At 67.4% G+C, this 115,343-nt stretch carries 101 protein-coding genes and 3 pseudogenes (2 of these 104 cut by a window edge); 40 read left to right on the forward strand and 64 right to left on the reverse strand.

The features are described from left to right. Together G6N53_RS21065 and G6N53_RS21070 are read right to left on the reverse strand one after the other, a co-directional pair. Positions 1-17: the 5' end (the start) of a cytochrome P450 gene (locus tag G6N53_RS21065; protein ID WP_163896169.1), read on the reverse strand. Its footprint begins 1,192 nt before the window's first position; only the first 17 of its 1,209 coding nucleotides appear in the window; it begins with the start codon at positions 15-17; the stop codon falls past the left edge of the window. Between the two features lie 17 nt (positions 18-34). Beyond that, positions 35-1,267 carry a CaiB/BaiF CoA transferase family protein gene (locus G6N53_RS21070; protein ID WP_163891658.1) on the reverse strand — a complete coding sequence of 411 codons (1,233 nt, stop codon included), beginning with the start codon at positions 1,265-1,267 and terminating at the stop codon, positions 35-37. Between the two features lie 140 nt (positions 1,268-1,407). On the opposite strand from G6N53_RS21070, the gene G6N53_RS21075 reads away from it, so the two are divergent. The 4 genes and pseudogenes from G6N53_RS21075 to G6N53_RS30660 all read left to right on the forward strand — a co-directional run. Continuing rightward, complete coding sequence (locus G6N53_RS21075; protein ID WP_163891661.1) at positions 1,408-3,018, forward strand: class I adenylate-forming enzyme family protein; 1,611 nt, start codon at positions 1,408-1,410, stop codon at positions 3,016-3,018. Positions 3,019-3,177: 159 nt separating this feature from the next. Then, positions 3,178-3,966 (forward strand): SDR family NAD(P)-dependent oxidoreductase, encoded by a 789-nt coding sequence (locus G6N53_RS21080; protein WP_163891662.1) that lies wholly within the window; start codon positions 3,178-3,180, stop codon positions 3,964-3,966. A 65-nt stretch (positions 3,967-4,031) separates the two neighbouring features. Next, the gene (locus tag G6N53_RS21085; RefSeq protein ID WP_163896171.1) at positions 4,032-5,072 is read left to right on the forward strand and encodes an NAD(P)H-dependent amine dehydrogenase family protein; all 1,041 of its coding nucleotides are present in this window, start codon (positions 4,032-4,034) and stop codon (positions 5,070-5,072) included. A 173-nt stretch (positions 5,073-5,245) separates the two neighbouring features. Beyond that, positions 5,246-5,329, forward strand: a pseudogene (locus G6N53_RS30660) (SDR family mycofactocin-dependent oxidoreductase); the annotation flags it as partial. A gap of 177 nt (positions 5,330-5,506) precedes the next feature. Here the strand turns inward: G6N53_RS30660 and G6N53_RS30665 are convergent. Then, positions 5,507-5,752 (reverse strand): annotated as a pseudogene (locus G6N53_RS30665) (alpha/beta fold hydrolase); the annotation flags it as partial. Positions 5,753-6,014: 262 nt separating this feature from the next. Here G6N53_RS30665 and G6N53_RS21095 point away from each other — a divergent pair. Genes G6N53_RS21095 through G6N53_RS21110 form a run of 4 tightly spaced genes read left to right on the forward strand, consistent with a single transcriptional unit; the run spans position 6,015 to position 8,439 of the window. After that, positions 6,015-6,644, forward strand: a complete 630-nt coding sequence (locus G6N53_RS21095; protein WP_163891666.1) for a fatty-acid--CoA ligase — start codon at positions 6,015-6,017, stop codon at positions 6,642-6,644. Further along, positions 6,644-6,847 (forward strand): (2Fe-2S)-binding protein, encoded by a 204-nt coding sequence (locus tag G6N53_RS21100; RefSeq protein WP_163891667.1) that lies wholly within the window; start codon positions 6,644-6,646, stop codon positions 6,845-6,847. Before G6N53_RS21095 ends, G6N53_RS21100 begins: the two co-directional genes overlap by 1 nt. Beyond that, positions 6,844-7,596 carry an SDR family oxidoreductase gene (locus tag G6N53_RS21105; RefSeq protein WP_163891669.1) on the forward strand — a complete coding sequence of 251 codons (753 nt, stop codon included), beginning with the start codon at positions 6,844-6,846 and terminating at the stop codon, positions 7,594-7,596. Before G6N53_RS21100 ends, G6N53_RS21105 begins: the two co-directional genes overlap by 4 nt. 39 nt (positions 7,597-7,635) lie before the next feature. After that, positions 7,636-8,439, forward strand: a complete 804-nt coding sequence (locus G6N53_RS21110) for an SDR family NAD(P)-dependent oxidoreductase (RefSeq protein ID WP_163891671.1) — start codon at positions 7,636-7,638, stop codon at positions 8,437-8,439. 18 nt (positions 8,440-8,457) lie between these two features. Here the strand turns inward: G6N53_RS21110 and G6N53_RS21115 are convergent, their stop codons facing one another. Further along, entirely contained in the window at positions 8,458-9,300 is an 843-nt protein-coding gene (locus G6N53_RS21115) for an SDR family oxidoreductase (protein ID WP_163891673.1), read from the reverse strand. A 120-nt stretch (positions 9,301-9,420) separates the two neighbouring features. Between G6N53_RS21115 and G6N53_RS21120 the strand changes: the two genes are divergently transcribed. Beyond that, on the forward strand, positions 9,421-10,515 hold the full coding sequence (locus tag G6N53_RS21120) for an NAD(P)H-dependent amine dehydrogenase family protein (protein ID WP_163891675.1): 1,095 nt from the start codon (positions 9,421-9,423) through the stop codon (positions 10,513-10,515). Between the two features lie 37 nt (positions 10,516-10,552). Here the strand turns inward: G6N53_RS21120 and G6N53_RS21125 are convergent, their stop codons facing one another. Then, a complete protein-coding gene (locus G6N53_RS21125) occupies positions 10,553-11,779 on the reverse strand; it encodes a cytochrome P450 (protein WP_163891677.1) in 1,227 nt (408 codons plus the stop codon). Positions 11,780-12,194: 415 nt separating this feature from the next. Between G6N53_RS21125 and G6N53_RS21130 the strand changes: the two genes are divergently transcribed. Continuing rightward, the gene (locus G6N53_RS21130) at positions 12,195-13,028 is read left to right on the forward strand and encodes a GntR family transcriptional regulator (protein ID WP_163891679.1); all 834 of its coding nucleotides are present in this window, start codon (positions 12,195-12,197) and stop codon (positions 13,026-13,028) included. Positions 13,029-13,548: 520 nt separating this feature from the next. Here G6N53_RS21130 and G6N53_RS21135 read toward each other — a convergent pair. The 5 genes from G6N53_RS21135 to G6N53_RS21160 all read right to left on the reverse strand — a co-directional run bounded on the left by G6N53_RS21135 (position 13,549) and on the right by G6N53_RS21160 (position 22,384). Beyond that, positions 13,549-14,541, reverse strand: a complete 993-nt coding sequence (locus G6N53_RS21135; RefSeq protein ID WP_163891681.1) for a hypothetical protein — start codon at positions 14,539-14,541, stop codon at positions 13,549-13,551. An 18-nt stretch (positions 14,542-14,559) separates the two neighbouring features. Beyond that, positions 14,560-18,102: a carboxylic acid reductase gene (gene car, locus G6N53_RS21140; RefSeq protein ID WP_163891683.1), complete on the reverse strand. Its 3,543-nt coding sequence runs from the start codon at positions 18,100-18,102 to the stop codon at positions 14,560-14,562. Between the two features lie 902 nt (positions 18,103-19,004). Then, the gene (locus G6N53_RS21150; RefSeq protein ID WP_163891687.1) at positions 19,005-19,919 is read right to left on the reverse strand and encodes an SDR family NAD(P)-dependent oxidoreductase; all 915 of its coding nucleotides are present in this window, start codon (positions 19,917-19,919) and stop codon (positions 19,005-19,007) included. A 156-nt stretch (positions 19,920-20,075) separates the two neighbouring features. Beyond that, positions 20,076-21,137 carry an NAD(P)H-dependent amine dehydrogenase family protein gene (locus G6N53_RS21155; RefSeq protein WP_163891689.1) on the reverse strand — a complete coding sequence of 354 codons (1,062 nt, stop codon included), beginning with the start codon at positions 21,135-21,137 and terminating at the stop codon, positions 20,076-20,078. Positions 21,138-21,145: 8 nt separating this feature from the next. Next, the gene (locus tag G6N53_RS21160) at positions 21,146-22,384 is read right to left on the reverse strand and encodes a cytochrome P450 (protein WP_163891691.1); all 1,239 of its coding nucleotides are present in this window, start codon (positions 22,382-22,384) and stop codon (positions 21,146-21,148) included. A 124-nt stretch (positions 22,385-22,508) separates the two neighbouring features. Here G6N53_RS21160 and G6N53_RS21165 point away from each other — a divergent pair, with 124 nt between their 5' ends. Then, a complete protein-coding gene (locus G6N53_RS21165) occupies positions 22,509-23,600 on the forward strand; it encodes a dihydrodipicolinate synthase (RefSeq protein ID WP_237166595.1) in 1,092 nt (363 codons plus the stop codon). Here G6N53_RS21165 and G6N53_RS21170 read toward each other — a convergent pair. After that, a complete protein-coding gene (locus G6N53_RS21170; RefSeq protein WP_163891693.1) occupies positions 23,577-24,716 on the reverse strand; it encodes an ABC transporter substrate-binding protein in 1,140 nt (379 codons plus the stop codon). The genes G6N53_RS21165 and G6N53_RS21170 overlap by 24 nt on opposite strands. A 39-nt stretch (positions 24,717-24,755) precedes the next feature. On the opposite strand from G6N53_RS21170, the gene G6N53_RS21175 reads away from it, so the two are divergent. The 4 genes from G6N53_RS21175 (at position 24,756) to G6N53_RS21190 (ending at position 29,008) form a co-directional block, all read left to right on the forward strand. Then, the gene (locus G6N53_RS21175) at positions 24,756-25,388 is read left to right on the forward strand and encodes a TetR/AcrR family transcriptional regulator (protein WP_163891695.1); all 633 of its coding nucleotides are present in this window, start codon (positions 24,756-24,758) and stop codon (positions 25,386-25,388) included. A 117-nt stretch (positions 25,389-25,505) separates the two neighbouring features. Further along, a complete protein-coding gene (locus G6N53_RS21180) occupies positions 25,506-26,321 on the forward strand; it encodes an SDR family oxidoreductase (protein ID WP_163891697.1) in 816 nt (271 codons plus the stop codon). Positions 26,322-26,352: 31 nt separating this feature from the next. Beyond that, entirely contained in the window at positions 26,353-27,804 is a 1,452-nt protein-coding gene (locus G6N53_RS21185) for an aldehyde dehydrogenase family protein (RefSeq protein WP_163896175.1), read from the forward strand. Positions 27,805-27,832: 28 nt separating this feature from the next. Further along, a complete protein-coding gene (locus tag G6N53_RS21190; protein ID WP_163891699.1) occupies positions 27,833-29,008 on the forward strand; it encodes an NDMA-dependent alcohol dehydrogenase in 1,176 nt (391 codons plus the stop codon). A gap of 9 nt (positions 29,009-29,017) precedes the next feature. On the opposite strand, the gene G6N53_RS21195 is transcribed toward G6N53_RS21190, so the two are convergent. After that, the gene (locus tag G6N53_RS21195; protein WP_163891701.1) at positions 29,018-29,662 is read right to left on the reverse strand and encodes a TetR/AcrR family transcriptional regulator; all 645 of its coding nucleotides are present in this window, start codon (positions 29,660-29,662) and stop codon (positions 29,018-29,020) included. 105 nt (positions 29,663-29,767) lie between these two features. Here G6N53_RS21195 and G6N53_RS21200 point away from each other — a divergent pair, with 105 nt between their 5' ends. Beyond that, complete coding sequence (locus tag G6N53_RS21200; RefSeq protein ID WP_163891703.1) at positions 29,768-30,712, forward strand: metal-dependent hydrolase; 945 nt, start codon at positions 29,768-29,770, stop codon at positions 30,710-30,712. After that, positions 30,705-31,862: a hypothetical protein gene (locus G6N53_RS21205; RefSeq protein WP_163891705.1), complete on the forward strand. Its 1,158-nt coding sequence runs from the start codon at positions 30,705-30,707 to the stop codon at positions 31,860-31,862. The genes G6N53_RS21200 and G6N53_RS21205 overlap by 8 nt, the downstream gene beginning before the upstream one ends. Here G6N53_RS21205 and G6N53_RS21210 read toward each other — a convergent pair. From G6N53_RS21210 to G6N53_RS21230, 5 genes are read right to left on the reverse strand one after another with little or no spacing between them, the layout of a single operon-like run. Beyond that, positions 31,852-32,811, reverse strand: coding sequence for an alpha/beta fold hydrolase (locus G6N53_RS21210; RefSeq protein WP_163891707.1), 960 nt, complete (start codon positions 32,809-32,811; stop codon positions 31,852-31,854). The two genes, G6N53_RS21205 and G6N53_RS21210, sit on opposite strands and share 11 nt — an antisense overlap. Positions 32,812-32,834: 23 nt before the next feature. Then, complete coding sequence (locus G6N53_RS21215) at positions 32,835-33,227, reverse strand: universal stress protein (protein ID WP_163891708.1); 393 nt, start codon at positions 33,225-33,227, stop codon at positions 32,835-32,837. Continuing rightward, a complete protein-coding gene (locus G6N53_RS21220; RefSeq protein WP_163891711.1) occupies positions 33,224-34,765 on the reverse strand; it encodes a tripartite tricarboxylate transporter permease in 1,542 nt (513 codons plus the stop codon). Before G6N53_RS21220 ends, G6N53_RS21215 begins: the two co-directional genes overlap by 4 nt. Further along, the gene (locus tag G6N53_RS21225; RefSeq protein WP_163891713.1) at positions 34,766-35,293 is read right to left on the reverse strand and encodes a tripartite tricarboxylate transporter TctB family protein; all 528 of its coding nucleotides are present in this window, start codon (positions 35,291-35,293) and stop codon (positions 34,766-34,768) included. Further along, positions 35,290-36,291 (reverse strand): Bug family tripartite tricarboxylate transporter substrate binding protein, encoded by a 1,002-nt coding sequence (locus G6N53_RS21230; RefSeq protein WP_163891715.1) that lies wholly within the window; start codon positions 36,289-36,291, stop codon positions 35,290-35,292. The genes G6N53_RS21225 and G6N53_RS21230 overlap by 4 nt, the downstream gene beginning before the upstream one ends. Positions 36,292-36,461: 170 nt before the next feature. Between G6N53_RS21230 and G6N53_RS21235 the strand changes: the two genes are divergently transcribed. After that, the gene (locus G6N53_RS21235; RefSeq protein ID WP_237166772.1) at positions 36,462-38,012 is read left to right on the forward strand and encodes a sensor histidine kinase; all 1,551 of its coding nucleotides are present in this window, start codon (positions 36,462-36,464) and stop codon (positions 38,010-38,012) included. After that, positions 38,005-38,664 (forward strand): response regulator, encoded by a 660-nt coding sequence (locus G6N53_RS21240; protein WP_163891717.1) that lies wholly within the window; start codon positions 38,005-38,007, stop codon positions 38,662-38,664. The genes G6N53_RS21235 and G6N53_RS21240 overlap by 8 nt, the downstream gene beginning before the upstream one ends. Before the next feature lie 24 nt (positions 38,665-38,688). On the opposite strand, the gene G6N53_RS21245 is transcribed toward G6N53_RS21240, so the two are convergent. From G6N53_RS21245 to G6N53_RS21255, 3 genes are all read right to left on the reverse strand, one after another. Next, on the reverse strand, positions 38,689-45,714 hold the full coding sequence (locus tag G6N53_RS21245; RefSeq protein ID WP_237166596.1) for a Calx-beta domain-containing protein: 7,026 nt from the start codon (positions 45,712-45,714) through the stop codon (positions 38,689-38,691). A 562-nt stretch (positions 45,715-46,276) separates the two neighbouring features. Further along, on the reverse strand, positions 46,277-47,560 hold the full coding sequence (locus G6N53_RS21250; RefSeq protein WP_163891721.1) for a 13E12 repeat family protein: 1,284 nt from the start codon (positions 47,558-47,560) through the stop codon (positions 46,277-46,279). Positions 47,561-47,590: 30 nt separating this feature from the next. After that, a complete protein-coding gene (locus G6N53_RS21255; protein ID WP_163891723.1) occupies positions 47,591-47,989 on the reverse strand; it encodes a DUF2784 domain-containing protein in 399 nt (132 codons plus the stop codon). Positions 47,990-48,051: 62 nt separating this feature from the next. Here G6N53_RS21255 and G6N53_RS21260 point away from each other — a divergent pair, with 62 nt between their 5' ends. Continuing rightward, a complete protein-coding gene (locus G6N53_RS21260; RefSeq protein ID WP_163896179.1) occupies positions 48,052-49,272 on the forward strand; it encodes a serine hydrolase domain-containing protein in 1,221 nt (406 codons plus the stop codon). A gap of 7 nt (positions 49,273-49,279) precedes the next feature. Beyond that, entirely contained in the window at positions 49,280-50,002 is a 723-nt protein-coding gene (locus G6N53_RS21265) for a type 1 glutamine amidotransferase (protein WP_237166597.1), read from the forward strand. Here G6N53_RS21265 and G6N53_RS21270 read toward each other — a convergent pair. Continuing rightward, positions 49,984-51,333: a TIGR01777 family oxidoreductase gene (locus tag G6N53_RS21270; protein WP_163891728.1), complete on the reverse strand. Its 1,350-nt coding sequence runs from the start codon at positions 51,331-51,333 to the stop codon at positions 49,984-49,986. The genes G6N53_RS21265 and G6N53_RS21270 overlap by 19 nt on opposite strands. Before the next feature lie 136 nt (positions 51,334-51,469). Between G6N53_RS21270 and G6N53_RS21275 the strand changes: the two genes are divergently transcribed. Further along, positions 51,470-52,150: a phosphoribosyltransferase gene (locus G6N53_RS21275; protein ID WP_163891731.1), complete on the forward strand. Its 681-nt coding sequence runs from the start codon at positions 51,470-51,472 to the stop codon at positions 52,148-52,150. Positions 52,151-52,161: 11 nt separating this feature from the next. On the opposite strand, the gene G6N53_RS30310 is transcribed toward G6N53_RS21275, so the two are convergent. The 20 genes from G6N53_RS30310 to G6N53_RS21375 form a co-directional block, all read right to left on the reverse strand. Continuing rightward, on the reverse strand, positions 52,162-52,554 hold the full coding sequence (locus tag G6N53_RS30310; protein ID WP_237166598.1) for a DUF308 domain-containing protein: 393 nt from the start codon (positions 52,552-52,554) through the stop codon (positions 52,162-52,164). 39 nt (positions 52,555-52,593) lie between these two features. Continuing rightward, on the reverse strand, positions 52,594-53,406 hold the full coding sequence (gene wag31 / locus G6N53_RS21285) for a DivIVA-like cell division protein Wag31 (RefSeq protein WP_163891734.1): 813 nt from the start codon (positions 53,404-53,406) through the stop codon (positions 52,594-52,596). A gap of 203 nt (positions 53,407-53,609) precedes the next feature. Then, on the reverse strand, positions 53,610-53,900 hold the full coding sequence (locus G6N53_RS21290) for a YggT family protein (protein ID WP_163891737.1): 291 nt from the start codon (positions 53,898-53,900) through the stop codon (positions 53,610-53,612). 136 nt (positions 53,901-54,036) lie between these two features. Then, a complete protein-coding gene (locus G6N53_RS21295) occupies positions 54,037-54,675 on the reverse strand; it encodes a cell division protein SepF (protein WP_163891738.1) in 639 nt (212 codons plus the stop codon). Continuing rightward, complete coding sequence (locus G6N53_RS21300; RefSeq protein WP_163891741.1) at positions 54,672-55,520, reverse strand: YggS family pyridoxal phosphate-dependent enzyme; 849 nt, start codon at positions 55,518-55,520, stop codon at positions 54,672-54,674. The genes G6N53_RS21295 and G6N53_RS21300 overlap by 4 nt, the downstream gene beginning before the upstream one ends. Further along, positions 55,517-56,227, reverse strand: a complete 711-nt coding sequence (gene pgeF / locus G6N53_RS21305; RefSeq protein WP_163896181.1) for a peptidoglycan editing factor PgeF — start codon at positions 56,225-56,227, stop codon at positions 55,517-55,519. The genes G6N53_RS21300 and pgeF overlap by 4 nt, the downstream gene beginning before the upstream one ends. Positions 56,228-56,274: 47 nt before the next feature. After that, complete coding sequence (ftsZ, locus tag G6N53_RS21310; protein WP_163891743.1) at positions 56,275-57,441, reverse strand: cell division protein FtsZ; 1,167 nt, start codon at positions 57,439-57,441, stop codon at positions 56,275-56,277. Positions 57,442-57,683: 242 nt separating this feature from the next. Beyond that, positions 57,684-58,625 (reverse strand): cell division protein FtsQ/DivIB, encoded by a 942-nt coding sequence (locus tag G6N53_RS21315; RefSeq protein ID WP_163891746.1) that lies wholly within the window; start codon positions 58,623-58,625, stop codon positions 57,684-57,686. Then, entirely contained in the window at positions 58,622-60,037 is a 1,416-nt protein-coding gene (murC, locus tag G6N53_RS21320; protein ID WP_237166773.1) for a UDP-N-acetylmuramate--L-alanine ligase, read from the reverse strand. The genes G6N53_RS21315 and murC overlap by 4 nt, the downstream gene beginning before the upstream one ends. Before the next feature lie 50 nt (positions 60,038-60,087). Continuing rightward, positions 60,088-61,215, reverse strand: coding sequence for an undecaprenyldiphospho-muramoylpentapeptide beta-N-acetylglucosaminyltransferase (gene murG, locus G6N53_RS21325; protein ID WP_163891752.1), 1,128 nt, complete (start codon positions 61,213-61,215; stop codon positions 60,088-60,090). After that, a complete protein-coding gene (ftsW, locus tag G6N53_RS21330; RefSeq protein ID WP_163891755.1) occupies positions 61,212-62,735 on the reverse strand; it encodes a putative lipid II flippase FtsW in 1,524 nt (507 codons plus the stop codon). The genes murG and ftsW overlap by 4 nt, the downstream gene beginning before the upstream one ends. A 3-nt stretch (positions 62,736-62,738) precedes the next feature. Then, positions 62,739-64,214, reverse strand: a complete 1,476-nt coding sequence (gene murD, locus G6N53_RS21335) for a UDP-N-acetylmuramoyl-L-alanine--D-glutamate ligase (protein WP_163891758.1) — start codon at positions 64,212-64,214, stop codon at positions 62,739-62,741. Then, entirely contained in the window at positions 64,207-65,286 is a 1,080-nt protein-coding gene (gene mraY / locus G6N53_RS21340) for a phospho-N-acetylmuramoyl-pentapeptide-transferase (RefSeq protein ID WP_163891761.1), read from the reverse strand. Before mraY ends, murD begins: the two co-directional genes overlap by 8 nt. Further along, a complete protein-coding gene (locus tag G6N53_RS21345; protein WP_163891766.1) occupies positions 65,283-66,803 on the reverse strand; it encodes a UDP-N-acetylmuramoyl-tripeptide--D-alanyl-D-alanine ligase in 1,521 nt (506 codons plus the stop codon). Before G6N53_RS21345 ends, mraY begins: the two co-directional genes overlap by 4 nt. Further along, positions 66,800-68,329 carry a UDP-N-acetylmuramoyl-L-alanyl-D-glutamate--2,6-diaminopimelate ligase gene (locus G6N53_RS21350; protein WP_163891769.1) on the reverse strand — a complete coding sequence of 510 codons (1,530 nt, stop codon included), beginning with the start codon at positions 68,327-68,329 and terminating at the stop codon, positions 66,800-66,802. The genes G6N53_RS21345 and G6N53_RS21350 overlap by 4 nt, the downstream gene beginning before the upstream one ends. A 50-nt stretch (positions 68,330-68,379) precedes the next feature. Further along, positions 68,380-70,374, reverse strand: coding sequence for a peptidoglycan D,D-transpeptidase FtsI family protein (locus tag G6N53_RS21355; protein WP_163891771.1), 1,995 nt, complete (start codon positions 70,372-70,374; stop codon positions 68,380-68,382). Beyond that, complete coding sequence (gene ftsL / locus G6N53_RS21360; RefSeq protein ID WP_163891775.1) at positions 70,371-71,495, reverse strand: cell division protein FtsL; 1,125 nt, start codon at positions 71,493-71,495, stop codon at positions 70,371-70,373. Before ftsL ends, G6N53_RS21355 begins: the two co-directional genes overlap by 4 nt. After that, a complete protein-coding gene (gene rsmH, locus G6N53_RS21365; protein ID WP_163891778.1) occupies positions 71,492-72,634 on the reverse strand; it encodes a 16S rRNA (cytosine(1402)-N(4))-methyltransferase RsmH in 1,143 nt (380 codons plus the stop codon). The genes ftsL and rsmH overlap by 4 nt, the downstream gene beginning before the upstream one ends. Then, the gene (locus tag G6N53_RS21370; protein WP_163891783.1) at positions 72,609-73,043 is read right to left on the reverse strand and encodes a division/cell wall cluster transcriptional repressor MraZ; all 435 of its coding nucleotides are present in this window, start codon (positions 73,041-73,043) and stop codon (positions 72,609-72,611) included. The genes rsmH and G6N53_RS21370 overlap by 26 nt, the downstream gene beginning before the upstream one ends. Positions 73,044-73,343: 300 nt before the next feature. Next, on the reverse strand, positions 73,344-73,742 hold the full coding sequence (locus G6N53_RS21375) for an SCO2097 family morphological protein (protein ID WP_163891786.1): 399 nt from the start codon (positions 73,740-73,742) through the stop codon (positions 73,344-73,346). A gap of 216 nt (positions 73,743-73,958) precedes the next feature. Between G6N53_RS21375 and G6N53_RS21380 the strand changes: the two genes are divergently transcribed. The 4 genes from G6N53_RS21380 (at position 73,959) to G6N53_RS21395 (ending at position 78,101) form a co-directional block, all read left to right on the forward strand. After that, positions 73,959-74,564 (forward strand): GNAT family N-acetyltransferase, encoded by a 606-nt coding sequence (locus tag G6N53_RS21380; RefSeq protein WP_163891789.1) that lies wholly within the window; start codon positions 73,959-73,961, stop codon positions 74,562-74,564. A gap of 47 nt (positions 74,565-74,611) precedes the next feature. Continuing rightward, positions 74,612-75,301, forward strand: coding sequence for an LppM family (lipo)protein (locus tag G6N53_RS21385; protein ID WP_163891792.1), 690 nt, complete (start codon positions 74,612-74,614; stop codon positions 75,299-75,301). Between the two features lie 141 nt (positions 75,302-75,442). Further along, on the forward strand, positions 75,443-76,522 hold the full coding sequence (idsA2, locus tag G6N53_RS21390; RefSeq protein WP_163891795.1) for a bifunctional (2E,6E)-farnesyl/geranyl diphosphate synthase: 1,080 nt from the start codon (positions 75,443-75,445) through the stop codon (positions 76,520-76,522). Positions 76,523-76,526: 4 nt separating this feature from the next. Then, positions 76,527-78,101, forward strand: a complete 1,575-nt coding sequence (locus G6N53_RS21395; protein ID WP_163891798.1) for an alpha-(1->6)-mannopyranosyltransferase A — start codon at positions 76,527-76,529, stop codon at positions 78,099-78,101. Here the strand turns inward: G6N53_RS21395 and G6N53_RS21400 are convergent. After that, on the reverse strand, positions 78,022-78,426 hold the full coding sequence (locus tag G6N53_RS21400) for an Rv2175c family DNA-binding protein (RefSeq protein ID WP_163891801.1): 405 nt from the start codon (positions 78,424-78,426) through the stop codon (positions 78,022-78,024). The genes G6N53_RS21395 and G6N53_RS21400 overlap by 80 nt on opposite strands. 69 nt (positions 78,427-78,495) lie before the next feature. Here G6N53_RS21400 and G6N53_RS21405 point away from each other — a divergent pair, with 69 nt between their 5' ends. After that, a complete protein-coding gene (locus G6N53_RS21405; protein ID WP_163891803.1) occupies positions 78,496-79,713 on the forward strand; it encodes a protein kinase domain-containing protein in 1,218 nt (405 codons plus the stop codon). 15 nt (positions 79,714-79,728) lie between these two features. Here G6N53_RS21405 and G6N53_RS21410 read toward each other — a convergent pair whose 3' ends face one another. The 3 genes from G6N53_RS21410 to G6N53_RS21420 form a co-directional block, all read right to left on the reverse strand. Beyond that, positions 79,729-81,129, reverse strand: coding sequence for a class II 3-deoxy-7-phosphoheptulonate synthase (locus tag G6N53_RS21410; RefSeq protein ID WP_163891806.1), 1,401 nt, complete (start codon positions 81,127-81,129; stop codon positions 79,729-79,731). Positions 81,130-81,195: 66 nt separating this feature from the next. After that, a complete protein-coding gene (locus tag G6N53_RS21415; protein WP_159233843.1) occupies positions 81,196-81,675 on the reverse strand; it encodes a polyadenylate-specific 3'-exoribonuclease AS in 480 nt (159 codons plus the stop codon). 2 nt (positions 81,676-81,677) lie between these two features. Beyond that, positions 81,678-82,568 carry a hypothetical protein gene (locus G6N53_RS21420; protein WP_163891811.1) on the reverse strand — a complete coding sequence of 297 codons (891 nt, stop codon included), beginning with the start codon at positions 82,566-82,568 and terminating at the stop codon, positions 81,678-81,680. Between the two features lie 81 nt (positions 82,569-82,649). Between G6N53_RS21420 and G6N53_RS21425 the strand changes: the two genes are divergently transcribed. Continuing rightward, positions 82,650-83,930: a glycosyltransferase 87 family protein gene (locus tag G6N53_RS21425; RefSeq protein ID WP_163891814.1), complete on the forward strand. Its 1,281-nt coding sequence runs from the start codon at positions 82,650-82,652 to the stop codon at positions 83,928-83,930. A gap of 90 nt (positions 83,931-84,020) precedes the next feature. Here G6N53_RS21425 and G6N53_RS21430 read toward each other — a convergent pair whose 3' ends face one another. From G6N53_RS21430 to G6N53_RS21450, 5 genes are all read right to left on the reverse strand, one after another. Continuing rightward, positions 84,021-84,746 carry a lysophospholipid acyltransferase family protein gene (locus G6N53_RS21430; protein WP_163891818.1) on the reverse strand — a complete coding sequence of 242 codons (726 nt, stop codon included), beginning with the start codon at positions 84,744-84,746 and terminating at the stop codon, positions 84,021-84,023. A gap of 109 nt (positions 84,747-84,855) precedes the next feature. Then, positions 84,856-85,233, reverse strand: coding sequence for a hypothetical protein (locus tag G6N53_RS21435; RefSeq protein ID WP_163891821.1), 378 nt, complete (start codon positions 85,231-85,233; stop codon positions 84,856-84,858). After that, positions 85,230-86,486 carry an ArsA family ATPase gene (locus tag G6N53_RS21440; protein WP_163891823.1) on the reverse strand — a complete coding sequence of 419 codons (1,257 nt, stop codon included), beginning with the start codon at positions 86,484-86,486 and terminating at the stop codon, positions 85,230-85,232. Before G6N53_RS21440 ends, G6N53_RS21435 begins: the two co-directional genes overlap by 4 nt. 22 nt (positions 86,487-86,508) lie before the next feature. Continuing rightward, complete coding sequence (locus tag G6N53_RS21445) at positions 86,509-86,946, reverse strand: SRPBCC family protein (protein WP_163891826.1); 438 nt, start codon at positions 86,944-86,946, stop codon at positions 86,509-86,511. Between the two features lie 103 nt (positions 86,947-87,049). Next, the gene (locus G6N53_RS21450; protein WP_163891829.1) at positions 87,050-87,448 is read right to left on the reverse strand and encodes a polyketide cyclase / dehydrase and lipid transport; all 399 of its coding nucleotides are present in this window, start codon (positions 87,446-87,448) and stop codon (positions 87,050-87,052) included. A gap of 109 nt (positions 87,449-87,557) precedes the next feature. Between G6N53_RS21450 and G6N53_RS21455 the strand changes: the two genes are divergently transcribed. Beyond that, the gene (locus tag G6N53_RS21455; RefSeq protein ID WP_163891832.1) at positions 87,558-89,387 is read left to right on the forward strand and encodes an AMP-dependent synthetase/ligase; all 1,830 of its coding nucleotides are present in this window, start codon (positions 87,558-87,560) and stop codon (positions 89,385-89,387) included. Between the two features lie 7 nt (positions 89,388-89,394). Here G6N53_RS21455 and G6N53_RS21460 read toward each other — a convergent pair whose 3' ends face one another. The 4 genes from G6N53_RS21460 to G6N53_RS21475 all read right to left on the reverse strand — a co-directional run bounded on the left by G6N53_RS21460 (position 89,395) and on the right by G6N53_RS21475 (position 92,927). Beyond that, positions 89,395-90,531 (reverse strand): glycosyltransferase family 4 protein, encoded by a 1,137-nt coding sequence (locus G6N53_RS21460; RefSeq protein ID WP_163891835.1) that lies wholly within the window; start codon positions 90,529-90,531, stop codon positions 89,395-89,397. A 10-nt stretch (positions 90,532-90,541) separates the two neighbouring features. Beyond that, complete coding sequence (locus tag G6N53_RS21465; protein WP_163891838.1) at positions 90,542-91,411, reverse strand: peptidase; 870 nt, start codon at positions 91,409-91,411, stop codon at positions 90,542-90,544. Continuing rightward, a complete protein-coding gene (gene ripC, locus G6N53_RS21470; RefSeq protein ID WP_163891841.1) occupies positions 91,380-92,519 on the reverse strand; it encodes a peptidoglycan hydrolase RipC in 1,140 nt (379 codons plus the stop codon). Before ripC ends, G6N53_RS21465 begins: the two co-directional genes overlap by 32 nt. A 153-nt stretch (positions 92,520-92,672) precedes the next feature. After that, entirely contained in the window at positions 92,673-92,927 is a 255-nt protein-coding gene (locus G6N53_RS21475) for a hypothetical protein (RefSeq protein WP_163891845.1), read from the reverse strand. A 132-nt stretch (positions 92,928-93,059) separates the two neighbouring features. Between G6N53_RS21475 and G6N53_RS21480 the strand changes: the two are divergent. Next, positions 93,060-94,838, forward strand: a pseudogene (locus G6N53_RS21480) (DEDD exonuclease domain-containing protein); the annotation flags it as partial. On the opposite strand, the gene trpD reads toward G6N53_RS21480, so the two are convergent. Further along, positions 94,776-95,858, reverse strand: a complete 1,083-nt coding sequence (gene trpD, locus G6N53_RS21485) for an anthranilate phosphoribosyltransferase (protein WP_237166599.1) — start codon at positions 95,856-95,858, stop codon at positions 94,776-94,778. The pseudogene G6N53_RS21480 and the gene trpD sit on opposite strands and share 63 nt — an antisense overlap. A 68-nt stretch (positions 95,859-95,926) precedes the next feature. Here trpD and ctaE point away from each other — a divergent pair, with 68 nt between their 5' ends. The 4 genes from ctaE (at position 95,927) to qcrB (ending at position 100,297) form a co-directional block, all read left to right on the forward strand. Then, positions 95,927-96,538: an aa3-type cytochrome oxidase subunit III gene (ctaE, locus tag G6N53_RS21490; protein WP_163891852.1), complete on the forward strand. Its 612-nt coding sequence runs from the start codon at positions 95,927-95,929 to the stop codon at positions 96,536-96,538. A 68-nt stretch (positions 96,539-96,606) separates the two neighbouring features. Further along, positions 96,607-97,413 carry a cytochrome bc1 complex diheme cytochrome c subunit gene (gene qcrC / locus G6N53_RS21495; protein ID WP_205390428.1) on the forward strand — a complete coding sequence of 269 codons (807 nt, stop codon included), beginning with the start codon at positions 96,607-96,609 and terminating at the stop codon, positions 97,411-97,413. Then, positions 97,410-98,621 (forward strand): cytochrome bc1 complex Rieske iron-sulfur subunit, encoded by a 1,212-nt coding sequence (qcrA, locus tag G6N53_RS21500; RefSeq protein WP_163891853.1) that lies wholly within the window; start codon positions 97,410-97,412, stop codon positions 98,619-98,621. Before qcrC ends, qcrA begins: the two co-directional genes overlap by 4 nt. Beyond that, positions 98,618-100,297, forward strand: coding sequence for a cytochrome bc1 complex cytochrome b subunit (qcrB, locus tag G6N53_RS21505; protein ID WP_163891856.1), 1,680 nt, complete (start codon positions 98,618-98,620; stop codon positions 100,295-100,297). Before qcrA ends, qcrB begins: the two co-directional genes overlap by 4 nt. Positions 100,298-100,420: 123 nt before the next feature. Here qcrB and G6N53_RS21510 read toward each other — a convergent pair whose 3' ends face one another. The 4 genes from G6N53_RS21510 to ctaC all read right to left on the reverse strand — a co-directional run bounded on the left by G6N53_RS21510 (position 100,421) and on the right by ctaC (position 103,674). Beyond that, positions 100,421-101,083 carry a DUF2561 family protein gene (locus G6N53_RS21510; protein WP_163891859.1) on the reverse strand — a complete coding sequence of 221 codons (663 nt, stop codon included), beginning with the start codon at positions 101,081-101,083 and terminating at the stop codon, positions 100,421-100,423. 16 nt (positions 101,084-101,099) lie between these two features. After that, positions 101,100-102,008: an MmpS family transport accessory protein gene (locus tag G6N53_RS21515; RefSeq protein ID WP_163891862.1), complete on the reverse strand. Its 909-nt coding sequence runs from the start codon at positions 102,006-102,008 to the stop codon at positions 101,100-101,102. A 182-nt stretch (positions 102,009-102,190) separates the two neighbouring features. Further along, entirely contained in the window at positions 102,191-102,610 is a 420-nt protein-coding gene (locus G6N53_RS21520) for a cytochrome c oxidase subunit 4 (RefSeq protein WP_163891865.1), read from the reverse strand. Between the two features lie 8 nt (positions 102,611-102,618). After that, on the reverse strand, positions 102,619-103,674 hold the full coding sequence (gene ctaC, locus G6N53_RS21525) for an aa3-type cytochrome oxidase subunit II (RefSeq protein WP_163891868.1): 1,056 nt from the start codon (positions 103,672-103,674) through the stop codon (positions 102,619-102,621). 170 nt (positions 103,675-103,844) lie between these two features. On the opposite strand from ctaC, the gene asnB reads away from it, so the two are divergent. Continuing rightward, positions 103,845-105,776 (forward strand): asparagine synthase (glutamine-hydrolyzing), encoded by a 1,932-nt coding sequence (gene asnB, locus G6N53_RS21530; RefSeq protein ID WP_163891871.1) that lies wholly within the window; start codon positions 103,845-103,847, stop codon positions 105,774-105,776. Positions 105,777-105,780: 4 nt separating this feature from the next. Here the strand turns inward: asnB and G6N53_RS21535 are convergent, their stop codons facing one another. Further along, complete coding sequence (locus tag G6N53_RS21535) at positions 105,781-106,755, reverse strand: carbohydrate kinase family protein (protein WP_163891874.1); 975 nt, start codon at positions 106,753-106,755, stop codon at positions 105,781-105,783. A gap of 251 nt (positions 106,756-107,006) precedes the next feature. Here G6N53_RS21535 and G6N53_RS21540 point away from each other — a divergent pair, with 251 nt between their 5' ends. Next, positions 107,007-107,708 carry an Rv0361 family membrane protein gene (locus tag G6N53_RS21540; protein WP_163891877.1) on the forward strand — a complete coding sequence of 234 codons (702 nt, stop codon included), beginning with the start codon at positions 107,007-107,009 and terminating at the stop codon, positions 107,706-107,708. Positions 107,709-107,732: 24 nt separating this feature from the next. On the opposite strand, the gene G6N53_RS21545 is transcribed toward G6N53_RS21540, so the two are convergent. After that, positions 107,733-108,107, reverse strand: a complete 375-nt coding sequence (locus tag G6N53_RS21545) for a HesB/IscA family protein (RefSeq protein ID WP_163891880.1) — start codon at positions 108,105-108,107, stop codon at positions 107,733-107,735. Positions 108,108-108,243: 136 nt separating this feature from the next. After that, on the reverse strand, positions 108,244-109,317 hold the full coding sequence (locus tag G6N53_RS21550; protein WP_163891883.1) for a glycerate kinase family protein: 1,074 nt from the start codon (positions 109,315-109,317) through the stop codon (positions 108,244-108,246). Positions 109,318-109,401: 84 nt separating this feature from the next. On the opposite strand from G6N53_RS21550, the gene G6N53_RS21555 reads away from it, so the two are divergent. The 3 genes from G6N53_RS21555 to G6N53_RS21565 are packed head-to-tail and all read left to right on the forward strand — an operon-like array spanning position 109,402 to position 111,850. Further along, positions 109,402-110,082: a DUF3043 domain-containing protein gene (locus tag G6N53_RS21555; protein WP_163891886.1), complete on the forward strand. Its 681-nt coding sequence runs from the start codon at positions 109,402-109,404 to the stop codon at positions 110,080-110,082. Next, positions 110,079-111,119, forward strand: a complete 1,041-nt coding sequence (gene cobT, locus G6N53_RS21560) for a nicotinate-nucleotide--dimethylbenzimidazole phosphoribosyltransferase (protein WP_163891889.1) — start codon at positions 110,079-110,081, stop codon at positions 111,117-111,119. Before G6N53_RS21555 ends, cobT begins: the two co-directional genes overlap by 4 nt. Then, positions 111,116-111,850: an adenosylcobinamide-GDP ribazoletransferase gene (locus tag G6N53_RS21565; RefSeq protein WP_163891892.1), complete on the forward strand. Its 735-nt coding sequence runs from the start codon at positions 111,116-111,118 to the stop codon at positions 111,848-111,850. The genes cobT and G6N53_RS21565 overlap by 4 nt, the downstream gene beginning before the upstream one ends. On the opposite strand, the gene G6N53_RS21570 is transcribed toward G6N53_RS21565, so the two are convergent. Both G6N53_RS21570 and gcvT read right to left on the reverse strand, forming a co-directional pair. Then, entirely contained in the window at positions 111,851-112,954 is a 1,104-nt protein-coding gene (locus tag G6N53_RS21570) for a branched-chain amino acid aminotransferase (RefSeq protein WP_163891895.1), read from the reverse strand. Positions 112,955-112,986: 32 nt separating this feature from the next. Next, positions 112,987-114,084, reverse strand: coding sequence for a glycine cleavage system aminomethyltransferase GcvT (gene gcvT / locus G6N53_RS21575; RefSeq protein WP_205390429.1), 1,098 nt, complete (start codon positions 114,082-114,084; stop codon positions 112,987-112,989). A gap of 41 nt (positions 114,085-114,125) precedes the next feature. Here gcvT and G6N53_RS21580 point away from each other — a divergent pair, with 41 nt between their 5' ends. Beyond that, positions 114,126-115,343, forward strand: the 5' portion of a protein-coding gene (locus G6N53_RS21580) for a leucyl aminopeptidase (protein WP_163891901.1). Its footprint extends 309 nt past the window's final position; the window shows 1,218 of its 1,527 coding nt (coding positions 1-1,218); it begins with the start codon at positions 114,126-114,128; the stop codon falls past the right edge of the window.

Below are 115,343 nucleotides of genomic sequence, written 5' to 3' on the forward strand. Positions count from 1 at the left end.
AGCGGAGCTTCCGAGATGGCAGGTCGGTGAACGCTCAAAGAATCGCTCCTGATTCCTTGTACCGCTCAATCGCTTCCCAGGTGAAGCCGGCGTCCATCAGCACTTCCTCGGTGTGTTGTCCGTGTTCAGGCGCTCCGGGTGGGACGACTGGCTGTTCGTCGAACTGGACCGGGTTGGTGGGCAGGGCAAAAGGTGCGCCGTTGGTCGTGGTCGTCTGGGCGATGTAACCGTTGGCAGTGACGGCGGCATCCTCGCAGAGTTCGCCCGGGGTCTGGACGATCGACCAGGCACCCGACAATCCGGCTAGGGCTTGGCGCCATTCGGCGACCGTCCGCTGTGCGAACACGTCGTCCAGGAGCGCAATCAGTGCCACCCTGTTTTCGTAGCGCGCTGCCGGTTCGGCGAAGCGCGGATCGTCGATGAGCTCGGGCACACCGAGCGTCCGCATCGCCTCGGGGTAGAACTTGTCCAACTGCAACATCATCAACTGCACGTAGCGATCGTCTTTCGTGCGGTAGGTACCGACCAACGGATTCGGCGCATCGGCGTGCCCGTACTTGGGAATGGCACCGCCGCCGTGGATCTGGCTGACCGCGACGTCCGGGCTCAGATTCCAGGCCGCCAGGCCGAGCAACGACACGTCGACCACCGAGCCCTCCCCTGTCGTGGCCTTCTTGTACAGGGCTGCGGCGATACCGCCGGCGATCGTCATGCCGCCCAGAAGGTCACCGAACGCGGGGCGTGACCGCACCAGTTCGTCGTGTTCCTCGGTGAGTACCGTCGCAATTCCACCCCGTGCCCAGTAGGACACCCCGTCGTAGCCCGCCTTGTCGGCATCCGGGCCCTTCGGACCGTGGCCCGACCCGCGCACGTAGACGACGCTCGGATTGACCGCGCGGATGTCGTCGACGTCGATACCCATCTTCCTGCGTCGGTGTGGCAGGTAGCTGGTCAGGAACACATCGCAGCGTTTGGCGAGCTCGCGGACGACCTCCTTTCCGCCCGGGGTGCTCAAGTCGACACCAATCGACTTCTTGCCCCGATTCGGGATCTCGATCATGTAATTGACTGAATCACCGCCCTGATCCACGATGCCCATGGTGACCAGACCACGTTGCGGATCGCCGCCGTCGCGCGGTTCGACCTTGACGACCTCTGCCCCCCATTCGGCGAGCACTGCGCCCGCCGATGGCACGAACGTCCAAGCAGCGACTTCGAGCACGCGAACTCCGTTGAGCACTTTGTCTGTGGAAATGACGGCCTCCAATGAATCGTTGGTGATGACGGCTTGCCGCGGTGTCTTGATCGCTCTAGAGCCGCGCTCGGTGCAGCGTCCACGGCAACATTGTAAAGGTCGTTCACGCCATTCGAGAACCATGATTCTCGTCTGCGGTACCATCAGGACCCATGCCGTTTCCATCCATCAACCCGACCGTCCCAGCTCTGGTGCGGTCGAGCGCAGAGCGCTTCGGCGATCGGGCGTTCCTGATCGCCGCAGGGGAAGAACTCAGCTACACCGAACTGGACCTGCGTTCTTCCTGGCTGGCAACCAGTCTGCTGACTGCGGGCGTGGGCAAGGGAGACCATGTCGGGATCTTGATGCCGAACAGCATCGAGTGGGCGGTGGCCTGGTTCGCCGCCACTCGGATCGGCGCTGTCGCGGTACCGCTGAACACCTTCTACAAGGCTTCAGAGCTCGCGTGGACAACGCGACATGCCGACCTTCGGACCATCCTGGCGCGGTCGACGTTCCGCAATCAAGACTTCATCGGACTGCTCGAAGAGGCGCTGCCGGGACTGGCCCAGCAGCGCGATCCGGGACAGCTCGCCGTGGCATCGGCGCCGTACTTGCGCAGCGTATCGGTATGGGGGGAATGCGATCGTCCGTGGAGCACCTCGATCGGCGACGCAGGGTCGCCGCGCATCGACGCGGAGTTCCTGGCCGCCGTCGAATCCTGCGTGACTCCGGCCGACGACGCAATGATCATCTACACCTCGGGCAGCACCGGCAACCCGAAAGCGCCGGTGCACAGCCAGGGGGCGCTGGTCCGCCACACCTACAATCTCACCTCCCACTACGGTGTCACCACGGATTCCGTGATGTTCACGGCCATGCCGTTCTTCTGGGTGGGCGGGCTCATCACCGGCCTGCTAGCGGTGATCCACCACGGGGCGACGCTCGTCACCCAGCCGGCGTTCGATCCCGCTGAGGCGCTCGCACTGATCGAGAAGCATCGGGCCACGATCACGCTCGGCTGGCCTCAGCAGGGCAAGACATTGGCCGAACATCCCGAGTTCGGCAGCCGGGATCTGAGCTCGGTTCAGCGAACCAGTATGCCTGCGATGGTTCCCGCAGATCGACGTCCACAGGGCCCGAACGCTCTCGGCATGACCGAACTGTCCGGTAACCACATCGGGGTCGATCCGTACATCGCACAGCCCGCCGGACGCTCGGAGACCGGTGGCTACTCGATCGAGGGTCTCGAGCACGTCATTGTCGATCCCGACACCGGGCAGCCGGTGCCCGTCGGCACCGAGGGCGAGATCTGGGTGCGCGGTTACTCCTTGATGCAGCGGCTGTACAAGCGCGAGCGCGAGGACGTCTTCACCGTCGACGGCTACTACCGCACCGGCGATTGCGGTGTGCAGTACGACGACGGATGGATCAGGTTCACCGGCCGGCTCGGAGACCTGATCAAGACCGGTGGAGGCACGAATGTCACGCCGTCGGAAGTCGAACTGGCACTGAGTAATTGCGATGGCGTCCTCGAGGCCTACGTGGTGGGCGTCGAGGACGGCGACAACGGTACCGTGGTCGGCGCCGCGGTGGTGCCCCGCGGGGACGCAGCACTCGACAGTGGCGAATTGCGCAAGCAGGTTCGGGGACAGCTGTCTGCGTACAAGGTGCCCAAGTTCATCTGGGTCACGGCCAAGCAGGATCTGCCCTTCACGGCGTCGGGCAAGGTCAAGAAGTCCGATCTCGCCGACCAGCTCAGCAGGCTGCTCGTGCGCCGCTAGTCCACCAGAGAATGGTCGTCGGGCATATCGGTCGCCATCAACGTCAGCGGAATCACCTCGGTCAGCTCGAATATCCGAGTTCTCGAATAACGATCATTTGCGTTCTCACGGGTTTAGATTGGCCAGGCAACGCGTAGGCCTACCGTCCGAGAGGATTCCGTGGCGCTGGAGCAGTTTCGTCTTGACGATCAGGTCGCAATCGTGACGGGTGCGGGCCGCGGCGTAGGCGAGGGAATCGCCAAGGTGCTCGCCGAAGCCGGCGCGACGGTCGTGGGCACCGCCCGGACGTCGTCCGAGGTGAACGAAACGATCGAGGCCATCCAGGATGCAGGCGGCAAGGGCCTGGCGATCACCGCGGATGCGCTCGTCCGAGAGGACAGCGAACGGGTGGTCCGAACCGCCGTTGACGAGTTCGGCCGCATCGACATCCTGATCAACAACGTCGGGTTCGCCACCTACGGATCCTTTCTGGACCTGACCGACGACAACCTGCGCCTCACCTTCGACTACTGCGTCACCTCGGCGTTCATCATGAGCCAGCTCGTCGTTCCGCACATGCTGAAGGTGGGGCGAGGCTCCATCGTCAACATCTCCTCCGGCGCGGGCCGGTTCGGCATCCGCGGGCTACTGCCCTACTGTGTCGCCAAGGGTGGACTGGAAGCACTGACCCGGGCAATGGCACAGGAACTCGCACCCAAAATTCGCGTCAACGCCATCGCACTCGGCGCATTCATGACCACCGGGCTGCAGTCCAGCTTCGATCTGATGCCCGGTTCCGAGGAGCAGTTGAAGGCCCGCACGCCGCTGCACCGCGTCGGCGATGTCGAGGACCTCGGCCGCCTGGCGCTGTATCTGTCGACACGCGATTGTTATGCGACGAATTCGGTTTTCGTCGTCGACGGGGGCCTGCAAGGGCCCAATTCCGAACTGCCCATCCCCGATCTGTGACTGCTTCAAGGAGCGAATACATGAGTGCGAAACCGCTACGGGTGGCCGTCATCTCCACCGGGTGTATCAGCAGTGTTGCGATCCGCGCAATCGTGCGCCGTTCGCATCTGGAACTGGTCGGCGTGTGGGTGCACAGCCCCGACAAGGTCGGCAGGGACGCAGGTGAGATCGTCGGCCTGGGTGCGATCGGCGTGCTGACCACCGGCGACCTCGATGACATCATCGCGTTGAAGCCGGACTGCGTCCTCTACGGCGCCGCCAGTGCGGAGATGGACGCCGCGGCGGTGCGCGACTACGTGCGACTGCTCAACGGCGGCCTCAACGTCGTGACGACGAACACGCCCGGAATGATGTTCCCCGACAGGTGGATACCCGAGCTCGCCGGCCAGGTGCGCGCCGCCGCAGCGGCCGGCGGAGTCACCATCTACACCTCGGGCATCGAACCCGGTTTCGCCGGAGACCAGTTCGCGATACTGCTCACGACACTGTCGAACACCATCCGGGCCATCCGCGCGCAGGAGATTTTCGACTACTCCGCCTACCCGAACCGCGATCTGATGGTGACCGCCATGGGGTTCGGCAAACCCCTCGACTTCACTCCGCTACTCGAACTCGAGGGCGCGCAGCAGTTCGCCTGGGGTCCACCCATCGGACTGGTCGCCAAGGCCCTGGGTGTCGAACTCGACGGAATCAGCGAGAAGTACGAGCGTGTCCTCACCCCGCGCGACCTCCACGTGGCGTGCGGACTCATTCCGACAGGCACCGTCGGCGCGGTACGAGCTGAGACGACCGGGGTCGTCGACGGGCATCCGTTCATCACCATCGAGCACATCAATCGAATGGCGCCCGATCTGGCACCCGAGTGGGCCACAGCACCCAATGGAACGTATCGACTCATCATCGAAGGCCAACCCCACATGCAGTGCGATCTACGTCTGGGTACCGAGGACACGGCAGAGTCGGCCAATGCCAACGCGATGGAGGCCACCGCCATGCGCGTCGTCAACGCCATCCCGTACGTTGTCGACGCCGCACCGGGCATCGCGACATCTCTGGAGCTACCCATCACCGCACCCCGAGGGGCGCTTGATTCGCCTAAACGGTGAACATCGGTCCGCGCGGGGCAGCTTTGCCGGCCGAATGGTGGCCGAGGCCCTCCATCGGGATCTTTGCCGACGTCGACGACACGAACACGATGGATCCGCCTCCCCGTCATCAACGGCGCCCCGTAACGCAGCGCCAGAAAGTTCGACCGCAGGTTGCCCATCACATGGTCGGCAAGCAGCTTTTACCGGACGCCGTGACGATGCCTGAGGACGTCGCCAGCGCGGTCGCGTGGCTGGCCTCCGACGAATCCCGGTAGGTGACCGCGACGGCCATGTCGGTCGATGTGGGAGCGACACAGGGCTAGTCGACGCCGATTCGGGCGAGTGTTTCGGCCAGCTCGACGGGCCGGGAGAAGAACGGTGAATGACCGCCGTCCATCTCGACGAGATCGGCACCTATCCGTTCGGCAGCATTGCGGCGCGCCCACTCCGCACCGACTGCCCGGTCGGCGCGCAGCAGTATGTAGGTCGACGGGGTCGACGGCCGCTATCGAGTGGCCGACCACCACCACGTCGTCGGCTGAATCGCCCACCACATCGCCGATCGCGGCGTCCGCCACTCGAGCCCATTGCAGCGCGCCCGCCGAGTCGCCGTCGACCGGAAGGTCCGGCGCCACCGTGAGATGGCGGTGCCGCTGCAACTCGTCCTCGACAGCTTGCCAGCACGACGCTCTGTGCATTCCACCGTGCAGCAGCGCGAACACCGTCACTGCTCTGACCGCAGTGCGGCTCCGTGTTCGACGAATCGGCGCACCGTCGCCGACCCTGTTCCGGCCCCGCCCCCTGTCACCAGTACGGTCTTACCGCTCACGTCGATCACGCACCGCCAATTTCCACGGGGATGAGAATATTAATTCTCTCATGCGAGAATGGCTGTATCATAGCCCGACTAGGCAATCCACGGACGAAAACAGACCAGGAGGCTGACTGATCAGCGCCGTCATGTCTCGCACGTATGTTTTTGCCGTTGAATTCCGGATCCCGGAGTCGGACCGAGTAGGACCAGTCCTGGAGCTCCATCAGGAAAGCCTGATCGACCTGGGTGCGCGCTATGCGTTCGTCTACGACTCCATCCCGGAGCCGGGCAAGGTCCTGGTCGTCATCGGCATCCGAACAGAACAGCCACTACTGAACCTGCTTCGCTCGCCGTATTTCTTCGAATGGTTCGACGCCGTCGGCGTCAACGAACTGCCCGCGGTTTTTGCGGGCGAGACGGTCGAGCGGTTCGACCTCGGCGATCCGCCGCGCCCCGGCAGCGATCTCGTCGTCGCCGCCGTGATGCCGGTTGAGAATGTCGAGGAGTTCATGACCTGGGTACGCAAGTCGCTCGACGACTTCGGTCGGGCCGGTATCCGCCGCACACTGGTCTATCGTGCGTTCGACAATCCGCGCGAAGTGATGTTCCTCCAGCAGCTCGAGGACCAGGAGTCGGCGCTGTTGTGGGCTCAGCAGTCCGACGCCGCATCGACATGGCTGGAGTCTGCGGGAATCGGTGCCTACCCTCCGGTTTTCATCGGCCGGCTGGTGACCGCGATGCGCTTTACCGAGCCGAGCAAGCGGGGTCGTCGCTGATGTATGTCTGCCTCTGTCTCGGTGTGACCAACGAAACCGTCTCCGGGGCCGTCGCGGCAGGCGCCCTGACGACACACCAAGTAGCACAAGCCTGCGGGGCCGGCTCGGAGTGCGGGCGCTGCCGTCGCACCGTTCGCTCCATCATCGACGCAATGCACCAAACCCCCAGGACCGCACGACCACGCAGAGAGACCAGAGCATGAGCGATCGCCACGCCAACATCGCCGGAACCCGCATACTGATCGTCGGGGCGTCCTCAGGCATCGGACATGCTCTGGCGCTCGCCGCCCATTCCAGAGGTGCCAAAGTCGCGTTGGCCGCGCGGCGAATCGACCGCCTGAGCCAGCTCGCCGCCGAACTCGACGGCTCCGCCCACGAACTCGACGTAGCTGATCCCCGCGCCATCGAGGACGTCGTTCACCAGGTGGGTGCCGCGTTCGGGCAACTCGACGCGATCGTGTTCACCAGCGCTGCAGTGCCTTTTGCTCTGATCGAGCACACGGACTACACCACCTGGTTGCACGCGTACAGCGTGAACGCCGTCGGAGCATCGCACGTGTTGCGGACAGCGCTCCCCTATCTGACGGAGAGCTCGGTGGCGGTCATCGCCTCCAGCCACGACGTAGGCCGCCCCCGAGTCGGGGTGGCCGCCTATCACGCAAGCAAGGCTGCGTTGGACGAGATCCTGCGGTCATGGCGCGCCGAGCATCCCGAGCTCGCGGTGATCAGAGTCAGCGTAGGCCCCACCGAGGGCACCGAGATCCTGCGCGGGGCCGACCGTGACCTGTTGGCCGACCTGTACCGCGCCTGGGCACATCAAGGCCAGATCCCGGCGAAGATGTCGGCGGTGGACGATGTGGCCAATGCGATGCTGTCCTTGGTGGCGGTGGCTCGTGCCAACCCGTCGGTCGTCACCGACGTCGTCCATCTGGCGCCCAGGGCGTCGCGGTGATCGCCCCCAGCCGAGCAGCTGCGAGAGAAGGCGACTGAGATGGATCTCGGGCTGGGCGGCGCCAGAGCCGTCGTCACCGGGGGAAGCAAGGGCATGGGACTGGCCATCGCCGAAGCCCTCGGAGCCGAAGGCGCCTCGGTCGCCGTCATGGCCCGGGGCGCCGAGGCACTCGACTCCGCCGCACACCGCATCCGAGCGGCCGGAGCGTCCGACGTCCTTGCGATCAGCGTCGACATGTCCAGCGCGGACTCGATCGCCGCCGGGTACGCCGCGGTAGAGGACGCGTGGGGAAACCTGAACGTCCTGGTCCACACCGTGGGACCTGGCGCGGGCTCGTTCGAGGAACTCGACGACGCCGACTGGCATGCCGCCTTCGACCTCGGCACCATGTCCGCGGTGCGCTCGGTGCGTGCGGCGCTACCGCTGCTGCGGGCCGCAGACTGGGCACGGATCGTGACACTGTCGGCCCACTCCATCCAGCGGCAGAGTCCGCGACTGGTCGCCTACACCGCGTCGAAGGCGGCCCTGTCGAGTTTCACCAAGAACCTGTCGAAAAGCCTCGGTCCGGAGGGCATCCTGGTCAACTGCGTGTGCCCGGGAACCATCGTGACGGCGAGCTTCACCGAGATCCTCAAAGAAGTGCTCGCCGCGGACGGGTTCGATTCGGCGGACCCGCACGACGTCATGGCCTGGGTGGAACGCGCCTATGGCCATCCCTGCGACCTCGGGCGTGCCGGCCTGCCCGAAGAGATCGCGTCGGCCACAATATATCTGGCGTCCAGACGAAACGGCTACGTCACCGGCGCGACGGTGAACGTCGACGGCGGCAGCGATTTCATCTAAGCCTTCATCTGAGCGGGCTCAGCCCTTCTTCGCCATCTGGTCGGCGGCGGTGTCGGCCCATTGTGCATTGTGCCGGCCCATCGTCATCGCACCGTGCCAGCCTCCGTCGGTCCACAGCACCGTGCCCCCGACGTAGCTCAGCCTCGGGCTGCCCAGACACACCAGCGGCCAGGCCTGTTCCTCGGCCCTCGAGTACCGTCCGACCGGTCCGATCGCATCGTCCACGGTCTCCTTGCCCATCAGATCCTGGAACGCGGGCATCATCGCCGTCTCGGTGGGCCCGGGGTTGATGCAGTTGATGCGAATACCTTTGCGCCCGAGTTCCGGGTACCACCAGCCCACCCACGCATCGATGATGTACTTCGAGTAGGCGTAGCCACTCCACGACCACTTCTTCTCATTGGCTTCGAGCCATTCGACGGCGGCGTCGAAACCGTCGGTCTCGAGCAGCGTGGTGATGACCTTGATGTGATCATGCCAGCCGATCGCCGCCGATGACGAGATCACGCTGATGGCCGAGCCCGCGCTCATCTTGGGTACCAGAAGCTCGGCGAGATGGCGGGCGCCCACGAAGTTCACCAGTATGGTGTCCCATTCGCTGAACGGCGGACCCGGCAGTCCGGCGCAGCTGAACAGCCCGTCGACAGGGCCATCGATCGCGTCCACCACGTCTTCGATGCTCGAGCGATCTCGCAGGTCGATCTGCAACGCACGGGCGACCGGAACCGTGGTCGGCTTGATGTCCAGCGCGGTGACCTCCGCACCGAGGTCGACGAGGATCTGGGCCGCCGCCTGACCCATGCCGGACGCCGCCCCCGTGACGACAACGGACTTGCCTTGGTAACCCAGCACGTCTTCCATGACCATTTCCCTTCGACATGTCAGCCCCGAACCGGACGAGAACTCGAACTGACCTATTTTGAGAGCAAACGTTATCACTTGCCATACACTGGCTGGGTCAGCGAGCCTCAGGAGGCGCCCATGACTGTCAGTGACCGCCCGCTTCGGGTCATCCAATGGGCCACCGGTGCGGTCGGCACCGAGATGGTGACCACCATCCTCGACCACCGGCCCGACATCGAATTGGTCGGGGCACGGGTGTATTCGCAGGCCAAGGACGGCGTCGACCTCGGCACACTCGTGGGTCGGGCGCCCATCGGTGTGCCCGCCACCACCGACGTGGACCGGATACTGAACACTGACGCCGATCTCGTGCTCTATGCACCGTCATTCACCGACCTCGATGACGTCTGCGCGTTGTTGGAGAGTGGCAAGAACGTGGCCACGGTGTCGTTTCTGTTCCACCCACGACGCATCCCCGAAGCCGACCGTGAACGTCTCGCGGCGGCATGCCGAGAAGGCAACAGCACCATTCACGCCAGCGGCTTGAATCCCGGCAATCTGTCCGGTGTGCTGCCCCTGGCCCTGTCCGGGATGAGCCGCACGATCGACAAACTCACTTTGCAGGAGCGCGCCGACTGGTCGTTGTGGGAGAGCACTGACATCACCTTCGACGGCATGTGGTTCGGGCGACCGGTCGACGAGGTGAACCCGACGGCCAACGACTTCCTCTCTTTCAACACCCGGTTGTTCACCGAGCAGACCTGGTTCATCGCCGACACGTTTAACGCTGCGATCGACGACGTCTCGGTCACCCTCGAGGCGGTTCCAGCGACCAAGGATTTGCAGATACTCGGCCACGAGCTGGCGGCAGGAACCACCGCCGGGCAGCGGTGGACTTTCGTCGGCTCACGCCGCGGCACACCGCTGATCGAATTCGAAACGCTGTGGACCGTCGGCGGTGCGTACCCCGAGCACTGGCCCAAGCCCGACGACGGCTGGACCCTCACGATCGAGGGCGACCCTTCGATGCGCACCCATTTCCTCTGCCTGGCCAGCTACAGTCGCGCAGCTTCCGTCGAGGAACACGTGCGCGCCGGGCTGATCGCGGTCGCGATGCAGGTGCTGAACGCGGTGCCCGCAATCTGCTCCGCGCCGGCTGGTTTCGCGACCATAGCCGACCTGCCGCTGATCCGCAGCTACACCGGATTCGGCGACGGCACCACGATCAGCTGATTCCGACCGCACTATGCGTATGGGATAATGTTGCAGCTCAACCAACTTCGACCGGCAGGCTGGCCCAACCCCGCACACTGGAGGTGTGTGCTCGCCGCGCCCGGTCATGATCGACTGTCCAGTCTGGCCAGCGCTTGAGTACCTCCTCCAGCGCCACTCGTGCTTCCATTCTCGCCAGCGCAGCACCGAGGCAGAAGTGCAGTCCCTGCCCGAAACTAAGATGGGAGTTCGGGGACCGATGGATGTCAAATCGGTCGGGGTCCGGGTACTTGCGGTCGTCTCGGTTGGCAGCACCGTTGACCAGCAGCATGATCGAGCGACTGGGAACTGTTTGCCCGTGATGTACCGTGTCATGCTCGACATACCGCCCCTGAACCGGAGACGGTGCCTCATACCGAAGCACCTCTTCGACCGCAGCCGGGATGAGTGACGGATCCCGGGCGACCTCACGTCGGGCATCAGCGTTGTCACCCAGTAATTGTCCGGCGAACCCGATCAATCGCGTGGTGGTCTCGCTGCCGGCCCCCATGATCGTGCTGATGAAGGTGAGCACTTCGTCGCGGGTCAACCGTCGTGACACACCGTCGGCTTTCTCGACCTCCGCGTAGATCAGGTCGGTCATGAGGTCCTCGCTCGGATTCTTTTCCCGCCAATCCACATATTCGCCGATGTGGCCGTAGCTGGGGATCGCGAGTGCTTGGCCCGGTTCCACCCTGGACGCGTGCTCGGTTTGATTGAGCTCGAGGTACTTGTCGGTATTGTCCCGCAACGTCGCCTGGTCGTCGTCGGGGATTCCCAGCAGGGTGCCGATGGTCCGCATCGGCATCCACGCCCCGAGATGGGTGATGAAATCGAAGCCACCCCGTTCAGTCAGCGAATCGAGGGCGGCCACGGTGAACCTGCGCGCCAACGGCTCGATGGCCGCCATTCGTCGCGGGGTGAAAACCCGCGACAACATTCGCCGGTGCACGTCGTGCGCCGGCGGGTCTTCGAAGAGCACCAAACCGGGCGGGATCTGCATACCGCTGAGCAACACGTCCAGGATGGTGCCCTTGCCGGACCGAAACGTGTCCCAATTCTGCAGCCCGGCTGAGACATCCTCGTGGCGGGTCAGTGCGTAGAACCCGTAGTTTTCGTTGTAGTAGAGCGGCTCCTCATCGCGGAGGCGCTTCCACACCGGATAGGGGTCGTTGTCGATGTCGAAATCGAAGGGATCGTAGTAGACGTCGTGGCCTACCTCGCCGAGAACTCGTTCGTCTGCCATAGCCTGTCTCTTGTCCTCCTCTTGGGCATTCAGGGTGTTCGGAGTCGATCTGTTGACTGCATCGCGTATATCCACCGCCATCGAGGGGTGTGGCGGTCAGTCGACCGCAACGCTGGCGATGCCCGGGACAACGGTTCAACGAAACAAGGGCCGGGCCGGCCATCGCCTTCGATTCCATCGCAACCTGCATGGCTCAGACCGGTTGCGTCCCTAAATGCTTCGCGTGGCATCAGTGCCCCGTTGTTGCTCCGGCACCGGCTGATGCCCGCTGAAGTATCCACCTGCATGTGGCGGCAAGGTCAGGTTGTTGATGAGTCCGACTTCGGCGTTACACACCATCGCAACGGAATTGAGCAGGAGGGTCGCGACCGACAACGACACTGCGCGACCAGAATGATGGGTCGTCGCCAAGGTGATGTCCGAATCGATGGGCGCAATTGCAGACCTCTTCCTTGTCGACGCCTGTTTGCAGCCTAAACGAACTTTGCAGAATGTCTACAGTAGGTGGGCTTCCATTCCAGAAAGTCGCTGGGGGTTTACGATCGGGACTCTAGGGCCTCGGCCGGACTCCGACAGCAGGGTGAATCACATGGGCGGACGAGGGCCAGCTCAGGCTCCGCTTGCGCGGCGCAGCAGCGGCGAACTCGTGGCCGAGCGACTCCGCAAGCAGATCATCACTGGCGAACTCGGTCCGGGCGAGCGGCTCAACCAGGAGGACATCGCCGCCCAACTCGGTACCAGCCGCGTGCCGGTCCGTGAGGCCCTCGTCATCCTCGAGCAGGAGGGCTGGGTGAAGATGGAGATGCAGCGGGGGGGATTCGTCCTGCCAATCGACACCTCGGTCGCTGACAACGCCGAAATCTGGGATCTGGTATTCGGTTTGGTGGCCCGCCGCGCTGTCGAGAGGATGACCCCCGACGTCGCGTCCGCTCTGACCGAACTCGCCGGCGAACTGAACGCTACTGACGATTCGGAAGCGGTTTCGACGCTGTGCGAGCGGTATCTCGACGTACTCTTCGAAGTGGCCAACGCTCCGGCGGTGGCGCGAACGGTACGCCGCACCCGAGCCACCGCCATCGATACCTTCTTCGGCGTCGCCCCCGAGACCATCGAGCTCAGCCGCTCCGGCACGTTGGCAGTGATCGACGCAGTGCTCGCGGGTGACAGCGAACGCGCCAACGCCGCCCACCGAGAGATGCAACGCGACTGTCTCGATGTACTCATGAAGGTCTTCGAGAATCGAGCGTGACGATGTGGTCCGCACGACCGACTCTTTCGCGAAGCCACGGCATGCTTGCGGGATGCCAGCCGGCGCGGAGTCCCCAGCGCGCGTCGTCGTGGGGGCTCGGCATCGTGTTCCGATGTCACCAGGCGTGACGACTTCCCGTTGTACAGCTCGACCTTCCAGAAGAGGTGTGCCACCGTATCGATGTGTGTGACGTCGGTGCCGTGATACACGTGTCCGACGAACCCCACGCGGACCCGAGATCGCCCCGTCGGCGGTACTCCGTCGGCCGGCCCAACTCCCCATCCGCTTGCGACGTAATGCATTTCGTGCGCGATTTCGGTATGGCCTTAGGCGATGATGAGATCGCGGGCGCACGAGACGGTTCGCCCTTCCGTCACCAGGCGCAGCGCGGCGCGGCGGTCCGATGTTCGGGCTGAATGAGATTCAGCGTCCCGAGTTGGTCATCGGGGCCCCACCGGCCCAATTCTCTGAAATCGTCGATGTACGATTTGACTTCGGTCTTGGATGGCAGCGTCATCGGTCAGCGCCCCCTTGCAAGCGCGTACACAGTGTTCGCCATGTCCATGAGTTCCGGGGTTATCATGTTGCCTCCGTATTCTGTCCAGCACCAGCTTCGCGCGATGCCCTTTCCTGACGAGGCGCTCGTCAGTGGACCAAAGGTGTGGAGCGGGCTACCGCTCGAGTCGAACGACATGGTGTAGACGTCGGATCCCATCGACGTATCGAGACCGACGAGCCTTCCGCGATCATCGAAAGTCGGCTTGGCGACGACGTCCTTATGCGTCGTGGTGACACCGTCTTTTAGTTGATAGCCCGGCCCGAAGGACACGCCGTCTCGCCCCTGCCAGAAGCTGCCGCCGCCGAGCTCGCCGTCGGCGAACTCGTGCAACCACGAAACCCACATCCCTTGCAGGTGTCGCACGATCGGTAGCTCGGTGTAGATCGTGCCCGCCGGACCGTAAGCGAAGTCCTGGTGGGCGTATCCCGATACCTCGACACCGTTGACCTTCCCGGTGGCGTACATCAGTTCGTGCCGGTAGTAGACGTCGGCATCGATTCCCTCTTGGGGTGGAACGTGGGTGAAGACGATGTCACTCACCGTCCGGCCGTGGAGTTCCCACCGGTTGCTGGCGTCGTACCAGTGAAAGCCGTCGGCATCCCGCTCGATTCGGCCGCTTGCATAGGTCAGTTGCACATTGCTTCCAGCGTCGAGCAACTGCATGGGTTCGAACCAGTCGAGCGTCGAGTACTCCGGGAAAAGGTGCGTGGCGTCGACCTCCATTCCCTTTTGCAAGGACCGGAATCCGCAGATCGGCGACACCACGTGGGTCATCCCCGGGACGAAGTCGTCGCATCCGCGCACCCCCCAGTAGTCGTTACCCTCCGAGTCGCTGACGACCCCACCCAACCAGATGCCGCATAATCCCTGCGCTGAATCAGGCCGCCAGTCACGCCGGTAGTGATCCAACGTCGGGGTTTGGCTGGTGATGTCGAAGTCAACCTGCTCGTACATGAATCTCTCTTTCTCGGGTTAATCGATGGACGGACGGGAGATCACGCGTGAGGCCGCCGTCAAGAGTCCCAGGCACTCGAGGTCGGACACGTACTTCTCGATGATCGAACGGTCGATACCGGGGATCTCGCCATCGACACCGATACCGGCCTTCGACACCGCAGTTCGGAACCGGTCGGTCGGCGCAAACGATCCCCGCACCGGCGGTTGGGGATGCCGGTAGCTGGCGAGCAGAGGCAGCAGCGAGGCCTGGCGCTGTTTCTCGGGCAGGTTCCTCAAGGCGATTTCGAAGCGCTCCAACCACTGCACATAGTCGTCGATACGCTCGACATGAACTCCGTAGTCGACCATCCAGTCGACGAACGTATCGAGGCCGACCCCGTCGTCGTGTGGATTGACCACGTGAAACGTACGGAACCCCTCGAAGTCTCCCCATGCCGTCACCGTCAGGGTTGATACCGCATCGGCGACGAAATCCACCGACAGACCGTCGAAGTGGGCACGCGGTCGGCCGCCATCGGCATCACGTAGGTAGAACGACTCCGGCGCGAGCCCAGTGGCGCCGATGCTGAGAATGAGCCGAGTGACCATGTCGGGGAGGTTGAGTTGGCCGCGATACCGCGGGTCCGCCATGATCATGTCGCAGCGGAAGACGGTGACCGGGAGCCCACACAGGTCGTGTGCCTGTCGGAGCAGCACTTCGCCGGCCCACTTGCTGGTGGCATACCCGGTCGCGTAATTGTCGTCCAGCCGCCGGATTTGGCCGACACGACGAACATCGGCGTCTTCGTTGAACTGGCCGAAAGGTATCGCTGCGCCGACACCGACCGACGATACGAATGCGATCGGCTTCTGCCGAATCGACAAGGCCAGCTTTATGAGCTCCGCCGTACCGACGACGTTCGGGCCGAAGAGCTGGCGGTACGGCAACATGTGGTTCACCAGCGCAGCCGGATCGACGATCAGATCGACGGTTTCGGCCAGTCGTTCCCATATCACCGCATCGAGGCCGAGGTTGGCCTCGCTCTTGTCCCCGGCGAGCACCTCGAGGCGCTCCGATGCCAATGCCCCGTACCGCTGTAGGAGTGCGGGATCGCCGCTGTCGAACACATCGTCGAGTCGTCCTCGCGCGGATGCATCGTCCTTGGCACGAATCAGGCAGATCACCTTGCCACCGGCTGATTCCATGCGACTGAGCCAGTCCAACAACAAGTACCGGCCGAGATACCCGGTGGCACCGGTCAACAACACCGTTCGGACCTCGGAATGGGGATCCTCGAGAGTGCGCGCGCCCTCGATCGTGACGACGTCGATGAATTTGTCGAGCGTGAGATCACCAGCATCCACCTCGGTCACTGCCGGCCCGTGGACCGACTCGAATGTCGTTCCCGAAGTCGTTGATAGACGGTGTGTCTCGATATAGTCGGCAATGGACTGCATGTCACTGGCCGGGCTGATGATGGTTCCCACCGGGACGTCGAGCTCGAAGATGCTTGCCAGCTGATTTGCGAAGGTGAGCGCCGACAACGAGTCACCGCCGAGACCGGAGAAGTGCGCATCAGCAGGGACTTCCTCGATGGCTGTCCCCAGAAGTGCACTCGCGACGGCACAGACGGTATGCGCGGCGGGACGTAGGTGGGCCTCGGCACGCAGTTCGGCAAGCCGAGCCCCTTCGGCCTCGGCATGCTCGGCGTAAAGCTGCTCGAGTGGCTCGGAATACCGCTTCTTGAGATTGGGCCGCGACGGTTTGCGGACACCGCCGAGCAACCCGTTGTCGAGGGTGAAGGGTTCGAGTTCCACGAGAATGTCGCGCGGAATCTCGTAGGGCTCGAGTTTCGCTGAGCGGGCCGCCTCGCGGAGTGATCTCAGGATCAGCGGCTTCAGTTCGGAGATCGGTGCTTGGGAGCGAGCAGCGTCCGAGGGTACGACGACAGCGAGTAGATACGACCGCTCACTATTGCCGTACACGTAGATCTGTTCGACCGCGCGGCAATTGATGAACAGCGCCTCCAGCTTCGACACCGTGACAAACTCGCCCTGGGACAGCTTGATCACATTGTTGCGCCGGTCGACGAATCGAACTTCGTCCGGTCCTGTCTCTGCGACGACGTCCCCGGTGCGGAAAAAGCCGTCCTCGTCGAAGACGTCGGCGGTGATTTCGGCCCGCTTGTAATAGCCACTGAACAGCGTGCGCGACTTGATCAGAAGCTCACCACGCGGATGAGGCCGGTCCGTGCTGAAGTATCCGAGTTCTGGCACGTCGGCGAGTTTGTAGTCGATCACTGGTGGCTTCTGCACCTTGCCGTCGATGACCACCGAACCGGACTCCGTGGCACCTAGCGCATTCATCAGGTGTGAATCGAGCAGTCTTTCGACCCACTCCGCGAGCTCGTCGGATATCGGTGCCGAGCCGGTCAGTGCGGTGATGAAGCGGCCGCCGAGCACGCGGGTGCGCAGGTCGGCGAGGATGGTTTCATCGTCGTCATCGGCACGCCTCTGGCGCTCTTTGGTGAACTGGCTGTACACCATCTCCCACACCCGCGGAACGAAGTTGAGCTGGGTGGGACGAACAAGGGCCAGGTCATCGAGGATGGTCGAGAGGTCACTTCTACCCGCGAAATACGCGATACCACCCGACCCCAGCGTCGCGTAGAGCATTGCGCGACCGGCAGTGTGACTCATAGGCATGTAGTTCAGGGTGATCGCCGGAAGTGCAAAACCTCGCTCCACCAGGACGGCTGCGGTCGCCGTCCACGCCGACTTGGCCAGGCTCTCAGAATGCATGGCGCCTTTGGGACTTCCGCTACTTCCCGACGTGTAGACGATCACCGCGAGTCGGTCGCCGTCGGGCGCAGGGTCTGGCGGCGTGGGCACTCCAGCCCCGCGGTCGATCGCTTGGGCGAGCGTCTCCAGGACGACGGAGCTGCCAGCCTCGGCGAGTCGCCGTCGGCAGGCTTCCTGCGCCTCGCTGTGGTCGTCGACCTCCGGGTCGTAGTCGAAGACGATCACCAAGTTCGGCGCGGGGCCGTCCAGTGCGATGGTGACGGCGGTGTCGAGGTGCTCGGCACTGCAGGCGATTACCGACGGCTGCGCCTCCTCGACGATGGTCAGCAGCTGACCGGCGGGAGCCCCCGCGTGCAGGGGCACCGAAACCCCACCGAGCATGGGCACGGCCATGTCGATGGTCGTGTAGTCAACGCTGCAGAAGCCGAGTGTGGCGATGCGATCGCCCGAACGTGCGAAACCGTCGGCAAGCGCAGCTGCAGTGGCCGTTACCCGAGACCACAGCTCGGCGTAGGTGATGGTGTCGAATCGAGGCAGCACCTGCAGGCATCGCCGCCCATCGGCAGCAGCGACCAGCTCGGTGGCGCGTTGCCCCAGAGCAGGCCGGTCGGCGTAGCCCGTTGCCACCGTGCGCATCAGCTCCACCCAGCCGATGTCGCGATCGACGATCGCTTCGCAGACAACTCGGTCAGGTAGCGACGCCACGAATTGCGGGTCGTTGGCCAGCAGATGGCTCACCTTGCGGGCAAGCTTCTCGCTCTCGCCGTCAACGAGCACGCGTTACCGCCGAACCGCGGTTCCAACCCGGCACCGATGTGCACTTCGCAACCCACATCGCCAACTCAGCGCCTCCCCTCGCAGGTCACAACCGTCCATGTCACAATTGCAGACATTCTATGATTTGACCACCCTTTGCTCCTTCGCGTCTCGAATACAAGGCGGAAGAAGTGGTCGTCTCGACGCGATTGCGATCACTCCATCACGCATTCGCACGCTTGGCTCAAGCGCTCGTACTGCAACCCGGGCAGGCTATCTCCAGGCGCCGACGACCCCGTCGCTCGTCCGAATTCCCATTGCCGACGATCAGGTATCCCGCCCGCACCGTCGGTACAGCTGATCAGCGGATGCACGAGGGGATCTCGAGTGGTCCAGCCCGCACAGAGCGTCGGCGAATCGGGGTCCGACTCCGTCAGCGTCAAGAGAAGTGCGGCGCGTTCAGCTGTGGCAACCGACACGCTTCGCGGATAGCCATCCGCAGCCGCCGTGTTGAGAGGATTCTCCCGATGCCGGCCAACCACCAATCAATCCACGAAATCCCAACCGGCTCGGTTGTTCTTGAACGTGCGAGTCGGGAGCGTCACCCGTCGAATCTTTGCGAAAGCGAGATCGTTGGGCAGTCGCCCGACCGCGACGCGGGGAGTTCGGGCATCGAAACCGCCCTTCCCCCCAAGCAGACAGTGCGTACACTCGGGGGCGATCGGTGAGTTCGATTGTCGGACTGCAGTAACGGACGATGCCTCGATTCCGGGTGTCAAAATCGGGGCCACCACCGTGAAGCTACCCATCGGTCGCAGTTCGCTTCTGCCCGGTCGCCCGTAGCCCGGTGCAACCCCTGCGTGGGCTCGTGATGGGAAAGCATCGGCAGTTGGTCGTCTGCCACGACGATGGCGACGTCCAGCTCACGGCACGTAAGACATTTCGTCGAAGATCGATCCCGGCACCAGCAGGTCCCCCGTGTCAGTGATCTCGTCCAGATGCGTCACAATGTCCTCAGCACTCAGAGATCCGGTAGGGCTATGCCAGCCGCGGGTGACGCCTATTTGCAGTGCCGCCACCCTGCCGCGAAAGGCACTAAGCGTCAGCCGCGTCCTGGTACACGCCTCACTGGCAAGAAACGCGACGACTGGCGCCACCTGGTCGACCCGCAAGGTGTCGAGGAATTCCCGGCCATCGGGTGTCTCCGCAGCCTCGGCCATCAATGCCATCGCCATCCGAGTTGCCGCCATCGGCATGATCGCATTTGCGGTGATGCCGTACTCCGCACCCTCCAACGCTACGACGTTCATCAGTCCGAGTATTCCCGTCTTGGCGGCTGCGTACCCGGCCAAGCGGGGTTGCCCGAAAACACCCGCGGCAGAGGAAACAAAGACGATGCGACCGAATCTCGCGTCCTTCATTCTTGCGAAAGCGGGACGGACGACGTGGAACGCCGCCAACAGGTGGTGGCGGAGCAGAGCCTCGAACCGGTCGGTCGGCCAGTCGTCGAAAGCGTCTTCGTGGATGATTCCAGCGTTCGCGACGACTGCATCCAGGCGGCCGTACTCGGCTAGCGCCAACTCGACTGCGTGCTGTCCCCCGGTCTCGGTGCTGGCATCAGTGGCGCATGCAACGGCACGCCCTCCGGCAGCGAGGATGGAATTCGCGACTTCATGTGCCGGCGCCGGATCGACACCGTGGCCCGCGGTGTCTGATCCGTTGTCATGCACTACGACGGCTGCGCCGCGCTGTGCCAGCTCACGGCAATAGGCCTCGCCTAGTCCACGGCCACCGCCGGTGACGAGTACAACTCGGTCGGCGAATGAGATGCGGTTCATGACGATCGGAACAGCCCCTTCCCGGACGGTAGCAAGTCAAGCATCGTGTCAGTTCCCGGTGGTGCATCCGATAGGTCGTATCGAGGGCGCCGCGTGCTCCCCGTAGCGGGGGCCACCCACACCACCGGCCGCGACGAGTAGGAATCTGGGCGACATTCAGCGCTCATGGAGCCGGTAGTGGGTTCTGTGTGATGTGAACGGAGCCATGGCAGACAAATCGTAGAGCCCCGGGGCGGCCGCCAACACCACGGGAATCGCATTGATCGCGTGCATGGCTGTGGCCAGACAACCTTGTTCCGCGTGGTCCTCGTCCTGCGAACCGATCACCAAGTGCAATCGCAGATTCGGCTCGCCCGAAAAGGTGACCTCGTAGCCGATTTCGGTCGGCCACTCCGGTGCCAGGTCATCGGCCATGCGGGTGAGGTGTTCAACGGACAGTGTCACCTCGCCGCAGTCGGCCACCACTCCGAAGCGCATCGCGCCCACCGTTCCCTCAGGGATCTCACCGGCTGCCACCGACAACGCCCTCGGCGTCGTGGCGACCTCGCGGTACCCCTCGACGCCGCGGATGCGCAGGCCCAGCGCCTGAGCGAGCACGGTGGCGCTGCCGATCCAGGCACTGGCGGCATATTCGGTGTTCGTGAGCAACGGAGTGGTGTCCTCGGGCGGGAAGCCGAAACCCATCGCGTTGAAGATCAGGTCGTGACTTGCATAGGTGGAGTAGTTCAGCACTTCGCGGACATCGATGCGGCCGGCGCGCGCGGTGATCCGCGACAGGATCGGGGCGAGCGACTCGCCGACGAAACCTGGATACAGACCCAGGCCCAGGAACGTCGAGTTACCTGTGCCGCAGGATGTTTCGATAGCATCGGCCAGTGCTGCGTCCAGAGAACGTGGGTGGACGAAACGACTACCGGTGGTGATCACGTTCTTTCCGGACGCCAGGAGGTCGCAGACGTCGGCGAAACATCCGGGTGTGTCGGTTTCGACCTTGCCCATGTAGAGCACCACATCGGCGTCTGTGGCCAGCAGTGCGTCGCGGTCGTCGGTCGCCGATACGCCGATCTCGGAAATCCCACACAGAGAGCCCGCATCCACACCTGACTTGGCGGGGTCGTACACGCGCACGCCCACCAGGTCCAGATCATCTCGGGCGATGACGTGGCGGAGCGACATCGTTCCGGTCACGCCGGTGGCCCACTGAATGACTCGTGTCATCGGTGTCCTCAATCCCAAACCACGTCAAGTCTGGACGGGGAGCGGAACATGGTGCCGGTGATGTACGGCGCTGGGGCCTCGGGATCCAGTCGAAGGCCTGGTAGCTCGTCGAATAGGGCGTTGAAGATCTTCGTGCTCTCCAAGCGCGCCAGATGCATCCCCAAGCACACATGCGCACCGTGCGCGAAACCGATGTGCGGCTTGCGCTCCCGAAAGATGTTGAACTGTTCCGGGTCTTTCCAGCGGCCTTCGTCGTGATTGGCGCTGCCCAGACTGAGCATCATGGTCGACCCTCGCGGAATGCGCACTCCGCCCAGTTCGGTATCGCAGGTGACCTCACGCATGAAGTTCAACAGCGGAGTCTCCCAGCGAATGCCCTCCTCGATGGCCTGCGGCAACAGACTCCGGTCGGTTCTCACCGCGTCGAGCTGGTCCGGGTGCGTCAACAATGCCAGGGCCAGGCTTGCCGTGGATCGAGAGGTGGTTTCCGCTCCGGCAGGCAACAGGTTTCGCATGAAGCCGTAGATCTGCTCGTCGGACATCTTCACGCCGTCGACCTCAGCCGCAGCCAGAATCGAGACCATGTCGTCTTGCGGCGATCTCCGCTTTTCGGCCAAGATGCCGACGAAGTAGTCCTTCATCTGCGCCGAGGCCGTCATCGCGGCCTCCATGTCGGCACGAAACCCCAGCATGTCGATCGCCAGACGATGGAACCACAGAACGTCGGCCTCGGGGAGTCCCAACAGTGCAGCGATCACCCGCACCGGAATCGGCATGAACACCGCGTCGACCAGATCTGCGCGCTTGTCCTCTTTGAACTTCGCGATGGTCTGGTCCACCAGTGGACCGACCAGTTCACCGTCCCATCGCTTCATCGACGAGCGGGCGAACGCGAACTCGTGCAACTTGCGGTACACGGCGTGCTCGGGCTCTTGCATCTCGAGAATCGTCGGACCCTGCAGCGGACGCACGATGTCCTCGTAGCAGCGCGTGCTGAACGTGACGTTGTCGGTGAAGACCGCCTTGACCGTGTCGAAAGTGTAGGCGGTGAACGTCTGCGTTCCTTCGCCCGAGTTGCCGGTCAGGCCCATTTCCGGCCAGCCCGGATGGACCGGCGCCTGCGCGCGCAATTGCTTCAGCAGCGGATACGGGGAGGCGTCGCCGTCTGCCCCCATTCCCACGTTGAACCTGTCCTGCGCATCCCGGATGCTCTGCTCGAGCTCCTCGACGGTTGGCGATTCCACCATGCGGCGACCCCTCACTACTTCGGAACACGCTCAACATACACCCTGGTGGTTGCGAACATACATCATGTAGGTTGATTGATCGGGCAGGTTGACCACCTTCGAAAGCACTACCAGGAGTGATCGATTGACGATTCGAGTGGCGCAGTGGGCAACGGGCGCGGTCGGCCGCGCGGCGCTGCGGGAACTGATCGAGAACCCGAGTTTCCAGTTGGTGGGTGTGCTGGTCTACGACCCTGCCAAAGACGGGCTCGATGCGGGCGCACTGTGTGGACTTCCGCCGACGACGGGAGTCCGGGCCACCACGGACAAGGATGTCATCATGGCGTCAGGCGCCGAGGTCGTCGTGCACGCGGCCAGCAAGGCGCACGCAGTCGAAACGAACGCCGAGGACATCTGCCGGATGCTGGCCGCCGGTATCGACGTGATCAGTACGACGTCGTACAACCACCTCCCCACCTACGGCACCGCCACCACCGATGCCTTCCTCGACGCGTGCCGAACCGGGAGCTCGCATTTCCACGCCGCTGGCGAGAATCCGGGCTTCATGTTCGAGCGCTTGGTCACCACCGTCACCGGGTTGAGCAAGTCCATCGACCGCATCGACCTCTACGAGGCCACCGACGTCTCGGCCGTCGACAGTCGGCCGATGTTGATCGACTTGATGGGGATGGGCCGCTCGCCAGCCGACGTCACCGTCGACTCACCGATCATCAAGAAGCTGGACATGGCGTACCGACAGGCGCTCAACGCCACTGCCGACGTCCTCGGCATCCAATTGACACATATTGACGTGGCGGTGGACTGCACGACGCTGACGTACCCCATCGAAGTCAAAGCCGGCGTGATCGATCCCGGAACCGTCGTGGGTCAGCGATTTTCCTGGACTGGTCACTGGTCGGGTCGTCCGTTGCTGGCCATCCACGAGGAATGGGTGCTCACCCGCGACCTTCCCCAGTGGGGTCTCAAGCCGCTCGCGCCCGGGGAGAAAGCCCCGCTGATCCGCGCGGTGATCAAAGGCGTGCCCAGCTTCGAATTGCAGTTGGATGTCGGCTGGGACGACGAGCCACCCCCCGGGGGACATGCCATGCCCGGACACCTGATGATCGCGATGAGCGCGGTGCGCGCGATCCCTTACGTCCGCGAACAGAGCTCGGGAATCGTCTCCGCTCCGGTTTTCGGCGCGATCCAACTGTCAGCCGACGCCCACCGCACGTGAGATGTTCGCACTGGGAGCTGCGTGAAACACGTGACCGGATCCATCCGGGAGCACGCGGCGGGCGACCAGGTAGTCGCTACCCAGCCACCCCTGGCGGATGAAACGACCGAACCGCAGAAACGTCCCAGGTGCGCCGCTGGCCGCCGGAATCAGCTTGACCTGCTCCATCGCCTGCTTGACACCTCCACCGGTCAACGGCCGCGCCCCCTCCAGTGCCCGGACGATCACCGTGGCCGCATCGTGAGCCAGCCCCGGCATCGAGTGGCCCGGCCGTCGTCCGTATCGCGCCTCGAATCGATCGAGAAAGGCCTGCCCCACCGCGTTGCGCTCATCGTAACTGTCGAGCCCGACCCAGCCTGCGAGCTGGCGCATCCACTCCGCATTGATGTGCGCCATTTCGAAGGCGGTCGTGGTGTAGCGCGGAGGATCCCAGCCGGCGGCCAGCAATGCGTCGGTGAATCCCCACAGGCCGTGGCCGAATCCGACGTGGACCAGGGCATCCGGTTCTGCGGCTCGCAGCCGGTCGACGACGTCGGCCTTGTCCGCCTCCACCTGCGGGATCGCCATTGTGGAAACGACGGTCAAACCCGCTGCCGTGTAGGCTTTTTCGGCGAACGAGAGATATTCCTTGCCGATCAGCGACGCCTCGTAGGCGATGGCGATGCGCGACCTGTTGTCGCCCAGCATGACAGCGGCCAGCATCACCGGCTCCTCGGCCATCGAGCCGTTGTTCAATGCGAAGCACCATTCACCCAACGCACCCTCCGAGCCGGACAGGGTGATGATCGGCGTCCGCGCCGTCGCGTCGACGTGGGGACGCAACGGAACCACGTTGTCGGAGATCCACGGCCCGAAGATGGCAAGGCAGCCCTCCCCCACGAGTTCGTCGAACGCCCGCTCCACCGCAGCGTAGGTTCCGTTGGGCAGGCCGACCACGTTGCGCCGGACCAGTTCCACCGGGCGATCGATTCGCCCGGCCGCGAGCGCCTCGTCGATGACCAGTCGGATCGCGTCGACGGTGTCGTTGTCAGTGTCGCCCATCGTCGGATAGTCGTTGAGCAAACCGACTTTGAGCGGAGCGACCGAACCATATGCGCGTGCTTCGTCGTCAGCCATCTTGGCAACATACATCATGAAGGTTGTTACGATGTCGACATGGCGAAGCGCGGTGGCACCGACCACGAGCGACGTGAGCGCGGCGGCCAGACCCGCCGAGATCTGATCGACGCGGGCCGCGAGCTGTTCGTTGCCCACGGCTACTTCAACACCAGCATCGGAGACCTGGTAGCCAGATCCGGGGTGGGTACCCGCGGAGCCTTCTACCACCACTTCAAGGACAAGGCCGAACTGTTTCGGGCAGTGTTCGAGGAGGTGGAACGCGACCTCACCCTGAGATCGCTGACATCGCCACCCCGGGGCGCGGACCCGTGGGAACGGCTGAGCCGCGGTTTGCACAGCTTCCTCGGGGCGGCCGTTGAGCCCGAGGTTCAGCGAGTCATGCTGCTCGATGGACCGGTCGTACTCGGATGGCAGGCGGTGCGCGCCATCCAGGAGCAGAACAGCATCGCGATGATCCAGAAGAAGGTCGGCGAAGCGATCTCCGAGGGGATCATCGAGGACCAACCGGTCAGCGAACTGACGCATATGCTCGTGGCCGCCGTAGAGGAGGGCGCGCTGCTGGTTGCCCACGCGCCGGATCCCGCGGATGCGCGCCAACGAGCCGCCAGGATTCTGGAGCGCCTACTGCTGAGCTTTGCGCCGAACAGTCGAAAAGCGCTGCGCCCCTGATGTCTTTCCGCCATGCCCGGATCGCACGATCTCACCCGGAAACGATTGTTTTCGTTTTTCGCATATTGTCCCTCTATAGTCTTGATAGCTTTGCCTCTACCCGGCACAAGGAGACTCATGCATCCATCTGACGAGCGACCCCGACTGTCGGACGACTCCCCGTTCCGGGTCGCCGTCGTCGGCGCGTCAGCCGGACTCGGGCGGTGCATCGGCATCGGTCTGGCCGCGAGGGGCGCCCGAGTCGCCTTCATGGCCCGTCGAAAGGACCGGCTCGAGAACGCGGCCGAGGAAGCGGGAAACGACGCAGCCGCGGTCGCGTGTGACGTCACCGACGAGAGCAGTTGTCAACGTGCCTTCGCCGAGGTGACTGACAACTTCGGCGGTTTGGACGCACTCGTGTACACCACCGGGATGGGCGTCCTGGCGCCACTGGCCGACGTGACCGCCGAGCAGTGGGCGCAACTGTTCGCCACCAATGTCACCGGAGCGTCGCTGGTGACCGCTGCCGCTGCACCGCACCTGGCTGCGAGCGCCGGATCGGCCGTGTACCTGTCCTCGCTGAGCGCGTCGTACTCCACACCATGGCCGCTGTTGGGTGCCTACGCGGTCAGCAAGGCTGCGCTGGACAAGCTCGTCGAGGCGTGGAGAATCGAGCACCCCAACATCGGCTTCACGCGGCTGGCGGTCGGCGACAGCTTCGGCGGCAGCGGCGACTCACAGACAGAGTTCAACAAGAGTTGGGACGCCGCCGCGCTGGACACCGCGATCCGATTCTGGATGGACAACGGCTACATGCAGGGCGGCCTCGTTGATGCCGACCACCTCGCCGAGGTGGTCCATTCCGTGCTCCGTTGCGGCAACAGCAGTTTCATCCCCTACTTGACCCTGGCTCCGCGACCGGCGGATGCGGTGAAGGAACTTCGACAGTGGTGAAGGACGTCAACCCGTGACACACGAATCTCGCATGCTCATCGACGGCAAGCTCGTCGAGTCGGAATCAGGACGGCAGTTCGACAACGTCAATCCCGCCACCGAGGAAGTGATCGGCGGTGCGGCAGACGGTACCCGGGCCGACATGGAGCGAGCCGTTGCGGCGGCACGGCACGCCTTCGATCACACGGACTGGTCACGCGACGGCGAGGCCCGGGCCGCCGGGCTCCGGCAATTGCAGGCTGCACTGGAAGCCGAGCGCGACGAACTGCGTAGCGAGCTCGTCGCGGAGGTGGGCTGTCCCGTACTGAGCACCTACGGGCCCCAACTCGACGTACCCCTCAACGAAGCGTTGACCTGGCCGGCCGACATGATCAGCCAGTTCCCGTGGAAGCGGTCGCTGCCCGACAAGGACGCATTCGGCATGGGCACGCCCGCCACGCGCGAGGTATGGAAGGAACCGATCGGGGTCGTCGGGGTCATAGCACCCTGGAATTTCCCGTTCGAGATCATCCTGAACAAGATCGGCCCGATACTGGCGATGGGCAACACGTGCGTGCTCAAGCCGGCTCCGGACACGCCATGGAACGCCACCCGGATCGGCCGGATCATCGCCGAGAACACCGACATTCCCCCCGGCGTCATCAACATCGTCACCTCGTCGGATCACCTCGTCGGCGAGGTGCTGTCGACCTCACCGCTGGTCGACATGGTTGCCTTCACCGGATCGACGGCCACTGGTCGGCGGGTTATGCAGGCGGCTGCACAGACGATCAAACCGACGTTCCTGGAACTCGGCGGCAAATCCGTGTATCTGGTTCTCGAAGACGACGGTGATCTCAAGGCCTCGATCGCCGGCAGTGCGTTCATCTCGATGCATGCCGGTCAGGGCTGCGCCATGCCCACCCGCCTGCTGGTACCGAACTCGCGCTACGACGAAGCTGTTGAGATCGTGAAGGTCGCGATGGAGCGCAACAAGTACGGCGACCCGACCGACCCGTCCGTGCTGCAGGGCCCGCAGGTTTCCAAGAGGCAGCAGGAACGGGTGCTGGGTTACATCGAGACGGGCAAGCAAGAGGGTGCGCGCCTGGTCACTGGCGGCAGCATCCCCAAGCACCTGTCCACGGGGTACTACGTCGAACCCACGGTGTTCGCCGACGTCGACAATCGGATGACCATCGCCCAGGAAGAGATCTTCGGCCCGGTGCTGTCGGTGATCGGCTTCGACGACGACGATGACGCCGTCCGCATCGCGAACGACTCCATCTACGGCCTGTCGGGCGTCGTGTTCGCCAGCGACCTGGATCGGGCGAAGGCGGTCGCCGCACGCATTCGTACGGGCACGCTCGGCATCAACGGCGGACTCTGGTACGGCGCCGATGCGCCGTTCGGCGGTTACAAGCAATCCGGCATCGGAAGGCAGTGCGGGATCGAGGGCTTGGAGATCTTCACCGAGACCAAGACCGTCGGCTGGCCGGCATCCTGACCCCGTAGAACCAACCGAGGAGACGAACATGAAATCCAGGGCAGCGGTACTCCGCGGCGTCGGCATGGACTGGGAGGTCACCGACATCGAGCTCGATGACCCACGGGCGGGCGAGGTGCTGGTGCGGATGGCCTATGCCGGGATCTGTCACTCCGACGAGCACTTCTACACCGGCGACAGCGTGCCGAGCGCGGACATGGAGGAGATGATGCGGGCGGCCGGTGTGCCGGTTCCCGAATGGTTTCCGATGCTCGGCGGGCACGAGGGTTCCGGCATCGTCGAGCGAGTAGGTCCGGAAGTCCGCACTCTCGAGCCCGGTGATCACGTCGCGGTGTCGTTCTTCCCGGCCTGCGGCAACTGCCGGTGGTGCGCCACGGGACACACGTACCTGTGTGATGTCGGTGCGGATATCTACAGCAAGGACATGACGACCGACCACACCCGCCGCCGCCACGTGTCCGGCCCGGATGGTGTCGAGGACCTGATGGCGATGATGCAGGTCGGAACCTTCTCCGAGTACGTCGTGGCCTCCGAACGCTCGTTGGTCAAGATCCACGACTGGATCCCGCTGGAGGCTGCGTCACTGGTGTCGTGCGGCGTCACAACAGGTTTCGGGTCCGGCACTGTCGCCGCGGGGACCGAACCGGGCGACACCGTCGTCGTCGTGGGAGTCGGCGGGATCGGCATGAACGCCGTGCAGGGCGCAAAGGTGGCAGGCGCCAGGCACGTCGTGGCCGTGGATCCGAACGAATTCAAACGCCAGATCGCCCCGAGTTTCGGCGCAACCCACACCGCCACCGATGCCGGTACAGCGATCGAACTGGTCAAGGAGCTCACCTGGGGGGTGATGGCCGACCGCGTCGTACTGACACCTGGCGTGGTGCCCCCCGACCTCATCATGGTCGCCATGATGTTGCTCCGCAAAGGCGGGACCTGTGTGCTCACGGGCATGACGAAGGTCAGTGACTTGATGGTTCCGATGAGCCTCCCGGACATGGTGAGTTCCTGTAAAACCTTGAAAGGTGCGCTCTACGGGGAGATGAACCCCCGCGATGCGATGCCGAAGTTGCTCTCGATGTACGAGGCCGGCACCATCAAGCTCGACGAACTCGTCACGCAGAAGTACAAGCTCGACGACATCAACGAAGCGATGCGGGATCTGCGCGCAGGCAATAACATTCGTGGTGTCATCGCGTTCGAATAACCTCCGTAGCTATCTCGTCGATGTCGTGTACGGATCGATTCCGCTCCCGCGGGTCTGCGCGATGATCGCGCTGCCGAGCCACCGCTTCAGGAACTGCCGTAATTCGGCAGGCGAACGGCTCGGGTCGTTGGGAGCGACGAAGAAGGACAGCATGGTCCGCAGCGTGAACTCGACCAGATCACGTAGCGCCGCGTCGTCGTAGCCGTAGTGTGCCCAGTCCACGTCGAACCGGGTGATCATCCGCATACCGAAGTCCTGCGCCAGTTCCGAGGTGACCTCACTGGGGCGGGCAGCCGGACTCGGCGCGGACAGCAATATTGCCAGGTGCGGGATCGCGACGACGGCGTCGAGGGTGAACATCACCCCTTCGGTCATGGCATCGGCGGGGTCGTTGATTCCGTGCACATGTGTGGCGAGTTGATCGAGGAATCCGTCGACCGACGCGATCGCGGCGGCGCGCATCAACTCGTCGGCGGTGGAGAAGTAGCGGTAGACCGTCTGCCTGATGACCCCGAGCGACTCGGCGACGTCGGCGATCGTGATGGCCGACCCGGTCCGGGCGATCAGATCGACCGCGGCGGCGACGATGCGCTGTGCGGCTTCGGCATCGGTGGCAGGCGGATCACCGCCCCAACCACGGCGTTTGCGTGCCATCGTGGCACCGACGCTAGCACAGGCGTTGACGTGGGAGCCGGAATACAGTAATCATACATCTAACCGCCGCTGCGTATGATTACTGAGGATTGCCGAGGTTCGACCGTGACCGACCTGATAGTCCGCAAGCTACGATTCGCCTTCGCGAGTCACCCGGTGCCCTTCGTGTGGAACGAGACCAATCCCGCGTTCTCCTCGATGGCGAATGCGGTGTCGTTCCTGGCCATCGGGTTCGAGAAGATGATCGGCAGCATGATCCCCGAGGCGATGCCGCACATCGGAGATCCGGCCGTCGCCGAGGAGGCCGACGCATTCGTCCGCCAAGAGGGTCAGCACGCGATGGCGCACCGACAGCACGCCAAGGGGTTGATCAAGGCCTACCCGGCGCTGAAAGAAACCCTCGACAGCGTCGTTGCCGCGTTCGACGACATGACCGCCAACAAGCCCCTGAAGTACCGCCTGGCGTATACGGCCGATCTCGAGGCCACCTTCACCCCGGTGTTCAAGCTGATGCTCGATCACGACGACACACTGTTCGCCCCGGGTGACGACCGGGTCGCATCACTTTTCCTGTGGCACTTCGTCGAAGAGGTGGAGCACCGCAGTTCGGCGCTGACCATCTACGACGCGGTCGTCGACGACCCGTGGTACCGCATGCGGGTGGCCCCGTCGATCTTCAAGCATGTCATGGGGATCATCCGGCTGGCCTCCGAGGACTTCAACAGGCATGTGCCGCTGTCGGACCGCAAGGTCGATGCGATGTCGACGTTCCGGATCCGCCGGCGCACGAAGGCCCTGCGGCAACGACTGCCGTTCACCCAGGTGCGTGACGACGGCCCGTTCGCCGATGCGTTCCGCCACCTCCCCCGTAGGAAGCAACTCGTCGCACTGTCGGGAATCGTGCGCAGTCAGATCCCCGGGCACGATCCCGCGAACGAACAACTCCCCGCATTGGCGCAGGAATGGTTCGACCGCTACGGCGCCGGCTACGACGTGACCCAGTGGTACACGGCCGACCGCGACGACGAAAGAAGCACCGCCCATGTCTGATCTGTGCACTCCGACCTTCGCCGATCTCGCCGCGCGGCTCGGATTCTCGTGTGAATCCGCCGGCGGACTCGTCGAGTTCCGCAACCCGTTCGCACTGGAGAACTGGACGCTGCCGGTTCTCGAGCTCACCGTGATCGCCGGTGCCGTAATGGCCCTCGTGTACGCAATCGTCCGGCTCCGGCGCCACAACGACCCGACCAACATCGTGCTGTGGTTCGGCGCCATCGCCTATCTGCTCATCATCGAGCCGCCCCTGTACTTCCCGACGGCGTTCGGGATCGCCGAGCACGTCGACACGATGTTCGCGCACAACGTGTTCACCGTCGAGTTCCTCTGGGGCCGGTTGCCGCTCTACATCGTGGCGATCTATCCGATGATGGCGACGGTGGCCTTCGAGATAGTGCGCAGCCTCGGAGTGTTCCGCCGCTACGGAACCGTGATCGGCGCGGTCTGTGTGGGATTCGTCCACCACGCGTTCTACGAGATCTTCGACCATCTGGGCCCGCAGTTGCGTTGGTGGGAATGGACACTGGACCATCCGATGAACCAGCCGTTCTTCGACTCGGTGCCGTTGCCCAGCGTCGTGGTGTTCGCCGCCCTGTGGCCGATGTCGCTGGCGTTGTGTGTGCAGTTCTTCATCGGCCGACACGTCGACGAGGGCCGGACCTTCTCGGGCGGCCAGATCCTCGGCCGCACCGTGGCGATCGGTGTGCTCGCGTCCATCGGTACCGCCGTGCTTCCGCTGCCGGCCACGCTGGCGGGCGGGTTGTCAGGCAGCACCGCGGTGGCCGGTTTCGTCTACGCAGCCGAGCTGGTCGCCATCACCGTGGTCGCCATCCCGACACTGTGGAACCAGTGGCGCCGCCAGCGAAGCGGAACACCCACCACACCAGCACATTCCAACCCGCTGATGTTCGGCTACGCCGTCGCTTATTTGGTTGTCATGGCGGTCCTGTGGCTCGCCGCGTTGCCCGCGTACCTCGCTGCCACCGACGGTGTCACGGCGGCAGGCGACCCGACCGGCAGCCTCTGGTACGCGGTCTTGTGTTTTGTGATCGCCGGGTTGTGCATCGCTGCGGTTCTCACCACGTCACCGAAGAACTCCGAGTCGATACCCTCGCAGGAGTCCGGCGACCCCGTCAGGATGTGAGTCCGGAGATCCAGTCGACGAGTGTCTCGGTGAACAACGCAGGATCCTGCCCGTGCATCGAATGGCCCATCCTCGGGAACGACCGGTAGTCCAGCGACTGGCCAGTGCTCTGCACGAGATCCACCACCCGCTCAGCCTGCAGATCTGCGCAGGCGCCCATCAGCGCACCCGTCTGCTCGTTGATCATGCGGGAGTGATGGGTGAACAGCACCGGCACCTTGACGTGGCTCAGCATGACGTGGTGCGGACAGCTGGCAGCGAATGAGCCTGTGACGAAGGCCTTCCCCCACTCGGGGTCGTACTCGCGCAGACTCTGCGGTGGAGCATCGGCGCCGGCGACCGTCGCGATGAATGCCAGCCAGTCGACGAGTTCGCGCGGCGCCCCGGCGACAAAGCCGTCCCAGTCACCGATACTCCACTGGTCTCCGAGGTACTTCGCCCACATCCCGAACAGCGGCCCGATGCTCTGCACGATGGACGGGCCGACACTGGGCGTCGTCTCCGAGCTGAAGAACGGGGGATCCTCGAAGCAGGCGGCAATCACCTGTCCGGGTTTGGCATAGGCGGACAGCCACGCGCTGAGTAGTCCCCCTGATGACAGTCCGCTGACATACGACGGTCGCCCGATGACGCCGTCGAGGAAACGCACGAGGTCGTTGCCGATGTTGTCGAGCGTGTAGCGAAACGGCGTACGGGTCGACCGGCCCTGCCCGCGCAGGTCCACCGCATGCACATGGTAGTGCTCGGCCAACATCGGCATGGCCGCTTCATAACCCCACCACGACTCGGACTGTCCCGGAATCAGCAGCAGCGGGGGTTTGCGGTCATCCCCGGCGACCGCATAGTTGAGCGCCACCTCACCGGTGTCGAAGAGCTGCTCGGGGTACTCGTGGCCGACGTAGGTAGCCTGCGGTGCGTGCGGTCCGAATGCGCTTGCGTACTCTCCCATGTCTCCAGGCTGTCACAGCCGATTCACGCCTCCGGCGGCTTGACCGCCAGGACCGGTTTCGGGCATTCCAGGATCAGCTTCTGCGCGACGCTGCCGAGCAGCAGTTTGCCGACGGGGCTGCGGTGCCGGATGCCGACGACCAGCAGTTGCGCCTCCTCGCGGCCCATCGCGGCCAGCAGTTCGTCGGCAGGGTCGACACCGACCGGCTGGACGAGCTCGAATTCCACGCCGCACTGCGCCAGCCGGGCCTCCACGTCGTGAACTTCAGGAGTCCCGGCGAATCTGGAGTCGACGTAGGACTCCCCCGAGGTCGCGTTGATGACCAACACGCTGGTGTCGCGTAACTGGGCCTCGGCGATACCGTGCTCCAGCGCGGCATGGCCGAAGCTGTCCGCCGTGTACCCGATGACGATCACAGCCTGCCCGCCTTCTGCTTCTGGTCCCTGTCATCCTCGACGATCAACAGGCTCTCCTCGCTGCGGTGCATCAGCCGCAGGATCAACGGTGCCAACAGCAGCAGCGCCATGATGATGTAGGTGCCGATCGCCACGGGCTCTTTGAACAGCGACACCCAGTCGCCGCCGCCCAGCTGCAGGCTCTGCCGCAGCTGGCGTTCGATGCGCGGCCCCAGAATGACGCCGATGATCAACGGCAACACCGGAAGTCCGAATCTGCGCATCATCAGGCCCATCAGCCCGAACAACAGCAGCAGGACCAGATCCAGTGGTTGCAGGTTCACCGCGAACGCGCCGAGCGCGGCGAAGAACAGGATGCCCGCGTACAGGTACGGCCGCGGAGTGCGCAGCAGTTTGGCCCACACCGGCGCCAGCGGCAGGTTCAGCACCAGCAGCAGGAAATTGCCGATGAACAGGCTTGCGATCAGCGTCCAGATCAGCATCGGCTCGCTGTCGAACAGCGTCGGGCCGGGCTGTATTCCGTAGGACACGAACGCTGTCAGGATCACCGCCGCGGTCGCGTTGGTGGGCAGACCCAGCGACAGCATCGGCACCAGAGTTCCTGCGGCGGAAGCGTTGTTGGCGGCTTCGGGTCCTGCTACGCCTTCGATGGCCCCCTTACCGAACTCCTCGGGGTGCTTGGTGAGCTTCTTCTCCGTGATGTAGCTGAGGAATGTCGGCAGCTCCGCACCGCCGGCCGGCAGGGCGCCGAACGGGAACCCGTAGGCGGTGCCGCGCAGCCAGGGCTTCCATGAGCGTTTCCAGTCCTCCTTGCCCATCCAGGGCCGGCCGACCGGGATGACCTCCGCTGGGCGCCGCCGCAGATGCGCGGCGACCCAGAGTGCCTCGCCGAGCGCGAAGACGGCCACCGCGATCACCACGATGTCGATGCCGTCGCTGAGCAGCGGGATGCCGAAGGTGGCGCGCGGTTGCCCGGTCAGCGAGTCGATGCCGACGACTCCGATCGCCAGACCGAGGAGCAGCGAGATCACCCCGCGCATCTTCGAGGATCCCAGCACCGCGGTCACAGCGACGAGCGCAAACAGCATGATCGCCAGATACGACGGCGCGCCGAGGGTGACGGCGAATCGTGATATCGCGGGTGCGAACGCTGCGAGCATCGTGGTGCCGATGGCGCCGGCGACGAACGAGCCGATGGCGGCGGTGGCCAACGCCTGGGCCGCGCGGCCGGCCTTGGCCATCTTGTTGCCCTCGAGGGCGGTGATCACCGACGACGACTCGCCCGGAGTGTTGAGCAGGATCGACGTCGTCGACCCGCCGTACATGCCGCCGTAGAAGATGCCGGCGAACATGATGAACGCCGCGCTCGGGCTGACGTTGTAGGTGATCGGCAGCAGCAGCGCCACCGTCATGGCGGGTCCGATGCCGGGAAGCACCCCCACCGCGGTGCCGAGCAGCACGCCGATCACGGCGTACATCAGGTTCGTCGGGGTGGCGGCCTCGGCGAAGCCCTGCATGAGCCAGTCGAAGTTCTCCATTTACAGAATCCCGTCCAAGATGCCTGCGGGCAGCGGGATTCCGAGCCCGGAGTAGAACGCATAAAAGCTGGCGACGGCCAACACGACCCCGATCGCAAGGTTGCGTACATAGTGCCTGCTGCCCAACACCGTCGCGCACCCGGCGAAGAACAGCGCGCTGGTGATGACCCAGCCCAGTGGGGTGACGAAGACGATGAGGCCGACGAACAGCCCGACAAGCAGACCGACGGTGCGCCAGTCGCTCGGCATGTCTGGATCGATGTCCTCACCCGCGTCGGCCTCGCCCCTGTAGCCACGCGGTATCGCGACCGCCAGCACGACGCTCATCACCAGCAGCCCCACCCCGATGGTCATCGGAAAGAACCGTGGCCCAACGGGATCCACCTCAGCGTAGCCGCCGGGCATCGACATCGCGTCGTAGATGAGATACACCCCAGCGGCGACCATCACCGCGCAGACGATGTACTGCGAGTAATCGGGCCGCTGGCGGGTGTCGACCGTGACGGCGGCGTCGGTGTGGGTGCTCATACCAGTCCCAGATCCGTCAGTGTCGTCTCCACACGTTCGTCCTGCTCGGTGAGGAATTCCTCGAAAGCCTCTCCGGTCATGAAGGCATCACTCCATCCGTTCTTCACCAGCGCCTCTTTCCAGGCCTGCGTGGCGTGCAACTCTTCGAGGACTTCCACCATCGCCTGACGGTCTTCGTCCGAAATACCTGGCGGAGCTAGGATTCCCCGCCAGTTGGTGAAGGTCAGATCGATGCCGGACTCAGTCAGCGTCGGAGCGTCGACGCCCTCCACCCGCTCCTGACCCGACACGGCCAGGACGCGCACCTGGCCCGACTCGATCTGGTCGACGTACTCGCCGAGACCCGAGGTGCCCGCGGCGATCTTGTTGCCCAGCAGTGCGGTCAGCAGATCACCGCCGCCGTCGTAGGAGACGAAGTTGACCTTGGTGGGGTCGACGCCCACGACCTTCGCCGTCTCCATCGGGAACAGATGGTCGGGGCCACCGGGACTCGATCCCCCGCCGATCGTGACATTGGCCGGGTCGGCCTTCCACGCCGTGACGAAGTCCTCCACCGTCTGGAACGGCGAATCGGCCGGGACCAGGATCCCCTCCTGCTCCTCGACGATCTTCGCCAGGGCGGTCGCGTCCGAGGCGCGAGCTTTCGATCCGTTCGTGTAGGTGGCACCGACGACGCCGAGGCCCATCATCATCATCAAGTTGCCGTTGCCGCGCTCATTCATCAATCGGGCCATGGCCACCGTGCCGCCGGCGCCGATGACGTTGAACACCTCGACGCGGCCGGTGATCTCCTCGTCGTCCATGATCTTGACCGCGGTTCGGGCGGTGAGGTCGTAGCCGCCGCCCGGACTGTTGGGCACCATCATGCGCAGCCTGTGCAATCCGGTCTCGTCGCCACGGGTAACCCCACACGCCGAGAGCAACAACGAGGCGATCACGGCGATGATCGCGCCGGCCGTCACGCCGGTCACCCGCCTGCCGCCGCTCGATCTGAACATGTCGTCCCCAATCACCTGGATGTGATGCTCAGCAATACTGGACGCCGGACGTGACTCAAGTCACTGATGTGGACGCAAAGGAAGTATTGGTCATTAAGAACATCTCGTCGGCGGCGAGCGGCTTGCTGCGGGGACGCAGCCTGGCCGGGCAGTTCCTGGCGTTTCAGTTGATGGTCGTCGCCGTGGTGCTGGTGGCTGTGGCAGCGGTGTCGGTGGCCCAGTCCACGCGGGAGTTTCGCGAGGTCCGCGGCCAGCGGATGATCGCCGTGGCGGAGAACATGGCGTCCACGCCGATCGTGCGGGACCGCAGTGAACAGGCGCCGGCCGATCCGTTTGCGGCGCGCACCCTCGCTCCGGAGGTGGACCGGGCGGTGGCGTTGTCGGGGGCCACCCTCGCCGAGGTCCTCGGACCCGATGGAACGGTGCGCGCGTCTTCGGAACCGGCACGGGTCGGCGCGCGGATGGATCTGGGACCGAGTCGTGCCGACGAGGGCAGGGCCTGGTTCGGCGACACCGACATCGACGGCACCCACAGCCTCATCGGTCAGGTGCCGATCCTGTCCGGTGACGGCGACGTCCTCGCCGTGGCCTCGGTCAGCGAGGCCTACCCGTCGGTGTGGGATCTGCTCAGCGGTGCCGGCGAGCGCCTGCTGATCTACCTGGGACTGGCCGCGGCACTGGGCATGGTCGCGTCGTGGCTGCTGTCCCGCCGGATCAAGAAACACACCCGCGGTCTGGAGGTGGCCGAGATCGCGAACCTGGCCGACCACCGGGAAGCGTTGCTGCACAGCATTCGTGAAGGTGTGATTGCTGTGAACAACGACGGCGAGATCACGGTGCTCAACGACAGTGCCCAGGAGTTGCTCGGCGTCACCGGCGCGGCGGTGGGACGCCGGGTGGACAGCGTCGGTCTCGACCCCGCGGTGGTGTCGTTCCTGCTCAACGACGAGGAGGGTCGTGATGTCGTGATCGCCACCCGGACCAAGCTGTTGGCGTTGAGCCGCCGGGCGGCGACCAGTCAGGGCCACCGGATCGGCACCGTGACCACGATGCGCGACAGCACCGAGCTCGCTGCTCTGCAGGGGCAGCTGTCCTCCCACAAGAGCGTCACCGACACGTTGCGTGCGCAGACCCATGAGTTCGCCAATCAACTGCACACGATATCGGGGCTGGTCCAGCTCGGTGAGTACGATTCCGTCCGTGATCTGGTGGGCACCTTGACGCGACGGCGTGCGGAGATCAGCGACGCGGTCACCCGACGGATCTCCGATCCTGCGGTGGCGGCCCTGCTGATCGCCAAGACCTCCCTTGCCGCCGAGAGCGGGGTGACGCTGGAGCTGGATCCCGGATCTCACCTGGCGCCCCTGGACCCGGCCCTGGCCACGGATGTGATCACCCTGTTGGGCAACCTCATCGACAATGCGGTGGAGGTCTCTGTCGGATCCGTCGAGGCCCGTGTCACCGTGACGATCGAGGACCGGGACGGGTTGGCGATCTCGGTGCGCGATTCGGGCCCCGGCGTCCCCGAGGATCTACGGGAGGCCATCTTCGCCCGTGGCGTCACATCGAAGCCGGATGTGCCCGGCGGGCGGGGTATCGGCCTGGCACTGGTGCGTCTGGTCACCGCACAGCACGGCGGCACCGTCGAGATCCACGACACGCCCGATGGCGGTGCACAGTTCCTGGTGCGACTGACCCCCCCGGCGGACAGCCATGCGTGACGTGCTGGTTGTGGACGACGATTTCATGGTTGCGGAGATCCACCGCCGTTTCGTCGATCAGGTGGACGGATTCCGGGCAGTCGGGGTGGCCCGCACGGGTGCCGAAGCGCTCACCGCGGCGCGGGAACTCCAGCCGGCGCTGATCCTGCTCGACGTGTACCTGCCGGATATGACCGGCCTGGACGTGCTTCAACGCTTGCGTTCTTCGGGCGACCGGGTGGGCGTCATCATGATCACCGCGGCCCGCGAACTCGACACTGTGAGCGGTGCACTGGACGGCGGCGCGGCCGACTACCTGATCAAGCCGTTCGAGTTCGTCCAGTTGCAGGCCAAGCTCACGGCGTTCGCCAGCCGCGCGGACGCTCTGGAGACCGCCGGCGGCGCCGACCAGTCGTTGATCGACTCGCTTTTCGGCGGCCCCTCGGTCACCAAGTCGCTTCCCAAGGGCCTCGGCGCGGAGACCGGCGAACTGGTGATCTCCGCGGTCCGCGACGCCGGCGAGGTGTCGGCAGCGGAATGCGCTGAGCTGGTGGGTATTTCGCGGGTGAGTGCGCGCCGCTACCTAGAGCACTTCCTCAGCACAGGCGCTGTCGAACTTCGCCTGCAGTACGGCGTCGGCCGGCCGGAACGGCGGTACCGCCTCGGCCGTTGATCCGTGGAGGCCATGCCGTGGCGGTCACACCTCGGTGCGGTCGACGATGGTGCCGGCGCCGGTCTCGTCGGTGATCGCGGCTCCGGACGGGTTGGACAGCGTGACGAGGAAGCCCTCGTCACCTTCCAGGACGGTGTCCCCGAACACCACCACGCTGATGGTCTTGCTGGTCTCGCCCGGGGCGAACGTCAGGACACCGGAAGCCCCGGCATAATCGCTGCCTGCTGTCGCGGTGCCGTCCGACGTCGCATACTGCACCGTCACGGAACCGGCCGAGGGTTCGGCCAACGTCACCACGAAGTGCACGAGCACGCCTGCGGCGGCCTCGTCGAAGTCGAACTGGATGGACTCCAGATACGCCATCTTGTTCTCGTTGACGGTGTTCCAGTCATCGGCCAGGATGCCGCCGGTGTCGGTGGAGTTGGGGTTCCACGACCAGAACGTCCATGACAGGTCCTGCGTGCCCTCGGGGATGTCGATGGTGCCGTTGTTGTCGAAATCGCCTGACAGGTAGGAGGTGATCGCCTCGTACCAGATGACGTCCTTGGGGTCGGTGAGCCTGGTGCCGAACTCCCCCAGATAGATCGGGGCGATGTTCTGCTCGTAGATGTAACCCCACATCTGCTCGAACTTGTCCGGCAGTGCTTCGCCGAAGTTCGCCGTCTGGAACCACGGCTGGTTGTACACCGAATTCGGGTAGTCGTGCGGCGAATAGACGACCCGGTTGGGCACGTCGAGCACGATCGGCCGGTCCTTGACGCCCATCAGATTGCCGCCCCACCAATACGACTGACCCTCGTAGACTGCGACCCCCTCGACGAACATCAACCAATTGGGGTTGACGTCGAGGATGGCGTTGCCCGCCCGCTCGGCAGCCGCCGCCCAGTCGTTGACTCCCCCGCCACCCCAGGTGCCGTTGTGCGGCTCGTTGTGCAGGTCGGCCCCGATCACCGTGGGATCGTCTCCGTAACGCTGTGCCAGGAACTGCCAGTCGGCGACCCACTGTGCGTCGGTGTATTGGCCGTTGTACCAGAGGCCGTTCTCACTGGCGCCTGCGCCGGCACTGCTGCGGTGGTGGTCGAGGATGACGCGCATCCCGATCTCGCCGGCGTAGTCGACGATCTTGTCCATGATCTGCAGCGCTGACAGACCTACCAGATCGGGGTTCTTGTTGAAGTCGATGCCGCTGGGCGCCGTGGTGGTGTGCAGCATCTCACTGGAGTAAGGAAGCCGGATGGTGTTGAAGTCCAACTCCACCATCTGGTCCATCATGTCCTGGTAGTTGCGGGTCCACAGACCGTGCGGCGTGAAGATGTCGCTTTCCATACCGAACCAGTTGATTCCGGCGATCTGCACCGGGTTGCCTGCCGAGTCGACGATCTGGTTACCCGAGGTGCTGAACCATCCGGGGGCGACCCCGGTACCGGGCTCAGGCTCGACTACGGAGGCATCGGAGATGCTCAACGTCAGGTTCGCCGGATCGGCTACGTCGTCGTTGATGATGGTGCCGAGAGCGGAGCCGTCGGCGACCGTCGCGCCGCTGGGGTTCGACAGCGTCAACGTGAAGGTTTCGTCGGCCTCGACGGCGGTGTCACCGACGACCGCGATCCGGACCTGCTGTGCCAGTACACCCGGCGCGAACGTGAGCACGCCGCTGGTCGCGGTGTAGTCCGCGCCGGCGGTCGCGGTGCCGTTGGCGGTGGTGTAGCCGACCGTGACCGGACTGGTCGAGGCCTGCGACAGCGTCACAAGGAACGTCATATCGCTGGTGCCACCATCGGATTCGACCGCTTGAGCATCGGCGACCGACAGGGTCGGCTGCGCGCCGCCGGCAGGTTGTCCATTCACCACGAAGTTGGTCGCCGTGGCCGAACCACCGCCCGGGGATGCCTGGAAGCCGAAGCTGACCGTCTGACCGGCGGCGACCTTGGCGTTGTAGGACTCGTTACGGATGACGTAATGGTTGCCGACCCGGCTGACGACCTTGGCGTTCCAGATGTTGCTGATCTGCGCCGGGGAATCGAACTCCACCGTCCAGCCGTCCAGACCCGACGGACCTGCGGTGACGGTCACCGCCGCGGTGAACCCGGATCCCCAATCATCGTTCACCACAAAGGAAGCCGACGAGTTCCCGGGCGTCGGGATGGCCACGTCGTCGTTGGTGATGGTGCCGACGGCGGATCCGTCGGCGATCGTCACCCCGTTCGGGTTGGACAGCGTCAGGGTGAAGGTCTCGTCGGCCTCCACCGCAGTATCACCCGCGATGACCACACCGACCTGCTGGGAGACCACACCGGCGGCGAAGGTCAGCACTCCGGAGGTGGCAGTGAAATCACTGCCGGCCGTGGCGGTGCCGTTCGCGGTCGCGTACGCGATGCTCACCGGCGATGTCGCCGCCTTGTCCAACGTCACCACGAACGTCAGGTTCTTGGTGCCGCTGTCGGATTCGGCGACCGTGGCATCGGCGACCGACACCTTCGGCAGCACCGGGGTCGGGTTCTGGCCGCCGGTGGGCACGCCGTTGACGGCAAAACCGGTCGCGGTGGCCGTGGCACCGCCCGGGCTCGCCTGGAAACCGAACTGCACGGTCTCACCAGCGCCGACTTTGGCGTTCCACGACGCGTTGCGCACCACGTAGCGGGTGCCGACGTGACTGACGATCTCGGCATTCCAGATGTTGCTGATCTGCGCCGGAGAGTCGAATTCCACTGTCCAGCTGTCGAACCCGGCGGGGCCCGCGGTGATGGCCACGTCGGCGACGAACCCTGAACCCCAGTTGTCCCGCACCACGTAAGTGACCGACCCCGTGCCCGGTGTTGGGGTGACAGCGTCGTCGTCGGTGATCGTCCCGACGGCCGTGCCGTCGGCGATCGTCGCCCCCGTCGGGCTCGACAGTGTCACCACGAACGTCTCGGTACCCTCGGCTGCGGTGTCACCGAGCACGTCCACGTGCACGGTCCGTGACGTCACGCCCGGGGCGAACTCGATCGTGCCCGACGTTGCGACGTAGTCACTTCCGGCGAGCGCGGAGCCGTTCGACGTCGCATAGGACACCGTCACCGTTTCGGTCCCTGCCTTGTCCAGCGTCACGACGAACATGAAGTGGGCGTGCTCACCGTCGCCTTCGGTGATCGTCAGATCTGCGATGGAGACCGCCGGCGGCGGACCGCTGACGACGTTGGCGGTGCCGTAGTCGTTGAACACGTTGCCGAAACTTCCGGCGGGAACGTCCAGCCCGGACGCCGACGGGGTCGCCTGGCCGAGGCTGCCCGGGTTGTCCCGGGCGACCGACCACATCGACAGCATGCCCAGGCCGGTGCTGCGGGCGAAGTCCTCGAGCGCCTGCGCATCGGCGACGGTGAACACCTCGGTGGTGACGTCGTTGACGCCGATCATCGGGGTGACACCGAGCTGGTTCCAGCCGAACTGCTGGCCGTACTCGCCGTACAGCGAAGACAGCTGGGCATAGGTCGCCTGCGCGGCGTCGATCGCATACGCGCCCATGGTCTTGGCGTTGGGCCCGCTGGTGGGCGCCGCCGATTCGCCGTAGTCCATGGCCATCACGTTGACGCCGTCGAGCTTCACCCCGGCGCTGACCGCCGAGCGCACCACGCTCAGTCCGTCCGCGGTGAGACCGCTGGGCAGTACCGGCAGCGTGTACCAGATCTCCAGATCGGGCCTGGCCTGCTGGAGCAGCTCGAGTGCCTGGCTGCGAAGCGCGATCGACGCCGGGTCTGCCACCGCCGCGCCCTCGATGTCGAAGTCGATGCGGTTGAGCGAGTACGTGTCGACGACATCGACGTAGGCGTCGGCGAGTTCCTGCGCACCGCGTCCCCGGCTCGCATACCACTGCGCAAGGCTGGTGCCCGACGCACCGCCCAGCGAGATCATCACGTCGCCGCCGGCGGCCTGCAACGCCGCGATGGACTGGTTGATCGCCTGCGCCTGTTCGAAGTCGGAGTCCGGCGCCAAGACCGGGAGCCCGGCCCACGCGAGCTTGCCGTCGGGCGTGGCCTGCAGGAACCCGAGTGTCAGCAGCGAGGTGCCACGCTCCTCGGCGATGGCCAGCAGGTCGGGCACCGGCCATCCTGCCATGTCGACGTAGGGCGCGAAATAAGCCTCGCCCCAGAGCTCGTCGCCGGGATTGCCGGAGTTGAGACCGGGGCCGGGGCCGACAGCGCCGTCGTCGTCGACGATGGTCCCGGCCGCTGCGCCGTCGGCGATGGTGGCGCCGGACGGGTTGGACAACGTCACCGTGAAGGTCTCGTCGGCTTCCGCGGTGGTGTCCGGCAGCACGTCGACGTGCAAAAGCTGTGACGTCACCCCCGGGGCGAACGTGATCGTCCCCGAGGTCGCGGCGTAGTCACTCCCGGCGGTCGCGGTGCCGTCGGAGGTCGCGTACTGCACCGTCACCGTCTCGGTCGACGCCTTGTCCAGTGACACGACGAACATGAAATGACTGTGCTCACCGTTGCCCTCGGCGACCGCCAGGTCGGCGATGGACACCGCGGGCGGGGTGGTCGGCGTTGTGTCGACGTCGTCGTTGACGATGGTCCCCGTCCCGGTGCCGTCGGCGATGGTGGCGTTGACCGCCGACGACAGATTCAGCGTGAACCGCTCGTCGAGCTCGACCATCGTGTCGCCGAGAAGCGCCACCTCAACGGTTTTCGAGGTCTCACCGGGCGCGAAGGTCAGGGTGCCGACGGTCGGGGTGAAGTCCGCGCCCGCGAACGCGGTGCCGTTACTGGTGCTGTAGCTGACCGTCACTGTCTCGGTGGAGGCCTGGGACAAGCTGATCGTGAACGCCAGGGACCTGGTGTTCACGTCGCCTTCGAACGCACTCGCATCGTTGATCGACAGGCTCGGCGACGAGACCGGCGGGACAGCGTTGTAGATGAGGTTGCGCCACTTCGTACTCGCGCTCTCGTCGAGCGCGATGATGTTGCTGGTTTTGAGCTCGCCGAGGGCAACTCCGACGAGCGTGTAGCTCTGGTTGTTGTTGACGATCGCGATGCGCGTGGAGCCGTCCAGCTCGGTGACGTCGAACTCGTGCGCCTTGAACCAACCGAAGTCGAGCTTGTCGACGGACGGATCGAAGTCGAGCGCTGTGCTGGTGCCGTAGTCCCAGGAAATGGTTGTGGTGGTGCCGGTCTCACCGCTGGGCGGGGTGCCGTTGCCTGCGGTTGTGGGCCAGTTGTCGGTTCCGGCCACCGGCACGCCCTGGGGCAGGACCTGCGAATCGGGCACCGTGCCGATGCCGAGTTGCAGGTGCAGCCGATCTTCACGAACCTGCGCGTTGTGGAAGACGAAATGGCGGGCGGTCAATTCGTCGGTGGTGACGCCCTGCAGGATCAGAGCCTGGCCGGTGCCGGCGTTCGAGATGACGACACCTTCGGGGGAGTCGACCATGTAGAGCTGTTCGCGCGTGCCGTAGTGGCGGAAGTCCACGACGTCCGTTGCCGGATCGAAGGCCACACGGTCGATCTGCCCGATCTCGTGCGAGCGCGCGTACACGGTGCCGGGCTGAGCGGTGATCCCCTGTTCCCACGCGAGCGCACCCGAAAGGTCCTGGCGGAGATGATCGTTGATGATCGGTGCGAAGCTGTCGACGGTGAGCTGTCCGAGCGAGACACCCTGGACGATCGCCGTCTCTCCCGACCACGGATTGCGGAAGCCCACCCCTTCTGCGGTGTCGACGACGATGAAGTTGTGCACCGAGACGTCACCGAGGTCCAGCTTGTCTCGGGTGGGGTCGAAGCCCACGATGTCCGGTCCGGTCGTGGTGACGTGATAAAGGGTGCCGGTGGTTGTCGCGGTGCCGGCCGCGGCGGTGGCGAAGAACGTTGGTGAATCCGTTGCCGGTGCGATTCTCTGTTCGGTTGTCGCCGAGGCCTCGGCGGGAGTGAGCGTCACCGTCACCGGCACCCGAGTTCTGGTGGGGCTGGTCGAGATCAGATGGATACCGACGTCGCGCACCTGGATCACGAACGAGTCGGTGCCGCCTGCGCTGACCAGATCGGGGTCCGCGGTGTAGGTGAAGTTGCCTGCGCTGTCGACCGCCACGCTGCCGCGCGACGGCGCCTCGACCACCGTGTAGGTCAGCGGATCACCCTCAGGGTCGGAGGCATTCAGCGCGCCGGTGATCGTGCCCGTGTCGGTCTGGCCGGACAGCACCAGGGCCGCGGTAGGGCCGTCGTTGGAGAACAGCCTGTCCATCTCGCGGCGGATCGCGCCGAAGACCGCGGTCACGAACTCGAAGGAGGGCAGCGGCGTGCCGCTGTTGGAAGCCGCCGGCCCGATCCCCAGGACGGCGAGGAACTTCGACACGATTCCGCCCAGACCGGTCTGAACCGTCGCAGCTCGCGGCGCTGCTTCCGACGGAGCGATCGGGGGCGGCGAATCCGCCACGGCTGCCGAAGATTTCGCACCTGTGTCGGACTGCGTGGCAGTGGTGTCGGTGTCCGTCACCGACGACTGCCACGCGCTCTGCCGGCTGGATGCGGGAGCTTCGTCGGAAGAGTCAACCGGATCGATGCCCACCGGATCAATTTCGACCGGGTCGGTGGCGCTGATCGGGTTGTTGTCAGAGCGCGATCCGGCGGCCCGGTCAGCGTCGGCTGGTGCCGGTTCGGTCTCAGGGGCGTCGGTGTCCTCCGCGGGGGCGCCCTCGTCTGCAGCGCCGAGATCTTCGGAGTCCGACAGGTCGACGTCCGTGTCCGGGTCCTCTCCGGAACCCGACTCGTCGTACTCGGTGTCGTCGTACTCGGTGTCGTCGTCCACTGTGCCGTCGTCCACGGTGTCGTCGGCCAGGTCGTCCTCGGCCACATCGTCGGCCAGGTCGATCACATCGTCGGCGTCGTCGGGCGCCGGGTCGTCGCTCGAATCGGCACGCTCGGTGTCCGTGTCCCGGGTGCCCGTGTCCCGGGTGGGCCGGTCCCGGGTGTCGGTGCCCGTAGCTGTGGTGTCGGCGCTCGACTCACTGGCGCTGGTGTCATCCGCCTGATCGGCCGCCGCCACCGCTGGAGCGGCCAGCCCGACTCCCAGCGCCACAGCTAACGCTCCAACACGACCCACAAAACGTCCGTAGCCCATCAGCAACGCACCCCTGTTCCACTCTTTGACGCCTGAATACCGCCGCCCGTCACATCTCGTTCCGATTACGGACGAATATTTACGAGCACGAAAGGCAATAAAACACCAGCGGCAGCGGGCCGTCAAGGGACAAGGCGCCGACGAGTCTCGGGAGGCCGTGCCAGATCACCCTACGATGACGAGCAAAGGGCGCCCTGTCCACAATCTTGACAGTTATAGCTTGTCTAACTGCACTCTAATGAGGCCATCGCCGCGCAGCGGCTAAGCTCGGTGTTGATGCGGCTAGGCGCACCGCCGACATGCTGTCGCAGCGACTGGCGTGCACCCCGCCGTGTCGAAGCGGTGAACAAATTGCGTACCGGCGTCCACAAAAATTACACAGAATTGCGGCTCTAAATTATCCGCATGACGCAACGGCGAGTTTTGGTGGATGCAACTTGGCAAACTGCTTTTCCACACCGCACGTATAGGTAGGCAAACAATGTAACCCGCGCCCATACGCCGGTCCGGCGACGGGTCGTCAGGCGGAGTCGAAGGTGACGAGGTCGATGCTGAGGTGGCTCTCGGTGAGGCTGATTCGGCGTCGGATTGGTGGTCCGGGTAGTGGTGGGGCGGTGGAGTGGTAGACCCCTCCGGTGGGGGTGCGGTACTCGGCGCGGTGCTCCCCATCGGCCTCGGTGGTGCTCACCTGCCAGCCGGGGGCTTCTTTGGCGTAATTGCACGCCTCACAGTCACCCAAACCGTTGAGGGCGCTGGTCGGGCCGCCGTCGCGGGCCGGGGTGGCGTGATCGCAGTGCCGGAACGGGGCATCGCAGTACGGGGTCCGGCATGTCTGATCCCGCAACTGCAGGAACCGTGCCAACGCTTTCGGGAAGATCCGCGCCCGCGACTCCATCGCCACCAACTGCCCCGACTTCGGATGCCGGTAGAGCCGGCGCAGCGTGGCTTTGACCTTGGTGTCGGTGGCGGCGTCGCCGGTCAGCGCGCAGGCCAGCCCGGCCGGGATCGGACCGAACCCCGCCAGCCACGCCGGCTGTTCATCGTCGCCGGCCAGGGTGGTGTCAGCCATCACCATGTTCAACGCCACCGGCACCGGCTGCGCCGCGGGACGCCCGGTGATGCGTTGGTAGGCGGTATCAGCCATCACCTGCCCCCGCGACCGCCCATCGAAGGTGGTGTCGGCTTCCCGTTTGAGGGTCGCGTACATCGCGACGCCCTGTGCTACGGGTAGCAGGAACGTCACATAGGTCATGGTGTCCGGGGCCGGGCGGATCCACACGCTGCGGTCGGCGGCGGCTTTGGCCGCCCGCGCCACCACCGCCGCGGCGTCCAGGCGGGCGGCGATCTTCTTCGCCTCGGCCTCGACCCGGCCGTTACCCCAGCCGAGCAGACGGGCGGCGTCGGCGCACAGTTCGGCGTCGAGTTGGCGGCGATGCGCCACGCTCAAACAGGGGGAGTGTTTGACGATCAGGGTGGCCCGCCACTCCGAGAGGATCCCGGTTTCCAGCGCGGCCAGGGTGTGGGGCATCTCGTGCACCAGCGCCTGGGCGAACCCCAGATGGCGGTTCCCGCACGTCGGGGACTCCCGACGCGCCAACGCCACCTCCGACGCCAACCCCTTCCCACGCCGGCGGGTCGGCACCGCAGCGGCTTGTTCGGCGGCGCCGCGTTTGGCCGCCCACAACGCCGTCACCCGCGCTTGGGCTGCCGCGGCCACGCTTTTCAGCTTCTCGAGCTGCTCGACCTGCGCCCGCAGCGCAGCTTCACCGGCCCCCGGATCCACATCGAACACACGTTCGAACATGAACCCAGGCTAAACCACCCCACCGACAGATCACTGCGCTGTGCGCAGGCCGGCTCTGCGACCTCGACTCCGGATACCGAAACCGACCCACGAACTCGCCACCACGGTGAACACCAGCACCTGCACCCCGAGGGCATGGTCAGCCGGGTACCAGACCCCGGTGAGGTAATGCTCGATGAATCCCTCTGGGGGCAACTCCCCCATCCCGGCTCCCCCACGGCCGAGGCGCTCGAGATCCGTCAACGGACACGGCAGCCCGAACGCCAGGCTCGCCGCGCCCCACGCCACGGCTGCGATATGCAGGCCGATGGTGGCCGGCCACCGCCACGCCACGAAACCGCCCAGAACGAGATACCCGAGAAACACGAAGTGCAGCGTGACCGCGACGGCCACGACGAGCGTGTACGGAACTGCCCCAATCAGATTCATCCCTGACGTCATGGTAGCGACAAATGGCTCCCGCAGCAGCCGCGGTCTGCCAGGATCCGGGGATGTCACCTCTGTGTCGCCTGGCCGCTGCGTCGTGCACTCTGCTACTGCTGGCCGGTTGCGCACCCGCCTCGGTGAGCACCGACCGCCCGGCGTCGGCGAAGGCGGATGCGGTGATGCGCATCGTGCGCGAAGCGCTGACACAGTCTCACCTCAACGCAGTGATCGTCCGCGTGACGGTGGACGGCAAGGAGGTGGTCACGGCCGCGGTCGGCGAGTCGACGACGGGCGTACCCGCGACCCCGGCTATGCACTTCCGCAATGGCGCGGTCGCCATCTCCTACATGTCCACGCTGCTGCTCAAGCTCGCCGAGGAAGGCACTGTCGGTCTGGACGACAAGCTCTCGTCGTGGCTGCCGGAGGTGCCCAACGCCGATCGGGTGTCGCTGCGCCAACTCGCCCAGATGACATCCGGCTATGTCGACTACGTGATCGGGAACACCGCGATGAACGATGCGCTGTTCGCGGATCCGTTCCGCGCGTGGAGCACCGACGATCTGCTCGAGTACGCGATCACCGAGCCGCTGCTGTACGAACCGGGCACGAACTGGAACTACTCGCACACCAACTACCTGCTACTGGGCATGGCGATCGAAAAGGCCACCGGAAGACAGATCTCGGACCTGTTGTCCGAGAAGGTTCTTCGACCCTTGGGCCTGACCAGCACCACCGCATCACTGACCGCGCCGATTCCTTCTCCGGTGCTGCACGCGTTCACCTCGGAACGTCGCCAGGCTCTCGGAATTCCCCCCAGCACAGCATTTTACGAGGAGTCAACGTTCTGGAACCCGTCATGGACGATCACTCATGGGGCCGTTCAGACCACGGACATCCACGACCTCGAGGCCACCGCGGCGGGCATCGGTTCCGGTCAGCTGTTGCGGCCCGAGTCCTATGAACAGATGGTTTCGACCGAGCTACGCGGCAGGACACGGACCCAGCCCGGCTGCACCACGTGCATGGAGATGACCGAGGGCTACACCTACGGCCTCGGCGTGGTGATCTCGGGCAACTGGCTGCTGCAGAACCCGATGTTCGCCGGCTACGCCGCCGTCGCGGCCTACCTGCCCAGCCAGAGGATCGCCGTCGCTGTCGCGACCACGTTCGGCCCCCGGGCGTTCGATGAGCAGGGCGACTATTCCAACGAGGCCGAGGCGGTGTTCCGGGCGATCGGCGCCGAGATGGCCCCCGGGGATGCACCGCCGATGCCGCCACCGAAATAATGGTGCCGTGGCACCCAAGGTCTTGTTTCTGCGTAACGAGCACATGGCGACCGAAGCGCTGCTCGGAGAGGCGTTCAGCGATCACGGTTTTGACGTCGAGGCGTTCGAGGTCGTTCCCGCCGAGCGAGCCCACGATCCGGTGGGTGACGTCGTGTTCCCCGATCCGGCCGGTTACGACGTCATCGTTCCGCTGGGAGCGACGTGGGCGGTGTACGACGAGGCGCTGCGTGATTCCTGGGTCGGCACCGAGATGGCGCTGATGCGCGATGCGGCCGAGGCGGGCACGGCACTGCTGGGCGTCTGCTTCGGTGGCCAGCTACTGGCTCAGGCTTTCGGCGGCACGGTGGCGCGGTCGCCGCGCCCGGAGATCGGCTGGTACGACGTCGCCACCGATCGACCCGACCTCGTTCCAGAGGGACCATGGTTCCAGTGGCACTTCGACCGGTGGACCCTGCCGCTCGGAGCCACCGAACTCGCCAGGACCGCCGACTCCTCCCAGGCGTTTGTGCTCGGCCGGACGATGGCGCTGCAGTTCCACCCGGAGGTCGACGTCGACCTGCTGAAAGTGTGGTTAGCCGCAGACCGCGACGGCGACGTCGTCGCCAACGGCTCGACACACGACGAATTGCTCAGCCGGACAGCTGAACTCGCCGACGACGCGGCAGCGCGGATTCGGCTGCTGGTACACGGCTTTCTGACCTACACGGCGGCTCAGCCACGCCCGAGCTGATGCGCGAGTGCGTCGGCCAGGTCCGGATGCCGGAACCGGTGACCGACTGAGAGCAGCTTCGAGGGCACCACCCGTTGGCTCGCCTCGGCGAGCTCGCGGGCGCCCTGCGCACCCAACAGCACCCGCGGCCCCAGTGCCGGGACCGGAAGTACCGCGGGCCGGTGCAGCACCCGGGCCAGCTCGCGGGTGTACTCGGAGTTGCGCACGGGGTCGGCACCGACCGCGTTGACCGGACCGTCGAGGCGCTCGTCGTAGAGCGCCCGGTGGTAGATGTCCAGCAGGTCGTCCAGACCGATCCAGGACAGCCACTGTCTGCCGCCGGCGACCGGACCGCCGAGGCCCGCCGAGAACAGCGGGCGCAGCAGCCGCAACGTCCCGCCGGCGGCCGCCTGCACGATCCCGGTGCGCACCCTGACCACCCGGAGCCCGGCATCGGCGGCAGGAGCGGTCGCCGCCTCCCAGTCGGAGACCACGTCGGCGAGGAACCCGTCGCCGCGGGTGCTGTCCTCGGTGAGCTGGGTGTCACCGCGGTCATAGCCGTAGAAGCCGACCGCCGAGGCGCTGATGAACGTGCGTGGCCCGTCGGCTGCGGACGCGGCCGCGGCGGCCAGCAGGCGGGTGGGATCGATCCGGCTGTCCCGGATGGCGGCCCGGTGCCCGTCGGTGAAGCGCCCGGCGATGGACGCGCCGGCCAGATGCACCACCGCGTCGACACCATCGAGCAGACCCGGAGTCGGGGCCTGCGGGTTCCACAGCCGTTCGTCGTCGCCGTGTGGCGACGAACGCACCAGCCGGATAACCCGGTGACCTCCCGTGGTCAGGAACGCGCTCAGCGCGGACCCCACCAGGCCGGAGGCGCCGGTGAGCGCGATGACCAACGGTGTGGTCCCCGCCTCCACCGCCCGGCGGTGCGCTGCGAGGTCGTCGACGAGCTGCCGGTGCCGGTAGACGAACGTCGACCGCAGCGCCGCGGCCGGCACCGCTGTCTCGACCTTGTCGTGAATCTGGGTCTGCGCGCCGGTGCCGCTGAAGGTGTGGGTGTGCCGCCACTCGCCGATGACCCGGGCGGGCCAGGACGCCGGACCGCGAGATGACAGCTCGTCGGCGAAGCGGCTACCCGGGACATACGCTTCCGGATCGTGGCGGGCCACCCACCGCAACCCGGCCGGCAACCCCAGCACGGCCACCCCGTCGGCCAGCGACGTCGCTTCCTGCACCACCGTCATCGGCTGCCAGGGCGGCACCAGTCGCCGCATCGCACCGGGCCGCTCGTGCCACTGCCACACCTGGTCTCGTGGGTGGTCGACCACGCTGTCGTACTCGATGCCCATGCAGACGCCCCTGTCCTCAAGTTGTTGTCAATCATTCGTCGCCGGTCAGACCAGGGATTGCCCGGGATGGGCTTCGGGTACCACCTCTACGGGCACAACCGTGATCAACGAGCGACGACCGAGCAATGATCAACCAATGACCAGCACCCCCCGAACGTTTCGAGACCGCCGCGAAGCCGGCAGGGTCCTGGCACAGGATCTGGCCCGGTACCGCGGACGAGGTGACCTCCTGGTGCTCGGCCTGGCCCGCGGCGGGGTACCGATCGGTTGGGAGGTCGCATCCTCTCTGCAGGCTCCGCTGGATGTGTGCCTGGTGCGCAAGCTGGGCGTGCCGCAGTGGCCCGAGCTTGCGATGGGGGCGGTGGCCACCGGGGGCGGCGTGGTGCTCAACGACGACGTGCTGGCAAGCCTGGACATCGGTGACGAGCAGATCCGGGACGCCGTCACTCGCGAGACCGCCGAACTACACCGTCGCGAGCAGGCCTACCGCGGCGGGCGCGACCCTCTGAAACTGGCGGGGCTGACCGTGATCATGGTCGACGACGGGATCGCGACCGGGTCGAGCATGATCGCCGCAGTGCGCTCGGTGCGGCAGTCCGGCGCAGCGCGGATCGTGGTCGGGGTGCCCGTCGGGCCTGCGTCGGTCTGCCGGCAACTCGCCGGCGAAGCCGACGAGGTGGTGTGTTCGACGACGCCGAAGGACTTCCGCGCGGTGGGGCAGGTGTTCGAGGACTTTCATCAGGTCAGCGACGAGGAGGTGCGCGACCTGCTTGCCACACCGACCGACGGGGGCGGACCGGTCACCGACAACCGCTGACCCGCTGCGGCTCAGGCCTTGGTGCTGTCGTCGCCGGCGCCCGGCTTGTCGTAAGGCTCGTGCTCCGGGGTGAGCACCGTGGTGTCTTCTTCGCGGTCGTGCGGTACGGGCTCGACGTCGGCGTCGGCGGACACATCGGCGGCCGGGCTGTCCTGATAGTCAGAAGCCACCGGAGCCTCTTCGGGATAGTCCTCGTCGTAAATGACTGCGTCGGCCTCTGTGGTCTCGGCGGCCTCGTCATCCCCGTCGCGCTTGCGGTCCCGCAGCGCGTCGACGATAAGCAGCAGCACACCGATCACACTCGCAGCGATGCAGACCCAGGCGATCAACTCGTTGCTGGTGACCACGGCGGTCACCAGGGCCGCGAGGCCGACGACTGCGAGCACGAGCGCGACGATCAGCATGGGCCTGCCCCGCAAGGTGTGAGTTGAAGGTGCACGTGACTAGTTGTTGCCCCGGTTGAACTGGTTGAAGCCGCCCTCGTTGTTGGCACCGGAATCCACCGGTGCGGCCGAGCCGCGCTGCCCCAGTTCCTCGAGCTGCGACTCCAGGTAGGTCTTCAACCGGGTCCGGTATTCGCGTTCGAACGTGCGGAGTTGTTCCAGACGACCCTCGAGCACGGTGCGCTGCTGGTTGATGGTGCCCATGATCTCGGAGTGCTTGCGCTCGGCGTCGGCCTGCAGCGCGTCCGCCTTCTCCTGCGCCTGCCGCAGCTGGGTTTCGGAGCGGGTCTGCGCGTCGGCCAGCATGGCGTCGGCGCGCTGACGGGCTTCGGCCACGGTGGTCTCGGCGGTCTGGCGTGCCTCGGCGACCATCGAGTCGGCCTGGGCGCGGGCATCCGAGAGCATCTTGTCGGACTCCGCCTTCGCGGTTCCGGTGAGCCGGTCGGCGGTCTCCTGAGCAAGGCTGAGCACCTTGGCCGCACGCAGGTGCTGGTCCTCGGTGGCGGCTGCGGGCTGCGCGGCCGGCGCCTCGTACACCGGCTGCGGTGGTGGCGGTGCGGGTTCGGGCTCCGGCTCGTAGACTGGGATCGCCTGCGTCGATTGCGCACCGCCGCTCCCGGAACGCGCCGAGGCGAGTTCCTGATCCAGCTCGGCGACGCGCTGTCGGAGATCGCTGTTCTCCTCGATGAGGCGGGACAGCTCGTTCTCGACGAGATCGAGGAATGCGTCGACCTCGTCCTCGTTGTAGCCGCGCTTGCCGATGGGTGGCTTACTGAACGCGACGTTGTGCACGTCGGCAGGTGTGAGCGGCATCGTCTGCCCCCTTGAAGTCTGGATCGTCAAACGATCTCAAAGTGTAGAGCCTTGCTGGAGAGTAACTGGCGTCCATCCTGTCACACCAGACCCGGCGGTTGCAGGCGAGGCGGCAATTAGGGGCGAATTTCAACAATACCGAGATGTTCTCGACGATGTTCTCGACCGGCATTGATGCGCGCCGGGACCCGTCGGAGTCGGGCTCAGGCAGCTGCCCCGAAGGCCAACTGCATGCCGATGAACGCCACCAGCAGCAGCACCATGATCGACAGGTCGAATCGGATGGCACCTATCGTGAGCTGCGGAATGATCCGGCGAAGCAGCTTCACCGGCGGGTCGGTGAGCGACATGATGATCTCCAGCACCACCACCGTGGCACCCCTGGGTTGCCAGTCACGGCTGAACGATCGGATGAACTCGACCACCACCCGGGCGATCAGCAACAACCAGAACACGAACAGCGCAAAACCAAGGATCTCGAAGAAGAGCGCCAACTGGGCCGACCTCACTACTGGCGGATTTGTGACATTTGATACAGGTCAGTGCCGCTCAGTGCCGATGGCGCCGGCGCGACGTGGCCAGCCTACCCGTCGGATCCGGGGACGCAGTTCCGAGCGACCGGTGCACGGCCTACTGGTAGGCGTAGAAGCCGGCCTCCGCGATCCGACGGCGCTGCTCGGCGGTGACGTCGACGTCGGCCGGCGACAGCAGGAAGACCTTGGTGGCGACCTTGTCGAAGGAACCCCGCAGCGCGAACGCCAGTCCGGCCGCGAAATCCACCAGCCGCTTGGCGTCGGCGTTGTCCATCGAGACCAGGTCCATGATCACCGGTGTGCCGTCACGGAATCGCTCACCGATGGTGCGGGCCTCGCTGTAGTCCTTCGGGCGCAGCGTGGTGATCTTGGCCAGCGGGCTGCCTGCCTCGAACAGTTCGGCCATCCCGCGCGGATCCATTGCCAGCGCACCACGGGTCGAACCGCGCATCCCCCCGAATCGCGGTGGGGTGCGGTCGAATTCGCGCGGGGTTCGCAGCCGGGGCTCGAACCTGGCGTCCTCGAAGCCGCCGGCCAGGCCGCCCCGGTAGGCGGGCTCGTCGTAGTCGCGCCGGTCGTCGTACCCGCGCGGGTAGCCCTCGTCCTCGAAGCGGTCATCGCGGGGGCGCCGGTAGCCGCGCACCGGGCCGCGGTCGTCGTCCTCGTAGTAGTCGTCCTCGTAGTCATCCATAGGAGCCATACCGAAGTAGGCCTTGACCTTGTGCAGTGTGCTCATCGTGAGGACCCTTCTCGCGGTGCTGAGGTGTCTGAGGAGTCTGGAGTATTCGAAGAATCTGCAGAATCTGTTGTCTGTGATGAAGGTGTGACTGGAGTGACTACTTCGGGTGACGTTAGCGGTCGCGATCCCATTAGCGCGGTACCGACACGCACACAAGTCGAACCATGTTCGACCGCCGCCTCGAGGTCGCCGGACATCCCGGCTGACAGCTCGAGGCGCTGCGGATATGCGGTTTGTACCCGTTGGAGTTCCTGCGCCAAACGCGCGAAGGCGGTACCGGGATCGGCGTCCCGCGGCGGGATCGCCATCAGGCCGACGAAGTGCAGCCCGGACGCCTCGTGCATGGCGGCGCACAGTTCGTCGATGCGGCCGGTCGCCGCGACGTCAACCCCTCCCCGGGTCTCGTCTCCGTCGAGGCTGAGCTGCAGATAGACCCGCAGCGGCTCGAGCCGGCGGCCGACGTCGAGCGCCTCGGCCGCGGCGCGGTCCAGGGCGGCGATGACCTTCGCACTGTCGACCGAGTGCGCCGCGTAGGCCCACTGCGCCACCGAGCGCGCCTTGTTGCGCTGGATGCGGCCCACCATGTGCCAGCGGATGTCGTCACACCCGTCGATGCCGCTGAGCTCGTTGATCTTCTGTGTCGCTTCCTGGTCCCGCGATTCGCCGACCGCCGCACAGCCGAGACGGTGCAGCAGCAGCACGTCGCCGGCGGGGAAGAACTTCGTGATCGGAAGGAGTTCGATGTCACCGATGTCACGACCGGCGGCTTCCGCGGCATGAGCGAGCCGTCTCCGCACTGCGGCCAGGGACTGCTGCAACTCCTGTTCCCGCGCGGTGGTCATCGGCCGGGCTCCAGCCAGACCAGCGACGCCAACCGGCCGGTCGGGGCGTCCCGCCGATGGCTGAACAGATTCGGGTCCTCGAACGTGCAGCGGGGATCGGCGTCGACGGCGGTGACGCCGAGCGTGCGCAGTTGTGCGGCGATCCCGGCCCGCAGATCCAGGCCCGCAGTGCCGCGATCCGTGGTGGTTCGGCTACCGGGAAGCGACTGTTCCACCTCGGCTGCCATCTCCGCGGGCACCTCGTAGTTGCGTCCACTGATCGCGGGCCCCAGCAGCACCGAGACGTCCTGCGCCCGGGCACCGAGGTCGGCCATCGCTTCCAGGGCGCGGGCGACGATGCCCTGTTGCGCGCCGACGCGGCCCGCATGGACCGCGGCGATCACTCCCGCGCGAGCATCGGCCATCAGCACCGGCACGCAATCTGCTGTCACCACCGCGAGCGCCAACTTCGGCGTCGCGGTGACCAGACCGTCTGTGCTATCCACGGTTTCGCCGGCGCTGTCGACCACCGCGACGTCGGCGCTGTGCACCTGGTTCATCCACACGATGCCGTCGGGCAGCCCGATCGCGGTGGCCAGCCGGCGCCGGTTCGCGGCGACCGCCACCGGGTCGTCGCCCACATGGTCACCGAGGTTGAAGGCCGCGAACGGCGGTTTGGACACCCCGCCGGCACGCGTGGTGGTCACCCGACGCACCCGAAAGGTCACGCCGGAACCGGAGGACCCGCGATCTGGCACGGTGCGACTGTATGTCGTCAGTGGCGCATGAACGGTGGCACGTCGACGTCATCGTCGGAGATGCCACCGTCGTCACCGCCGATCCGCACCGTCGCGCCGTTGGTGTGCACAGGCACGCTCGCGGGATCGGAGGGCTCGAACAGCGACGACGTCACCCGCCCCGCCTTGCCCGGCGCGATCGGCTGACCACCCGACGCCGGCGCGGCGTCCCCACCGGTGACCGGCTTGCGGCCGGGGCCGGCTGCATCGAAGCCCGCGGCGATCACGGTGACCCGGACCTCGTCTCCGAGCGAGTCGTCGATCACGGTGCCGAAGATGATGTTGGCTTCCGGGTGTGCGGCTTCCTGGACCAGCGAGGCGGCCTCGTTGATCTCGAACAGCCCCAGATCACTGCCGCCGGCCACCGACAGCAACACGCCCTGGGCGCCCTCCATCGACGCTTCCAGCAGCGGGGAGTTGATCGCGATCTCGGCGGCCTTGAGCGCCCGCCCGTCACCACGGGCCGAGCCGATACCCATCAGCGCCGTTCCGGCGCCGCTCATCACGCCCTTGACGTCGGCGAAGTCGACGTTGATCAGGCCGGGCGTGGTGATCAGGTCGGTGATGCCCTGCACGCCGTTGAGCAGCACCTCGTCGGCACTGCGGAACGCGTCCATCAGCGACACCGCGGCGTCGCCCATCTGCAGCAGCCTGTCGTTGGGGATGACGATCAGCGTGTCGCAGCTCTCCCGCAGGGCCGCGATGCCTTCCCCTGCCTGGTTGCTCCGGCGCTTGCCCTCGAACGAGAACGGCCGTGTCACCACGCCGACGGTCAACGCACCGAGCTTGCGGGCGATGGTGGCCACCACGGGGGCACCGCCGGTGCCGGTGCCGCCGCCCTCGCCTGCGGTGACGAAGACCATGTCGGCGCCGCGCAGCAGCTCCTCGATGTCGTCTTTGGCGTCCTCGGCGGCCCGACGGCCGACCTCGGGATCCGCCCCGGCGCCGAGGCCGCGCGTCGAGTCTCGCCCGACGTCGAGCTTGACGTCGGCGTCGCTCATCAACAACGCCTGGGCGTCGGTGTTGATCGCGATGAACTCGACGCCCTTGAGCCCCTGTTCGATCATCCGGTTGACGGCGTTGACGCCGCCGCCGCCGATGCCGACCACCTTGATCACGGCGAGGTAGTTGTGCGGGGGGGTCATCGCCACACCTTCTTCGCGCAAGCGCTCATCGCGGTCGCCTTTCCTGCCTGGTTGCCTGTCCGTCGTGCTCGGGTACCCCTCAAGCAAACTCTCAACCTCAACCATAGGCTTAGAGTTATGTCAAGTTGTTCCGCGCAAACAGAACGGTAGGGCGACCACACACGGGATCCATGCAGGCGCGCCGACACATTCACCAACAAATTTCGGCGACCGTGTCACGTGCCGTCCCGCCCGGCCGCGCGCTACTTCACGGTGGGCAGGTCAGGGCTGGAGACGTCGTAGGTCTGGCCCGGCTGAGTGAGCAGCGCGGCCAGTTTCAGCGCCTTCTCCTCGGTGCGGTCGGTGGTTCCCCACACCACGACGCGGCCGTCGATCAACGTCAACGTGATCGCCGCGACCGACGGCGCCGACACCCGGCCCACCTGGCTGGCCACCTCGGGCCGCAGCGACGTCATCACCTGCAGCGCGGCCTGGGTGGCCGGGTCGTCCGGCCCGGGGTTGTCGGTGTCCAGATAGGGCACCCCCGGTGGCGGCGGCGCGGTGGCGAAGTCCACCCCGTCCCGGTCGAACAGGTGCACGCCGTCCGGATAGTCCTTGACCACGATCGGGATGCGTTCGACGACCGTCACCCGCAACGTCGACGGGTACTGGCGCTGGACCCGAACCGAGGCGACGCGGCGAATCCCGGCCACCCGTTCGGCCACCACGTCGGTGTCCACCTGCAGAAGCGGGGTTCCCGACGCCACCCCGGCGGCCTCGACCACCTCCTCCTGGGTAACCGCGCCCAGGCCGGTGACCACGATGCTGCGTGTGGACATCACCGGCGTGAAGTACAGCACCAGCCCGAGACTCACCACGAGCACCGCGATCACCGTGGTCCACATGATCAATTTCAGCCCGCGGACCGCACCCCGGCCGAGCGTCTTCTGCTCCTGCACGGGCCTTCCCATCGCGCGGCGCTTGGCCTCCCGGCGGGCCTCCTCGATGGCCGTGGCCCTGGCCTGGGCGGCCCGCCGTTCCTCACGTTCCCGGCGGGCCCGGCGGCGCGGCCCCTCGAGATCTTCGGCGGGTTGGTCCCCGCCGGCCTGCTGGTCAGTGGCGGCCGGGTCCGGATCACCACCCTCGAGGTCGCCCTCCAGGTCGGGCTCGGCCGGTTCGGTCCCGTCCTGAGGAGGTCCGGTCATCGTGGGACCGTCTCCACGCCACCGGCAGAGCCGCGGTCGGCCTCGGTCTGCAGGGCTGCCAGGATCTCCCTGCCCAGCATGGTCACATCGCCGGCGCCCATCGTGACGATGACGTCACCCGGTTCGGCGGCGGCAGCGACCCGCGCGGGCACCGCCGAGAAATCCGGCAGATAGGTCACCGGGGCGCTGACCGCGTCCGCGACGGTGGCGCCGCTGACACCGGCCAACGGCTGTTCCCGCGCCGCGTACACGTCGAGGACGAACACCTCGTCCGCGGTGTCCAGCGCCCGTCCGAACTCGGTGGCGAAAGCCTCTGTGCGGGAATACAGATGGGGCTGGAACACCACCAGCGCGCGGCCGTGTCCACCCTGCTCGACGACTGACCGCAGTGCCGTGAGCGTGGCACCGACCTCGGTCGGATGGTGCGCGTAGTCATCGAAGACACGGACACCGTTGGCTTGCCCGACCAACTCGAAGCGGCGGCGCACCCCCTCGAACCCGGCCAGCCCGTCGAGCACCTCCTCGATCCGGGCGCCGGCCCGGATGGCCGCCAGCAGGGCTCCGAGCGCGTTGAGCGCCATGTGCCGACCCGGAACCGACAACCGCATCGTGCGTGGTTCGGTTTCGCCGCGCAGCAGCACCCGCGCGACGGCACCGGTGCCCTGCTGGGTCCAATCCACCAATGTGGCGTCGAGATGTCGGGCGCTGCCGTAGCGCAGCACCCGGATTCCGAGCGCCTCGGTCCGGTCCCCCAGCGCCGCGGCACCGGGGTCGTCGGCGCAGATCACCAGTGTGCCTGCGGGTTTGATCCGCTCGACGAACTGGTCGAAGACCGCTGTGTACGCCTCGACGCTGCCGAAGAAATCCAGGTGGTCGGCCTCCACGTTGGTGACGACCACGACGTCGGGCCGGTATTCGAGCAGCGAACCGTCGCTCTCGTCGGCCTCGGCGACAAAGGACGTCCCGCTGCCGTGATGGGCATTGGTGCCGGCCTCCCCGAGGTCACCGCCGACGGCGAACGACGGGTCGAATCCACTGTGCTGCAAGACCACGATGAGCATCGACGTGGTGGTGGTCTTGCCATGGGTGCCGGTCACCATCAGCGTGGTGTGCCCGGCCATCAGCTTCGCCAGCACGGCCGGGCGCAGGATCACCGGGATTCCGCGCTTGCGGGCCTCGACGAGTTCGGGGTTCGTCTTCGGGATGGCCGCGTGGGTGGTCACCACCGCGGTCGGACCGTCCGGCAGCATGTCCAGCGAGGACGCGTCGTGCCCGATCCGGATCGCGGCACCACGGGCCCGCAGGGCGATCAGCCCCCGCGAGTCCTTGGCGTCCGAACCGGACACCATGCCCCCGCGGTCCAGCAGGATGCGCGCGATCCCCGACATCCCGGCACCGCCGATGCCCACCATGTGCACCCGGCGCAGGTCCTCGGGCAGTTCCACGGGGCGGTTGGCGGACGTCACCGTCTGTTCCGCCTCTCTCGTGCGGTCCGCGCGACGTCCAGCGCAACCTCGGCGACCCGCCTCGCGGCGTCGGGGTGCCCCGCCAACGCCGCGGCGGCCGTCATCGCCGACAGCCTGGCCTCGTCGTTGAGCAGCGCGATGACCGTGTCGGCGACATAATCCGCGGTGAGCGCCCGGTCGTCGACGATCAACCCGCCGCCGGCCGCCACCACCGGCAACGCGTTGAGGCGCTGCTCGCCGTTGCCGATCGGCAGCGGGACGTACACCGCGGGCAATCCGACAGCGGTGACCTCGGCGACCGTCATCGCTCCGGATCGGCAGATCGCCAGGTCCGCCGCCGCATAGGCCAGGTCCATTCGGTCCAGGTACGGCACCGCGACGTAGGGCGGATCACCGGCAAGCCGGTGCCGCAACTGCAGGGTGTTCTTCGGACCGTGCGCATGGAGCACCGAGATGCCTTTTCCGGCAAGGGCTTCCGCGGCTGCCGACACTGTCAGGTTGAGAGACTGGGCGCCCTGGGAACCGCCGAACACCAGCAGCACCCGGGCGTCGTCGGCGAAACCGAAATGGGCGCGGGCCTCGGCTCGCAACGCCCTCCGATCCAGCGAGGTGATCGCCTCCCGCACCGGCACGCCCACCACCTCGACGTGACGCAGGCCCGGATCGGGCACCGCCGCGAGCACCCGCTGCGCCGACCTGGCGCCGACCTTGTTGGCCCACCCGGCGCTCGCGTTCGCCTCGTGGATCACCACGGGTATCCGCCTGCCGGGCCGGGCGCTGCGCGCAGCCAGATAGGCGGGCAGCGCGACGTATCCGCCGAACCCGACGACCACGTCGGCGTCGACGGCATCGAGCACCGCACGGGTCTGCTTGACCGCACGTCGCACCCGCCCCGGCAGCCGGATCAGGTCGGCCGACGGTTTCCGCGGCAGCGGTGCCGGGGTGATCAACTCCAGGTGGTAGCCGCGGGCCGGAACCAGCCGGGTCTCCAGCCCACGCTCGGTGCCCAACGCGGTGATCCGCACCCCCGGTTCGAGTGCGGTCAACGCGTCGGCCACCGCCATCGCCGGTTCCACGTGGCCTGCGGTGCCACCGCCGGCGAGAACCACCGAGATTCCCGTCACCCGTAACGCTGACCTTCCAGTGTGCGGGCCCGTCGGCCCTGCTTGCGCTGGCCAGCACCATACCCGCCGACGGCGGCCGGCTGCTGACCACCGGCGCGCCCGGACCGGCGGACCGGACGCTCGGCGGTGCGCGGTGTGCGGCTTCGCTTCGGGGGCGGCTTCTGGCCGGCCCGGGCGGGCGGTCGGTCCGAACGCGACCGCAGTCGGTCGCGCAGCGCCTCGGTGCGGGTCGGCACGTACGGCGCAGGCAGCGGCAGCCGCAGCAACCTGTTGACCCGATCGTCGCGGCCTGCCCGCAGCGCCGCCACCGCCTCCGGTTCGTGGCGCGCGGCGTTGGCCATGATGCCAATCATCAGCAGCGTCGTCGCGGTCGACGTGCCACCGGCCGAGATGAGCGGCAGCTGCAACCCGGTCACCGGAAGCAGCCCGACGACATAGCCGACGTTGATGAACACCTGGGACAGGATCCACAACGTGGCGGTGGCGGTGAGCAACCGCAGGAACGGATCTGCCGAGCGGCGGGCGATCCGCATCCCGGTGTAGGCGAACAGACCGAACAGACACAGCAGCCCGGCTGCGCCGACAAAACCCAGTTCCTCGCCGATGATCGCGAAGATGAAGTCGTTGTGGGCGTTGGGCAGGTAGTTCCACTTCGCGGTGCCCTGGCCGAGTCCGTCGCCGAAGATACCGCCGTTGGCCAGGGCGAACCTGGCCTGGCGCGCCTGGTACCCGGAACCCTGGGCGTCCGCGGCCGGGTTCAGCCACGACTGCACGCGGTCGGACCGGTAGCCCTCGGACACCGCGAGCACCGCCCCGGAGACGATCACCGCCCCCAGCGAGCTCAAGAACACTCGCAGCGGCAGCCCGGCGTACCACAGCAGGCCGAGCAGGATCACACCCATCGACATCGTCTGTCCCAGGTCGGGCTGGGAGACGACGAGCGCCAGCGCGATCACCGCCGCGGGCACCAGCGGCACCAGCATCTCGCGCAGTGACGCCTGCTCCATCCGGCGGGCGGCCAGCAGGTGCGCCCCCCAGACCGCCAACGCGATCTTGGCCAGCTCTGAGGGCTGCATGGAGAAACCGGCGACGACGAACCAGCCGCGGGAACCGTTGGCGATCTTGCCGATACCGGGGATCAGGACGAGGATCAGCAGCACGATCGAGATGGCGAACCCGCTGAAGGCCAGCTTGCGCATCATCTGCACCCGCATCCTGAGGGCGACGTAGAACGCGACCAGCCCGACGACCGTCCACAACGCCTGTCTGCCGAAAACCGCCCACGGCGAGCCGTCGGTGTCGTAGGAGTACACCCCCGAAGCCGACAGCACCATGGTCAGGCCCATCGTGGTCAGCAGTGCCGCGACGGCGATGATCAGGTGAAACGACGTCATCGGGCGGCCGAGCCACGCCCCGAACCGGGTACGGGGGCCGCGCACCGGGGCGACCGCGGGCTGCGCCGAGTCGTCGGCGGCGGGGTTGGCGCGACGGTTGCGCAGCCGGGTGAGGATGTTGCTCACGGGTTACCCGAGCGCGGCGCGCACGGCCGCGGCGAACGAGTCGCCGCGGTGGCCATAGCCGCTGAACTGGTCGAACGAAGCGCCTGCCGGGGCAAGCAGCACGGTGTCACCCGGCCGGGCCAGGCCGCGGGCGGCCTCGACGACGGCGGTCATCACCGCGTCGGCCACCGGACGACCGCCGACATCCACGAGTTGAGTCACATGAGTAACACCTGACCCAGTTGAATCAGCTTTCACAGGCACCACAGAATCCTCCCCTGTCACAAGCTCGACCACGGGGACATCTGGTGCGTGTCGCGATAACGCCTTGCCGATGAGGGTCCGGTCCCGGCCGATCAGCACCGCGCCGACCAGCCGATCCGCTGTCGCCGCGACCATCTCGTCGACCGAGGCGCCCTTGAGCATCCCCCCGGCCACCCACACCACCCGGGGATATGCGCCGACCGAGGCCTGCGCGGCGTGCGGATTGGTGGCCTTGGAATCGTCGACGAAGGTGACCCCGTCGGCGACGGCGACGACCTCGGCGCGGTGCCGGCCCACCCGGAAGGTCGCGAGCGCGTCGCCGATCGCCGTCGCGGGTACGTCGACCGCGCGGGCAAGGCAGGCGGCCGCCAGCGCGTTGAGCACGCCGACCGGGCCCGCCACCGTGATGCTGTCCACGTCGGCCAGCTTCAGCCCGGGCGCAAACGCGTTGTCCACCAGCTCGCCGTCGCGCACCCCGACCTCACCCGGACCGGGCTCCCCCGCCCGGAAACCCACCTTCACCGGAGCCGGTGCGGCGTCCAGTAGCGCGGCCGCGATCGGGTCGTCCAGCCCACCGACCGCCACGGCCCCGGTCAGTGCGCGCGCCTTGGCCTGCGCGTATGCCTGCATCGAGCCGTGCCAGTCCAGGTGGTCCTCGGCGACGTTGAGTACCACCCCCGCGGTCGGGCGCAACGACGGCGCCCAGTGCAGCTGGAAGCTGGACAGTTCGACGGCGAAGACCTCAGCCGGCTGGTCCAGCACATCGAGGACCGGTTCACCGATGTTGCCGCACAACGCCGCACGCCGTCCCGCCGCTTCGAGCATTGCGAACAGCATCGAGGTCGTCGTGGTCTTCCCGTTGGTGCCGGTGACCACCAGCCACTGCCGCGGCGGGCCGTACCGGCCGGATCGGTCCAGCCGCCAGGCCAGTTCCACGTCACCCCAGATCGGGACGCCCGCCGCGGCCGCTGCAGCCAGCACCGGTGCGGTGGCAGGGACCCCCGGGCTGGTGACGACGAGCTCGAAGTCGGCGATCCGCGCGACGGCCGCCACCGGGTCGAGCACCGCGACGCCCTGCTGGGCGAAATCGGTCAGCGCTGTCGGGCTGTCGTCGGTGAGCGTCGCACCCACCCCCAGCGGGGCCAGCGCGGCGAGCACGGCACGGCCGGTGATGCCGGCACCTGCCACCAGGACCCGGGAGTAGCCCAACGGGCCGGGGTCGACGTCCTCAAGCACCAACGGTGGTCAGCCACTCGCTGTAGAAGAGCGCCACCCCGAGTCCGCAAGCGATCGCCGTCAGTAGCCAGAAGCGGATGATCACAGTGGTCTCGGCCCAGCCCACCAGCTCGAAATGGTGATGGAACGGCGCCATCCGGAACACCCTGCGGCCGGTGGTGCGGAAGGCCATGATCTGCACCACCACCGAGGTCACCTCGGCGACGAACAGGGCCCCGAGCACCACGGCGAGCATCTCGGTCCGGCTGGTGACCGACAGCCCGGCGATCACGCCGCCCAGCGCCAGCGAGCCGGTGTCCCCCATGAAGATCTTGGCCGGCGCGGCGTTCCACCACAGGAACCCGATGCACGCCCCGGCGGTGGCGGCCGCGACGATCGCGAGGTCGAGCGGGTCACGCACGTTGTAGCAGCCCACCCCGGGGCTGGTCGCGCAGGCGTTGCGGAACTGCCAGAACGTGATCAGCACATAGGCGGCGCACACCATCGCCATCGCCCCTGCCGCCAGCCCGTCCAGCCCGTCGGTGAAGTTCACCGCGTTCGACCAGGCGCTGACGATCACCACGCAGAACAGCACGAAGATGGCGGGCGCCAGCGTGACTGTCGCGATCTCACGCACGTAGGACAGCTCCGCGCTGCCAGGAGTCAGCCCGTCGGCGTTGCGGAACTGCAGTGCCAGCACACCGAACAGCACGGCAGCGACCAGGATCCCGACGGTCTTGGCGGTCTTGTTCAATCCGAGGTTGCGGGCCTGCCGGATCTTGATCATGTCGTCGGCGAACCCGACGGCACCCAGCGCCGTCACCAGCCCGAGCACCAGCAGCCCCGAGGCCGACGGTCCCTTGCCGTCGATCAGCACGCCCACCAGGTGGGTGCCCAGATAGCTGGCCCAGATACCGGCGATGATCGCCACCCCGCCCATCGACGGGGTGCCGCGCTTCTTGTGATGGCTGGGCGGGCCGTCCGCGCGGATCTCGTGACCGAACCCCTGCCGGGTGAACAGCCGGATCAGCATCGGCGTCAGGAGTATCGACACCGTCAGCGCGATCGCGACGGCGATGAGTATCTGCCTCATCGATCGCCCTTCCCGGCGCCGGAGGAATCGGCCACCAGCGCGTCGGCCAGCGCGCCGAGTCCGGCCGCGTTCGACGCCTTCACCAACACCACATCGCCGGCCCGAAGCTCGGCGCGCAGCAGGTCCAGTGCGGCGTCGGTGTCGGCGACACCGGTGGCCTCGGAGCCCCACGATCCTTCCATGACCGCCCCGTTGAGCATGGCGCTCATAGGCCTCCCGGTTCCGACGACGATGAGTCGAGACACATCTAATCGCACCGCCAGTCTGCCGATGCGGTCATGCTCGGATATTGCGTCGTCGCCGAGTTCGGCCATCTCTCCCAGCACCGCCCAGCTTCGGCGTTCGGGCGCCCCACCCCGGCTCATCCAAGCCAGCGCCTTGAGGCCGGCGCGCACCGAGTCCGGGTTGGCGTTGTAGGCGTCGTTGATGATCGTCACCCCGTCGTCGCGGGTGCTGACCTGCATCCGCTGCCGCGACGCCGGCCCAGCTTCCCGGAGCGCGGCCGCCACCTGGTCGAGCGACGCGCCGCACTCGAGGGCGACGGCCGCCGCGCACAGCGCGTTGGACACCTGATGGTCGCCGTACACGGCGAGGGAGACCGCCACCGCGCCGCCCCCGGCATGCAGCGTGAAGCGGGCCCGGGCGAGCGGGTCGAGCTCGACATCCTCCGCACGCACGTCGGTTTCTGCGTCATCGGCGGACCGGCCCACGCGCACCACACGCGCCGCGGTGGTGTCGGCCATCGCCGCCACTATCGGATCGTCGGCGTTGAGGATCACCACGCCGGAGTTCGGAATCGATTGGGGCAGCTCAGATTTGGTGGCGGCGATCGCCTCACGTGAGCCGAACTCACCGAGGTGGGCGGTACCGACGTTCAGCACGACCCCGATCGACGGCGGCGCGATGCGGGCCAGTGCGGCGATGTTGCCCGGATGCCGCGCCGACATCTCGAGTATCAGGTAGTCGGTGGATCGAGTGGCCCGAAGCACGGTCCACGGGTGACCGAGCTCGTTGTTGAACGAGCCCGGCGGAGCGATCACCTCGCCCAGTGGAGCCAGGACGGCGGCGATCAGATCCTTGGTGGACGTCTTGCCCGAGGAGCCGGTGATGCCGACGATGGTCAGGCCGCCCGCCGTCAGCTCGGCGGCGACGGCGGCCGCCAGCTTCGCCAGCGCCGCGAGCACCGCGGCACCGGAGCCGTCGGTGTCGTGCTCGAGGACTCCGGCGGTGCCGCCGGTGGCCGGTGGCACACCGACCGGTTCGACGATGATCGCGGGCACGCCGACCGGGCGGGCCGCCAACACCGCGACCGCGCCCGCAGCGACCGCCGCCGCCGCGAAATCGTGCCCGTCGGAACGCTCCCCGGGCAGCGCCAGGAACAACCCGCCCGATGTCACGGCGCGGGAGTCGAACTCGACGGTGCCGGTGACGGACGTGGCGGCGGCCTCGTCGGCGCCGATGTTGTCGAGGCGGCCCTCGACGATCTCGGCGATCCGGGCCAGCGACAGCTCGATCATGTGCGTGACTCCAGCGCGTCGGCCAGCTCGTCGCGGTCGTCGAACGGGCGGGTCCGGCCCCGGCTGGTCTGGCCTGCCTCGTGCCCCTTGCCCGCGATCAGCACGATGTCGCCGGGTCGGGCCCAGGCCACCGCGTGATCGATCGCGGCGCGCCGGTCACCGATCTCCACGACCTCGGCGCGGCCCGCGGCTTTGCCTGTGCGTGCGCCTTTCACGATCGCCGCGCGGATGGCCGCCGGGTCCTCGTCGCGCGGATTGTCGTCGGTCACCACCACCAGGTCGGCCAGTTCGCCGGCCACCTCCCCCATCGGCTCGCGCTTACCCGGGTCACGGTTTCCACCGGCGCCGAACACGACGGCAAGCCGGCCCGCGCCCTGCAGGCGCAGCGTCTGCAGCACCGCTCGAAGCGCACCGGGCTTGTGCGCGTAGTCGACAAGGGCGAGGAACGGCTGGCCACGGTGCACCGCTTCCAGACGGCCCGGCACGGTGGCGTCCCGTAGTCCCGGCGCGGCCTGCTCGGGTGACACCCCGACCGCGTCGAGCAGCGCCACCGCCAGCAGGCCGTTGGCCACGTTGTACCCGCCCGGCAGCCCGATCTGCAGGCCGTGATGGACGCCGGCCGGGTCCACCGCGAAGAAATCCTGCGAGCCGCCCTCACCGGGGGTGATGGCGTCGACGGCCCAGTCCGCCGGTTGGGTCACGCTCACGGTCACCGCGGAATCGGCCCGCTTCGCCATCGCGCGGCCCCACTCGTCGTCGATGCACACCACCGACACCGCGGCGTGCGTCGGCGCGTGCGGGTCGAAAAGCCGCGCCTTGGCCTCGAAGTACTCCTCCATCGACCGGTGGAAGTCCAGGTGGTCGCGGGACAGGTTGGTGAACCCGCCGACCGCGAACGACACACCGTCGACGCGGCCGAGGGTCAGCGCGTGGCTGGACACCTCCATCACCACGGTGTCGACTCCCTGCTCGACCATCACCGCCAGCAGCGCCTGCAGTTCCGGGGCTTCCGGTGTGGTCAGCCCGCTCGGCTGGTCGCGCCCGCCGATGCGCACGCCGACCGTGCCGACCAATCCGGCCACCCGGCCGGCCGATTGCAGACCTGCCTCGACCAGATACGCCGTCGTGGTCTTGCCGGAGGTGCCGGTGACGCCGATGACGCGCAGCTGTTGCGACGGATGGCCGTACACGGCGGCCGCCACCTCACCGAGGACGGCCCGCGGCGCCGGGTGCACCAGCACCGGCACCCCCAGGGCACCGTCCGGGTCGGCGACCTGCGCCACGCCCTCCTGGTCGGTCAGCACCGCGACCGCACCGCGGGCCACCGCGTCGGCGGCGAACCGGGCGCCGTGCGCGCTCGCTCCGGGTAACGCCGCGAACAGATCCCCGGGTCGGGCGTTCTGCCCGCGCAGGGTCACGCCGGTGACCCGGATGTCGGACATCGACGGGCCCAGACATAGGCCGGCCGCCAGATCGGCCACCGCGACAAGCGGCAGACCGACAGGATGTGAGGGGCGCAGATTCATGGCCTTGACACAGTACCGGCCGCGTTGTTCGGCTCAGCCCGCCTGAAGTGTCAGCCGGCCTGGAGGGTGAGCGGGGCACCCGGATCCGCTGACAGCGGGACGTTCTCCCGTTGCAGCAACCAGGACGCGATCTCGTGGAACAGCGGGGCACCCGACGATCCGGGCGAGCCGTCGGCGGCCCGGTGCGGTGCGTCGAGCATCACTCCGACCACGTAGCGCGGGTCGTCGGCCGGCGCCATCCCCGCGAAGGTGATCCAGTAGACGTCGTCGTAGTAGCAGCCGCAGCCCGGGTTGATCTGCTGGGCGGTGCCGGTCTTGCCGGCGATCTGGTACCCCTCGACCGCGGCCTGCGGGCCGGTCCCCTGCTGCACGCCGCGCGGGTCGCGCTGCACGACCGAACGGAACATGTCGCGCACGGTGCGGGCGGTCTCCGCCGACACCACCCGCACCCCTTCGGGCCTGGGCTCCTCGGTGCGGGTGCCGTCGGCGGCGACGGTGGCCTTGACGACCCGCGGCGGGACGCGAACACCGTCGTTGGCGATGGCCTGGTACATCCCCGTCATCTGCAGCAGGGTCATCGAAAGGCCCTGGCCGATGGGCAGGTTGGAGAAGGTGCTGCCGGACCACTGGTCGATCGGGGGAACCAGGCCGGCGCTCTCACCGGGCAGGCCGACGTCGGTGCGCTGGCCCAGGCCGAACTTGCGCAGCATGTCCGCGTAGCGCTCCGGCCCGATGCGCTGGGCGAGCATCAGCGTGCCGACGTTCGAGGATTTTCCGAAGACCCCGGTGGTGGTGTACGGCATCACCCCGTGCTCCCACGCGTCGCCGACCGTGACCCCGCCCATGTTGATCGACCCGGGCACCTGCAGCACCTCGTCGGGGTTGGACAGCCCGAACTCGATCACCGAAGCCGCGGTGACGATCTTGTTCACCGAACCCGGTTCGAACGGTGACGACACCGACAGGTTGCCCAACTCACGTTCCTGCTGACGGCTGAGCTCCTGGGAGGGGTCGAAGGTGTTGTCGTTCGACATGGCCAGTACTTCACCGGTTTTCGCGTCCAGGACGACGGCCGAGGCGTTCTTCGCGCCGGACCGGTCCTTGGCCAGTTGCACCTGCTGCTGCACGTAGAACTGGATGTCGTCGTCGATGGTCAGCATCACGTTGGACCCGTTCACCGCGTCGTGGCGGTTGCGGTAGCTGCCCGGGATGACCACACCGTCCGAGCCGCGGTCGTAGGTGACCGAGCCATCGGTGCCGGCCAGGACCGAGTCCAGCGAATCCTCCAGGCCGAGCAGACCGTGCCCGTCCCAGTCGATCCCCCCGACGATGTTGGCCGCCAGCACCCCGCCCGGATACTGGCGCAGGTCCTGACGCTCCGAGCCGACCTCGGGGAACTCGCTGGTGATCGCTTGGGCGATCGCGGGGTCGACGGCACGGGCGAGGTAGACGAAGGTCTCGTTGCTGCGCAACTTCTTGAGCACGGTGGCACTGTCCGGCTTGTTCCCCAGCCGGGAAGCCACCTCGGCAGCGATGTCGCGCAGCCGCGCGTCCGGATCGGGGGCCTGCGAGCCTTGCTCCTGCGCCTTCTGCGCCGCTTCCGCCAACTCCTTGCGCACCTTGACCGGTTGGAACGTCAACGCGCGGGCTTCGATGGTGAACGCCAGCTTGTCGTTGTTGCGGTCGACGATCGCGCCGCGCAGCGCCGCGTCGATGTCTGTCACCTTCAACTGGCCCGCGGCCTCGGCGCGCAGGCCCTCGGCGCGCGGTACCTGCAGGGTGAACAACTGGGCCGCCGCCACGACCAGCAGCAGGAAGATCGCCGCGTTGCCGGCACGGTGCCGGAACACGAACGATGCACTGCGCAGGCCGTTCTGGGGTGCCGCCTGCCGGGAGCGCCGCGATCTGGCCGAGCGTTCCTGGCTGGGCGGTGTGTTCGGCGGTGTCTTCGGCGGTGTCTTCGCTGTCCTGGCGGCGGTACCTGCCGATCGTGCGGGCTTGGCCGACTTTGCGGTGTGATTCCGCCGACCCGACTCGCGGGTCATGCGGGCGGTCCCGGTATCGGCGCGACGGGAGCGAACTGCTCAGTGCCCACCGGGGCGCCGGGCTGGGTGGCCGCGCCCGGCTGCTGGTGCAGCGGACCGGCTCCCAGCGGCGCGGCCGGCTGGTCCGCCGGTGGCGCCATCCCGGCGACCGGTGCCGCGGGCGGCAACGCCGGCATGGGCCCGGGCAACTGCCCGGACACGGAGTGCGGGACCTCGACACCCGGCCCCACCTCCAGCGGAACCCCGGGCGTGGCGGGCAGTGCCCCGGGCACGCCGGGCACGCCGGGCACTGCGGCAGCACCCGGGACAGCGGCGGCACCCGGGACAGCGGCAGCACCCGGGACAGCGGCAGCACCCGGGACTGCGGCGGCACCCGGGACAGCGCTGGGGATCCGCACCGGCACCTCGAGCGGTTCGACGACCCGCCGCGCGGGCGTCGGCGGGACCGGATCGGGCAGCGGGGTGTTCAGCGGTGGCGGCGGCACCCCTTCGGCGGGCTTGGGTGTGCCGACCACGACCCAGTTGCCCGCAGGATCCTGCACGAGGTGCGCGGTGTCCCGCGACGGGATCATGCCCAGTTCCCGCGCGGCCTCGGCCAGCGCCGGGGCGGCCTGGGCCTCGAGGACGTCGCGCTCCAGGGCCTCTTTCTGCTGCATCAGGGCCTGGTTGACCTGGCGGGCGTTGCCGAGCTGATAGGAGCGCTCGGCGGCGTCGGTGGACAGCCACAGCGTCACCCCCAGCCCGGTGCCCAGGGCGGCGATGATCAGCACGACGAACGGGACCCGCGCGACCAGCGTGCGCGGGTGGAGGTCGATCGAGGCGAGCCGGACCAGGATCCGCTCCCGCAGCGGGGTGCGAACGACCTTCGGTGCCTTGGCCTTGCGGGCTTTGGAGCGCGCCTTGGCCTGGCTGGCGTTCTTCGGCCGGGCCGGGTTGGTCGCCGGACGCTGCATCGGGCTGGTCTGCGGCGCCGAACGCTGCGGTCGGACCTCACGCGTCGGCTTGCGCCTGCGCGGGGGGGCGTCGGCCATCCGTTTCGTCTCGCGCGCCGACCCGCGGGCGCCCCGCTTGTCGGTCTTCTTCTTCGACGCGGTGCCGCGTCCAGGCCGCTTTTCCTTCATCGCTCCTGCTTTCCCCCCACTCGTTGCAGCGCACGCAGCCGAACCGGGGCGCTTCGCGGATTACGTTCTGTCTCGTCGGACCCGGCACGTTCGGCGCCGCGCGTCAGCGTGACGAATTCGGGCTCGTACCCGGGCAGTTCGACCGGGAGCCCGGGTGGTGTGCGCGACGCGGTCGCAGCGGCGAACTCGGTCTTGACGATGCGGTCCTCCAGCGACTGGTAGGCCATCACGACGATGCGGCCCCCCGGGCGCAGCGCCGCCATCGCCGCGGGCACCGCTTCGCGCAGGGACTCCAGCTCGGCATTGACCGCGATGCGCAGCGCCTGGAACGTGCGCTTGGCCGGGTGCCCTCCGGTGCGGCGCGCCGGGGCCGGGATCGCCTGATAGAGCAGCTCGACCAGTTCCCCGGTCCTGGAGAACGGGGTGACGGCGCGGCGCCGCACGATGTGCCGGGCGATGCGGCCGGCGAAGCGCTCCTCGCCGAACTCGCGGAGCAGTCGCGTCAGCGCCTTCTCGTCGAACGTGTTGAGGATGTCGGCCGCCGTCAGGTCGGCTTCCGAATCCATTCGCATGTCCAACGGCGCGTCCGTCGAGTACGAGAAGCCGCGCTCGGGGCGGTCGAGCTGCATCGACGACACGCCGAGGTCGAACAGGATCCCGTCGACGCCGCGGTCTCCGACCGCGTCGCCGATGACGGCGGCCATGCCGTCGTAGCGGGTGTGGACCAGCGTCACCCGGTCGGTGAACGGCGCGAGGCGTTCACCGGCGAGCAGCAGCGCGTCGGGGTCGCGGTCCAGGCCGATCAACCGCAGGGCGGCGAACTCGGTGAGGAACCGTTCGGCGTGACCTCCGGCGCCGAGGGTGGCGTCGACCAGCGTGGCGCCGGTGCCGTCGGAACCGATCCGGGTCAGCGCGGGGCCGAGCAACTCGACGCACCGGTCGAGCAACACCGGGATATGGGGCTCGTCATCCACCATCGCAGCACCCTGTGGGGTTGGAGCGGCCCCTGCAGTGAGGTCCCTGCCCGATTGCGCGAACCTGACGTCGGGGAAGTACGTCAGGGCCGGGTCGGGCAGAGGCCACACTGCACGGGCCTGCGGGCCAGTGGCCAGATCAGAGAATGTCGCCGAGTGCTTCATCGCTGGCCGCGGAGAAGTTCTCTTCGTGAAGTTCCTGGTAGTCGTGCCATGCCTGGGCGTCCCAGATCTCCAGGAACCCGATCGAACCGGTCACCACGCAGTCCTTGGAGAGGTTTGCGTAGCGGCGGTGTTCTGCGGAGAGCGTGATGCGGCCTTGGGCATCGGGGTACTGCTCGTCGGTGCTGGCGGCCAAGTTACGCAGGTAGGCACGTGCCTGCGGGTTGCCCCGCTTGGCCTTGCCGGAGATGTCGGCGACCATCGCCTCGAACTCCGCACGCGGGTGGACAGCCAGGCTGTGATCTTGGCTCTTGGTGACCATCAACCCTCCTGCCAGTGCTTCTCGGAACTTGGCGGGCAACGTCAGTCGCCCCTTGTCGTCGAGCCGTGGTGTGTAGGTGCCGAAGAACATCTCGCCACCTCGCAGACCTCGCTCGAGTCTCGCCCAACGGAACCCCGGTCGCTCCGTTGTCCGCCACTTTACCCCACAATCCCCCACTTTGCGCCAAATCTCGCCCTGCGTTTCCCTCGATCCCCCACGATCCAGCCGCGTTCCACGAGACGGTGCGCACCAACCACTGGGTCACCGCCGTTCGGAGAGCACAAAGACGCAGCTCACAGCACCACAGGCGGCCCGGGGGATCCGGTGGGGTGCAGTGGGGCAAAAAAGAAGGGGCAGCCCTACCGGGCTGCCCCTGACTCGGAGAGAGGTCTACTCGTCGAAGCGCCGGCGGAACCGGTCTTCCATGCGGCTGGTGAACGAACCGCCACCCTTCGCCCGCTTCTGCCGGGGGGCCGCGGTGTCGGTGGGCGCTGCACTCTTTCCGCCGGAACGCGGACCGGTGATCGCAAAGACCACTCCACCGAACATGATGATGAAGCCGAACACCGACAGGATCGGGAAGCTTCCGATCATGGTGGCCTTGAACGCCACACCCGAAACGAGCATCGCCAGCCCGGCCACGAAGAGCGCCGCGCCCTGCAGGCGGCGGCGTGTCGAAGGCGTCCGCAGAGTTCCACCACGAACGCTTGACGCGAACTTGGGGTCCTCGGCATAAAGCGCGCTCTCGATCTGGTCGAGCATGCGCTGCTCATGATCGGAGAGTGGCATTCGTCCCTCCCTTTGCCGTGGGGGCGTCGCTGTCGTTCGAAAGTGGAGTGTGCGCGTGTGTCCGCGCACTTAACAGTAATGATACGAGGTGAATCTGACCCGTACCACCTTGTTCGTGGGCCGATTCTATGACGTGCACCGCCGCTGGGACCCAGCACCTCGCTCACCGGATAATGGTGGCGGCCCCACATTTCACCCACCGGGAGGTACAGATCGTTGGCGACGACCCTCATCGATCTGTCGCCGAGCGACATGGCGCATCGGCTCAGCGACGCGCTGGCGGTGTACGTCGACGCCATGCGGTACCCCCGGGGCACCGAGGACCAGCGGGCGTCGATGTGGCTCGAACACACCCGCAGGCGGGGCTGGAAGGCCGTCGCTGCTATCGATGACTCCGCGGCCATCGACGACACCGAGGGCGCCGAGACGGGCGCACCCACCGCGGCGCCGATGATCGGCGTCGCCTACGGCTACTGCGGCGCGCCAGACCAGTGGTGGCAGCAGCAGGTCGTCGCCGGGCTGCGCCGCAACGGCGCCGACCAGACGGACATCGCCGAGCTGATGACCAGCTATTTCGAGCTGACCGAGCTCCACATCCACCCACGCGCCCAGGGCCGCGGGCTCGGCGAGGCGCTCATCCGGCGGCTGCTCGACAACCGCGGCGAGCAGCACGTCCTGCTGTCCACCCCGGAGATCAACGGAGAGGCCAACCGGGCATGGCGGCTGTACCGCCGTCTCGGCTTCACCGACATCATCCGCAGCTACCACTTCGCCGGTGACCCCCGGGCATTCGCGATCCTGGGTCGCTCGTTGCCGCTGTAGTGCTCCACACCGGCGCCCCGAGGCGCCCCGTCTGGCACGATGACCAGGTGCCGACCCGTCACCGCACCCGCAAGCGCCTCCTCGCCTTGGTTTTGCTGCTGTTGGTGGCGGCCCCGTCGCTGATCGGGTGCGTGCGGATCCGGACGTCGCTCACGGTGTCCCCCGACGACCGGGTATCGGGCCAGATCGTCGCCGCGGCGAAGGCCCGCGACGGTGACGACAAGGGCCCGCAGCTGCTCAACAGCCTGCCGTTCGCGCAGAAGGTCGCCGTGTCCGAGTACAGCCGCGACGACTACGTCGGATCCCAGGCGGTGTTCTCCGACCTCACGTTCGCCGAACTCCCCCAGCTGGCAAGCATGAACCGGGACGCCGCCGGTGTCGACATCTCGTTGCGGCGCGCCGGCGACCTGGTGATCCTGGAAGGCCGCGCCGACCTGACCTCACTCAGCGATGCGGAGGCCGACGTATCGCTGAGCGTGTCGTTTCCCGGCGAGGTGACCTCGACCAACGGTGACCAGATCGCCGCCGAGATCGTCGAATGGGAGCTGCAGCCCGGGGTGGTCAGCACGATGAACGCGCAGGCGCGCTACACCGACCCCAGCGCCCGGTCGTTCACCGGCGCCGCCATCTGGCTCGGGGTGGCGTCGTTCGTCGTCGCCGGCATCATCGGGGCGCTGGCCTACACCAACCGGGACCGCTCGCCGCGCCCCGGGGAGCCTGCCGAGAATGCGCAGTAGCTGCGCAGACCGCACCACGCCGGCAGCCTGACTTGCTACAACTGCATTCTCAGGCTCTACTCTGAAGACACTCGGGGCCCGACTGGGACGGACTTGCGACGACATGGCTTGCGACGACATGGAAAGGGGCGCCCGCTGAGCGTGGACACTGCGGCACCGTCGGCCGTCGAACTGGCCGCAGCCGTCAACGAACAACTGCGGGGCTACCTTCGTGATCGCCGCCGCGACGCCGCATACATCGGCACCGAGTACGCGGTGCTGACCGAGGCCGTCGAAGAGTTCGTGCTTCGCGGCGGCAAACGCCTGCGCCCGGCGTTCGCCTACTGGGGCTGGCGGGCGGTGGCGGGCACCGAGCCGGACCCCGGTGTGCTGCGCCTGTTCTCGGCGCTGGAACTGCTCCATGCCTGTGCCCTCGTGCACGACGACGTCATCGACGCCTCCGCCACCAGGCGCGGGTTGCCCACCGTGCACCGGATCTTCACCGAACGCCACCGCGGCAACAACTGGCTCGGCTCCTCAGAGCAGTTCGGTCTGTCGGCGGCGATCCTCCTCGGCGACCTGGCCCTGGTCTGGGCCGACGACATCATCGCCGGTGCAGAGCTCGAGGTGGCCGCCCACCGCCGGGTACAGCGGGTGTGGGCGGCAATCCGCACGGAGGTGCTCGGGGGTCAGTACCTCGACATCGTCGCCGAATCGAGCGGTGCGGAGACGGTGGCCTCGGCGCTGACCGTGAACATCTACAAGACGGCCTCGTACACGATCTCGCGGCCGCTGCAGCTCGGCGCTGCGGCCGCTGCGGACTGCCCGGAGATCCTCGAGGCGTTCCATGAAGTGGGAACCAGCCTGGGGGTCGCGTTCCAGCTGCGCGACGACGTCCTCGGCGTATTCGGTGACCCCGCGGTCACCGGGAAGCCGTCCGGCGACGACCTGCGCTCCGGCAAGCGCACCGTGCTGCTGGCCGAGGCGATCGAGCTCGCCGAGAAGCACGACCCGCTTGCCGCCAAGCTGCTTCGCACCTCGGTGGGCACCGAGTTGTCCGACGCCCAGGTCAAGGAGGTCTGCCTGGCGATCGAGTCGGTGGGCGCGCTCGCGGCCGTCGAGGACCGGATCACCACGCTGACCCGCCGTGCGCTGGAGATCGTCAACGCCGCACCGATCGACGCCCGGGCCAAGGCCGGGCTCGCCGAACTCGCCGGATTGGCCGCGAACCGGACCGCCTAGGAGCATGACGACACCTGCACCGGCCAAGACCCCGAGATCCGGTCTTTCCCGTTTTTTCGCGCGGCTCGGAGAGTTCACCCGGTCCCCCGAGGCCCGGCCGGCCCTGGTCGGAGCGCTCGGTGCCGCGCTGATCACGGCCGGCGGACTCGGCGCGGGCAGCACCCGGCTGCACGATCCGGTGCTGGAATCGATGCACCTGTCGTGGCTGCGGTTCGGGCACGGGTTGGTGCTGTCCTCCACGCTGCTGTGGGTGGGCGTGGCACTGATGCTCGGGGCCTGGCTGTGGCTGGGCCGTCGGGTGATCGACGGCACCGCCAGCGAATACACCATGGTCGTCACCACCGGCTTCTGGCTCACCCCGTTGCTGCTCAGCGTCCCGGTGTTCAGCCGCGACACGTACTCCTACCTGGCCCAGGGCGCGCTGCTGCGTGACGGCTTCGACCCGTACGTCGTAGGGCCGATCGACAACCCGAACCCGCTGCTGGACAACGTCAGTCCGATCTGGACGACAACCACCGCGCCGTACGGACCGGCGTTCATCCTGGTCGCGAAGTTCGTCACCATGGCGGTCGGTGACGACGTCGTCGCCGGAACGATGCTGCTGCGGCTGTGCATGCTGCCGGGGCTGGTACTGCTGATCTGGGCGGCCCCCAGGATCGCTCGCCACGTCGGCGCGAGCGGAGCGGCAGCACTGTGGATCTGCGTGCTGAACCCGCTGGTGATCGTCCATCTGATGGGCGGCGTGCACAACGAGATGCTGATGGTCGGGTTGATGATGGCGGGCATCGCGCTGGCGTTTCGTGGCCACCACATCTCGGGGGTCGGCCTGATCGCGGCGGCCGTCGCGGTGAAGGCCACGGCGGGACTGGCGCTGCCGTTCATGGTGTGGGTGTGGGCACGCGGTCTGCGGGAACGCCGCCACCTGGGTCCGGTGAAGGCGTTCGCCGCGGCCACGGCCGGGTCACTGGCGATCTTCGTCGCGGTGTTCACGATCCTGTCGCTGGTCGCCGGCGTCGGGCTGGGCTGGCTCACCGCGCTCGCCGGGTCGGTCAAGATCATCAACTGGCTGACCGTGCCCACCGCGACAGCGAACCTGATCAACGTGTTCTTCGGGCTGTTCTTCCCGGTGAACTTCTACGCGGTTCTCGAGACCACCCGCATCATCGGGATCGCGGTGATCGCGATCTCGGCGCCGCTGCTGTGGTGGCGGTTCCGGCGCACCGACAGGGATGCGCTGATCGGCATTGCGCTGCTGATGGCCGTGGTCGTGCTGTTCGTGCCCGCGGCACTGCCGTGGTACTACACCTGGCCGCTGGCGGTGGCGGCCGCACTGACGCAGTCCCGGCAGGCGATCGCACTCATCGCGGGCCTGTCGACATGGATCACCGTGATCTGGAAGCCGGACGGCGCCCACGGGATGTACTCGTGGCCGCATGTGCTGCTGGCCACTGTGTGCGCGACTGGGGCGTGGTACTGGCTCGCCCGGGCCGGCGGGCCGGTCAGTACGCCATTGCCTGGGCGCGACGAACCACCTCACGGGCCTGATGCGAATGCAACGCATCCACCGGGCGGGCGTTGATCTGCGACTCGGTGGACCCGTCGCGGGTGATCGTCAGCGACGGGTCCGGCGTGAACAACCACCGGACGATCTCGGTGTCGCCGAATCCCCCGTCGTGCAGCACGACAAGCAACCCGGACAGGCTCTTGACCACCTGACCGGATTCGTCGAAGAAGATCTTGGGCACCACGACGGCCTTCCCGCGGCGGACCGCGACGAGGTGTCGCTCTCGGAGATGCTGATGCACTTTGGTCACCGGGACACCGAGCAGATCCGCCACGGTGGACAGGTCGTAGACGGCCTCGTCGGGATCCAGGATGTCATCGGCAGTCGGAATGCTGCTCACCGCACTGAGTCTAGATCCACCCGCCGTCCCGCCGGCGCGTGGCGGGCCACCCGGAGTCCGGCTCGTAACATGTGTCCGGTGGAGACCTATCAGCCCGCCGACCCGCTCACCGGGTCCGTGCTGGACGGTAGGTACCGGGTGGACACTCTGATCGCGACCGGCGGCATGTCCGGGGTGTACCGCGGGCTGGATCTGCGGCTGGACCGCCCGGTGGCGGTCAAGATCATGGACACCCGCTACGCCGGCGACGAACACTTCCTGACCCGCTTCCAGCGCGAAGCCCGCGCGGTCGCCCGCCTGAAGAATCCCGGCCTGGTGGCGGTTCACGACCAGGGCATCGACGGTCGGCATCCCTTCCTGGTGATGGAGCTGGTCGAGGGCGGCACGCTGCGGGAACTGCTCCGGGAGCGCGGCCCAATGCCCCCGCACGCCGTCGCCGCGGTGCTGCGGCCGGTGCTCGGTGGGCTGGCCGTGGCGCACCGCGCCGGTCTGGTGCACCGCGACATCAAACCGGAGAACATCCTGATCAGCGACGACGGTGAGGTCAAGATCGCCGATTTCGGGCTGGTCCGGGCGATCGCCGAAGCCAAGATCACCTCCACCAGCGTCATCCTGGGCACCGCGGCGTATCTGTCACCCGAGCAGGTGAGCACCGGTGACACCGATTCCCGGGGGGACGTCTACTCCGTCGGCGTCCTGATCTACGAGCTGCTGACCGGAGCCACCCCGTTCACCGGTGACACCACGCTGGCGGTCGCCTACCAGCGACTCGACCACGACGTCCCACCACCCAGCGCTGCCATCGGGGGCGTGCCCCGGCAATTCGACGAGCTGGTCCACACCGCCACCGCGCGCGACCCGCAGGAGCGATTCGCCGACGCCGGGGAGATGCTCGACGAGCTCGACACCACCGCCCGGGTACTCGGACTTCCCCAGTTCCGGGTGCCGGCCCCGCGGAACTCGGCGCTGCACACCTCCGCGGTCGTTGCGACTTCGGGTCCCGGCCCCACCGATGATCTGGACCGGCACCCCGGCGCCGCGCCGGGGCACCGGCATACCAAGGCTTTCACCCGCGACGAGCTTCCTGCGGTGGACTCCGATCGGGACGACGACGAATACCAGCCGTTCGCAGGACGATTCGCCGGGATCGAGCTCTCCGAGTTCGACTGGGCACGGCAACGGGCCAAGCGGGTGCTGTTCTTCTGGGTGGTCGCGGTGGTCACCGTGGCCGCCCTGGCCGCTGCCGGCGCATGGACCCTCGGCAGCAACCTCAGCGTGCTGCTCTGAGCCGCTGCCCGACGATCAGTCCCGCAGCATCTCCGCAACCAGGAACGCCAACTCCAGTGACTGCTGGGTGTTCAGCCGCGGATCGCAGGCCGTCTCGTACCGGCCGGCGAGGTCGGTGTCGGAGATGTCCTGCGCGCCACCGAGACACTCGGTGACGTTCTCGCCGGTGATCTCGACGTGGATACCGCCGGGGTGGGTGCCCAGGGAGTGGTGCACCTCGAAGAACCCCTGGACCTCGTCGACGATGCGGTCGAAGTGTCGGGTCTTGTAGCCGGTCGACGACTCGTGGGTGTTGCCGTGCATCGGGTCGCACTGCCAGATCACCTGATGCCCGGAGGCCTGCACCTTCTCGATGATCGCGGGCAGCACGTCGCGCACCTTGCCGTTGCCCATCCGGCTGACCAGGGTGAGCCGGCCGGGCTCGTTGTTCGGATCGAGCCGCTCGACGTACTCCACCGCCAGTTCCGGAGAGGTGGACGGGCCGATCTTCACACCGATCGGGTTGGCGATCACCTCCGCGAACGCGATGTGCGCGCCGTCGAGTTGACGGGTCCGCTCGCCGATCCACACGTAGTGCGCCGACAGGTCGTAGAGCTTGGGGGCGGCCCCGTCGCCCTCGGCGTTGTCGTAGTCCATCCTCAGCATCGCGCGCTCGTAGTCCAGCACCAACGCCTCGTGGCTGGCGTAGATCTCGGCGGTCTGCAGGTTGCGGTCGTCGACGCCGCAGGCACTCATGAAGCGCAGTCCGCGGTCGATCTCGCCGGCCAGCGCCTCGTACCGCGCCCCCGCGGGTGAGGTTCTGACGAACTCGCGGTTCCAGTCGTGGACCTTCTGCAGCGATGCCATCCCCGACGAGGTCAGCGCCCGCACCAGGTTCATCGCCGCGCTGGCGTTGGCGTAAGCCCGCACCAGGCGCGAGGCGTCGTGCTCACGCACGGCGGCGTCGGGGGCGAACCCGTTGACCATGTCGCCGCGGTAGGACCGCAGCCCCAGCGCGTCGATGTCGGCGGAACGCGGTTTGGCGTACTGCCCGGCGATCCGCGCCACCTTCACCACCGGCGTGCTCGCGCCGTACGTCAGCACCACGGCCATCTGCAGCAACGTCCGGATGTTGGCCCGGATGTGCGGTTCGGTGTTGTCGACGAACGTCTCGGCGCAGTCACCGCCCTGCAGCAGGAACGCCTTGCCCCGCGCGACGTCGGCGAGGTGGGACTTGAGCCGTTCGATCTCCGACGGCACCGTGACGGGAGGGACGCTCTCGAGCACCGTGCGCATCGCCTTCGCCTGGTCCGCAGGCCAGCTCGGCTGCTGCAGGGCCGGCCTGGCGAGCGCCGCGTCCAGCCGTTGCCGCAGGTCCTCGGGCAGCGGCGGGAGGTCCGGCAGCTGGTCGATGGGTACGTCGACGGTCCAATTCACCCGTCCATCGTAACCGCGGCTCAAAACCGCTTTTCACGCCTGTGCGCGCCTCTTACCGCAGTCGGCTCAGCCGCCGGTGATCAGCTGGTACCGGTACAGGTTGTGTTTGGCGTCGACGAGCGCATCGTGGGCGTCGCGCGGTCGCGGCGGCATCCGCGGGCAGCCGTGCTCCTCCCAGAACTGCCGCAGCTCGCGGGTGAACCGCGGGATCGCCGGCGGTAGATCCGTCATCGGGCCCCACAGCTGGCACAGCACCACGTGGTCGTAGGCACCGACCCACGCCCACAACTCGATCGGCTCGTCGCCGTCGATGCCGAGGAAATCCTCGAGCTCGGCCCGGATCTGCCGGCGCGAGCGCCACAGCGGCGACGCCGGAGAGGGCAGCTTGGGCAGTACGTGTTTGCGTACCCAGCTGCCGGCCCGCTCAGGATCGAATTCTGTTGAGATCGCGTAATATTCGCGGCCGTCCTCGGCCGCCACGCCGATCGAGATCAACTCGATGGTGTAACCGTTGTCGATGAACTCCGTGTCGTAGAAGTAACGCACAGTTAAGTGACTTCCTCACTGACGGGACCGCGATCGAGGGGCGCGGGCGCTGCATGGATCTCGCGGTCGAGCTGTTCATCGACCTTGGCATCGTCGGGGAATTTCGGCATTCCCGCAATCGCGTCCTGCAGCCACAGCTTGGCCTGGATGACGGGCCGGCGCAGCCAGCGCTCCCGCTCCAGCGCGCGGTGCATCTTGCGGGGGCGATCGGTGTAGCGCCACCGCGCCCATGGCGCATGCGGCCGGGACAGCCGGATCGCACCGACGAACAACAGCGGGGTGATGAACATCCCCACGAGGCCGGTCCAGACCTTGCCTTTGAGCAGCACGATCACCGCCAGGCCCAGAGTCAGGACCGCCACTGCGACCACGATGGCCCGCGCCACCACGGACTGATCGCTGCGCCAGATGTCGATGTCGAAGAACGACAGCGGGCTGAACCCGAGGATCAGCAGCCCGGCGACCGCGACGGCGACGAACACCGCGTCGACCGAGGTCCGCCCGTCCTCTGCCCAGTACACATCGGACAGATGCAGGATCAACGCGAACTCGTCGAGGACCAGCGCCGCGCCGATACCGAAAAGGATGGCGGCCGCCGTGAACTCGGGCACTCCCCCGTCGACGGCAAGCGTCACCATCGCCACCCCGGAGATCATGACCAGGACCACACCGATCACCACATGGTGGATGTGCAGACCGCCGCCGCCGGAGATGTTGCGGGGCTGCCACCACTTGCGGGGGGCGTCGCTGTCAGCGTGGCGGCGGATGTACCGCACGATCGTGCGGGTCACGAAGAACGTCAGGATGAACGCGACCAGGCAGCACACCAGCGGCAGCCGCGACTGCGGGATGTCGGTCGAGAATCCGAAGTCCAGGTTCAGGGTCTGGCGCACTCAGAGAACTTGCGCCGACGTGCGCGTGTCCATGCCGGGATACCCGCAGACGCGCCGGTGGGCACCGATAGTCTCTGCGCAATGAGTACGTGGCGGTCGCCGGGCGCGGCCGGTTGGGGGCCGACGCTCGCGTGGCGACTGTTTCAGCTGATGACCGCGGCGGCGTTGGTCTGGGCGGGCTGGCGGCTGCTCGGACAGACCCCCTACCGCATCGACATCGACGTCTACCGGATGGGCGGACAGGCCTGGCTCGACGGACAGCGTCTCTACGCCGACGAAACCGAGTTCTACACCCAGAGCGGCGTGGACCTTCCCTTCACCTATCCACCGCTGGCGGCCGTGCTGTTCGCCCCTTTCGCGTTGTTGTCGCTGGGCGGGGCGAACGTCGCCATCACCGTGACCACGCTGCTCCTGCTGCTGGTGTCGACGGTGATGCTGCTGACCCGGCTGGACGTGTGGTCCACCACCCGCATCACCGCTGACCCGGCGTGGGCACGTCGGTGCTGGCTGGCCGCGGCCGTCGTGGCTCCCGCGGTGATCTTTCTCGAGCCGATCCGGTCGAACTTCGACTTCGGCCAGATCAACGTGGTGCTGATGACGTTGGTCATCGCCGACTGTGTCCCGCGAAGAACGCCCTGGCCCAGGGGGATGCTGCTCGGTATAGCGATCGCACTGAAACTGACGCCCGCGGTGTTCCTGCTGTACTTCGTGCTGCGCCGCGACACCCGCGCCCTGCTGGTCACGGCGGCATCAGCAGCGGTCGGGACGCTGATCGGCTTCGTGTTCGCGTGGCGCGACTCGTGGGAGTACTGGACCCACACGGTCGGCAACACCGGCCGCATCGGCCCCGCGACGCTGAACACCAACCAGAACATCGCGGGCGCGCTGGCCCGGCTGGGCCTCGCGGAGGGCGAACGATTCCTGCTGTGGACGGTCGCGTGCTTCGTGGTGCTCGGCCTCACCGTGTGGGCCGCCCGCCGGGCACTGCGCGCCGGGCAGCCGGTGCTGGCCCTGATCTGCGTGGCGATGTTCGGCCTGACGGTCTCGCCGGTGTCGTGGTCACACCACTGGGTGTGGGCACTGCCGGCAGTGCTGGTGTCGGCGGTGCTGGCGGTACGCCTGCGTCATGTCGCGCTGGGTCTGGTGTCCGCACTCGGGGTGGCCCTGATGGTGTGGACGCCGATCACGCTGCTGCCGATGCACCGTGAGACCACAGCGCCGCTGTGGCGCCAGCTGGCAGGAGGCTCGTACGTGTGGTGGGCCCTCGCGGTGATCGTGGTCGCCGGGACCGTCACCACCCGCGCCTCTGCCCAGGACAGCTCGGCAGAGGATGTCGCGCCGGTCTCCGCCTACAAACCCTGAATTGCCGGCTCAGCCGGCTTCCGCTGAATTGCCGGCTCAGCCGGCTCCCGCTGAATTGCCGGCTCAGCCGGCTCCCGCTGAATTGCCGGCTCAGCCGGCGGCGGCCTCCGGGAGCCGTGTCGGCGGCTTCACAGCTCCCTCAGCTTTTCCCTCTTTGATGTCGGCGGCGTAGAGGTCGACGTACTCCTGGCCGGACATCTGCATCAGCTCGTACATCACCTCGTCGATGACGGCCCGTTCGATGAACCGGTTTCCCGCGAGGCCCTCGAAGCGGCTGAAATCCATCGGCTCACCGAACTTGACGTGAACCCGGCCGAACCGCCACATCTTGCTGCCGGGGGGGTTCACGGAGTCCGTTCCGATCATCGCGACCGGGATCACCGGGACCTGGGTCTCCAGGGCCAGCCGGGCCAGCCCGGTCTTGCCCTTGTAGAGCCGTCCGTCCGGCGACCGGGTGCCCTCGGGGTACATGCCCAGCACCTTTCCCTGCCCGAGAATCCGCTCCGCAGTGGTCAGCGCGTCCTGGGCGGCGTCCGCACCGGCACGGTCGATCGGGACCTGGCCGGCGGCGGTGTAGAACCACCGGGTGAACCAGCCTTTGAGGCCGGTACCGGTGAAGTACTCGGCTTTGGCCAGATAGGTGATCCGACGATTCACCACGAGGCACTTGTAGAAGCTGTCCGCCACCGCCAGGTGGTTACTGGCCAGGATCACCGCTCCGGACTGCGGGACATGCTCGAGCCCTTCGACTTTCGGGCGACCGAGCAGCGACAGCAGCGGTCCCATGAAGACGAACTTGAACAGCCAGTACCACATGGAACCTCCGCATCAGCCGACCGCGGGGCCGGTCGGGTTGGCCGACCGCCGGCACGGTGCTCTGGGACAACCTTACCCACGGGTGTGTGCGCGCGACCACAAGTGCGCGTCACTCCTCCACAATCACCGTGATGCGCTGATAGTGACCGGGCTCCGCCGGCCCGGCCGGTTCGGGCGGGGGTTGCCCCTCCGGTGGTGGCCCGTCGGGTTGCGGCGGGGTCCCGGCACCGTCGAGGTTGTCGATCATCGCCTTGACCACCGTCAGCAATGCGACGCTGTGCTCGGCGAGCACGTTGAGCAGTGGGTGTTGCTCACCGGAGATCAGTGCGGCGAGCGCACACACCGGGCACCACACCTGCTCGCACTTGCCGGGACCGCCGGCCTGCGCTCTGGCCGCGGCCAACCGCACCGCGGGATCGAGGCGGTCGAGTATCGACTGCGCGAGTTGCCGCAGTTCGGGACCAATGTCGGAGTGGGAGCCACTCAAGCCGGCCACACCTCCGGGTTCGGTCGGAATCGCACCGTCAACTCGGTGCCGCGCAGCGCGGCGTCGGTGACGATGCATCGCCTCAGCACCGACGCCAGCCGCACCCGGCGCCGCATCCCGCCGGCGCCGATGATCAGGTCGTCACCGACCCTACCCAACGACAGCGCGGAGGAGTCGACCTGCGGCAGTTCCAGCCGCAGCCGGTACACGGCGTCCAGACCGGCGCCCGACTCGCGGTCGACCACAGGCCGCAGCGGGCCCGGTGGCGGTGACCCATCCCTGCGGCGTGCGCAGTCCAGCAGCTCGCCGAGTGCCTTGGCTCCGATCGGCTCACCCGCCAGATGGGGCACCTGAACCAGTGCGACGTCGCCGATGACACGGTCGAGTTCGTCGAGCACCACCCGTTGCTCGGAGATGCGTTCGGCGTACCAGTCGAATGCCGGATGCTCGGGAAGGTTGTGATACTCGAACGAATCGTCTTCGACAAGAAGCTGGTTGACGATGAGCTCGGCCACCTGCACGCCCATCAGGGCCAGCGAGCCCAACGTGCGGACCGCCTCGGCTGCGACCACCCGCTCGGCCGTCATCACCAGGTGGGCGCTGACCCTCGCCGAGTCGGTGAGCATGGTGCTGAGCTGATCGGTGCCCATGCCGATCCGCTCGAGCAGGGCCACCACAGCGGCGGTGCGCGCGTCGTCAGCGCCGGACAACCGACGGTGCCTGGGCCAGGCGCGCTCGAGGTACAGGGCGAACGCCGCGGGCAGCGTGAGCATCCGCATCGCGTCGGCGGTCGAGGCGCAGTCGACGACGACGAGGTCCCACTGCCCCGAGTCGGCGAGTTCGCCGACCTCGTGCAGTCCGAGCACCTCCTGGACTCCCGGAAATGCGGAAAGCTCTTCTGGCGCAATATCTCCGACGTCGGACTCGGGGAACCTCTCGGAGAGCAGGCCGGCGATCTCCCGCCACCGCGTGGCCAGCAGCGCCAGGGTGTCGAGGGCGAGAGCGTCCAGCAACCCACCGCCCGATTCCGCGGTGTCGAGTTCGGCGAGCACCCGGGTGGGCTCGCGCCTGCCGGTGGGGGTGATGGTCGTGCCCAGCACGTCGCCGGTCGAATGCGCCTGGTCGGTGGACACGACCAGCACCCGCATCCCGGTGCGCGCAGCACGCACAGCCGTGGCGGTCGCCAGCGTCGACTTCCCCACGCCGCCCTTGCCGACGAACAGACTGATCCGGGCTCTGCCGGCCGCACGCACCGCGTCGGCGGCGTGCCCGTCCTCAGTCAGCCTCGACTCGTTTCTTGAGGTCCTTCAGCGCGGTATCGGTCAGGCGCCGTTCAGCTTTGCGCTTCAGCAGGCCGATCATCGGGATGATCAGGTCGACCGCCAACTCGTAAGTGACATCGGTGCCAGATCCCTTGGGCGAAAGCCGATACGCACCCTCCAGAGACTTCAGCAAGGTGCTCGACACCAGCGACCACGTCACGGAGTCCCGGTCGGCAGGCCACTGGTAGGCCAGCACCATGGTGTCCTTGAGCACCGCGGCATCCAGGACCAGCCGGGCCACCTTCGGGTAGCCGGCCTCGTCGGCCTCGAGGACCTCGGCCTCTTTGTACTCGGCGACCCAGTCCGGGTACGAGCCGATGTCGGCGATCACGTCCATCACCGTCGAAGGGTCGGCATCGATGAAAATGGTCTGCGCCGTCTTGTCCGCCACTGAATCAATCCCCGCTAGGTCTGGTCGCTGGCCAAAAATCTACTCTCCCCTCCCGGGATCGGCCCCCGTACTCACGATTGAGGGGCCCGACCCGGGACCGGCCTCACGCCAGCCGGGATACCCCGACCGGACGTCCGGCCTCCAACCGGTGCTTGACCTCGAAGGCCATGTCCTTGCCTGCCACCCGGCGCCGGTGGTTCATCTTGGCGAGGTTCATCTTCGCCAGCTCCCACGCCGCGGCTCCCGACGGCTCGGCATGCAGGAAGTAGTGCAACACCACACCATCGGGGCCGTGGCGCGTCTTTTCCAGCCAGATCTCCATGGTCCCCGTCAGCGCACCGGTCACCGTCCACCGTTGCCCGACCTCACCGCGGTCCTCGACGACCGTCAGGCGCAGGTCGGGCCACCACCGCGACCAGCTCACCGGGTCGGCGACGGCCCTGCCGACCTCGGCCGGATCGGCCGCGATGAAGGTCTCATCGGCGATCTGGATGCTGTTCATGACAGACAAGCTTCACACATCACCGGTCCTGCCCCGGTGCTGGCCGACTAGGCTGGACACGGCAACACCTTTTGTCGAGCCGCCTGAGAATCACGAGAGGGCCTCCACCGTGCGCGAGTTCAGCGTTCCCGCATCATTCACCGTCGGCGAGCACGACAACATCGTCAGCTCCGTCTATACCCACGAGCGCGACAATCCCGACCACGTGATCTTCCAGCGCCTCGTGGACGGCAACTGGGCCGATGTGACCTGCCGCCAGGCGGCTGACCAGATCCGTTCTGTGGCAAACGGTTTGATGGCCCACGGGGTCCAGCCCGGCGATCGCGTGGCGATCCTGTCCGCAACCCGCTACGAATGGCCGATCCTGGACTTCGCCATCCTGTCGATCGGCGCCGTGACGGTGCCCATCTACGAGACCAGCTCCGCGGAGCAGGTGCAGTTCGTGCTGGCCGACTCCGGCGCGGTCGCGGCGTTCGCCGAGACCGATGCGCATGTCGGCCGGATCGAGCAGCTACGAGACCAGTTACCGCAGCTGCGCAAGGTCTACTGCATCGAGGGCCAGGGCCCGGCGGCCCTCGACGAGCTCGCCGACGCGGGCCGGGACGTCGAGGCCACCGCCGTCGACGAGCGGCTCGCCGCGATCCGGTCTGCCGACCCGGCGACACTGATCTACACCTCGGGCACCACCGGGCGTCCCAAGGGCTGCCAGCTGACACACTCCAACCTGCTCTACGAGATCCGCGGCGCCAAGGCGTGCTTCCCCGATCACCTGGCCAAGGGCGAGAAGCTGCTGGTGTTCCTGCCGCTGGCCCATGTGCTGGCCCGCGCACTGACCGTCGCCGCTTTCTCCGGCGGGGTGACGCTGGGCTTCACCAGCGACATCAAGAACCTGGTGCCGATGCTGGCGGTGTTCAAGCCGACGCTGGTGGTGTCGGTGCCGCGGGTGTTCGAGAAGGTGTACAACACCGCCGAACAGAACGCAGAAAACGACGGCAAGGGCAAGATCTTCCAGATCGCCGCCGACACCGCGATCGAATGGAGCAAGGCCCAGGACAGCGGTGGCGCCGGGTTGCTGCTCAAGCTCAAGCACGCGGTGTTCGACAAGCTCGTCTACGGGAAGCTGCGTGCTGCCCTCGGCGGCAACTGCCACGCCGCGATCTCCGGCGGCGCACCGCTGGGGGCGCGGTTGGGGCACTTCTACCGCGGTGTCGGCCTGTCCATCTACGAGGGCTACGGACTCACCGAGACCAGCGCGGCGATCACCGTGAACCGGGTGGGCGAGCTGAGGGTCGGTTCGGTGGGCAAGCTGCTGCCCGGCAACAGCATGAAGCTGGGTGACGACGGCGAGCTGCTGGTCAAGGGTGGCGTCGTGTTCGGCGGCTACTGGGGCAATGAGGAAGAGACGAAGGCGGTGTTCACCGCGGACGCAAGGAGCGAAAACGGCACCGGGGACTGGTTCCACACCGGCGACCTCGGCACGATCGACGACGACGGGTTCCTGACGATCGTCGGTCGCAAGAAGGAGATCATCGTGACCGCCGGCGGCAAGAACGTCGCGCCCGCGTTGCTCGAGGACCGGCTGCGGGCGCACCCGCTGATCAGCCAGGCGATGTGTGTCGGCGATGCGAAGCCGTTCATCGCGTCGCTGATCACCATCGACCCCGAGGCGTTCCCCGGCTGGAAGGAACGCCACGGCAAGGCCGCAGACGCCTCGGTATCCGATCTGACCACCGATCCGGACCTGTGCTCGGAGGTCGAGCTGGCGGTCAAGGAGGCCAATCAGGCTGTGTCGAAGGCCGAGCAGATCCGCAAGTTCCGCATTCTGCCGGTCGACTTCACCGAGGACACCGGTGAGCTGACACCCACCCTGAAGGTCAAGCGCAAGGTCGTCGCGGAGAAGTTCGCAGCTGACATCGACGCGCTCTACGCAAAGGGTTAGGGCGGGGCTAGAGCAGCCGGGCCAGCCGCTGCGCCTGGGTGTGCCACTGCCAGTTGTCGACGGCCCAGCGGCGGCCTGCTGCGCCCATCTCCGCGGCGCGGCGCGGCGAGTCGAGCAGGTCGATGACGGCAGCGGCGATCGCACCGACATCCCAGCCGTCCACGACGGTGCCGGTCTGGCCGTCGAGCACCGTCTCCGGCGCGCCGCCGGACCTGCCGGCCACCACGGGCACGCCGCAGGCCGACGCCTCCAGGTAGACAATGCCCAGCCCCTCGACGTCCAGCCCCGCCCCCCGGGTTCGGCACGGCATCGCGAAGACGTCGGCCATGGCGTGATGTGCCGGCAACTCGGCCCCGGGCACGCTGCCGGTGAACAGCACGTGCTCGGCGACGCCGAAGCTGTGCGCGAGGCGGGTCAGTGTGGTCCGGTACGGCCCCCCGCCGACGATCACCAGCGCCGTGCCCGGCACCCGTTCCCGGATCGCCGGCAGCGCCCGGATCAGCATGTCCTGCCCTTTGCGTGGCACCAGCCGTGACAGACACACCACGACCGGGCGCCCGCCGAGCCGGTAGCGCGTCCGCATCTGCGCCCGCGCAACCTCGTCGGGGACGAAGCGGTCGATGTCCACGCCGGGCGGGACGTGCTCCAGCGCCGCCGCAGGCCCGAACGCCGAGGCGAACCGTCCCCGGGTGTAGGAGCTGATGTAGGTCACCGCGTCGGTGTCGTTCCCGATGCGTCGCAGCGCCTGCCGTGCCAGCGGCAACATCGACCAGCCGACCTCGTGTCCGTGGGTGCTCGCGATGACCCTGCCCGCACCCGCGGCCCGCGCCAGCGGGCTCAACAGCGCCAGCGGCGCAGCGGCGCCGAACCACACCGTGTTGATGTCGCGCTCGGCGATGAGGCGGCGCATCCGCAGCGCCACCGACGGTTCGGGCACCATCAGGGTTCCCTGGTGTCGGACGATCTCGTACCCGGCAGCAGCGGCAGCGGCGTCGTACTCCGGGGCGCCCTTCCACTTCGGCGCGTAGACGGTCAGGGTGTGGCCGCCCGCCCCTGTGAGATGGGTGACCAGCGCCTCGAGGTAGGACTGGATCCCACCGCGTCGAGGCGGAAAGTCGTTGGTGACCAGCAGCACCCGGCTCATCGCGGCCCCGTCAACTGTCGCGCCATTGCCGCCATCCGTGCAGCACCGCCGGCAGCTCGACGCCGAGCGCCTCGCGCACCGCGGTGGTGATGTCGGCGTGGCCGGGTCCACAGGCCTCGAGGTAGAGCGTCTTCAGCCGGTCGGCTCCGTAGGCGCCGGCAACATAGGAGGCGAAGGACCAGGCCCGGTCGTATGCCGCCGAACGGGCCGGGCCCGCGGTGGCGAACTCGGCGTCGGTGGGCAGCTCCGGGGCCACCGGCGGAGGCGCCGCCGCGGCGGGCCTGCCGACGAAGTCGGCGACTCCCTCGGTGAGCCAGGTCGGCGCATCCGGCGCCGTCTCCGCTCGCGCGGCGTGGTGAAAGAGTTCGTGGCGCAGCACGATTCGCAGGTCGGACTCGGTCATACCGGCGGCGGCCGGCGAGAACATGATCCGCTCGGCGGTGGTCGTCGCAGCGACGTCGGTGCCGCCGCCGGCCAGGGTCGCGAACTGTTCGGGTGATCCGGCGACAACGATGTCGAGTTCCCTGGGCCAGTTCTGCCCCCAGAATGCGGTGACGGCGGCCGTGGCACCGGGCAGTTGCGCCGCGATGCGGTTCAGCAATGCGGCGCCGCCGGGTGCGCCGAGGTCGATCAGCTGGGTGGCCCGGCCGTCCGGTGTGGTCACCGTGCGCGCCGCAGCGCTCAGCACGTCAGCCGACGGCGACGGGTTCGCCGCGACCGACTGCGACGGCGATGCGACGGCGGGACCGGCAGGCTCGGCCTGGGACCCGCCCACCAGCAGGACCGCGCAGATCAGTTCGGCGCCGAGAACTGCGCCCAGCCGACGGCGGTCAGCCGCGCGCGCCGTGTCAGTAACGCCGGACGTTGTGGATCGGCGCATTGTGCACCGGGGCGACTCGCACCGGTGTGCCGTAGGTCGAGGCGTGCACCATCATTCCGTCACCGATGTAGATGCCGACATGCGATGCGTCGGAGTAATAGGTGACGAGGTCACCGGGTTGCATCTGATCCGACGACACCGGCTGTCCGCCCCGGGCCAGCGCCTGGCTGGAGTGCGGCAGCGAGATGCCCGCCTGCTGGAAGGACCACATCACCAGGCCGGAGCAGTCGAAAGCACCCGGCCCCGACCCACCCCAGGAATACGGAGAGCCGACCCGGCTCAACGCGGCCTGGATGACCGTGCTCGAGTGAGGAGCGCCGGGAGGTGCGATGTCGCCCGGGGGGATCGCGGCTGGGACGTCGGGAAGGGGCTGGGGAGCCGGCGGCGCGGCCAGCACGGCCGGGTCCTGTCCCGGCGGCATCGGCGCCGGCGGCGCGGGAGGAGGCGGCGGCATCGCGGCGAGCGTCTCGCGCTGGACCGGCGTCAGCGACTCGTACTGCGCCTTGACCACCGCGATCTGCACCTGCAGCTGGCTCTGCTTGGACTGGAGGTCTGCGCGCACGGCCGCGGCCTGCTCGGCGGCCGTCTTCGCCTCGGCGGCCGACGCGGCCGAGGCCTGCTCGGCCAGCTGTGTCTGCCGGCCGAGTTCGCGATAGCGCACCATCTGCGCCTGCATCTCGTGCGCCATCACGCGCTGCACCGACATCTGCTCGATCAGGCCCTGCGGCGACGATGCGGTCAGCATGGCGTCGAAACCGGAGGTGCGACCGCCCATGTACTGGGCGGCGGCCAGGGTGTCGACCGAGTTCTGGAACGTCGCAAGCTGCTCGCGGGCCGATTCGACGGCCGCGACATCGCTGGCGTGCTTGGCTTCCGCCGCCTGCTGGACCTGCAGCTTGTTGTCGAGATCGAGCTGCGCCGAGTGCATGGCCTCGGTGGTCTGCTCGGCCTGGCGGGACAGTTCGGTCAACTTCGCCAGCGCGTCGTCGGCGGGATCAGCCTGCGCCTGTCCGATCATCACCGAAAGGAGAACGGTCAGCCCGGCTATCGCACTGATGACGGGTCGCCAAGAACGACGGGTGCTGCTGTGCGCGCGAACGAGCCTCAAGATTTGCGTCCTTCAACTGCCGTAACGGAGCCGTCTCGAACTAACACTCAGGTCTCGGATAGGTTACGAAACGGCATCGGCCTTGTCCATCAGGAGACGCAAATTTAACAGGCGGGGCCGTGATGAGCACAACGCCCGCAGCGGCGCGTGTCATCAGGCAACTCCGGTGCCCTTCTCCCGGTGGATCGGGACCAGCCGCAATCTCGGGGCCAGCCCCACATCAGCCAGAACCTCCAGCGCCCGACGCTCGTCCATCAGCAAAGTTTCGGGCACGCCGAGCAACACGCTGACGACACAGTCCTGGCAACCGGAACCGCGCACTGCGCAGTCGTCGCAGTCGATCGTCACCGTCCCGGTCTCGTCGTCCGGGCCGGGTCCATCACCCGGCGGCCGCAGTTCCTGTGCCATCGCACCGTCCTCTCGATCGGAGTCATCCGCACGGTATAGACCGGTACCGACAAGTCCGCGACACGGCGATCGGGGAACCGACATGCGGCGCAGCTGCCGGGGTTTGTCAGGGGTGGCGCTTACCTTCGGCGCATGGGTCAGCTCAGCTTTGCGGACGTCGATCCGCTCGCCGACCCGACGCTTCGGGAGACCACGTTCGTGGTCGTGGATCTGGAGACCACCGGCGGCCGACCCACCGGTGACAGAGCCGACGCGATCACCGAAATCGGCGCGGTCAAGGTCCGCGGCGGCGAGACCCTCGGCGAGTTCGCCACCCTGGTCGACCCGGGGCGCGCCATCCCGCCTCAGATCGTCGCGTTGACCGGCATCACCTCGGCGATGGTGTACGACGCACCGACGATCGACCGGGTGCTCCCGTCGTTCCTCGAGTTCTGCCGGGGCGCGGTGTTGGTCGCGCACAATGCCGGTTTCGACATCGGGTTCCTGCGCGCCGCGGCCGAACGTGGTCATTTCCCGTGGCCGAAGCCGCCGGTGCTGTGCACCGTTCGGCTGGCACGCCGGGTACTCACCCGCGACGAGGCACCCAGCGTGCGCCTGGGCGCGCTCGCTGCCCTGTTCGGCGCCTCGACCACTCCCAACCACCGCGCGCTCGACGACGCCCGGGCCACCGTCGACGTTCTGCACGGGCTCATCGAGCGCGTCGGCAACCAGGGGGTGCACACCTACGCCGAGCTGCGGTCGTATCTGCCGGATGTGACGCCGGCGCAGCGCAGCAAGCGCCACCTCGCCCACAGCCTGCCCAGGGCCCCCGGCGTGTACCTCTTCCGGGGGCCTTCGGGGGAGGTGCTCTACGTCGGCACCGCCGTCGATCTGCGGCGTCGGGTGTCGCAGTACTTCAACGGCGCCGACCCGAGGACCCGGATCAAGGAGATGGCGTCGCTGGCCACCGCGGTCGACCACGTCGAGTGCGCACACGAACTGGAAGCCGGGGTCCGGGAGCTGCGGCTGCTGGCCGCCCACGCGCCGCCATACAACCGGCGATCCAAGTTCCCCCAGCGCTGGTGGTGGGTGCAGCTGACCGACGAGGCATTCCCCCGGTTCTCGGCGGTCCGCACGCCCCGCAGCGGCAGCGCCGTCGGGCCCTTCCGGTCCCGCGCCGACGCGTTGGCAGCGGCGGCGCTGATGGCCCGGTTCACCGGCGTACGGGATTGCACCAACCGGCTGGGCCGGTCGGCACTGCACGGTCCGGCCTGTCCCGAACGGGAGGTCTCGCCGTGCCCGGCCGCCCGCGGTGTCACCGCCGGCGAGTACGCGACCGCGGCGCGGGCGGCGCTCGCGCTCATCGACGGCGACGACGGGCGTCCGCTGCAGGCGGCGCTGTCGCACATCGCCGACCTGGCCGGGCGCAACCGCTACGAGACGGCCGCGCGGCTGCGCGACCACACCGCCGCCACCATCGACGTACTGTGGCGCGGCCAACGGCTACGGGCGCTGGCATCGGTTCCGGAGATGGTGGCGGCCAGGCCCGACGGGGCCCGTGGCTGGCACCTCGCGGTCATCCGGCGCGGTCAACTGGCCGCTGCCGGCGTGGCACCCAGGGGGGTACCGCCGATGCCGGTCGTGGACGCGCTGTGCGCCGGAGCGCAGACCGTGCTGCCCGGCGCGGGTCCGTTGGGCGGCGCGCTGGTCGAGGAGACGGCGCTGATCACCCGATGGCTGGCCCAGCCCGGCGTCCGGATCGTGCGCACCGACGAGGGCTACTGCTCACCGGTCGGCGCAGCCGGGCGCTGGGCACGATGGGCGGCCACGGCCCGTTCGGCCCGCCTTGCCGCCGAACAGACCGTCGCCTCAGAGCTGCTGGGTGAACCGCACCCAACGCGCGAGCAGTTGTTCGGCCGCCCCGGAGTCGATCGCGTCGGCGGCGCGGGCCAGGCCCGACTCCCACGCCGGGACCCACTTGGCGTCGCTGGATAGTCCCGCGTGCGCAACCAGCGCACCGGCGGCATTGAGCACCACCGCGTCGCGCACCGGTCCTCTTGCCCCGCCGAGCACCGCTCTGGCCTCCGCCGCGTTCGCCTCGGCGTCACCGCCGACCAACGCAGAGATCTCCGCGCGCTGGAACCCGAATGCGGCCGGGTCGAATGTCAGACGCTCGACGGTGCCTGCCTGTACCCGCCAGATCGTGCTGGTCGTCGTCGTGGTCAGTTCGTCGAGTCCGTCGTCACCGTGCACGACCAGAACGCTCGACCCGCGGGTGGCGAACACGCCTGCCATCACCTCGGCCAGATCACCCCAGGCACAGCCGATCAGCCCGGCCCTGGGGCCCGCCGGATTCGTCAGCGGGCCGAGCAGGTTGAACACCGTGGGCACGCCGATCTCGCGCCGTACCACCCCGGCGTGCTTGTAGGAGGGGTGGAACTGCGGCGCGAACGCGAACCCGATGCCGACCTCGGCGACGCTGCGCGCCACCTCGTCGGGCCCCAGATCGATCCGCAGCCCCAACGCCTCGAGGGTGTCGGCGCCCCCGGACAGCGACGACGCGGCCCGGTTACCGTGCTTGACCACCGGCACCCCCGCGGCGGCGACCACGATCGCCGCCATCGTGGAGAGGTTGACGGTGTTGGCGCCGTCGCCACCGGTGCCCACCACATCCACTGTCGCGGTGCCGATCCTGTCCGTCGGCACCCGCCGCGCATGTTTGAGCATGATCTCGGCCAATTCGGTGACCTCGGCCGACGTCGGGCGCTTCATCTTCATCGACACGCCGAACGCGGCGATCTGCGCTGGGGTGGCGGTGCCCGTCATGATCTGGTCCATCGCCCAGGCCGCCTGACCGGGCGCAAGCGATTGACCTGTGGTCAACCTGCCGAGAATCTGCGGCCATGTCGGGGGGTTGGGCGATGACGGAGGGTCGGGCGGAGAAGAAGTCACCGAAAGATTATGACTAATTGCTGCACCCGGGTGGAGTTCGACAACTACAAAGCGTCATACTTGCTTCTGTGACGAGCGCTGTAGGGACCTCGGGAACGGCCATCACGTCTCGGGTGCATTCGCTGAACCGGCCGAACATGGTGAGTGTCGGCACGATCGTGTGGCTTTCCAGTGAGCTGATGTTCTTTGCCGGCCTGTTCGCGATGTATTTCACCGCGCGCGCCCAGGCCGGCGGCGACTGGCCGCCGGAGCCCACCGAGTTGAACCTCGCGCTCGCCGTCCCGGTGACGCTGGTGCTGATCGCGTCGTCGTTCACCTGCCAGATGGGCGTGTTCGCCGCTGAGCGCGGCGACGTCTTCGGCCTGCGACGGTGGTACACCCTCACCTTCGCGATGGGGTTCTTCTTCGTCCTCGGTCAGGCCTATGAGTACTTGCATCTGGTCGAGACCGGCACCACGATCGCGGGCAGTGCCTACGGCACGGTGTTCTACCTGGCCACCGGCTTCCACGGGCTGCACGTCATCGGCGGCCTCATCGCCTTCGTCCTGCTGCTGATCCGCACCCGGATGAGCAAGTTCACCCCCGCGCAGGCCACCGCCGCGATCGTCGTGTCCTACTACTGGCACTTCGTCGACATCGTGTGGATCGCCCTGTTCGCCGTCATCTACTTCGTGCGATGACCCGCCCGACGGCAGGCGCCTCCCCAGAGCAGCCGATCTCTCAGAACCAGCCGATGAGAAGGGGTTCGATGACAACCAAGTCCCGCCGCCGGCTACGCCGGCGCCTCTCGGCAGCACTGCTGCTGCTGACCGGACTGGCAGTCGCCGGTGGCCTGGCGGCCACTCTCACACCGGCACCGCAGGTGGCCGTCGCCGACGAGTCGGCCTCGGCCCTGCTTCGCACCGGCCAGGAGCTCTACGACACGTCGTGCGTCACCTGCCACGGCGTCAACCTGCAGGGTGTAGCCGACCGCGGCCCCAGCCTCATCGGCGTCGGTGAAGCAGCCGTCTACTTCCAGGTGTCGACCGGTCGCATGCCGGCGATGCGGGGCGAGGCGCAGGCTCCGCAGAAGCCACCGCATTTCGACGAAGCCCAGACCGACGCTCTCGGCGCCTACGTCCAGGCCAACGGCGGCGGCCCCGTCGTACCCCGCGACGAGGACGGCAGCATCGCCTCCCAGTCCCTCATCGGGGACGACGTCGCCCGCGGCGGCGATCTGTTCCGCCTCAACTGCGCGTCCTGCCATAACTTCACCGGAAAGGGTGGCGCGCTGTCGTCGGGTAAGTACGCCCCGGATCTCGGCAACGCGACCGAGGCGCAGATCTACACCGCGATGCTCACCGGCCCGCAGAACATGCCGAAGTTCTCCGACCGGCAGCTGACGCCGGATGCCAAGCGCGACATCGTGGCCTACGTCCGTGAGGCGTCCGCGACCCCGACGCCGGGCGGCCTCGGACTGGGCGGTTTCGGCCCCACCTCTGAGGGCATGGTCGCGTGGATCGTTGGAATGGTGGCCATCATCGCGGCCGCCCTCTGGATCGGAGCCCGCGCATGAGCGACAACAGCGACGACGATCTCAAGGGCTCCGACACCCCGGGCCAGAAAGGCACCCCCGGTCAGCCGACCGACGCCGAACTCGCCGAGATGACCCAGGAGCAACTCGTCGAACTGGGCGGCCGCCTCGACGGAGTCGAGATCGTCCACCGCGAAGACCGGTGGCCGGTGCCCGGCACCAAGGCCGAGAAGCGCGCCGAACGAACGGTCGCGTACTGGCTGCTGCTTGCGGGCTTCTCCGGTCTGGCGTTGCTGCTGGTCTTCCTGTTCTGGCCGTGGGAGTACCAACCCTACGGTTCCGAGGGCGAGTTCCTGTACACGTTGGCCACCCCCCTCTACGGCCTCACGTTCGGGTTGTCGATCCTGGCCATCGGTGTCGGCGCGGTGCTCTTCCAGAAGAAGTTCATCCCCGAGGAGATCTCGATCCAGGAGCGCCATGACGGCAGCTCCCCGGAGCTGCACCGTAAGACCGTCGCCGCCAATCTGGGCAACGCACTGGACACCTCGACGCTCAAGCGCCGCAAGATGATCGGGCTCTCCCTCGGCATCGGGTTCGGCGCCTTCGGGGTGGGCACGCTGGTGGCGTTCGTCGGCGGCCTGATCAAGAATCCGTGGAAGCCGGTGGTGCCCACTGCCGAGGGCATGAAGGCCGTGTTGTGGACCTCGGGGTGGACCCCGAGGTTCGAGGGCGAGACCATCTTCCTGGCCCGGGCCACCGGCAATCCCGGCGAGTCACCGTTCGTCAAGATGCGCCCGGAGGACATCGACGCGGGCGGCATGGAGACGGTGTTCCCGTGGCGGGAGTCCGACGGTGACGGCACCACTGTCGAGTCCGAGCATCATCTCTTCGAGATCTCGATGGGTGTACGCAATCCCGTCATGCTGATCCGCATCCGGCCCAGCGACATGAAGCGGGTGGTCAAGCGACAGGGCCAGGAGAGCTTCAACTTCGGTGAGCTGTTCGCCTATACGAAGGTGTGCTCACACCTGGGCTGTCCGTCCTCGCTCTACGAGCAGCAGACCTACCGCATCCTCTGCCCCTGCCACCAGTCGCAGTTCGACGCGCTGCACTTTGCCAAGCCGATCTTCGGTCCGGCGGCCCGCGCTCTGGCGCAGCTGCCGATCACCATCGATCAGGACGGCTACCTGGTCGCCAACGGCGATTTCATCGAACCTGTCGGACCGGCATTCTGGGAGCGCACGTCATGAGCCCACGACCGAACATGGCCGAGATCGCCGCCAAGCAAGGCGAAGCGATCGACTCGCGGTATCACCCGTCGGCCGCGGTGCGCCGGCAGCTGAACAAGGTGTTCCCCACCCACTGGTCGTTCCTGCTGGGTGAGATCGCGTTGTACAGCTTCATCGTGTTGCTCCTCACCGGGGTCTGGCTGACACTGTTCTTCGACCCGTCGATGGCGCACGTCACCTATGACGGGGTGTACCAGCCGTTGCGCGGCGTGCAGATGTCGCGGGCCTACGAGACCGCGCTGGAGATCAGCTTCGAGATCCGCGGTGGGTTGTTCGTCCGTCAGGTCCACCACTGGGCCGCGCTGCTGTTCGCCGCGTCGATCATGGTGCACCTGGCCCGCATCTTCTTCACCGGCGCATTCCGCCGTCCGCGCGAGGCCAACTGGGTGATCGGCTCGCTGCTGCTGATCCTGGCGATGTTCGAAGGCTTCTTCGGCTACTCGCTGCCCGACGACCTGCTCTCGGGCACCGGGCTGCGGGCCGCGTTCTCGGGCATCACGATGGGCATACCGGTGGTCGGCACCTGGATGCACTGGGCACTGTTCGGCGGTGACTTCCCCGGCGAGATCATCATCCCCAGGTTGTACGCGCTGCACATCCTGCTGATTCCCGGCATCATCCTGGCACTGATCGGCGTGCACCTGGCGCTGGTGTGGTTCCAGAAGCACACCCAGTTCCCCGGCCCCGGACGCACCGAGCACAACGTCGTCGGGGTCCGGGTGATGCCGGTGTTCGCCGTGAAGTCCGGCGCGTTCTTCGCCGTCACGGTCGGCATCCTGGGCCTGATGGGCGGGCTGCTGCAGATCAACCCGATCTGGAATCTCGGCCCCTACAAGCCGTCCCAGATCTCGGCGGGCAGCCAGCCGGACTTCTACATGATGTGGACCGACGGGCTGATCCGGTTGTGGCCGGCCTGGGAGTTCTACTTCTGGGGTCACACCATTCCGCAGGGCGTATGGGTCGCGGTGGGAATGGGCGTGATCTTCGGGTTGCTGGTCGCCTACCCGTTCCTGGAGAAGAAGTTCTCCGGCGACGATGCGCACCACAACCTGCTGCAACGTCCCCGGGACGCACCGACACGGACCGCGGTGGGCGCGGCGGCGATCTCGTTCTACATCCTGCTGACGTTCGCCTGCATGAACGACATCATCGCCTACAAGTTCCACATCTCGCTCAACGCGACCACCTGGATCGGGCGCATCGGCATGGTGTTGTTGCCTGCGATCGTCTACTTCGTCACCTACCGCTGGGCGGTGGCGTTGCAGCGCAGCGACCGGGAGGTCCTCGAGCACGGGATCGAGACCGGCATCATCAAGCGGCTCCCCCACGGCGCGTATGTCGAACTGCATCAGCCGCTGGGGCCCGTCGACGAGCACGGCCACGCGATTCCGCTGGAATACCAGGGCGCGGCGTTGCCGAAGCGAATGAACAAGCTCGGTTCCGCGGGGGCCCCAGGCACCGGCAGCTTCCTCTACGGGGATCCGCTCTCCGAGCACGAGGCGATCACCGAGGCCGCACACAGCTCGGAGCGCCGGGCGCTCACCGCGCTGCGGGAGCACCAGGATCGCAACGGGCAGTCCAACGGCAACGGCTCGTCAGATGGCTCATCCAACGGCTCCTCCAACGGACACCACTGACAAGCAACATCTCGAACAGCAAGGCACCGGATCCGTCTCGCAGGCCGAGACGGATCCGTTGTCGTTGCGGGTCAGACGTTGCAGGTCGGACGAAGTGTTGCCGGTCGAAACAGCCGAGTCGACTCAGCCGAGGAGCGCGCGCAGTTCGCGCAGGAAATACCACGGGATGGCCACCATGGCCACCGTGACCACCCCGGCGACGCCGTAGAAGACCCAGGCGACGGTGTCGCTGTCGACCGCCATCAGATACGTCGACACCGCGGTCAGCAGCGTGGCGACGCCCATGGCGCCCACGATGGCGGCAGCGCACCGGAGCCACACCTGGTCGACGGCCGGCGCGGTGGCCGAGGCCGCACCGAGTGCCCCGGGTAGCGGGCGGCTGGGCTCCACCGTGGCAGGGGCCCGGAACTTCTCGGTCGGCGCCTCTGCGCCGCGTGCCGGGGTCTGCGGCGAGGGTGCGTCGGCCTGCGGGCGCGACTCGGGCGCGGAGTCCTCACGTGCGGAACTACGCGCCCGCAGCAGTAGCGGCACCGCCGCGATGATCACCACCGCGGAGACACCGATCACGGTGTAGAGCACCCATGGGGTGCCAGAGTCGCCGCCGGATGTGGCACCACTTCGGGACAGATCCACCAGCGCCACCGTCGCGGCGACCCCGGCTCCCAGAGCTGCCAGCCAGGCCGCCGCCGCGCTGCCGAGCAGGATTCGGTCGACTCGGTCCAGAGCGGAGAAATCAAGCGCGGGACCCGGTCCCGAACGGTCGGCGGTGTCAGCGAGGTATGTCATCAGCGGTGTGGTCTGCCTAACAACTGGTCTGTGCAGCGTTGTTGGTGTTCGACGACAGCACTTCGCCGTCGCTTGTGGTGATCGAGCAGTTCAGCCTGCTGACCAGGAACAGGCTGGACGCCTGCACGGAACCGACCTCGGACTGCGAGATCGGGGTGACGGTCAGCGACCAGGGGATGTAGACGTTCCGCTGGGTGCGACTGCGGCCGGACGCGTCGATATAGGTGACCGAGATGATGTCACCCGGCGCCTTGGTCCCGGTGACGGAGTAGGTCACCTGCCGGGGACCCGCCCGCGTGGTTGTCGTCGGTGGTGGCGGCGGTGGCTCCTCGGTGACCGGCGGCGGAGGCGGTGGCTCCGCAACCGGTGGCGGCGGAGGCGGCGGCTCCTCGGTGACGGTGATGGTCTCCGGGGGCGGCGGAGGCGGCGGCGGCTCCTCGGACGGTGGTGGCGGCGGAGGTGGCGGGGTGGTCGTGGTGAACTCGTCCTGCACCGGCGGTGCCGAACGCGTCGTCGTCTCGGGTGTGGCCAGATTGTCGGTGTCGGTGCGGGTCACCAAAACCGACACCGAGACCACCAGCGCGACCGCCGCGACGATCGCGACGACACCCACCACCCATGGCCACCGCGGGGGCGGCTGCGGCTCAGCGGTGTCGACAGCGGGGTCGTAGCTGTCGTAGTCGTAGAGCGCCGCGTCGGCAGGGAGGTAGGGGGCGCTGACGAACTGTTCGGACTCCGGTGCCGAATACGCCTGCGAGTAATGGTCGGTCTGACCGGTGTCGTTGGGGTCGGAACGGGCTCCACCGTCCGGCGTGGCGCCGGCGGCCTCTTGCGTGGATTCGTCCGCGGAGTGCCGGCTACCCGGCTCCTCACCTGGGAGATCCGAACCGCCAGAGTCCCGTCCCGGGGGATTCGGCCCGCTCATCTACGCCTATCCTTGTCGACTGCTACTCCACCGCCGGTGGTGCCGTCAACGGCCCACGGCGCCTGGGCCACACTACCCAACGGAGACACCCGAATCGGACCCTCGGCGCGGTCGGCGGGCGAACTCATGCCCGGATTGTGACCTTCTGCCCGACACACAGCCCACAACGTCGAGAGAGCGGCTCAGTGCTTCTCGGGTCCCACGTGGTACTCGAAGACCAGACCGCACACCGTGGCCAGCACGAAGCAGACGCCGGCGACGATCAGCCAGGGCAGCCACATCGCCATCCCGACCGCGGTGATCGATGCCGACAGCGCGATGAAGATCGGCCACCAGCTGTGCGGCGGATAAAAGCCCAGTTCACCGGCGCCGTCGGCGATCTCGGCGTCCTCGTAGTCCTCCGGCCGGGTGTCGAGACGACGCGCGACGAACCGGAAGAACGTGCCGATGATCAACGTCAGACCGGTGGTCAGCACGAGCGCGGTGGTGCCCGCCCACTCGACGCCGCCGGGGGCGAACATCGCTGTCAGAACGGCGTAGATGACCGAAGACAACGCGAAGAACGCGGTGAGGAACTCGAACAACCGGGCTTCGATATGCATGTGCTGTCCTACCTGCTCGCCTGGGGGATCTGCGGCGCCTGCTCTCCGCGGCGGGTGTCGAACGGCTCGGTGGTGACCGCCAGCGGCGGCTGGCCGATCGCCTGCAGCGCCTCGGCGTTGGTCATACCGGCGATGCGCTGCCCGAGATAGGCCTTGAAGTCATTGGGCTCCACCACGCGCAGCTCGAAGTTCATCATCGAGTGGTAGGTGCCGCACATCTCCGTGCACCGGCCGACGAACGCGCCGGTCTGGTTGATCTCGCTGACCTGGAAGATGTTGTCGGAGTTGTTCTCCGCCGGGTTGGGCAGCACATCGCGCTTGAACAGGAACTCCGGCACCCAGAAACCGTGGATGACGTCGGACGAGGCGATCTGGAACTCGATCCTCTTGCCGGAGGGCACCACCAGCACCGGGATCTCGTTGGACGAGCCCAGCGTCTCGACCTCGTTGAAGTTGAGGTAGGTGCGGTCCTCCGGGCTGACTCCGCCGATCGCGCCGACCTGGCCCCCGCCGTGGCCTTCTTCACCCTCACCCTCGGCCTCGCTACCCTCCGGGGCGGCGGCCATGGCCTGTTTGCGCTCGTCCTGGGCGCCCTCGTAGCTGTAGGTGCCGTCGAGGAAGTCGACCTTCTGGTAGCCGAACTTCCAGTTCCACTGGAAGGCGGTGACGTCGATCACGACCTCGGGGTTTGGCTCCTTGTGCAGCATCCGCTCCTGCACGACGACCGTGAAGTAGAAGAGCACCGAGATGATCAGGAACGGGGTCACGGTGAGCGCCAGCTCGAGCGGCATGTTGTAGCCGAACTGCCGCGGCAGCTCCGTGTCGTCCTTCTTCTTGCGGTGGAACACCACCGTCCAGAACAACAGGATGTAGACGATCGCCCCGACGACCAGTGCGGCGATCAGCGAACCGATCCACAGTTCGCGGTTCAGGTGCGCCTCAGGGGTGATGCCGTTGGGCCAGCCGAGGCCGAGCACCTCCGACCAGCTGCACCCGCTGAGCAGGACCGTCGTCCCTCCCAGGAGAACGGACAATGCCACCAACTTCAGGCCGCGAGCGGACACGTTGGCGCCTCCTTGAAAGTCATCGGGGCAGTCGGTGGACCGCCCGGCGGTCAGACGACTGCACTGAATACTACGCAGCGTAGACCACCCCCAGGGGGTGGAGCGAAGCGACCGGGGAATGTGTCCGGTGCCGGTCCCGGCGCGCCCTCCCGATTAGGCATACTGGCGCGGTGTGCGGACTGCTGGCGCTGGTAACCGATTCCTCCGAGGAGGTCTCCCCCACCCTCGTCGACGCGGTGTCCGGTGCCGCCTCCCTGATGCGCCACCGGGGTCCGGACGAGCCCGGGACCTGGCACGACGGCCGGGTGATACTCGGCTTCAACCGGCTGTCGATCATCGACATCGCCCACAGTCACCAGCCGCTGCGGTGGGGCCCGGAAGACCAGCCCGATCGCTACGTGCTGGTGTTCAACGGCGAGATCTACAACTACCTGGAGCTGCGTGAGGCCCTGCGGTCCGAGCACGGGGCGGTCTTCCGTACCGACGGCGACGGTGAGGCGATCCTGGCCGCCTACCACCACTGGGGCACCGAGGCGCTGACGCGGCTGCGCGGCATGTTCGCGTTCGCGCTGTGGGACAGCGTCGAGCAGGAGTTGTTCTGCGCGCGCGATCCGTTCGGCATCAAGCCGCTCTTCCTGGCCACCGGACCCGGCGGCACTGCGGTCGGCAGTGAGAAAAAGTGCCTCCTCGAGATTGCCGGGCAGCTCGGACTCGACCTCGGCATCGACGACCGCGCAGTCCAGCACTACACGGTGCTGCAGTACGTGCCCGAGCCCGAGACGCTGCACCGGGGCATCCAGCGGCTGGAGTCGGGCAGCTATGCGCGGGTCCGTCCCGGCGGCCGGCCGCAGGTGACCCGCTACTTCATCCCCCGCTTCGAGGCAGTGCCGTTTGTCGCGAAAACCGAGCAGAGTCGCTACGACGAGATCACCGCCGCGCTCGAGGACTCGGTGGCCAAGCACATGCGCGCCGATGTGACGGTCGGAGCGTTCCTGTCCGGCGGGATCGACTCGACGGCCATCGCCGCGCTGGCGATGCGGCACAACCCGAGGCTGATCACGTTCACCACCGGCTTCGAACGCGAAGGGTTCTCCGAGGTGGACGTCGCCGTCGCCTCCGCCGAAGCGATCGGCGCCCGGCACGTCACCAGGGTCGTCAGTCAGGCCGAATTCGTCGCCGCGCTCCCCGAGATCGTCTGGTATCTCGACGAACCCGTCGCCGACCCTGCGCTGGTACCGCTGTTCTTCATCGCCCGGGAGGCGCGCAAGCACGTCAAGGTCGTGCTCTCCGGGGAAGGCGCCGACGAGTTGTTCGGCGGTTACACGATCTATCGGGAACCGTTGTCGCTCAAGCCGTTCGACTACCTACCGCGGGGCCTTCGCAAGTCCGTGGGGAAGATGGCCGCCCCCCTGCCCCAAGGCATGCGGGGCAAGAGCCTGCTGCACCGGGGCTCGCTCACCCTCGAGGAGCGCTATTACGGCAATGCGCGCAGCTTCTCCGACGAACAACTGCGGGCGGTGCTGCCGCGTTTCCGCGAAGACTGGGTCCACACCGACGTCACCGCCCCGCTGTACACCCGGTCGCAGGGCTGGGATCCGGTCGCCCGGATGCAGCACATCGATCTGTTCACCTGGTTGCGCGGCGACATCCTGGTCAAAGCCGACAAGATGACGATGGCCAATTCCCTGGAACTGCGGGTGCCGTTCCTGGACCCCGAGGTGTTCGCGGTGGCCTCGCGGTTGCCGTACGACCAGAAGATCACCCGGACCACCACGAAGTACGCGCTGCGGCGGGCCTTGGAGCCCATCGTGCCCGCACACGTCCTCAACCGTCCGAAGCTCGGCTTCCCGGTGCCGATCCGGCACTGGCTGCGCTCCGGCGAGCTGCTGGACTGGGCCAACGAGATGATCGGCGCTTCCGCGGCCGGCGACCTGATCGATCTGGCCGCCGTCCGGTCGATGCTCGACGAACACCGCCGCGGGACAACCGATCACAGTCGCAGACTGTGGACGGTGCTGATCTTCCTGCTGTGGCACGCGATCTTCGTCGAGAAGAGCCTCACCCCGCAGATCAGCGAACCGGCCTACCCGGTGCAGCTCTGAGCGGTCAGGCGAGCGCCTGGGCGATCTCCCGGCCCGCCTCGGCACCGTAGGCGCCGCTCAGCCGCGTCACCGCGGAGTCGCGGTCCCAGGACCACTCCTGCGGCCCCGGCGCCTCGAGCACGAGTGTGGCCACCAGAGACGCCAGCTGGGCCGCCCGCTCCAGCGACAACCCGGCGTCGCGGCCGGTGAGGAACCCGGCGCGGAAGGCGTCGCCGATACCGGTCGGATCGGTCTTGTGCGTCTCGGGCACCACGTCGACGTGGATGAACGTGCCGTCCCGGCCGACCAGATCCACGCCCTTCTCGCCCAGCGTGGTGATGCGCATCTGGATCTGCTTCATCACCTCGGCCTCCGACCACCCGGACTTCTGCAGCAGCAGATCCCATTCGTAGTCGTTGGTGAACAGGTAGGTCGCGCCGTCGATCAACCGGCGGATCTCCTCGCCGGACAACCGGGCCAGCTGCTGGCTCGGGTCGGCGGCGAACGCCAGACCGAGTGACCGGCATTCCTCGGTGTAGAGGAACATCGCATCCGGATCGTTGGCGCCGATGATGACCAGATCCGGAGCGTTGGTGCGGGTGAGCATGTCGGCGAGCCTGATGTTGCGGGCCTCCGACATCGCTCCCGGATAGAACGAGGCGATCTGGGCCATGTCCTCGTCGGTGGTGCACACGAACCTCGCCGTGTAGGCCGACTCGGACACCAGCACCTCGTCGCAGTTGACGCCGTGGGAGGTGAGCCATCCGCGGTACTCGTCGAAGTCCTTGCCGACCGCCCCCACCAGGAGGGGGTCACCGCCCAGCACGCCCATCGCGAACGCCATGTTGCCCGCGACGCCGCCGCGGTGCACCACCAGATCGTCCACGAGGAAGCTCAGCGACACCTTCTGCAAATGGTCGGCGAGGAGCTGTTCGGAGAACCGCCCCGGGAATCGCATCAAATGATCGGTCGCGATCGATCCGGTCACCGCAATGGTCACGCAATTTCACCCTTCGTGGTCTTCACCCTCCGCGTGCCCCGACGAGCCGCACGGACGAACGTCGTTCACCCTACTGTCGACGGTGGCAGTCCCGCCCTGTCGGCCCCGTGGTGGGCTGTCGCAGCCCCCGGGTACCCCGATCGGTTGCGCTAACCTGCCTATAGGTGCCTGCCCGGCCGCAACCAACACGGCAGCGAGAGGCCACAGCCTCTGATCGACATCCGAAATCCGACCTTCCCGGGAGCAAGTAGATGACTGGTCCGTATCCGCCCCAGTACGGCGCTGGACCGGGCGGGCCGCAGTCACAGCCCGGATATCCGAACTCGTTCGGGCAGCAGTACCCGGCCATGGGCGGCCAACCCCCTCCGGGGCAGCCCCAGCCCTATCCCGACGGTGGCTTCAACGCGACCTATCCGGGCACGCTGCCGCCACCGGTGCAGTATCCGCCCCGTAAACGCCGCAAATGGATCATCGCGGCCGTCGCGGTGCTGGCGGTGGCTGTCATCGTCGGCGTGCTCTCCGTGGTGACGCTGACGGGCGGGCGTGCCGAGGAGAGCTCCGGCGGGCAGCTGACCGAGGCGTCGGCGCAGGCCGCCATCCAGGAGTACCTGGACGCGCTGTCCAACGGCGACGACGAGACCGTGGCCCGGCACACGTTGTGCGGGCTCTTCGACGCCGCCAAGGAACGCCGTGCCGACCTCGCGCTCGCCAGCCTGTCCAGTGAAGCCTTCCGCAAGCAGTACAGCGTCGCCGAAGTGACCTCGATCGACAAGATGGTGCGGTGGTCGCCGATGCAGGCTCAGGTGCTGTTCACGATGGACGTGGAGCCGGCGCGCAACGCCAGGGGCTCACAGCCTCAGGACGGCGAGGAACAAGCCATCGCCCAGTTGTTGTCGCTCGACAACGAGATCCTGGTGTGTTCCTACCTGCCGCGGACAGCCGGTCAGTACTGACCGGCTACCGCGTCGGCGCTGAGATCAGTTGAACGAATCGCCGCAGGCGCACGACCCGCCGGCGTTCGGGTTGTCGATCGTGAAGCCCTGCTTCTCGATGGTGTCGACAAAGTCGATGCTGGCGCCCTGCACGTAGGGGGCACTCATCCGGTCCACGGTGAGGGCGATGCCGCCGAACTCCACCGTCAGATCGCCGTCGAGGGTGCGGTCGTCGAAGAACAGGTTGTACCGAAGACCGGCGCACCCGCCCGGTTGCACGGCGATGCGCAGCGCCAGGTCGTCGCGACCCTCCTGGTCCAACAGTGCCTTGGCTTTCGCCGCTGCGGCATCCGTCAGGATCACGCCGTGGGCGTCGGTGGCCTGATCTGCCTGCACTGCCGACTCGTCCTGAACAGTCATGGAATCTCCTGTGTGGATGTACGTGGGTGTAGGCCCTCCTCCCCATGCAAGGGGGATAGCTCCACTGTGTCAACGGTACCTTGTCCCGCGGGTATTCCCCATCTATCACCAGGCGCGCGCCCCACCTGCGGGGACATCAGGAGTATGCGGCCGCCACGGCGGTTGTCAGGCCGGTGAGCTGATTGGCCGCATCCTCGATCGCGCGGTGCACCGACCCGGCGTGGTCGGTGACCGAGTGCGCAGCGGTGATGCCGGCGGCCTGCAGTGCGGCCCGGTCCAGGGTCACCTGGCCAGCCAGCACGAGCACCGGGGTCTGTCGCGCTCCGGCGCCGCCGGCCAGCGCGCTGACGACCTTGCCGTGCAATGACTGGTCGTCGAAGCGTCCCTCCCCGGTGATAACGAGGTCGGCGACGGCGACATCGTCCTGCAGCGCAGTGTGCTCGGCGATGATCGCCGCTCCGGACTCACGTCGGCCTCCCAGGGCGATCAGCGCCGCGCCGATGCCGCCGGCAGCGCCGGCGCCCGCCTGGTCGCTGACGTTTCGGCCCGCGGCAGCGTTCAGTTCCTCGGCCCATCGGCTGAGGCGGTCCTCGAGCACCGCGACGGCGTCCGGGTCGGCGCCCTTCTGCGGTCCGAACACCGAAGCGGCGCCCATCGGGCCGAGAAGGGGATGTTCGACGTCGGTCGCGGCGATCAGCTCGACACCGTCGAGCAGCGCCCGCGCGGCGCCCAGACCGCCCAGCGCCTCGACCATGCCGCGGCCACCGTCGGTGCAGCCGCTGCCACCGAGGCCGACGACGATGCGTTCGGCACCGGCCTGCAGGGCGGCGGCGATCAGCTGGCCCACCCCCCTGCTGTGCGCGTCGAGCGCGGTACGCACCGTCGGAGGGCCACCGAGCAGCGCGAGGCCGCATGCCTGCGCGCATTCGATGTAAGCGGTCACCGGATGTGCCGACGCCGCAGTGTCGAGCACCCACCGGGCCTCGACGTCCTCGTCGAGCGGCCCGCTCACCCGCTCGGTGTGCATCTGGCCCAGACGACTGGCGAGCACCTCCACGAACCCGGGCCCGCCGTCGGACTGCGGGGCCAGCGTGAGCCGGTCCTCCGGACGGGAGTTGCGCCAGCCCTGCGCGATGGATTGAGCCGCTTGCACCGCGGTCAGGCTGTCGCCGAAGCAGTCCGGCGCGATCAGCACGTTCAAGCCCGCCATGACGGCAGACTATGGCTTCGGCCGACGAGCCGCATGCCCGGGACGGGGTGCTCGCATCCGCGGCCCGAGAAGTAACCTGGCAGTGTGAAACTGCTGGGCCGCAAGAAAGACGACTCCGAGGGGTCGGGAGACACCGACAAGGCCGCCTCCGACGGCACGCCGGCCGGTACGTCCGGCCAGCGGGTGACGACGGCGCCCAAGGGCAAGCCGACCCCCAAGCGCAGCGAGGCCAGCCGCAAGCGCGGCCCGGTCGCGCCCGCGCCACTGACCGCCGCCGAGGCCCGGCGTCGCCGCAAGGAACTGGGCGGGCCGAAGTTGTCCCGCGAGGAGAAGAAGGCACAGCGCGCGGAGCGGCGTTCGGAGATGTCACATCGCCGCGAGAAGATGATGGCCGGCGAGGACGCCTACCTGCTACCGCGCGACCGCGGCGAGGTGCGGCGGTACGTGCGTGACGTCGTGGATTCCCGGCGCAATCTGCTCGGTTTGTTCATGCCCTCGGCGCTCGGTCTGATCTTCGTGATGCTGGCGGTGCCGTCGGTGCAGGTGCAGCAGATGTTGTCACCCGCGATGCTGGTGCTGGTCTTGGTGATGGTGATCGATGGCTTCGTCCTGGGCCGGAAGGTGAACCGGCTGGCGGACGCGAAGTTCCCGGACAACACCGAGACGGGGTGGAAGCTGGGCTTCTACGCGTCCAGCCGGGCGTCGCAGCTGCGTCGGATGCGTGCGCCGCGACCCCAGGTCGAGCGCGGCGACCGCGTCGTGTGACGTACTTCCCCGCCATACCCGCACCCGACACAGACGCTGCGGCCGCTGCCCGGCAGCGGCAGACCCGGTTGACCAAACCGCTGGGCTCGCTGGGCCGGCTGGAAGACCTGGCTGCGTGGGTGGCCGGGTGCCAGGGCGAATGTCCCCCGCGGCAGTTCGAGCGCGCCCGGGTCGTGGTCTTCGCCGGCGACCACGGTGTCGCCGCTGCCGGCGTGTCCGCGTACCCGGCCGAGGTGACCGCGGCGATGGTGGCGAACATCGATGCGGGCGGCGCCGCGGTGAACGTGCTCGCGGCGCTGGCGGGCGCAGGCGTGCGGGTCGTCGACATCGCGGTGGACACGGCCGACGCGCTGTCACCGGCGATCGGTGCCCACAAGGTCCGCCGCGCCAGCGGCAACATCGCCGTCGAGGATGCCCTGACACCGACCGAGGTGATGGAGGCGATCGAGGCGGGCCGCCGGATCGCCGATGAGGAGGTCGACGCCGGTGCGGATCTGCTGATCGCCGGCGACATGGGCATCGGGAACACCACTCCGGCGACCACCCTGGTGGCGGCCCTCACCGGCACCGAACCGGTCGCCGTCGTCGGCCGAGGCACCGGCATCGACGACGCCGGCTGGGCGCGTAAGACGTCCGCGGTTCGCGACGCGCTGTACCGGACACGGCGCATCTCTGCGGATCCCATTGCGGTGCTGCGGATCTGCGCGGGTGCCGACCTGGCGGCGATGACCGGGTTCTGCGCTCAGGCCGCGGTCCGGCGCACCCCGGTGCTGTTGGACGGCGTCGTGGTGACCGCTGCCGCGCTGGCGGCCGACCGGCTCGCACCCGGGTCCAGGCAGTGGTGGCAGGCCGGGCACCGATCGACCGAGCCCGCACATTCACTGGCCCTGCGCGAGTTGGACCTCGATCCCATCGTCGAACTCGGGATGCGGTTGGGCGAAGGCACCGGCGCACTGGTCGCGCTGCCCGTGCTGCGCGCAGCAGTGGGCACGCTGGCGTCGATGGCGACCTTCGAGGAAGCCGGAATAGACGCATGATCAGTTCTGTCGCAGGCGCTTTCGCGTTCGCGACGGTACTTCCGACGCCGGCTGCTCAGCGGGTGAACATCGGCCGCGGCGTGATGACCGCGCTGCCGGTCGCCGGCGCCGCGCTGGGGGCGTTGGCCGCTGCCGTGCTGTGGGTGGGCTCGCAGGCGTTCGGTGCGGGCAGCGCGCTGGCCGGTGCGCTGACGGTGGCGGTGCTGCTGGTGGCCACCCGCGGTCTGCACATCGACGGCCTGTCCGACACCGCCGACGCGCTGGGTTGTTACGGCCCGCCGGAACGGGCGCTGGCGGTGATGCGCGACGGTGCGGCGGGACCGTTCGGCGTCGCGGCGGTGACGGTGACGATCGTGGTGCAGTCCCTGGCCTTCGCCCAGACCCACTGGCCGGCGGTGCTCGTCGCCGTCGCGGCAGGTCGGGTCGCCGCCGTGGCCGCGTGCCGCCGCTCGGTCCCGGCCGCCCAGGGCAGCGCACTGGGCGGGCAGGTCGCGGGCACCCAGCCGGCGTGGGTGGTCGCCGCGTGGGTATTCGTGATCGCCGGTCTGGCAGCCCCGGTGGGCGCGCAGCCATGGCACGGGCCGCTGGTTGTGCTGGTCGCGGTGGCGTGCAGCGCCGCGCTGGTGGCGCACTGTGTGCGCAGGTTCGGCGGTATCACCGGCGACGTGCTGGGTGCCGCTGTGGAGGTGACGACGACGGTTGCCGCCGTCGGCTTGGCGATCGGCTCCTAGCTACGAGAGCGTGGCCATCCACCCGTGGGTGTCGGCGAAGGTGCCCCGCTGGATACCGGTCAGTGTGTCGCGCAGCGCCATGGTGATCTCGCCGGGCTCACCGTCGGCGATCGCGAACTCGCCTTCGGTGTGCTTGACGTGCGACACCGGGGTGATGACGGCAGCGGTACCGCACGCGAACACCTCGGTGATCTCACCGGCCGCGGCCTTCTTCTGCCACTCGTCGACGTCGATCTTGCGTTCCTCGACCGCGAAGCCTGCGTCGGTTGCCAACTGCAGCAACGAGTCCCGGGTGATACCGGGCAACAGCGAACCGGACAGCTCCGGGGTGACCAGCCGGGCGGTGCCGCCACTGCCGAACACGAAGAACAGGTTCATGCCGCCCATCTCTTCGACGTAGCGGCGTTCGGTCGCGTCCAGCCACACCACCTGGTCACAACCCTGCTCGGCGGCTTCGGCCTGCGCCAGCAGCGAGGCGGCGTAGTTTCCGCCGAACTTCGCCGCACCGGTGCCGCCGGGGCTGGCCCGCACGTACTCGGTGGACAACCACACGCTGACCGGCTTGATACCCCGCGGGAAGTAGGCGCCCGCAGGTGAGCCGATCACCAGGTAGCGGTATTCATTGGCCGGCCGGACCCCCAGTCCGGGTTCGGTGGCGAAGATGAACGGCCGCAGGTACAGCGACTCCTCCCCGCCGGCGGGCGGCACCCAGGATGCGTCGACGGCGATCAACTGCCGCAGCGACTCGATGAACAGCTCCTCCGGCAGCTCGGGGATGGCCAGCCGGCGTGCCGACCTACGCAACCGGGCGGCGTTGGCTTCGGGCCGGAAGGAGACGATGGACCCATCGGCCCAGCGGTAGGCCTTCAGCCCCTCGAACACCTCCTGCGCGTAGTGCAGCACGATCGCCGACGGGTCCAGCGAGATGGGTCCGTACGGGAGCACCTGCGGGTCGTGCCACCCCCGGTCGGCGCTGTAGGCGACCGACACCATGTGATCGGTGTGGAACTTCCCGAAACCCGGGTTGGCCAGGATCTCGGCACGTACCTCGTCGCTCGCCGGATTCGCGTTGCGATCGACGGTGAACTCGAGGCCTTCAGTCATGAAAGCGATTGTATAACCGGGGGCCAGCGGTTTTAGCGGGTCCGGGTATCGACGAACGGCGGCTTGACCACTTCGCATTCGATCATGCGTCCGCGCACGTCTACGGCGACCCGTTGGCCGTCGTCGATGCCGGCCGAGGTGTCGATCAGGGCGAGAGCGATACCGACTTTCAGTGTCGGAGAAAAGGTTCCCGATGTGGTGACGCCGATGGGTGTGTCCCCGTCGAGCACGGCGAGGTCCCCGCGCAGCACACCGCGCCCGAGGGCCCGCAGGCCGCGAAGCGTGCGTCGCGGGCCGGCCTCCTTCTCCGCGAGCAGCGCGTCGCGGCCCCAGAACGCATCCTTTTTCCATCCGACGGCCCAGCCGCAGCGCGCCTGCAGCGGTGAGATGTCCAGCGACAACTCGTGGCCGTGAAGCGGATAGCCCATCTCGGTGCGCAGTGTGTCGCGCGCGCCGAGGCCGGCGGGCTGGCCGCCGGCTGCGGTGACGGCCTCGACCAACGCGTCGAACACCACCGCCGCCTGATCCCACAGCGGCAGCAGCTCGTAGCCGTGCTCACCGGTGTAGCCGGTGCGGCACACCCGGACGTCCACGCCGCCGAACACCGCGTCGGTGTAGCCCATGTAGTCCATGTCGGTGGGCAGACCCAGGCCGCCCACGACTTCCGCGGACTTGGGTCCCTGTACCGCCAGCACGGCGCGCGAGCGGTGCTCGTCGGTGATCGTCAGGCCATCCGGGGCACGCTCGAGCAGCGCGGTGACGACGGCTGCGGTGTTGGCGGCGTTGGGAACCAGGAAGATCTCGTCGTCGGAGACGTAGTAGGCGATCAGATCGTCGATCACGCCGCCCGAGTCGGTGCAGCACAGGGTGTACTGGGCCTTGCCCGGGCCGATGCGGCGCAGGTCGTTGGTGAACGCGGAGTTGACGAACTCGGCCGCGCCCGGGCCCTTCACCAGGGCTTTCCCGAGGTGGCTGACGTCGAACAAGCCCACCGCGGTGCGAGTGGCGGTGTGCTCAGCGACCGTGCCGGCGTAGGACACCGGCATCAGCCAGCCGCCGAACTCGGCGAAGCTCGCGCCGAGCTCGCGATGACGGTTCTCCAGAGGGCCGGCCAGCAGGTTGTCACTCACGCCGAACCACACTAGTAGCCCAGTGGATAGGGTGAACCCCCGTGAGCACTCCAGCCGGTTACCAGCCCCCTTCCGTCACTGTCGCGACCGCCCTGCCCAAGCGCAGAGTCGATTCGTCGGTCCTGATCGTGCCCGTCGTCGCCGCCGGTTCCGACGACGACGCGAAGGCCCGGGTTCTCGCCAACCCGTACCTCGACGCCGAGGCCGTCGGCGAGATCGAGGTGGCGCTCGAGGCGCTGGGCGCCAAGGGCAGCTCCGAGCAGGTCACCAGGGTGGTGGCACCGTCGCTGCCGGTGAGCAGTGTGCTGGCCGTGGGCTTGGGCAAGGACCGGGAAAGCTGGTCGGCTGAGACGATCCGCCGGGCGGCCGGGGTGGCGGCACGCTCACTGACCGGTGTGGAGACCGTCTTCACCACGCTGTCGGACCTGGACCTCGAGGCGGCGGTCGAAGGTCTGATCCTGGGCGCCTACCGGTTCACCGAGTTCCGTAGCGCGAAGTCCGCACCGAAGGATCCGGGGTTGCGCAAGATCACCGCGCTGGCCCCGGACACGAAGTCGGCGACCAAGGAGACAGCCGCCCGGGCGGAGGCGATCGCGACCGCTGTCGCGACCGCGCGGGATTTCGTGAACACCCCGCCCAGCCACCTCTTTCCTGCCGAATTCGCCAAGCGGGCAAAGGCTTTGGGCGAGGCGTCCGGACTGGAGGTCGAGGTGCTCGACGAGAAGACCCTCGCCAAGGACGGCTACGGCGGGGTCGTCGGGGTCGGCAAGGGGTCGTCGCGACCACCGCGGCTGGTGCGGCTCACGCACAAGGGCGGGAAGGGCAAGAAGCCGAAGAAGGTCGCGTTGGTCGGCAAGGGCATCACCTTCGACACCGGCGGCATCTCGATCAAGCCGGCCGCCAACATGCACCACATGACCTCCGACATGGGAGGCGCGGCGGCCGTCATCGCGACCGTGGTGCTGGCAGCTCGGCAGCAGCTGCCGATCGACGTGATCGCCACCGTACCGATGGCCGAGAACATGCCCTCGGCCACTGCGCAGCGCCCCGGCGACGTGTTGACCCAGTACGGCGGCATCACCGTCGAGGTGCTCAACACCGACGCCGAGGGCCGGCTGGTGCTGGCGGACGCGATCGTGCGGGCGTGTGAGGACGGACCGGACTATCTCATCGAAACCTCGACGCTGACGGGCGCACAGACCGTGGCGTTGGGGGCTCGCACCCCTGGGGTGATGGGCAGCGAGGAGTTCCGCGACCGC

It is taken from the genome of Mycolicibacterium hippocampi (assembly GCF_010723735.1).
Taxonomy (GTDB): Bacteria; Actinomycetota; Actinomycetes; order Mycobacteriales; family Mycobacteriaceae; genus Mycobacterium; species Mycobacterium hippocampi.

Coding starts and splice junctions, on each gene's coding strand:
- G6N53_RS21545 (WP_163891880.1), bottom strand. CDS start 108,107: ATGACTGTTCAGGACGAGTCGGCAGTGCAGGCAGATCAGGCCACCGAC.
- G6N53_RS21175 (WP_163891695.1), top strand. CDS start 24,756: ATGGCGAAGCGCGGTGGCACCGACCACGAGCGACGTGAGCGCGGCGGC.
- G6N53_RS21275 (WP_163891731.1), top strand. CDS start 51,470: ATGACCAGCACCCCCCGAACGTTTCGAGACCGCCGCGAAGCCGGCAGG.
- G6N53_RS21260 (WP_163896179.1), top strand. CDS start 48,052: ATGTCACCTCTGTGTCGCCTGGCCGCTGCGTCGTGCACTCTGCTACTG.
- G6N53_RS21160 (WP_163891691.1), bottom strand. CDS start 22,384: ATGGTGGAATCGCCAACCGTCGAGGAGCTCGAGCAGAGCATCCGGGAT.
- G6N53_RS21475 (WP_163891845.1), bottom strand. CDS start 92,927: ATGGCACAGGAACTGCGGCCGCCGGGTGATGGACCCGGCCCGGACGAC.
- G6N53_RS21540 (WP_163891877.1), top strand. CDS start 107,007: ATGACTGGTCCGTATCCGCCCCAGTACGGCGCTGGACCGGGCGGGCCG.
- G6N53_RS21430 (WP_163891818.1), bottom strand. CDS start 84,746: ATGTGGTACTGGCTGTTCAAGTTCGTCTTCATGGGACCGCTGCTGTCG.
- ftsZ (WP_163891743.1), bottom strand. CDS start 57,441: ATGACCCCCCCGCACAACTACCTCGCCGTGATCAAGGTGGTCGGCATC.
- G6N53_RS21185 (WP_163896175.1), top strand. CDS start 26,353: ATGCTCATCGACGGCAAGCTCGTCGAGTCGGAATCAGGACGGCAGTTC.
- G6N53_RS21120 (WP_163891675.1), top strand. CDS start 9,421: ATGACTGTCAGTGACCGCCCGCTTCGGGTCATCCAATGGGCCACCGGT.
- G6N53_RS21465 (WP_163891838.1), bottom strand. CDS start 91,411: ATGCGCCGATCCACAACGTCCGGCGTTACTGACACGGCGCGCGCGGCT.
- G6N53_RS21170 (WP_163891693.1), bottom strand. CDS start 24,716: ATGGCTGACGACGAAGCACGCGCATATGGTTCGGTCGCTCCGCTCAAA.
- G6N53_RS21520 (WP_163891865.1), bottom strand. CDS start 102,610: ATGCATATCGAAGCCCGGTTGTTCGAGTTCCTCACCGCGTTCTTCGCG.
- G6N53_RS21220 (WP_163891711.1), bottom strand. CDS start 34,765: ATGGAGAACTTCGACTGGCTCATGCAGGGCTTCGCCGAGGCCGCCACC.
- G6N53_RS21130 (WP_163891679.1), top strand. CDS start 12,195: ATGTCCGAATCGATGGGCGCAATTGCAGACCTCTTCCTTGTCGACGCC.
- G6N53_RS21115 (WP_163891673.1), bottom strand. CDS start 9,300: ATGGAAGACGTGCTGGGTTACCAAGGCAAGTCCGTTGTCGTCACGGGG.
- G6N53_RS21150 (WP_163891687.1), bottom strand. CDS start 19,919: ATGAACCGCATCTCATTCGCCGACCGAGTTGTACTCGTCACCGGCGGT.
- ftsL (WP_163891775.1), bottom strand. CDS start 71,495: ATGAAGGAAAAGCGGCCTGGACGCGGCACCGCGTCGAAGAAGAAGACC.
- G6N53_RS21315 (WP_163891746.1), bottom strand. CDS start 58,625: ATGACCGGACCTCCTCAGGACGGGACCGAACCGGCCGAGCCCGACCTG.
- G6N53_RS21460 (WP_163891835.1), bottom strand. CDS start 90,531: ATGAGCCGGGTGCTGCTGGTCACCAACGACTTTCCGCCTCGACGCGGT.
- G6N53_RS21250 (WP_163891721.1), bottom strand. CDS start 47,560: ATGTTCGAACGTGTGTTCGATGTGGATCCGGGGGCCGGTGAAGCTGCG.
- G6N53_RS21550 (WP_163891883.1), bottom strand. CDS start 109,317: ATGGCGGGCTTGAACGTGCTGATCGCGCCGGACTGCTTCGGCGACAGC.
- G6N53_RS21195 (WP_163891701.1), bottom strand. CDS start 29,662: ATGGCACGCAAACGCCGTGGTTGGGGCGGTGATCCGCCTGCCACCGAT.
- G6N53_RS21230 (WP_163891715.1), bottom strand. CDS start 36,291: ATGTTCAGATCGAGCGGCGGCAGGCGGGTGACCGGCGTGACGGCCGGC.
- G6N53_RS21300 (WP_163891741.1), bottom strand. CDS start 55,520: ATGACCACCGCGCGGGAACAGGAGTTGCAGCAGTCCCTGGCCGCAGTG.
- G6N53_RS21395 (WP_163891798.1), top strand. CDS start 76,527: ATGACGACACCTGCACCGGCCAAGACCCCGAGATCCGGTCTTTCCCGT.
- G6N53_RS21240 (WP_163891717.1), top strand. CDS start 38,005: ATGCGTGACGTGCTGGTTGTGGACGACGATTTCATGGTTGCGGAGATC.
- G6N53_RS21180 (WP_163891697.1), top strand. CDS start 25,506: ATGCATCCATCTGACGAGCGACCCCGACTGTCGGACGACTCCCCGTTC.
- G6N53_RS21570 (WP_163891895.1), bottom strand. CDS start 112,954: ATGACTGAAGGCCTCGAGTTCACCGTCGATCGCAACGCGAATCCGGCG.
- G6N53_RS21425 (WP_163891814.1), top strand. CDS start 82,650: ATGAGTACGTGGCGGTCGCCGGGCGCGGCCGGTTGGGGGCCGACGCTC.
- G6N53_RS21270 (WP_163891728.1), bottom strand. CDS start 51,333: ATGGGCATCGAGTACGACAGCGTGGTCGACCACCCACGAGACCAGGTG.
- G6N53_RS21345 (WP_163891766.1), bottom strand. CDS start 66,803: ATGATCGAGCTGTCGCTGGCCCGGATCGCCGAGATCGTCGAGGGCCGC.
- G6N53_RS21105 (WP_163891669.1), top strand. CDS start 6,844: ATGAGCGATCGCCACGCCAACATCGCCGGAACCCGCATACTGATCGTC.
- G6N53_RS21515 (WP_163891862.1), bottom strand. CDS start 102,008: ATGAGCGGGCCGAATCCCCCGGGACGGGACTCTGGCGGTTCGGATCTC.
- G6N53_RS30310 (WP_237166598.1), bottom strand. CDS start 52,554: ATGCTGATCGTCGCGCTCGTGCTCGCAGTCGTCGGCCTCGCGGCCCTG.
- mraY (WP_163891761.1), bottom strand. CDS start 65,286: ATGAGGCAGATACTCATCGCCGTCGCGATCGCGCTGACGGTGTCGATA.
- murC (WP_237166773.1), bottom strand. CDS start 60,037: ATGGTGGGCATCGGCGGTGCCGGGATGTCGGGGATCGCGCGCATCCTG.
- qcrA (WP_163891853.1), top strand. CDS start 97,410: ATGAGCGACAACAGCGACGACGATCTCAAGGGCTCCGACACCCCGGGC.
- G6N53_RS21255 (WP_163891723.1), bottom strand. CDS start 47,989: ATGAATCTGATTGGGGCAGTTCCGTACACGCTCGTCGTGGCCGTCGCG.
- G6N53_RS21125 (WP_163891677.1), bottom strand. CDS start 11,779: ATGGCAGACGAACGAGTTCTCGGCGAGGTAGGCCACGACGTCTACTAC.
- G6N53_RS21225 (WP_163891713.1), bottom strand. CDS start 35,293: ATGAGCACCCACACCGACGCCGCCGTCACGGTCGACACCCGCCAGCGG.
- G6N53_RS21350 (WP_163891769.1), bottom strand. CDS start 68,329: ATGAATCTGCGCCCCTCACATCCTGTCGGTCTGCCGCTTGTCGCGGTG.
- G6N53_RS21355 (WP_163891771.1), bottom strand. CDS start 70,374: ATGACCCGCGAGTCGGGTCGGCGGAATCACACCGCAAAGTCGGCCAAG.
- G6N53_RS21095 (WP_163891666.1), top strand. CDS start 6,015: ATGTCTCGCACGTATGTTTTTGCCGTTGAATTCCGGATCCCGGAGTCG.
- G6N53_RS21075 (WP_163891661.1), top strand. CDS start 1,408: ATGCCGTTTCCATCCATCAACCCGACCGTCCCAGCTCTGGTGCGGTCG.
- G6N53_RS21135 (WP_163891681.1), bottom strand. CDS start 14,541: ATGTACGAGCAGGTTGACTTCGACATCACCAGCCAAACCCCGACGTTG.
- G6N53_RS21565 (WP_163891892.1), top strand. CDS start 111,116: ATGATCAGTTCTGTCGCAGGCGCTTTCGCGTTCGCGACGGTACTTCCG.
- G6N53_RS21100 (WP_163891667.1), top strand. CDS start 6,644: ATGTATGTCTGCCTCTGTCTCGGTGTGACCAACGAAACCGTCTCCGGG.
- G6N53_RS21405 (WP_163891803.1), top strand. CDS start 78,496: ATGTGTCCGGTGGAGACCTATCAGCCCGCCGACCCGCTCACCGGGTCC.
- G6N53_RS21110 (WP_163891671.1), top strand. CDS start 7,636: ATGGATCTCGGGCTGGGCGGCGCCAGAGCCGTCGTCACCGGGGGAAGC.
- qcrC (WP_205390428.1), top strand. CDS start 96,607: ATGACAACCAAGTCCCGCCGCCGGCTACGCCGGCGCCTCTCGGCAGCA.
- G6N53_RS21235 (WP_237166772.1), top strand. CDS start 36,462: ATGGTCGTCGCCGTGGTGCTGGTGGCTGTGGCAGCGGTGTCGGTGGCC.
- G6N53_RS21370 (WP_163891783.1), bottom strand. CDS start 73,043: ATGTTCTTCGGCACCTACACACCACGGCTCGACGACAAGGGGCGACTG.
- G6N53_RS21210 (WP_163891707.1), bottom strand. CDS start 32,811: ATGGGAGAGTACGCAAGCGCATTCGGACCGCACGCACCGCAGGCTACC.
- G6N53_RS21190 (WP_163891699.1), top strand. CDS start 27,833: ATGAAATCCAGGGCAGCGGTACTCCGCGGCGTCGGCATGGACTGGGAG.
- G6N53_RS21205 (WP_163891705.1), top strand. CDS start 30,705: ATGTCTGATCTGTGCACTCCGACCTTCGCCGATCTCGCCGCGCGGCTC.
- wag31 (WP_163891734.1), bottom strand. CDS start 53,406: ATGCCGCTCACACCTGCCGACGTGCACAACGTCGCGTTCAGTAAGCCA.
- G6N53_RS21295 (WP_163891738.1), bottom strand. CDS start 54,675: ATGAGCACACTGCACAAGGTCAAGGCCTACTTCGGTATGGCTCCTATG.
- qcrB (WP_163891856.1), top strand. CDS start 98,618: ATGAGCCCACGACCGAACATGGCCGAGATCGCCGCCAAGCAAGGCGAA.
- G6N53_RS21510 (WP_163891859.1), bottom strand. CDS start 101,083: ATGACATACCTCGCTGACACCGCCGACCGTTCGGGACCGGGTCCCGCG.
- G6N53_RS21375 (WP_163891786.1), bottom strand. CDS start 73,742: ATGCCACTCTCCGATCATGAGCAGCGCATGCTCGACCAGATCGAGAGC.
- G6N53_RS21155 (WP_163891689.1), bottom strand. CDS start 21,137: ATGACACGAGTCATTCAGTGGGCCACCGGCGTGACCGGAACGATGTCG.
- G6N53_RS21450 (WP_163891829.1), bottom strand. CDS start 87,448: ATGAACAGCATCCAGATCGCCGATGAGACCTTCATCGCGGCCGATCCG.
- rsmH (WP_163891778.1), bottom strand. CDS start 72,634: ATGAAGCACTCGGCGACATTCTCTGATCTGGCCACTGGCCCGCAGGCC.